97 protein-coding genes, 2 tRNA genes, 22 pseudogenes and 2 other annotated features (2 of these 123 cut by a window edge) are annotated in these 115,343 nt (G+C 37.8%); of the genes and pseudogenes, 103 read left to right on the top strand and 18 right to left on the bottom strand.

Annotated features, from left to right (window positions below; genetic code table 11):
• The 45 genes and pseudogenes from LEUFL_RS0108200 to LEUFL_RS0107985 form a co-directional block, all read left to right on the top strand.
• On the top strand, positions 1-673 hold the 3' portion of the coding sequence (locus tag LEUFL_RS0108200; RefSeq protein ID WP_010008724.1) for an MFS transporter. 545 nt of this gene lie to the left of the window's left edge; only the last 673 of its 1,218 coding nucleotides appear in the window; the start codon falls outside the window, past its left edge; the stop codon is at positions 671-673.
• A 40-nt stretch (positions 674-713) separates the two neighbouring features.
• Positions 714-2,165, top strand: a complete 1,452-nt coding sequence (gene gtfA / locus LEUFL_RS0108195) for a sucrose phosphorylase (RefSeq protein WP_010008723.1) — start codon at positions 714-716, stop codon at positions 2,163-2,165.
• Between the two features lie 82 nt (positions 2,166-2,247).
• A pseudogene (locus LEUFL_RS12200) lies at positions 2,248-3,949 on the top strand (phospho-sugar mutase).
• A gap of 154 nt (positions 3,950-4,103) precedes the next feature.
• A complete protein-coding gene (locus LEUFL_RS0108185) occupies positions 4,104-4,757 on the top strand; it encodes a YfbR-like 5'-deoxynucleotidase (protein WP_029508735.1) in 654 nt (217 codons plus the stop codon).
• Positions 4,758-4,820: 63 nt separating this feature from the next.
• Positions 4,821-6,533 (top strand): ABC transporter ATP-binding protein, encoded by a 1,713-nt coding sequence (locus LEUFL_RS0108180; RefSeq protein ID WP_010008720.1) that lies wholly within the window; start codon positions 4,821-4,823, stop codon positions 6,531-6,533.
• 1 nt (position 6,534) lies between these two features.
• The gene (locus tag LEUFL_RS0108175; protein WP_010008717.1) at positions 6,535-8,316 is read left to right on the top strand and encodes an ABC transporter ATP-binding protein; all 1,782 of its coding nucleotides are present in this window, start codon (positions 6,535-6,537) and stop codon (positions 8,314-8,316) included.
• An 85-nt stretch (positions 8,317-8,401) separates the two neighbouring features.
• A pseudogene (gene uvrB, locus LEUFL_RS12195) lies at positions 8,402-10,413 on the top strand (excinuclease ABC subunit UvrB).
• Positions 10,414-10,444: 31 nt separating this feature from the next.
• Positions 10,445-13,311 (top strand): annotated as a pseudogene (gene uvrA, locus LEUFL_RS12190) (excinuclease ABC subunit UvrA).
• A gap of 93 nt (positions 13,312-13,404) precedes the next feature.
• Entirely contained in the window at positions 13,405-14,391 is a 987-nt protein-coding gene (locus LEUFL_RS0108160; protein WP_010008712.1) for a gluconeogenesis factor YvcK family protein, read from the top strand.
• Positions 14,391-15,338, top strand: coding sequence for a DNA-binding protein WhiA (gene whiA / locus LEUFL_RS0108155; protein WP_010008711.1), 948 nt, complete (start codon positions 14,391-14,393; stop codon positions 15,336-15,338). Before LEUFL_RS0108160 ends, whiA begins: the two co-directional genes overlap by 1 nt.
• A gap of 85 nt (positions 15,339-15,423) precedes the next feature.
• Positions 15,424-16,032 (top strand): ATP-dependent Clp protease proteolytic subunit, encoded by a 609-nt coding sequence (locus LEUFL_RS0108150; protein WP_010008709.1) that lies wholly within the window; start codon positions 15,424-15,426, stop codon positions 16,030-16,032.
• A 165-nt stretch (positions 16,033-16,197) separates the two neighbouring features.
• A complete protein-coding gene (locus LEUFL_RS0108145) occupies positions 16,198-17,193 on the top strand; it encodes a D-2-hydroxyacid dehydrogenase (protein WP_010008707.1) in 996 nt (331 codons plus the stop codon).
• 71 nt (positions 17,194-17,264) lie between these two features.
• Positions 17,265-18,503 (top strand): PTS sugar transporter subunit IIC, encoded by a 1,239-nt coding sequence (locus LEUFL_RS0108140; protein WP_010008706.1) that lies wholly within the window; start codon positions 17,265-17,267, stop codon positions 18,501-18,503.
• A gap of 150 nt (positions 18,504-18,653) precedes the next feature.
• A pseudogene (locus tag LEUFL_RS12185) lies at positions 18,654-19,948 on the top strand (APC family permease).
• Between the two features lie 169 nt (positions 19,949-20,117).
• Positions 20,118-20,654: a YqeG family HAD IIIA-type phosphatase gene (locus LEUFL_RS0108130; protein ID WP_010008703.1), complete on the top strand. Its 537-nt coding sequence runs from the start codon at positions 20,118-20,120 to the stop codon at positions 20,652-20,654.
• Positions 20,644-21,783, top strand: a complete 1,140-nt coding sequence (yqeH, locus tag LEUFL_RS0108125) for a ribosome biogenesis GTPase YqeH (protein WP_010008702.1) — start codon at positions 20,644-20,646, stop codon at positions 21,781-21,783. The genes LEUFL_RS0108130 and yqeH overlap by 11 nt, the downstream gene beginning before the upstream one ends.
• On the top strand, positions 21,783-22,097 hold the full coding sequence (yhbY, locus tag LEUFL_RS0108120) for a ribosome assembly RNA-binding protein YhbY (RefSeq protein WP_010008701.1): 315 nt from the start codon (positions 21,783-21,785) through the stop codon (positions 22,095-22,097). The genes yqeH and yhbY overlap by 1 nt, the downstream gene beginning before the upstream one ends.
• A 77-nt stretch (positions 22,098-22,174) precedes the next feature.
• Positions 22,175-22,744 carry a nicotinate-nucleotide adenylyltransferase gene (locus LEUFL_RS0108115; protein WP_010008698.1) on the top strand — a complete coding sequence of 190 codons (570 nt, stop codon included), beginning with the start codon at positions 22,175-22,177 and terminating at the stop codon, positions 22,742-22,744.
• The gene (yqeK, locus tag LEUFL_RS0108110) at positions 22,737-23,315 is read left to right on the top strand and encodes a bis(5'-nucleosyl)-tetraphosphatase (symmetrical) YqeK (protein ID WP_010008697.1); all 579 of its coding nucleotides are present in this window, start codon (positions 22,737-22,739) and stop codon (positions 23,313-23,315) included. The genes LEUFL_RS0108115 and yqeK overlap by 8 nt, the downstream gene beginning before the upstream one ends.
• A 35-nt stretch (positions 23,316-23,350) precedes the next feature.
• Positions 23,351-23,716 (top strand): ribosome silencing factor, encoded by a 366-nt coding sequence (gene rsfS / locus LEUFL_RS0108105; RefSeq protein ID WP_010008696.1) that lies wholly within the window; start codon positions 23,351-23,353, stop codon positions 23,714-23,716.
• A 69-nt stretch (positions 23,717-23,785) separates the two neighbouring features.
• Positions 23,786-24,525: pseudogene (locus tag LEUFL_RS12180) on the top strand (class I SAM-dependent DNA methyltransferase).
• A gap of 18 nt (positions 24,526-24,543) precedes the next feature.
• Positions 24,544-25,744, top strand: a pseudogene (locus LEUFL_RS12175) (nucleotidyltransferase).
• 36 nt (positions 25,745-25,780) lie between these two features.
• Positions 25,781-26,329 carry a YceD family protein gene (locus tag LEUFL_RS0108090; protein WP_029508732.1) on the top strand — a complete coding sequence of 183 codons (549 nt, stop codon included), beginning with the start codon at positions 25,781-25,783 and terminating at the stop codon, positions 26,327-26,329.
• Between the two features lie 98 nt (positions 26,330-26,427).
• Positions 26,428-27,116: pseudogene (locus LEUFL_RS12170) on the top strand (response regulator transcription factor).
• 22 nt (positions 27,117-27,138) lie between these two features.
• Positions 27,139-28,221 (top strand): sensor histidine kinase, encoded by a 1,083-nt coding sequence (locus tag LEUFL_RS0108080; RefSeq protein WP_029508731.1) that lies wholly within the window; start codon positions 27,139-27,141, stop codon positions 28,219-28,221.
• Positions 28,221-28,496 (top strand): acylphosphatase, encoded by a 276-nt coding sequence (locus LEUFL_RS0108075; RefSeq protein WP_010008688.1) that lies wholly within the window; start codon positions 28,221-28,223, stop codon positions 28,494-28,496. The genes LEUFL_RS0108080 and LEUFL_RS0108075 overlap by 1 nt, the downstream gene beginning before the upstream one ends.
• Positions 28,497-28,556: 60 nt before the next feature.
• A complete protein-coding gene (gene yidC / locus LEUFL_RS0108070; RefSeq protein WP_010008687.1) occupies positions 28,557-29,498 on the top strand; it encodes a membrane protein insertase YidC in 942 nt (313 codons plus the stop codon).
• A gap of 67 nt (positions 29,499-29,565) precedes the next feature.
• Positions 29,566-30,339, top strand: a complete 774-nt coding sequence (locus tag LEUFL_RS0108065) for a TrmH family RNA methyltransferase (RefSeq protein WP_010008684.1) — start codon at positions 29,566-29,568, stop codon at positions 30,337-30,339.
• A 69-nt stretch (positions 30,340-30,408) separates the two neighbouring features.
• Positions 30,409-30,645 (top strand): preprotein translocase subunit SecG, encoded by a 237-nt coding sequence (gene secG, locus LEUFL_RS0108060; RefSeq protein ID WP_010008682.1) that lies wholly within the window; start codon positions 30,409-30,411, stop codon positions 30,643-30,645.
• Between the two features lie 114 nt (positions 30,646-30,759).
• Positions 30,760-33,093 carry a ribonuclease R gene (gene rnr / locus LEUFL_RS0108055; protein WP_010008680.1) on the top strand — a complete coding sequence of 778 codons (2,334 nt, stop codon included), beginning with the start codon at positions 30,760-30,762 and terminating at the stop codon, positions 33,091-33,093.
• A 36-nt stretch (positions 33,094-33,129) separates the two neighbouring features.
• Entirely contained in the window at positions 33,130-33,591 is a 462-nt protein-coding gene (gene smpB / locus LEUFL_RS0108050) for an SsrA-binding protein SmpB (protein ID WP_010008679.1), read from the top strand.
• Between the two features lie 126 nt (positions 33,592-33,717).
• Positions 33,718-35,166 (top strand): ABC transporter substrate-binding protein/permease, encoded by a 1,449-nt coding sequence (locus LEUFL_RS0108045; RefSeq protein WP_010008678.1) that lies wholly within the window; start codon positions 33,718-33,720, stop codon positions 35,164-35,166.
• Complete coding sequence (locus LEUFL_RS0108040) at positions 35,167-35,907, top strand: amino acid ABC transporter ATP-binding protein (protein WP_010008677.1); 741 nt, start codon at positions 35,167-35,169, stop codon at positions 35,905-35,907.
• Between the two features lie 56 nt (positions 35,908-35,963).
• Positions 35,964-37,390: pseudogene (locus tag LEUFL_RS12165) on the top strand (ABC transporter substrate-binding protein/permease).
• Between the two features lie 86 nt (positions 37,391-37,476).
• Positions 37,477-38,274 carry a TatD family hydrolase gene (locus LEUFL_RS0108030; RefSeq protein ID WP_010008675.1) on the top strand — a complete coding sequence of 266 codons (798 nt, stop codon included), beginning with the start codon at positions 37,477-37,479 and terminating at the stop codon, positions 38,272-38,274.
• On the top strand, positions 38,267-38,836 hold the full coding sequence (gene rnmV / locus LEUFL_RS0108025) for a ribonuclease M5 (protein WP_010008673.1): 570 nt from the start codon (positions 38,267-38,269) through the stop codon (positions 38,834-38,836). The genes LEUFL_RS0108030 and rnmV overlap by 8 nt, the downstream gene beginning before the upstream one ends.
• A gap of 1 nt (position 38,837) precedes the next feature.
• A pseudogene (gene rsmA, locus LEUFL_RS12160) lies at positions 38,838-39,715 on the top strand (16S rRNA (adenine(1518)-N(6)/adenine(1519)-N(6))-dimethyltransferase RsmA).
• Positions 39,716-39,807: 92 nt separating this feature from the next.
• Positions 39,808-40,041, top strand: a complete 234-nt coding sequence (locus LEUFL_RS0108015) for a Veg family protein (RefSeq protein ID WP_010008671.1) — start codon at positions 39,808-39,810, stop codon at positions 40,039-40,041.
• Between the two features lie 75 nt (positions 40,042-40,116).
• Positions 40,117-40,674: a metal ABC transporter solute-binding protein, Zn/Mn family gene (locus LEUFL_RS0108010; protein WP_010008670.1), complete on the top strand. Its 558-nt coding sequence runs from the start codon at positions 40,117-40,119 to the stop codon at positions 40,672-40,674.
• Positions 40,675-40,729: 55 nt separating this feature from the next.
• Positions 40,730-40,981, top strand: a complete 252-nt coding sequence (locus LEUFL_RS0108005; protein WP_010008669.1) for a hypothetical protein — start codon at positions 40,730-40,732, stop codon at positions 40,979-40,981.
• Positions 40,982-41,086: 105 nt separating this feature from the next.
• Positions 41,087-41,920 carry a pur operon repressor gene (gene purR, locus LEUFL_RS0108000; RefSeq protein ID WP_010008667.1) on the top strand — a complete coding sequence of 278 codons (834 nt, stop codon included), beginning with the start codon at positions 41,087-41,089 and terminating at the stop codon, positions 41,918-41,920.
• A gap of 4 nt (positions 41,921-41,924) precedes the next feature.
• A complete protein-coding gene (gene glmU / locus LEUFL_RS0107995) occupies positions 41,925-43,301 on the top strand; it encodes a bifunctional UDP-N-acetylglucosamine diphosphorylase/glucosamine-1-phosphate N-acetyltransferase GlmU (RefSeq protein ID WP_010008666.1) in 1,377 nt (458 codons plus the stop codon).
• Between the two features lie 185 nt (positions 43,302-43,486).
• Positions 43,487-43,855 carry a fructosamine kinase family protein gene (locus LEUFL_RS13340; RefSeq protein WP_258167370.1) on the top strand — a complete coding sequence of 123 codons (369 nt, stop codon included), beginning with the start codon at positions 43,487-43,489 and terminating at the stop codon, positions 43,853-43,855.
• Between the two features lie 8 nt (positions 43,856-43,863).
• Positions 43,864-44,334 (top strand): fructosamine kinase family protein, encoded by a 471-nt coding sequence (locus LEUFL_RS13335; RefSeq protein WP_258167369.1) that lies wholly within the window; start codon positions 43,864-43,866, stop codon positions 44,332-44,334.
• Between the two features lie 35 nt (positions 44,335-44,369).
• Complete coding sequence (locus LEUFL_RS0107985; RefSeq protein WP_010008665.1) at positions 44,370-44,867, top strand: hypothetical protein; 498 nt, start codon at positions 44,370-44,372, stop codon at positions 44,865-44,867.
• Positions 44,868-44,941: 74 nt separating this feature from the next.
• Here LEUFL_RS0107985 and LEUFL_RS0107980 read toward each other — a convergent pair.
• The 4 genes from LEUFL_RS0107980 to LEUFL_RS0107965 form a co-directional block, all read right to left on the bottom strand.
• A tRNA-Glu gene (locus LEUFL_RS0107980) sits at positions 44,942-45,013 on the bottom strand.
• Positions 45,014-45,097: 84 nt separating this feature from the next.
• Positions 45,098-45,679 carry a 2-keto-4-pentenoate hydratase gene (locus LEUFL_RS12150; protein WP_010008664.1) on the bottom strand — a complete coding sequence of 194 codons (582 nt, stop codon included), beginning with the start codon at positions 45,677-45,679 and terminating at the stop codon, positions 45,098-45,100.
• A gap of 247 nt (positions 45,680-45,926) precedes the next feature.
• A complete protein-coding gene (locus LEUFL_RS0107970) occupies positions 45,927-46,967 on the bottom strand; it encodes a branched-chain amino acid aminotransferase (protein WP_010008663.1) in 1,041 nt (346 codons plus the stop codon).
• A gap of 81 nt (positions 46,968-47,048) precedes the next feature.
• A complete protein-coding gene (locus LEUFL_RS0107965; RefSeq protein ID WP_010008661.1) occupies positions 47,049-48,206 on the bottom strand; it encodes a PTS sugar transporter subunit IIC in 1,158 nt (385 codons plus the stop codon).
• 354 nt (positions 48,207-48,560) lie between these two features.
• On the opposite strand from LEUFL_RS0107965, the gene priA reads away from it, so the two are divergent.
• From priA to fakA, 12 genes and pseudogenes are all read left to right on the top strand, one after another.
• Entirely contained in the window at positions 48,561-50,984 is a 2,424-nt protein-coding gene (gene priA, locus LEUFL_RS0107960; protein ID WP_010008659.1) for a primosomal protein N', read from the top strand.
• 125 nt (positions 50,985-51,109) lie between these two features.
• Positions 51,110-52,075, top strand: coding sequence for a methionyl-tRNA formyltransferase (gene fmt, locus LEUFL_RS0107955; protein WP_010008658.1), 966 nt, complete (start codon positions 51,110-51,112; stop codon positions 52,073-52,075).
• A pseudogene (gene rsmB / locus LEUFL_RS12145) lies at positions 52,072-53,417 on the top strand (16S rRNA (cytosine(967)-C(5))-methyltransferase RsmB). Before fmt ends, rsmB begins: the two are co-directional and overlap by 4 nt.
• 34 nt (positions 53,418-53,451) lie before the next feature.
• Entirely contained in the window at positions 53,452-54,195 is a 744-nt protein-coding gene (locus tag LEUFL_RS0107945) for a protein phosphatase 2C domain-containing protein (RefSeq protein ID WP_010008655.1), read from the top strand.
• Positions 54,196-54,203: 8 nt separating this feature from the next.
• A complete protein-coding gene (pknB, locus tag LEUFL_RS0107940; RefSeq protein ID WP_010008653.1) occupies positions 54,204-56,114 on the top strand; it encodes a Stk1 family PASTA domain-containing Ser/Thr kinase in 1,911 nt (636 codons plus the stop codon).
• 91 nt (positions 56,115-56,205) lie between these two features.
• Positions 56,206-57,129, top strand: coding sequence for a ribosome small subunit-dependent GTPase A (rsgA, locus tag LEUFL_RS0107935; protein ID WP_029508729.1), 924 nt, complete (start codon positions 56,206-56,208; stop codon positions 57,127-57,129).
• A gap of 24 nt (positions 57,130-57,153) precedes the next feature.
• A pseudogene (rpe, locus tag LEUFL_RS12140) lies at positions 57,154-57,818 on the top strand (ribulose-phosphate 3-epimerase).
• Positions 57,808-58,455 (top strand): thiamine diphosphokinase, encoded by a 648-nt coding sequence (locus LEUFL_RS0107925; RefSeq protein ID WP_010008649.1) that lies wholly within the window; start codon positions 57,808-57,810, stop codon positions 58,453-58,455. The pseudogene rpe and the gene LEUFL_RS0107925 overlap by 11 nt, the downstream one beginning before the upstream one ends.
• A gap of 34 nt (positions 58,456-58,489) precedes the next feature.
• Positions 58,490-58,804: a thioredoxin gene (gene trxA / locus LEUFL_RS0107920; RefSeq protein ID WP_010008647.1), complete on the top strand. Its 315-nt coding sequence runs from the start codon at positions 58,490-58,492 to the stop codon at positions 58,802-58,804.
• 92 nt (positions 58,805-58,896) lie between these two features.
• On the top strand, positions 58,897-59,097 hold the full coding sequence (rpmB, locus tag LEUFL_RS0107915) for a 50S ribosomal protein L28 (protein WP_010008645.1): 201 nt from the start codon (positions 58,897-58,899) through the stop codon (positions 59,095-59,097).
• A gap of 153 nt (positions 59,098-59,250) precedes the next feature.
• Positions 59,251-59,610, top strand: a complete 360-nt coding sequence (locus LEUFL_RS0107910; protein WP_010008643.1) for an Asp23/Gls24 family envelope stress response protein — start codon at positions 59,251-59,253, stop codon at positions 59,608-59,610.
• An 8-nt stretch (positions 59,611-59,618) separates the two neighbouring features.
• Positions 59,619-61,322 (top strand): DAK2 domain-containing protein, encoded by a 1,704-nt coding sequence (gene fakA / locus LEUFL_RS0107905; RefSeq protein ID WP_010008642.1) that lies wholly within the window; start codon positions 59,619-59,621, stop codon positions 61,320-61,322.
• 41 nt (positions 61,323-61,363) lie between these two features.
• Here the strand turns inward: fakA and LEUFL_RS0107900 are convergent, their stop codons facing one another.
• Complete coding sequence (locus LEUFL_RS0107900) at positions 61,364-62,338, bottom strand: thymidylate synthase (RefSeq protein WP_010008641.1); 975 nt, start codon at positions 62,336-62,338, stop codon at positions 61,364-61,366.
• Between the two features lie 44 nt (positions 62,339-62,382).
• Positions 62,383-62,864: pseudogene (locus LEUFL_RS12135) on the bottom strand (deaminase).
• 64 nt (positions 62,865-62,928) lie between these two features.
• On the opposite strand from LEUFL_RS12135, the gene LEUFL_RS0107890 reads away from it, so the two are divergent.
• Positions 62,929-63,783: a bifunctional 5,10-methylenetetrahydrofolate dehydrogenase/5,10-methenyltetrahydrofolate cyclohydrolase gene (locus tag LEUFL_RS0107890; protein WP_010008639.1), complete on the top strand. Its 855-nt coding sequence runs from the start codon at positions 62,929-62,931 to the stop codon at positions 63,781-63,783.
• Positions 63,784-63,865: 82 nt separating this feature from the next.
• Here the strand turns inward: LEUFL_RS0107890 and LEUFL_RS12130 are convergent, their stop codons facing one another.
• Positions 63,866-64,435 carry a hypothetical protein gene (locus LEUFL_RS12130; protein WP_010008637.1) on the bottom strand — a complete coding sequence of 190 codons (570 nt, stop codon included), beginning with the start codon at positions 64,433-64,435 and terminating at the stop codon, positions 63,866-63,868.
• A gap of 84 nt (positions 64,436-64,519) precedes the next feature.
• Positions 64,520-64,849 (bottom strand): hypothetical protein, encoded by a 330-nt coding sequence (locus LEUFL_RS0107875; RefSeq protein WP_010008635.1) that lies wholly within the window; start codon positions 64,847-64,849, stop codon positions 64,520-64,522.
• A gap of 435 nt (positions 64,850-65,284) precedes the next feature.
• On the opposite strand from LEUFL_RS0107875, the gene LEUFL_RS0107870 reads away from it, so the two are divergent.
• Both LEUFL_RS0107870 and LEUFL_RS0107865 read left to right on the top strand, forming a co-directional pair.
• Positions 65,285-66,379, top strand: a complete 1,095-nt coding sequence (locus tag LEUFL_RS0107870) for a PTS sugar transporter subunit IIC (protein ID WP_373419082.1) — start codon at positions 65,285-65,287, stop codon at positions 66,377-66,379.
• Positions 66,380-66,419: 40 nt separating this feature from the next.
• Complete coding sequence (locus tag LEUFL_RS0107865; RefSeq protein ID WP_010008632.1) at positions 66,420-67,877, top strand: APC family permease; 1,458 nt, start codon at positions 66,420-66,422, stop codon at positions 67,875-67,877.
• 65 nt (positions 67,878-67,942) lie between these two features.
• Here LEUFL_RS0107865 and LEUFL_RS0107860 read toward each other — a convergent pair whose 3' ends face one another.
• Complete coding sequence (locus LEUFL_RS0107860; RefSeq protein WP_010008631.1) at positions 67,943-68,797, bottom strand: aldo/keto reductase; 855 nt, start codon at positions 68,795-68,797, stop codon at positions 67,943-67,945.
• 86 nt (positions 68,798-68,883) lie between these two features.
• The gene (locus LEUFL_RS0107855) at positions 68,884-69,426 is read right to left on the bottom strand and encodes an LURP-one-related/scramblase family protein (RefSeq protein ID WP_010008630.1); all 543 of its coding nucleotides are present in this window, start codon (positions 69,424-69,426) and stop codon (positions 68,884-68,886) included.
• A 48-nt stretch (positions 69,427-69,474) separates the two neighbouring features.
• Here LEUFL_RS0107855 and LEUFL_RS12125 point away from each other — a divergent pair.
• Positions 69,475-70,132, top strand: a pseudogene (locus LEUFL_RS12125) (uracil-DNA glycosylase).
• A 120-nt stretch (positions 70,133-70,252) separates the two neighbouring features.
• Positions 70,253-71,236, top strand: coding sequence for a phosphate acetyltransferase (gene pta, locus LEUFL_RS0107845; protein ID WP_010008626.1), 984 nt, complete (start codon positions 70,253-70,255; stop codon positions 71,234-71,236).
• A gap of 31 nt (positions 71,237-71,267) precedes the next feature.
• Here pta and nadE read toward each other — a convergent pair whose 3' ends face one another.
• A complete protein-coding gene (gene nadE / locus LEUFL_RS0107840; protein ID WP_010008625.1) occupies positions 71,268-72,101 on the bottom strand; it encodes an NAD(+) synthase in 834 nt (277 codons plus the stop codon).
• Between the two features lie 63 nt (positions 72,102-72,164).
• Between nadE and tsaE the strand changes: the two genes are divergently transcribed.
• The 3 genes from tsaE to LEUFL_RS0107825 are packed head-to-tail and all read left to right on the top strand — an operon-like array spanning position 72,165 to position 73,629.
• The gene (tsaE, locus tag LEUFL_RS0107835) at positions 72,165-72,611 is read left to right on the top strand and encodes a tRNA (adenosine(37)-N6)-threonylcarbamoyltransferase complex ATPase subunit type 1 TsaE (protein ID WP_010008623.1); all 447 of its coding nucleotides are present in this window, start codon (positions 72,165-72,167) and stop codon (positions 72,609-72,611) included.
• Positions 72,608-73,099 carry a GNAT family N-acetyltransferase gene (locus tag LEUFL_RS0107830; protein ID WP_010008621.1) on the top strand — a complete coding sequence of 164 codons (492 nt, stop codon included), beginning with the start codon at positions 72,608-72,610 and terminating at the stop codon, positions 73,097-73,099. Before tsaE ends, LEUFL_RS0107830 begins: the two co-directional genes overlap by 4 nt.
• Complete coding sequence (locus LEUFL_RS0107825; RefSeq protein WP_010008620.1) at positions 73,096-73,629, top strand: 3'-5' exonuclease; 534 nt, start codon at positions 73,096-73,098, stop codon at positions 73,627-73,629. The genes LEUFL_RS0107830 and LEUFL_RS0107825 overlap by 4 nt, the downstream gene beginning before the upstream one ends.
• Before the next feature lie 51 nt (positions 73,630-73,680).
• Here the strand turns inward: LEUFL_RS0107825 and LEUFL_RS0107820 are convergent, their stop codons facing one another.
• On the bottom strand, positions 73,681-74,496 hold the full coding sequence (locus LEUFL_RS0107820) for an exodeoxyribonuclease III (RefSeq protein ID WP_010008618.1): 816 nt from the start codon (positions 74,494-74,496) through the stop codon (positions 73,681-73,683).
• A gap of 101 nt (positions 74,497-74,597) precedes the next feature.
• On the opposite strand from LEUFL_RS0107820, the gene murB reads away from it, so the two are divergent.
• From murB to LEUFL_RS12115, 9 genes and pseudogenes are all read left to right on the top strand, one after another.
• Positions 74,598-75,476: a UDP-N-acetylmuramate dehydrogenase gene (gene murB / locus LEUFL_RS0107815; RefSeq protein ID WP_010008617.1), complete on the top strand. Its 879-nt coding sequence runs from the start codon at positions 74,598-74,600 to the stop codon at positions 75,474-75,476.
• Positions 75,476-77,577: pseudogene (locus tag LEUFL_RS12120) on the top strand (cation:proton antiporter). The gene murB and the pseudogene LEUFL_RS12120 overlap by 1 nt, the downstream one beginning before the upstream one ends.
• Positions 77,578-77,605: 28 nt before the next feature.
• A complete protein-coding gene (gene cdaA / locus LEUFL_RS0107805) occupies positions 77,606-78,433 on the top strand; it encodes a diadenylate cyclase CdaA (protein ID WP_010008614.1) in 828 nt (275 codons plus the stop codon).
• Positions 78,430-79,395, top strand: coding sequence for a CdaR family protein (locus LEUFL_RS0107800; protein WP_010008612.1), 966 nt, complete (start codon positions 78,430-78,432; stop codon positions 79,393-79,395). The genes cdaA and LEUFL_RS0107800 overlap by 4 nt, the downstream gene beginning before the upstream one ends.
• Before the next feature lie 57 nt (positions 79,396-79,452).
• Positions 79,453-80,814, top strand: a complete 1,362-nt coding sequence (gene glmM, locus LEUFL_RS0107795; protein WP_010008610.1) for a phosphoglucosamine mutase — start codon at positions 79,453-79,455, stop codon at positions 80,812-80,814.
• A gap of 114 nt (positions 80,815-80,928) precedes the next feature.
• Positions 80,929-81,984 (top strand): Holliday junction branch migration DNA helicase RuvB, encoded by a 1,056-nt coding sequence (ruvB, locus tag LEUFL_RS0107790; RefSeq protein ID WP_010008608.1) that lies wholly within the window; start codon positions 80,929-80,931, stop codon positions 81,982-81,984.
• 19 nt (positions 81,985-82,003) lie between these two features.
• A complete protein-coding gene (gene queA / locus LEUFL_RS0107785; protein WP_010008606.1) occupies positions 82,004-83,062 on the top strand; it encodes a tRNA preQ1(34) S-adenosylmethionine ribosyltransferase-isomerase QueA in 1,059 nt (352 codons plus the stop codon).
• A 141-nt stretch (positions 83,063-83,203) separates the two neighbouring features.
• Complete coding sequence (locus LEUFL_RS0107780; protein WP_010008605.1) at positions 83,204-83,554, top strand: hypothetical protein; 351 nt, start codon at positions 83,204-83,206, stop codon at positions 83,552-83,554.
• Positions 83,555-83,575: 21 nt separating this feature from the next.
• Positions 83,576-84,648, top strand: a pseudogene (locus LEUFL_RS12115) (metaphase chromosome protein 1).
• Between the two features lie 30 nt (positions 84,649-84,678).
• Here the strand turns inward: LEUFL_RS12115 and LEUFL_RS0107770 are convergent.
• Together LEUFL_RS0107770 and LEUFL_RS0107765 are read right to left on the bottom strand one after the other, a co-directional pair.
• On the bottom strand, positions 84,679-85,074 hold the full coding sequence (locus LEUFL_RS0107770) for a hypothetical protein (RefSeq protein ID WP_010008602.1): 396 nt from the start codon (positions 85,072-85,074) through the stop codon (positions 84,679-84,681).
• Between the two features lie 28 nt (positions 85,075-85,102).
• Positions 85,103-86,335 carry an aminopeptidase gene (locus LEUFL_RS0107765; protein ID WP_010008600.1) on the bottom strand — a complete coding sequence of 411 codons (1,233 nt, stop codon included), beginning with the start codon at positions 86,333-86,335 and terminating at the stop codon, positions 85,103-85,105.
• Between the two features lie 142 nt (positions 86,336-86,477).
• Here LEUFL_RS0107765 and LEUFL_RS0107760 point away from each other — a divergent pair, with 142 nt between their 5' ends.
• The 16 genes and pseudogenes from LEUFL_RS0107760 (at position 86,478) to LEUFL_RS0107680 (ending at position 102,700) form a co-directional block, all read left to right on the top strand.
• Positions 86,478-87,236 (top strand): GH25 family lysozyme, encoded by a 759-nt coding sequence (locus tag LEUFL_RS0107760; protein WP_010008598.1) that lies wholly within the window; start codon positions 86,478-86,480, stop codon positions 87,234-87,236.
• 25 nt (positions 87,237-87,261) lie between these two features.
• Positions 87,262-88,268: pseudogene (locus tag LEUFL_RS12110) on the top strand (Gfo/Idh/MocA family protein).
• Positions 88,268-89,561, top strand: a pseudogene (locus tag LEUFL_RS12105) (DEAD/DEAH box helicase). Before LEUFL_RS12110 ends, LEUFL_RS12105 begins: the two co-directional pseudogenes overlap by 1 nt.
• Positions 89,562-90,146: 585 nt before the next feature.
• Positions 90,147-90,974: a bifunctional DNA-formamidopyrimidine glycosylase/DNA-(apurinic or apyrimidinic site) lyase gene (mutM, locus tag LEUFL_RS0107745; protein ID WP_010008596.1), complete on the top strand. Its 828-nt coding sequence runs from the start codon at positions 90,147-90,149 to the stop codon at positions 90,972-90,974.
• A gap of 13 nt (positions 90,975-90,987) precedes the next feature.
• Complete coding sequence (locus LEUFL_RS0107740; RefSeq protein ID WP_010008595.1) at positions 90,988-91,749, top strand: DUF975 family protein; 762 nt, start codon at positions 90,988-90,990, stop codon at positions 91,747-91,749.
• A pseudogene (gene coaE, locus LEUFL_RS12100) lies at positions 91,750-92,369 on the top strand (dephospho-CoA kinase).
• Positions 92,356-93,684 (top strand): DnaD domain protein, encoded by a 1,329-nt coding sequence (locus LEUFL_RS0107730; protein WP_010008594.1) that lies wholly within the window; start codon positions 92,356-92,358, stop codon positions 93,682-93,684. The pseudogene coaE and the gene LEUFL_RS0107730 overlap by 14 nt, the downstream one beginning before the upstream one ends.
• Positions 93,685-93,789: 105 nt before the next feature.
• The gene (dnaI, locus tag LEUFL_RS12095; RefSeq protein ID WP_010008593.1) at positions 93,790-94,629 is read left to right on the top strand and encodes a primosomal protein DnaI; all 840 of its coding nucleotides are present in this window, start codon (positions 93,790-93,792) and stop codon (positions 94,627-94,629) included.
• A 52-nt stretch (positions 94,630-94,681) separates the two neighbouring features.
• Positions 94,682-95,710: pseudogene (locus LEUFL_RS10495) on the top strand (YibE/F family protein); the annotation flags it as partial.
• Positions 95,707-96,480: a YibE/F family protein gene (locus tag LEUFL_RS0107710; protein ID WP_010008587.1), complete on the top strand. Its 774-nt coding sequence runs from the start codon at positions 95,707-95,709 to the stop codon at positions 96,478-96,480. The pseudogene LEUFL_RS10495 and the gene LEUFL_RS0107710, both read left to right, overlap by 4 nt.
• Before the next feature lie 57 nt (positions 96,481-96,537).
• Positions 96,538-96,756: a binding site (T-box leader), on the top strand.
• 92 nt (positions 96,757-96,848) lie between these two features.
• Positions 96,849-98,813, top strand: coding sequence for a threonine--tRNA ligase (gene thrS, locus LEUFL_RS0107705; RefSeq protein ID WP_010008586.1), 1,965 nt, complete (start codon positions 96,849-96,851; stop codon positions 98,811-98,813).
• Positions 98,814-100,409, top strand: a complete 1,596-nt coding sequence (locus LEUFL_RS0107700; protein ID WP_010008583.1) for an amino acid permease — start codon at positions 98,814-98,816, stop codon at positions 100,407-100,409. It begins immediately after the preceding gene.
• Positions 100,226-100,352 (top strand) — a sequence feature (ribosomal protein L20 leader region). (Overlaps the previous gene by 127 nt.)
• The gene (gene infC, locus LEUFL_RS0107695; RefSeq protein WP_050792595.1) at positions 100,366-100,905 is read left to right on the top strand and encodes a translation initiation factor IF-3; all 540 of its coding nucleotides are present in this window, start codon (positions 100,366-100,368) and stop codon (positions 100,903-100,905) included. Before LEUFL_RS0107700 ends, infC begins: the two co-directional genes overlap by 44 nt.
• A gap of 32 nt (positions 100,906-100,937) precedes the next feature.
• Complete coding sequence (rpmI, locus tag LEUFL_RS0107690) at positions 100,938-101,135, top strand: 50S ribosomal protein L35 (RefSeq protein WP_010008581.1); 198 nt, start codon at positions 100,938-100,940, stop codon at positions 101,133-101,135.
• Positions 101,136-101,243: 108 nt separating this feature from the next.
• Complete coding sequence (rplT, locus tag LEUFL_RS10490; protein ID WP_010008580.1) at positions 101,244-101,663, top strand: 50S ribosomal protein L20; 420 nt, start codon at positions 101,244-101,246, stop codon at positions 101,661-101,663.
• 80 nt (positions 101,664-101,743) lie between these two features.
• Positions 101,744-102,700: an LCP family protein gene (locus LEUFL_RS0107680; protein ID WP_010008578.1), complete on the top strand. Its 957-nt coding sequence runs from the start codon at positions 101,744-101,746 to the stop codon at positions 102,698-102,700.
• Positions 102,701-102,747: 47 nt separating this feature from the next.
• Here LEUFL_RS0107680 and ppcA read toward each other — a convergent pair whose 3' ends face one another.
• On the bottom strand, positions 102,748-104,268 hold the full coding sequence (gene ppcA / locus LEUFL_RS0107675) for a phosphoenolpyruvate carboxylase (protein ID WP_010008576.1): 1,521 nt from the start codon (positions 104,266-104,268) through the stop codon (positions 102,748-102,750).
• Between the two features lie 246 nt (positions 104,269-104,514).
• On the opposite strand from ppcA, the gene LEUFL_RS0107670 reads away from it, so the two are divergent.
• Positions 104,515-104,586 (top strand) — tRNA-Asn (locus LEUFL_RS0107670).
• 133 nt (positions 104,587-104,719) lie between these two features.
• Complete coding sequence (locus LEUFL_RS12875; RefSeq protein ID WP_010008574.1) at positions 104,720-104,890, top strand: hypothetical protein; 171 nt, start codon at positions 104,720-104,722, stop codon at positions 104,888-104,890.
• A 79-nt stretch (positions 104,891-104,969) separates the two neighbouring features.
• Here LEUFL_RS12875 and rnjA read toward each other — a convergent pair whose 3' ends face one another.
• Positions 104,970-106,652: a ribonuclease J1 gene (gene rnjA / locus LEUFL_RS0107660; protein ID WP_010008572.1), complete on the bottom strand. Its 1,683-nt coding sequence runs from the start codon at positions 106,650-106,652 to the stop codon at positions 104,970-104,972.
• Positions 106,652-106,864: a DNA-directed RNA polymerase subunit epsilon gene (locus LEUFL_RS0107655; protein ID WP_010008571.1), complete on the bottom strand. Its 213-nt coding sequence runs from the start codon at positions 106,862-106,864 to the stop codon at positions 106,652-106,654. Before LEUFL_RS0107655 ends, rnjA begins: the two co-directional genes overlap by 1 nt.
• A gap of 142 nt (positions 106,865-107,006) precedes the next feature.
• Here LEUFL_RS0107655 and LEUFL_RS0107650 point away from each other — a divergent pair, with 142 nt between their 5' ends.
• The 11 genes and pseudogenes from LEUFL_RS0107650 (at position 107,007) to recN (ending at position 115,192) form a co-directional block, all read left to right on the top strand.
• Entirely contained in the window at positions 107,007-107,573 is a 567-nt protein-coding gene (locus LEUFL_RS0107650) for an LOG family protein (protein ID WP_010008570.1), read from the top strand.
• Between the two features lie 38 nt (positions 107,574-107,611).
• Positions 107,612-108,085: a MarR family winged helix-turn-helix transcriptional regulator gene (locus LEUFL_RS0107645; RefSeq protein ID WP_033192958.1), complete on the top strand. Its 474-nt coding sequence runs from the start codon at positions 107,612-107,614 to the stop codon at positions 108,083-108,085.
• A 101-nt stretch (positions 108,086-108,186) separates the two neighbouring features.
• The gene (gene efp / locus LEUFL_RS0107640) at positions 108,187-108,750 is read left to right on the top strand and encodes an elongation factor P (protein ID WP_010008568.1); all 564 of its coding nucleotides are present in this window, start codon (positions 108,187-108,189) and stop codon (positions 108,748-108,750) included.
• A 122-nt stretch (positions 108,751-108,872) separates the two neighbouring features.
• Complete coding sequence (locus LEUFL_RS0107635; RefSeq protein WP_010008567.1) at positions 108,873-109,331, top strand: Asp23/Gls24 family envelope stress response protein; 459 nt, start codon at positions 108,873-108,875, stop codon at positions 109,329-109,331.
• A pseudogene (gene nusB, locus LEUFL_RS12090) lies at positions 109,331-109,737 on the top strand (transcription antitermination factor NusB). The gene LEUFL_RS0107635 and the pseudogene nusB overlap by 1 nt, the downstream one beginning before the upstream one ends.
• A gap of 75 nt (positions 109,738-109,812) precedes the next feature.
• A pseudogene (xseA, locus tag LEUFL_RS12085) lies at positions 109,813-111,109 on the top strand (exodeoxyribonuclease VII large subunit).
• Positions 111,090-111,311, top strand: coding sequence for an exodeoxyribonuclease VII small subunit (locus LEUFL_RS0107610; RefSeq protein ID WP_010008566.1), 222 nt, complete (start codon positions 111,090-111,092; stop codon positions 111,309-111,311). Before xseA ends, LEUFL_RS0107610 begins: the two are co-directional and overlap by 20 nt.
• Positions 111,304-112,182: a polyprenyl synthetase family protein gene (locus tag LEUFL_RS0107605; RefSeq protein ID WP_010008565.1), complete on the top strand. Its 879-nt coding sequence runs from the start codon at positions 111,304-111,306 to the stop codon at positions 112,180-112,182. The genes LEUFL_RS0107610 and LEUFL_RS0107605 overlap by 8 nt, the downstream gene beginning before the upstream one ends.
• 6 nt (positions 112,183-112,188) lie before the next feature.
• Positions 112,189-113,022, top strand: a complete 834-nt coding sequence (locus LEUFL_RS0107600; RefSeq protein ID WP_010008564.1) for a TlyA family RNA methyltransferase — start codon at positions 112,189-112,191, stop codon at positions 113,020-113,022.
• Positions 113,015-113,469, top strand: a pseudogene (locus LEUFL_RS12080) (arginine repressor). Before LEUFL_RS0107600 ends, LEUFL_RS12080 begins: the two are co-directional and overlap by 8 nt.
• Before the next feature lie 43 nt (positions 113,470-113,512).
• Positions 113,513-115,192 (top strand): DNA repair protein RecN, encoded by a 1,680-nt coding sequence (gene recN / locus LEUFL_RS0107590; protein ID WP_010008559.1) that lies wholly within the window; start codon positions 113,513-113,515, stop codon positions 115,190-115,192.
• A 30-nt stretch (positions 115,193-115,222) separates the two neighbouring features.
• On the opposite strand, the gene LEUFL_RS0107585 is transcribed toward recN, so the two are convergent.
• On the bottom strand, positions 115,223-115,343 hold the 3' portion of the coding sequence (locus tag LEUFL_RS0107585) for a hypothetical protein (RefSeq protein ID WP_010008557.1). It continues 404 nt past the right edge of the window; only the last 121 of its 525 coding nucleotides appear in the window; its start codon lies off the right edge, out of view; it ends in the stop codon at positions 115,223-115,225.

The following is a 115,343-nucleotide window of genomic DNA, read 5'->3' as shown; positions in this document are numbered from 1 at the left end:
TACATCTGAGATGATTGGTAAAGTAGCTGTTTCATCAGATGATGAAGATGCGGGTACCACAACCACAACACTACAAGACGAACCACAAAAAGTGAGTGCCTTAGTGGGTGTTTTGACACTATTTGCAGCTTTCTTGGTGATTGATTATATGGCGATTCAGTTGAGCTTCCCGTTCATGGCTGCTGAGCTAAAAGGAGATGGATATAATGCATCTCCAGTTCTATCAGCAATGTTGATTGCAGCAATGCTTGGTGGTATATTGTATGGTCGTTTTCAAAATATGTTTGGCCGTTTTACATTACAAATTGGTTTGGTGTTAATGGCACTTTCTAATTTTATGGTGGCCTTTTCAAATGGTAACTTCTTTGTTTTGTGTGCTGGTGTCTTACTCATCGGTTTCCCATTACAGTTAATTTCACCATTTATATTTAATCAATTGCCAAAATTAGCACCTTTGAGAAAACAAGCATTGGTAACGTCAATCATTTTGATCGGTTTTAACGTTGGTGTGTTTATTGAACCATTTGTCATTTCGACTATGGGCGCAATTTTGAACTCAGCTGATAATCGAGCAGCGTATGAGTCTATCCCTTATTTGGGTGTTGTGCTACTGGCTATTGCTATTGTGACAATTTTTACAGCGCGCGAGAAGAAACCACTACTTGCTGAGTAGTGATAAAAATATTTTATTTTAATTTAGGAGAATTTGAATTATGAAGAAGCTTACAAATGAAGCGATGTTGATTACATACGCTGATTCCCTTGGTAAGAACTTAAAAGAATTAGATCAAGTATTGGCTAATGAACTTGATGGTGTTGTTGGTGGTGTACACGTATTGCCATTCTTCCCATCAACTGGTGACCGTGGTTTTGCACCAGAAGAATATGAAACGGTTGATCCACAATTCGGTAACTGGGCAGATGTTGAAAAGTTGGCCGATAAGTATTACTTGATGTTTGACTTTATGTTGAATCATATTTCTCCAGCATCAAAGTACTTCCAAGACTTTTTGGAAAAGAAAGAAAAGTCAGAATATTGGGATATGTTCATTAAGTATTCTGAATTTTGGCCTGAAAACCGCCCAACAGAAGCAGATATCGATATGATTTATAAGCGTAAGGATAAGGCACCTTTCGCACCTGTTACTTTTGCTGATGGCACAACAGACCAAGTTTGGAACACTTTCGGTGACCAACAAATGGACTTGGATGTAACAAAAGAAGTGACTAAGAAGTTTATTAAAGACAACTTGGTTAACTTGGCTCGCCATGGTGCATCAGTTATTCGTTTGGATGCCTTTGCTTATGCCATTAAGAAGTTGGACACAAATGACTTCTTCGTTGAACCAGAAATTTGGGAAATCTTACAAGAAGTTGTCGACATCTTGAAGGCAGAAGGTTCAGAAGTATTACCAGAAATTCATGAACATTACAAGATTGTTCGTAAGATTACTGAACATGACATGTATTCATATGACTTTGCTTTGCCATTGATTACATTGTACTCATTGTACTCAGGTAAGACTAACCGTATTGCTGATTGGTTGCGCCAAAGCCCAATGAAGCAATTCACAACATTAGACACACATGATGGTATTGGTGTTGTTGATGCCAAGGACTTATTGACACAAGAAGAAACTGACTATACAACAGAAGAAATGTATAAAGTCGGTGCTAATGTTAAGAAGATTTTCTCTTCAGCTGCCTATAACAACTTGGATATTTATCAAGTTAACACAACTTATTACTCAGCTTTGGGTAATGATGATGCATCATACTTATTGGCACGTGCGGCTCAAATCTTTGCACCTGGTATTCCACAAGTTTACTATGTTGGTTTGTTAGCTGGTGAAAATGATATTGAATTGCTTGAAAGTTCAAAAGAAGGTCGTAACATCAACCGTCATTACTATGACCTTGAAGAAATTGCAGAAACAACAAAGCGTCCAGTTGTTCAAGACTTGTTCACACTTTTGAAGTTCCGTAACACTTCTGCAGCCTTTGATTTGGAAGGTTCAATTGATGTTAAGAACGATGGTGAAAATGATTTGACTGTGACACGTACATCAGCCGATGGCAAAATTTCAGCAACTTTGAATGCAAACTTTGCAACAAAGCAGTTTACTGTAACTGAGAATGGTAAGACAATCTTTGCAACAAAGTAAGCGATTAAACACTGTATTCTGCTAGAATGCGGTGTTTTTTGTTATAATAAACAAAGGTCAATAAAAAAGAGGTATTAATCATATGACGTGGAAAGAGACTTTGTCACAATGGCAGTCAGCAAAATTACCTGATTACCTTCAAGAAGAGTTGAATGATTTAAGTGAAGAACAATTAGAAGATGCTTTTTATCAAAACCTAAGCTTTGGCACAGCAGGTATGCGTGGTATTTTAGGCGTTGGTAGTAACCGTATGAATATTTTCACGGTAAGACAAGTAACTGAAGCTTTGGCGCGTTACATGGATTCTGTTGGTGAAGAAGCTAAAAAAGAGGCGTTGCAATCAGTTTTGATTCACGTCACTTCTCCCCTGAATTTGCAAGGGATGCTGCGCAAGTGCTCAGTGCTCACGGCATAAAATCTTACCTATTCACTAGTCTCCGTCCAACACCTGAATTGTCTTTTACAGTTCGTGAATTGAAGACATTTGCGGGTATTATGATTACAGCATCTCACAATCCCAAAGCATATAATGGGTACAAGATTTATGGCGAAGATGGTGGACAGATGACACCAGAAGCTGTTGACGCAGTTGTTTCAGAATTAAATGATATTGAGGATATCTTCAATATTAAATTAGATTCAACAAATCAACATGTGACTGAAATTGACGATGATGTTGATAATAAATATTTAGCAAACGTTAAAAATGTAACGGTTGATGCAGATTTGGTTGCCCGAGAAGGTAGGGGATTGCAATTTGTCTTTACACCTTTACATGGTACGGGACAGTATATTGGTGAGAAGGCATTACAGCAAGCTGGCTTTACAAACTACACAATTGTTAAAGAACAAGCTGTTATTGATGGCGATTTTCCTACGGTGAAGAAACCCAACCCCGAAGATCCTGAAGCGTTGGCTTTAGCTATTGAGTATGCTAAGCGAAATAATGCGGATGCGGTTGTTGCAACTGATCCTGATGCTGATCGTTTGGGTGCAGCAGTACGTCTGAATGATGGTTCTTATCAGGTGCTAACAGGAAATCAAATTGCTGCAGTGCTGGTCAATTATCTTTTGACAGCTAAGAAAAATACAGGTACTTTGCCCAATAATGGTGCTATTGTTACTTCTGTGGTGTCATCGCGTTTTGCATCAAAGGTAGCTGCAAGTTTTGGTGTTACAACGACAGACGTTTTGACAGGATTTAAATATATTGCTGCGACAATTGATCGTTTTGAAGCAACACAAGAAAAACTTTCTTGTTTGGATTTGAAGAAAGTTTCGGTTATTTAGTTAAGCCATTTGCACATGATAAAGATGCTATTCAGGCATTGGTATTATTTGCCGAAGTTGCAGCTTATTACAAATCACAAAATAAGACAATGTATGATGGCATACAAGAATTGTTTGCGCAATTTGGCTATTTTGAAGAAAAGACGGTTAGCTTAGACTTCCCAGGTATTAATGGTGCTGATGAAATGGCCGGTGTTATGGCTGATTTCCGAAACAATGCACCAGTTACTGTTGGTGGTATAGCCGTTGAAAGATTACAAGATTTTAGTACCCAGACTGAAACAAATATTACCACAGGCGCAACAACTACTTTGACACAACCAAAAGCAAATGTATTGAAGTATTGGTTAGCTGATGGCTCATGGGTAGCTGTACGTCCTTCTGGTACAGAACCTAAGTTGAAATTATATGTCGGTGTTGAATCAGATTCACAAGCTAAATCACAAGCTAAGTTAGATGATATCGAAAGTGATCTATTGAAGCGCGTTAAATAATAAAGAAGAATAGGATTATCCTATTCTTTTTTATTATGATATTTTTCATAAATGACAAGCACCACATCATTTTATATTCGTGTATAATCATCTATAACAATAGTAAAAGGGGGAAGTACTGTTAAGAGATTGAAAAACGGTACAAAGTTTTTATATGGGAATGCATCAATTCTTCATGGGCATGAATCAGTTGGAAATGATTAATCGCGCACCGGGATTTTTTAAATATCAACCTCATTCAGTTGCTGCCCATTCATGGAAGGTAACACAGATTGCACAATTTTTGGCTGACGTTGAAGTAGAGGCTGGTTCAGATATTAATTGGCAATCTGTTTATGAAAAAGCGCTGAATCATGATTACACGGAACGCTTTATTGGCGATATTAAAACACCAGTTAAATATGCCACTGCAACATTACGTTCAATGCTAGCAGATGTTGAAGAAACAATGACTGAAAACTTCATTCGTAATGAAATACCACAAGATTTTCAAAAAGCTTATGAGAGACGGCTAGGTGAAGGGAAAGATGACTCCTTAGAGGGTAGAATCTTAGCAGTTGCGGATAAAGTTGACTTGTTATACGAAGCTTTTGGAGAACTAGAAAAGTTTAATCCCGAACCCGTATTTGTTGATATTTTTCAAAGTAGTTTAGAGGCTTTAGCTGCTTATCAAAATATGGCAAGTGTTAAATATTTTGCGAGTGAAATTTTACCAGAAATATTCTCTAGTAATTTCATTCATCAAAAGGAACTCGCTGATTTAGCTAAATCATTGTTACCTGATTTCAAAGCGCATACTGCTGAATAGTTCAGTGGTATTTTTATTTTTTATCGTGCTAATTATTGCACTACAGAGTAAGAGGATACAAAGATGCACATTTTAAAACGTCATATTAAAACATACCGCCTTGATATATTTTTTGCTGTGATTTCAGTTATGGTGATGGCTGGCGCTACTTTATTGCAACCTCGTTTATTGCAAGAAATATTAAAAGCGATTATGGCTAGTGATCAGGACACTGTTAATCAATATGGTATCGCACTTATTGCAGTAGCCTGTGTTGGGTTAATTGGTGGTATCTTGAATACAATATTTGCTGCGCGTGTAGCACAGGGAATTGCTGCTGATTTACGTGAAGAAGCTTACCAAAAGGTACAAAGTTTCTCCTTAAGTAATATTGAAAAATTTTCTACTGGCCATTTAGTTGTACGATTAACGAATGATGTCTGGCAGGTACAATCATTGATTATGATGTCACTACAGTCATTAGCCAGGATTCCCATACTATTTATTGGTGCGTTTATTTTAGCTATTACGACCCTACCTAAATTGTGGTGGGTAATGATTTTGATGATTGTATGCATTATTTTAGCTTCACAAATACTTTTTAAACGGATGGGCAAGTATTTTGGTCGTGTACAAAAATTAATTGACCGTATTAACACAATAGCTAAGGAAAATTTACAAGGTATTCGTGTTGTTAAAAGTTTCAATCAAGAAAATAACCAACAGCAAAAATTTGATCATGATTCGGATAATTTAACGCAACTCAATACAACAATTGGTTACCTTTTCTCAGCGATGTTTCCCGGATTTATGTTGATTGCTAATCTTGCGATAACTGTTGCCATTTACTTTGTTAGTTTAGGTGTTGCCAGTCATCCCCAAGATTTAGCAGCTATTCCAGCGTTTGTAACTTATTTAATGCAGGTATTATTTGCAATTATGATTGGCGGTATGATTTCTACATTTGCTTCTCGTGGACTAGTGGCGCTGCGCAGAATTGGTGAAGTATTACAAACAACACCGGATTTGATTGATGAAGATGTTAACGATATGACAATTAAAGGTGATATTGCATTTGAAGATGTTAGTTTTCAATATCCAGAAAGTAATGACACAACGCTGAAAAACATTAGTTTTAACATTAAACCAGGTGAAATGGTTGGTATTGTTGGTGCGACTGGATCAGGTAAGACGACGTTGGCACAGCTAATTGGGCGGTTATATGATCCGACACACGGTAATGTTTTGATCGATCAGGTTAACCTTAAAAATATTAGCCAAGAATCTTTACGTCGCGGTATTTCTTATGTACTACAACGTGTTATTTTATTTTCGGGTACTATTGCTGAAAATTTGCGACAAGGTAAACAAGACGCAACGTTAACAGAGATGCAAAACGCAGCCGACATCGCGCAAGCTAGTGAATTTATTAATCGATATGATGATCAATTTGAACATCTCATATCTGAAAGATCGGCTAATTTATCTGGTGGTCAAAAGCAGAGATTATCAATTGCGCGTGGTGTTATTGGGCAGCCCAAAATATTAATTTTGGATGATTCTACCTCAGCATTGGATGCCAGAAGCGAAAAGTTAGTGCAAGATGCTTTAGCAACTCATTTAAAGGACACGACAACAATCGTGATCGCAGAAAAGATTAGTTCAGTTAGACATGCCGATCGCATTCTGGTATTGGATAATGGCCGCTTAGTGGGTAATGGCCCGCATGAAACGTTGCTAAAAGAATCTGCTGTTTATCGTGAAATATTTGAGACACAACGAGCTAAGGAGATATAAAATGAAAGATATTAAACAAGCAGTTATTTTCTTTAGTTTTTATCTCAAAGTGTACTGGAAAGCACTGAGTTTAGGCGCTATTTTGACGATTATGGCCACTTACTTTCAAGTAACAGCGCCAGTCTACATGGGAAAATCTTTGACTGAACTCGCAAGGTTCTTAACAACCTGGATGAACCCAATGACACGTTCTACAGCGTCAAAAGAACATTTTTATACAGCATTATTGATGTTACTTGCTTTTTATATTGCAAATGCCATTGCCATGTTCCTATCCTCAATGCTGATTTCAAAAGTTTCTTCAGAAGCAACCGGCCAAATGCGGCATGGTTTGTTTGGTAAGTTACAGAAAATGACGATCAAATATTTTGATAGTCATCAAGATGGTAAAATATTATCGTTATTTACATCTGATTTAGATAATATTTTCAATGCAATGAATCAAGCGATATTTAGTTTGTTTTCTAATTTAGCGCTTTGGATTGGTGTCATTATTGTGATGTTCCAGCAAAACACCAAGCTAGCTTGGGTAACTGTGATATCGACACCAGTAGCAATATTATTTGCTTGGTTTGTGATTAAAAAAGCACGTACAGCTATTGACCAACAGCAAGATGCAGTTGGTCGCTTAAATGGCTTTGTCAATGAGCAGATAAATGGTGAAAAGGTTATTATTACTAATGGCTTACAGGCACAATCGTTACACCAATTTACTGACTATAATAAAGACGTACGCCAAACAACATTGAAGGGCCAAATTTATTCTGGATTATTATTCCCATTGATGCAGGGGATGTCTTTAATTAATCTCGCGGTTGTTATTTTCTTTGGCTCTTGGCTTGTTTTGAACGACGGTATGGACAAAGCTGTTGGTTTGGGATTAGTTGCTACTTTTGTATCTTTCTCACAGCAGTACTATCAGCCCATTACACAAATTACATCTATCTATAATATGCTGCAATTAGCGATTACAGGTGCGCGTCGATTAAGTGAAGTGCATCAACAAGATGAAGAAATTGAATCAGAAAATACTGAGAATTTACCTTACATCCAAGATAAGGTTACTTTAAAAAATATTCATTTCAGCTATAATCCAGGCAAAGAAATTCTACATGATGTAACGATTGAGGTTAAAAAGGGTGAGATGGTAGCGTTGGTCGGACCAACTGGTTCGGGTAAAACAACAGTGATGAATCTGCTAAATCGTTTCTATGATGTCGACGCTGGGCAAGTCTTGTTTGATAATCAGGATATTCGTCATGTGAGTTTGCAATCATTACGTGATCATGTAGGGATTGTTTTACAAGACGCAGTGCTATTTTCGGGTACAATTGCAGAAAATATTAAATTTGGGCAACCGACAATAGATGACCAAGCGATGATTGAAGCTGCTAAGCAGGCACATATTCATGATTTTATTAGCAGTCTACCAGATGGTTATCAAACTAAAATTAGTGATGAAAATTCAGTATTTTCAACCGGACAAAAACAATTGATGAGTATTGCTCGTACGATTTTGACAAATCCTGATCTGTTGATTTTAGATGAAGCAACATCAAACGTGGATACGGTCACAGAAAATCGTATTCAAAAAGCAATGGATAATGTGATTGCTGGGAGAACTAGTTTTGTGATTGCGCACCGCCTGAAAACAATTTTGAATGCCGATAAAATTGTTGTATTGCGTGATGGTCAAGTTATTGAATCTGGCACACACCATGAATTACTTGAAAAAGAAGGCTTTTATGCCGAGCTGTATCATAATCAAATGGTTTTTGAGTAAATCAAAACGAACAAATGTTAGAACATTTGTTCGTTTTTTTATATCTTTGGTATAATATAGATAACTTTTTAGAGGACAAAAATATATGATTGAACATAGAATAAATCGTGATTTTGATTTGGTATCAAAATATAAACCGACTGGCGATCAACCACAAGCAATATCGCAATTAACTAAGGGCTTGAAAGAAAAAGTGAAAGAACAAATTCTTCTTGGTGCTACTGGTACGGGGAAAACTTTCACAATTTCTAATGTCATTCAAGATATCAAAAACCAACATTAATTTTGAGTCATAATAAAACACTAGCTGGCCAATTATACGGTGAGTTTAAAGAGTTCTTCCCAAATAATGCGGTTGAATATTTTGTATCGTACTATGATTATTATCAGCCAGAAGCTTACGTACCTAGTTCGGATACGTATATTGAAAAAGATTCATCTGTCAATGATGAAATTGATAAATTACGTAACTCTGCCACTAGCGCTTTGTTTGAGCGTGACGATGTGATTATTGTGGCATCAGTAAGTTCAATATTTGGCTTGGGTGATCCACATCAGTACCAAGATCATGTTGTCAGTTTACGTAATGGATTAGAGTATGGTAGAGATCAGTTACTTCGAGATTTAATTGACATCCAATTTCAACGCAATGATATTGATTTTCAACGTGGCCGTTTCCGTGTGCGTGGCGATGTTGTTGAAATTTTCCCAGCATCTTCTGATGAAAACGCATTACGTATTGAATTTTTTGGTGATGAAATTGATCGTATTCGTGAATTTCATGCGCTAACGGGTGAGGTTGTGGCTGAATTAGATCATATTGCTATTTTCCCAGCAACGCATTTTATGACAAATGATGCGATTATGAATCGCGCCATTGGGACAATTAAAGTAGAACTTGATGAACAGCTTAAAGTATTTGAACAAGAAGGTAAGTTACTTGAAGCACAGCGCCTGAAGCAAAGAACAGAATATGATTTAGCCATGATGGAGGAAATGGGCTATACCAATGGTATTGAGAATTATTCAAGACATATGGATGGTCGCAAACCTGGGGAACCACCATTTACGCTACTCGATTTCTTCCCAGATGACTTTTTAATTGTAGTTGATGAAAGCCATGTGACAATGCCACAAGTGAGGGGGATGTACAATGGTGATAAAGCACGTAAGCAGCAATTAGTTGATTATGGTTTCCGTTTACCAAGCGCTTTAGATAATCGACCATTAACACTACAAGAATTTGAAAAACACGTCAATCAAATTATCTATATGTCAGCAACGCCAGGTGTGTATGAAAGTGAACGTGTACCTGAAAAATATATTGCACAACAAATTATTCGACCAACTGGATTACTGGATCCCGAAATAGAAGTGCGGCCAGTGATGGGGCAGATTGATGATTTAGTTGGTGAAATTAATCAGCGTGTTGAAAAAGACGAACGCGTCTTTATTACAACTTTGACCAAACGAATGGCAGAGGACTTAACGGATTACCTCAAGGACTTAAGTATCAAAGTTGCCTATTTGCATGCGGACATAAAAACACTTGAACGTACTGAAATTATCCGTGATTTGCGATTGGGAAAATATGATGTCTTAATTGGTATTAATTTATTACGTGAAGGAATTGATGTTCCAGAAGTATCGTTAGTTGCAATTTTGGATGCAGACAAAGAAGGATTCCTTCGTAATGAACGGTCTTTAATTCAAACAATTGGTCGGGCTGCGCGTAATGAGAATGGGCATGTGATTATGTATGCTGATTCAGTAACAGATTCTATGCAACGCGCAATGGATGAAACAAGGCGCCGTCGAGAAATACAAACAGCATATAATACCAAACATGGTATTACACCTAGAACCATTAAGAAAGATATTCGTGATTTAATTTCTGTATCACATGAGACAAATAATAAAGAAGAAACAATCGATTTAACAAAGGTTGCCTTCAAAGATTTGCCAAAGGACGAACAGACATCAATCTTAAATAATATGGATGGGCAAATGCGTGCAGCAGCTAAAGCGCTTGATTTCGAAGAAGCAGCGAATTTACGTGACTTAATTATGGAGTTAAAAACGTCAGCTGGACTTTGATTTTGTGGAATAAAAGAAAAGAAGGATTTAAATGGCAAAGGACCATATTGAAATAAGAGGCGCAAGAGCACATAACTTGAAAAATATTGATGTTGATATACCTAAGGAAAGTTTGACTGTTGTGACTGGCCTTTCTGGATCGGGGAAGTCATCATTAGCTTTTGATACTTTGTATGCCGAAGGGCAAAGGCGGTATGTAGAATCATTAAGTTCTTATGCGCGCCAATTTTTAGGACAAATGGATAAACCGGATGTTGATTCAATTGACGGCCTGTCACCTGCGATATCTATTGATCAAAAAACAACGAGTAATAATCCACGTTCAACTGTTGGTACTGTTACTGAAATTAATGATTATTTTCGTTTGCTTTATGCACGAATAGGACGACCAGACGATCCAGAAGACGGTACTAAAATCATGTATACTGTTGATCAAATGGTTGATTATGTACAAAAAATTTGGCTGAAGGGACACGGCTACAAATTTTTGCGCCGATTATTCAACATGTACGTGGTTCTCATGAAACGGCGTTTGAAAATATGCGCAAGCAGGGCTATATTCGTGCCAAAATTGATGGTGATATCCAAGAAGTTGATAGTGAAGATATTCATCTTAATAAAAATCAATATCATGATATTGATGTCATGATTGATCGTATTGTGTTACGAGATAATGTTAGATCGCGACTGTTTGACTCTCTTGAAGCTGCTGTACGCTTGACAGATGGACAAGTGACGTTAGAAATGGTATCGCGAGACACAAATGAAGAGAATCAATTACTTAAATTTTCAACACATTATTTAGGCGAGTTACGTGATTTTCGTGTTGGTCGCCTAGAGCCAAGACTCTTTAGTTTTAATGCGCCTTTAGGTGCATGCCCCGTGTGTCAAGGATTAGGTGTTCAACGTGAAGTTGATATTGATTTAGTTGTACCGGATATGAGTTTATCATTAGCTGATGGCGCCATTACACCATGGAATCCGATTTCATCGAATTACTACCCTGAAATGTTACGTCAATTTGCTGATCAGTTTGATATTGATATGGATATACCATTTGAAAAACTGACTAAAGATAAGCAACAATTGATTTTAAATGGTTCGGGAGAAACAACATTCCATTTTCATTATCAAAATGAATTTGGTGGTGTTCGCGATGTCGATGTTGCCTTTGAGGGCGTATTGAATAATATTAAACGTCGATTTAATGAAACAAATTCTGATTTTACTAGAGAACAGATGAGCCATTATATGACGGCGTTAACGTGTCAGCAATGTCATGGCTATAGGTTGAACCCAGCCGCCTTATCCGTTAAAATAGCTGGCAAACATATTGGTGAAGTTTCCGAATTACCAGTTAATGAGGAACTCGACTTTTTTGCGTCATTAACTTTGGGACAACAGGATACAGAAATTGCTGCACCGATTATTAAGGAAATTAAAGATCGCTTGGGATTCCTTCAAAGTGTTGGGTTATCTTATTTAACGTTATCAAGATCAGCACGGACTTTGTCCGGCGGTGAATCACAGCGTATTAGATTAGCCACACAAATTGGCTCTAATTTGTCGGGTGTGCTATATGTTTTAGACGAACCATCAATTGGGTTACATCAACGTGATAATGATATGCTGTTAAATGCCATGCGACACATGAGAGATTTGGGGAATACCTTAGTTGTTGTTGAGCATGATGAAGATACAATGCGAGCTGCTGACTATTTGATTGATGTTGGTCCAGGTGCGGGAATGCAAGGTGGTAAAATCATTGCCAATGGCACGCCAAAGGAAGTTGAAGCTAATCCCGATTCTTTAACTGGCCAATATTTATCGGGTAAGAAAGCAATACCGTTACCACAAGAACGACGTAAGGGTAATGGTAAATTTATTACGATAAAAGGCGCTAAAGAAAATAACCTAAAAAATATTAATGTGAAATTCCCACTCGGTCAATTTATTGCTGTGAGTGGCGTTTCTGGATCAGGTAAATCAACCTTAGTGAATACCATCCTAAAACGTGCACTGAAACAAAAATTGAATAATAACTCTGAAAAGCCTGGAAAATTCAAAGCAATTGAAGGCGTTGAAAATATTGAACAAGTAGTTGATATTGACCAATCACCTATTGGCCGAACACCACGATCTAATCCGGCAACATACACTAGTGTATTTGATGATATACGTGAACTATTTGCACAAACGAATGACGCCAAAATGCGTGGTTACAATAAAGGGCGCTTTTCATTTAATACCAAAGGTGGCCGTTGTGAAAATTGTCGTGGGGATGGCGTCATCAAGATTGAAATGAACTTCTTGCCTGATGTTTATGTGGCTTGTGAAGTCTGTGGTGGAACGCGTTATAATTCAGAAACGCTAGAGGTGACGTACAAAGGAATGAATATCTCTCAAATTTTAGAGATGACAGTCAATCAAGCACTCGAATTCTTTTCACCAATACCTAAAATTGCACGTAAACTACAAACTATTGTTGATGTTGGCTTAGGTTATATTAAATTAGGACAAAGTGCGACAACATTATCAGGTGGTGAAGCGCAACGCATGAAGTTAGCTTCCGAACTGCATCGTCGTACGAATGGCAAAACGCTCTACATCTTGGATGAACCAACTACAGGCTTGCATACAGATGATATTGCACGATTGTTAGAAGTTCTCAACCGATTAGTTGATCAAGGGAATACCATTGTTGTGATTGAACATAATTTAGATGTCATTAAATCTGCAGACTGGATTATTGATATGGGACCAGAAGGTGGTGCTGGTGGTGGTAAAGTATTAGTTGCTGGGACGTCTAATAAGGTAATGAATACTGCAGAATCGTATACTGGCCAATATTTGAAACAAGTCATTGAAAGAAATCGTGCACGTGTAATGCCAGATTGATAGGGTATTGTTATGCTGATATAAAATTCAGTGGGCATTCAATGATAAAATAGAACTGGCATCATATACTGAGATGCAGCTATGGAGGTAAAAATGACCAAAAGCAAACCAAAATCAAAAATCGTGATTATTGGCGGTGGTTCTGGGCTTCCCGTTATCATTAAGCCGCTGGTTCAAGAAGATGTTGATTTGACTGCTGTTGTAACAGTCGCTGATGATGGCGGTTCGTCTGGTGTCCTACGAAACTACATTAACGTTGTACCGCCAGGCGATATTAGGAATATTTTAGTCGCAATGGCTACGAATACTGAGCCAGATATTTTAAGCATCTTACAATATCGTTTTAATGCGCAAGATGATTTTTTTGCAAAACATGCGGTAGGAAATTTAATTATTGCTGCCTTGATTGAGAAATATGATGATGTTTTTGAAGCCGTACAGCGTATGGCTGACTTTTTGCATATTAAAGGTCATGTTTATCCGGTGTCTAATGAGCCACTCGTTTTACATGCTGAGTTTAAAGATGGCCAGCAGCAGGCGGGCGAATCAGAAATTACACATGCACATAAAACAATTGATCATGTCTGGGTAACTGGGGATGAAGTAGGTGAAGAACCACAAGCTGCACCAGCTGTGTTACGAGCTATTCAAGATGCGGACCTTATCGTTTATGGGCCAGGAAGCTTGTTTACCAGTATCTTACCTAATGTAGTAGTACCAGAAGTGGGTGAAGCGTTACGTACTACTAAAGCCAAGCAAGTATACATTGCTAATATTATGACCCAAAAAGGTGAAACGGATGCTTACACTGATGCGCAGCATTTATTAGCTCTGAACGCACACATTGGTGAGCAAACTGTTGATTATGTCATTTCTAATGCCACAAAAGTACCAGATGATTTTGTTGATTTTCAACGGTGGAATGAGATATCTAGTCAAGTAAAACTAGATCAAGCAGCTGTTCAAGTACAACATGCTCAGCAGATTGCTGGAGATTTTTTGGACTTACGTGATTCAGGGGCGTTTCATGATGGTCATAAAATTACGCAGGAACTATTAAAAATTCTGGAGAATAATTAATGTCATATGCAGCGGATGTTAAAAAAGAGCTGACTGGTTTAATCGTGCATGATGGTAATGCTAAAGCAGAATTATCAGCGCTGATTAGAATGAATGGCGTGAGCACATTAGGACATAATCAGACGGTTACTGTGCAAACAGAAAATGCTGCAATTGCGCGGCGTATCTATACATTATTAAAAGAAACCTATCATATTGATGTTGAAGTTTTAGTAAGTGATCATGTTCATTTATCACAACACAAAAGTTATGGTGTTTTGATGAAAGATGCCGTTGATGATGTCTTAGATGATTTAGGCATTGATCCATTTGGATTAAATGTTATCATTCCCACACGTATTTTAAACCAAGTTGATAAGCGACGTTCTTTTTTAAGAGGGGCCTTTTTGGCGGCTGGATCGGTTAATTCACCAGAAAAATCCAATTATCATTTAGAAATCTATACAACACATGAAGAGTTAGCTGATCAAATCGCACAATTGATGCGCGAATTTAATTTACCAGCTAAAATAGCAGATCGTGGTTCTGGCTTTATTATCTATCTTAAGCGTGCCGAAAAAATAGTTGATTTCATGAGCACGATTGGCGCAACACAGTCAATGTTACATTTCGAGGATATTCGCATTATGCGTGATATGCGTAATTCCGTTAATCGCTTGGTTAATGCGGAGACGGCAAATATGCAAAAAACAGCTGTTGCAGCTAATCGACAAGTAATGCAAATTGAGTTAATTCGTGACAAAATAGGATTGACTGTATTGCCTGATAAATTAAGAGAAATTGCTGAACTGAGATTAGCACATCCAGATGAATCATTGAGTGAATTAGGCGAGTTAGTGCAAGGAAAGCCAATTAGTAAATCAGGTGTTAATCATCGTATGCGTAAATTGACGCAATTAGCACAGGCATTGGAGCAGGGATTGTCGATTGATTTGACAAAAATATAAATAAATTAGCACTCTTTATCGTTGTGTGCTAAAATGAAGTTGTATCATTTATAATGTTTATTTGAACTAGTGAAAGGAATAAATTATGTGGCCAGGTGTTATTGAACAAACTGCAAATGGGCGTGAAAGTTATGATTTGCCTTCTCGCTTACTGAAAGACCGTATTATTCTAGTGCAAGGTGAAGTTGAGGACCAGATGGCAACGTCCATTGTGGCACAACTCTTGTTCCTAGAGGCACAGGATTCTGACAAAGAAATTTCAATGTATATTAATTCACCAGGTGGTTCAGTAACTGCTGGATTAGCAATTGTTGATACAATGCGTTTTATTAAAGCGCCAGTGACCACAATTGTTATGGGGCTTGCTGCATCAATGGGAACAATTATTGCTTCTTCAGGTACCAAGGGTAAGCGCTTTATGTTGCCTAATGCTGAATACTTAATTCATCAACCAATGGGTGGTGCTGCTGGTGGTACACAGCAGACAGATATGGCCATTATTGCACAACAATTGACTAAAACCCGTGAACGTTTGAATAAGATACTATCTGAAAACTCAGGGCAACCACTTGAACAAATCCGTAATGACACAGAACGTGATTATTGGATGAGTGCTGAAGAGACTTTGGATTATGGCTTGATTGATGGTATTTTAACGCAATCTGGTGAAATGCCTGTAACAAAACAAAATTAATACTGATAAAAATGGTAACAGTAATCGTGTGTTATCATTTTTATTTTGGCCATAATTGTTTAACGTTTACTATCATTTTGTTCGTGAAAATGTAAACAATTACGTGCTAAATTTAAGTAACTGATATATAATTGATATAGTAAGATAAATTATTTGGAGGAAATCATGAAGATTTTTGCTTATGGTATTCGTGATGATGAGAAGCCATCATTAGAAGATTGGAAAGCTGAGCATTCAGAGATTGAAGTTGACTACACGCAAGAGTTGTTAACACCTGATAATGCTAAGTTAGCTGCTGGTTCTGACGGTGTTGTTGTTTATCAACAATTGGATTACACACGTGAGACTTTACAGGCTTTAGCAGATGAAGGTATTCATAATCTTTCATTGCGTAATGTTGGTATTGACAACATTGATTTGGATGCTGCACGTGAATTGAACTTCAATATTTCAAACGTTCCAGTTTATTCACCAAACGCTATTGCTGAACATTCAATGATTCAATTATCACGTTTGTTGCGTCGTGCAAAGGAATTAGACGCCAAGGTTGCAAAGCATGACCTACGTTGGGCACCAACAATTGGCCGTGAAATGCGTATGCAAACTGTTGGTGTTATTGGTACTGGACATATCGGTCGTGTGGCAATCAACATCCTTAAGGGATTTGGTGCTAAAGTGATCGCCTATGATAAGTATCCTAATCCTGAATTGCAAGCTGAAGGATTGTATGTTGATTCATTAGATGAATTATATGCACAAGCTGATGCTATTTCACTTTATGTGCCAGGTGTTCCTGAAAACGATAAGATGATTAATGCCGAAGCCATCGCTAAGATGAAAGATGGTGTTGTGATTGTCAACGTTTCACGTGGTAACTTGATGGATATCGATGCTATCATTGATGGTTTGAATTCTGGCAAGGTTTCTGCATTTGCAATGGATGTTTATGCTGAAGAAGTTGGTCTATTCAACGTTGATTGGTCTAACAAGGAGTTCCCAGATCCAAAGATCGCTGATTTGATTGATCGCGAAAATGTTTTGGTTACCCCACATACAGCCTTCTATACAACTAAGGCCGTTAAGGAAATGGTTCATCAGTCATTTGATGCTGCTGTCAAGTTTGCAAAGGGTGAAACACCAGCCGTTGTAGTAAAGTACTAAAATAATAGCATATAAATACCTAAGCCTAGTGCTTGGGTGTTTTTTACGTAATAATTTAGGAGATGAGTGAGATGGCTATTAAAGCTAATGGTTCCAAATGGGCTTCCAAAGAATCGCAGGGTAAACGTAATGTTGAATATGCACGTAAAGCCTCAGAAGCTGCCCCTCAGATTTTTGATGGTACACAACAGTTACATTTGAAAGATTTCTTCTTTAAAGTGTTATCTGGATCTGCTCAAGGTATCTTGATTGGTGTGCTACCTAGTGCGGTAATGAAGTACATTATTCAATATTCAGGATTAGGAACAACAGCGTTGGGCGCTGATTTCAACGCAATTTTAACGTTATTTACATCGTTAATTCCATTCTTAATTGGAATGGCAATTGCATTGCAATTTAAAATGAAGAGTCTAGATGTTGGTGTTGTCGCAATTGCGACGGCAGTTGCATCCGGATCAATTAAATGGGCAACAGCACCGAAAGGATTTGTTAATCCAGTAACCGGGGTAGCATTACCAGCGCCATCAACAGTCTATATTGCTTCTGGTGCCGGTGACGTGATTAATGCGATGATTGTTGCTGCACTAGCAGTGTTCGTTACTTGGTTAGTTGCACGTTATCTCAAAGGCTTTGGTTCAGTTGCAATCATTTTGAGTCCCATTATCGTCGGCGGCGGTGTTGGTTGGATAGGTAAAGAAATTGCACCATATGTGGCCTATGTCACAACTTGGATTGGTGATGTGGTGGCTACGTTTACACGTTTGGCACCAATACCAATGGCCATGTTGATTGCAATGGCTTTTGCTATTATTATTATTACACCAGTATCAACTGTCGGTATTGCCTTGGCAATTAGCTTATCTGGTATTGGATCAGGTGCAGCTGGTATGGGTGTTGCAGCTACGACTATTGTGTTATTGATTAACTCATGGCGTGTCAACAAGCCAGGTGTTACAGTCGCAATTGCATTAGGTGCCATGAAGGGAATGATGCCTTCGGTGTTTGCTAAGCCTGTTACCATGATACCGTTCTTATTGACTGCTGCTATTTCAGGTATTCCAGTGGCTTTGTTTAATATTCAAGGTACACCGATTACGGCTGGTTTCGGTTATATTGGATTAGTTTCACCTATTCAATCAATGGTTAAGGACCCTAATGTACCTAGCACAGTAATGAATAATTTTGTGAATCCAATGGTTGGATTAATTGCATGGTTGGTTGTACCTATCATTGCTGGTTTGATTTCTCAATACATCTTTAGTAAATTATTGAAGTTGTATTCACCAATGGACTTCCAACAAGATCTTTAATCTTTAATTATTTATCATGAAGCGCGTATTTCTATGTTTAAGAAATAGGTGCTTTTTTATTTTGTATATGTTTAGAAGACAGAAAATCACGTGCTATACTAGTAACTAAGATTATTGTGGGAGATATAAGATGGATTCAAACGAAAAAAACTGCATCGGGGCTTTGGATTATGGGCGTCTTTGGCTTTAGTTATTGGAACTGTTATCGGATCTGGCATCTTTTTAAGCAAGGTAGTGTTTTGTCTTCTGCTGGTGGGACAACAGCAGGATTGCTTGCTTGGCTTGTTGGTGGTATTTTGACATTGGCTTCCGGATTGAGTATTGCTGAACTCGGTTCCCAGATGACCAAGACAGGTGGTATATTTCAATATATCGGCCATATTTATGGTAAAACTTGGGGATTTTTAACAGGATGGATGCAGGTTATTTTTTATGGTCCAGCCATGATGGGAGCGATTGCAACTTATTTCTCTTATCTGTGCCTAGGATTATTCGGTCTGCCACAAAAGTATTCTTTAATATTATCAGCAGTGACACTAATGTTTATTGGTTTGTTAAACTCGATTCCTAATCGTTTTAGTGCTGGTTTTCAAATTGTAACAACAATTATTAAGTTATTACCGGTATTAGCATTAGTTATTTTTGGCTTTTTCTTTGGCCAAAATGATGCATTTGGTCAGGTTGTTCATCAAGTATCAAATAGCGGTGGCGGCTTTGGTGTTGCTATTTTAGCAACTTTGTTTGCCTATGATGGATGGGTAACATTGGCTAACATTAGCGGTGAAATTAAGAATCCACGTCAAACATTACCTAAAGCAATTGTTTTTGGTATTGTGTTGGTTATTTTTGCTTATGTTGGGGTAACTTATGGTGTGTATCAGAGCTTACCAGCCAACCAAATTATTAGTTTTGGCGAAAATGCGACTTTACGTGTTGCGCAAGAAGCTTTTGGTGAATTTGGTGGCCGTTTATTAAGTGTCACCATTTTAGTATCTTTATTAGGCACTTTAAATGGTAAAGTTGTCTCTTTCCCACGTGTATTATTTGCGATGGCTAATGAAGGTATTTTCCCGTTTGCGAAGACATTTGCTAAGATAAACATGCGATCACGGACACCCAACGCAGCCATTTGGCTTATGATTATGATTGCGATTGTGATGATGGCGGTTGCTGATCCTAATCGTTTATCTGATATTGCTATTTTTACAACGTTTCTATTTTATATTATGGCCTTTGTGGGTGTGATTAAATTACGTCGACATAATACCATGGGTGTTAAACCTGGCTTTTCAACACCATTTTTTCCAATGATACCTTTAGTGGCGATTGCAGGATCACTTTATGTTGAAATATCTGAAATATATTATGACTTTTATGGTGTTGTGATTTCATTGTTGATTGTAGCTGTGGGATATCCAATTTATTTATACTTAAAGCGCCACTAACACTGGTTCTAAAAGCACAAGCAATATAAATTGCTTGTTTTTATTCTATATGGAAGCTAAGAGTAATCGTGAAAGGCATTTCATCACATTGTTCGTATTTTTGTTGTAACAGACATGTTCGCTTTCATGTATAATGTAAGATAAGAATTATTGATGGATGGCTGACAAGATGCGTTTAGAATACTTTACACCAACTTTCATGGTTGAAAGAATATATGACTTAACAGTTGATGATTTAAAAACGCGCGGTATAACCACCGTTTTAGCGGATTTAGATAATACTTTATTAGCTTGGAATAATCCCGAGGGTACACCAGAATTACGTGAATGGTTAAAAAGTCTGCGTGATGAAGGAATTGAGTTAATTGTTATCTCGAATAATACAACAAAAAGAGTTGCTAAAGCAGTGGCACCACTGAATGTAAAATTCGTCTCTTGGTCACTTAAACCATTACCAAGGGGTATTTTGCATGTCTTGAAAACGCACGATTTAACAAAAGAAGAAGTCATTATGGTTGGCGATCAAATGTTGACCGATGTCTGGGCTGCGCATAGTGCAGGTATACGTAGTGTGTTAGTAAAACGACTTGTAGAATCAGATATGTGGCAAACTTGGATAAATCGAGCAATTGAAAAGCAGGTTAAAAAAGTAGTCTTTAAAGCACATCCACAGTTAAAATGGGAGAAAAAACTTCGTGACAATTGAAATCACAGACGAATATCTTAAGGCGCAGTTAGCTGAAGGATTACAATGTATTGGGTGTGGTGCCCGTATGCAGATTGATGAACCTGAGCATGCTGGTTATTTACCGCTTAGCGCATTAAGAAAACAAATTGACAATGATGAATTGTTATGCCAGCGCTGCTTTAGGCTAAGACACTACAATGAAATCCAACCCGTTGAATTGACAGACGATGATTTTGCTCGTCTGCTACATCAAATTTCGGCAACGCGTGCGCTAGTTGTTTATGTTATCGATGTATTTGATGTGACAGGTTCAATCATATCTGGTCTACCTAGGTTCGTTGGACAGAACAACCCGATTTTGGTTGTCGCTAATAAAGTAGACTTGTTACCTAAATCTTTAAACAAGCAACGCTTAAAACAATGGTTACAAGGTGTGCTAAAAGAGCAGGGTATTCAAGCAGTTGATACTTTTTTGACAAGCGCTAAGAAGCCTCAAAACTTAGATGAATTACTTGAAAAGATCGATGAGTTAAGATTAGGCGAAGATGTCTATGTTGTTGGTGTGACAAATGTTGGAAAATCAACATTGATTAACCGGATTATCAAGTCTAGAACAGGCATTCAAGAATTGATTACAACATCACGCTTTCCAGGTACCACATTAGATCGTATTGAGATACCACTGGATGATGGGGCACAATTAGTAGATACGCCAGGTATTGTGAAACGTGATCAAATGGCGCATGCTTTATCTGAAAAAGATTTGAAATTTGCTTTGCCTAATCATGAAATTAAACCAAAAACTTATCAATTAAATGCAGAACAAACGATTTTTATCGGTGGACTAGCACGTTTTGATTTTGTGAATGGAGAACGCGCTGCTGTTACTGCTTATTTTGAGAATAATTTGATGCTACATCGTACAAAATTAGCTAATGCAGATGCTTTTTACGATAAACATGCGGGTAATTTATTACAACCCATTCCCGCTCAAGGCAACACGTTAGTGATGCATGAATTTAGGACTAGTGAAAAAAGTGACCTGGTTTTTGCAGGACTAGGATGGATTACAGTTCCTGCGGGAATGCATATAAGAGGATGGGCACCAGCAGGTGTTAATGTTTTAATTCGAAAGGCTATGATTTAATGATACAATTATCTGGGAAACAAAAACGTTTTTTGCGCTCGCAAGCGAATACTATGAACCCTATTTTTTCAGTTGGTAAAAATGGTATGACGCAAACATGGGTGGATGAAATCGTTGTAGCACTCAACAAACGTGAATTAGTTAAGGTAAATGTACAGCAAAGTGCAGATGTTACGGTCAAAGAGGTTGCACAATATATTGAAGATCATTCAAATATTACTGTTGTGCAGACCATTGGTAAAACATTGGTGTTATATTTACCGGCAATTAATCCAAAATATGCTAAATTATCGTTGTTAGTTAACGATCTTTAAATATTGGAGGAGTATATGATTGCAACTATTAGTACACAGACACAGGTCCAATCAACATCACAAAAGTTAAAAAACGAGTGGGCATTTTCGGTGGTACATTCAATCCGCCGCATATTGGTCAACTTATTTTAGCCGAAAGTGTTGGCAAACAACTTGGTTTAGAAAAAGTATATTGGATGCCTAATGCTATACCCGTTGATGCAACGCATACGAGTGCTATTGAGCCCTCATATCGTGCACAAATGGTACGATTAGCCATTATGGATAATCCTTTGTTTGATATTGACCTGACTGAGATACGTAATGGTGGTGAATCACATACTTTCTTCACAATGCAAGAACTTGTTAAACAGCATCCAGAAAATGAGTATTACTTTATTATGGGTGCAGAAAAAATGAAGTTCTTACCACAATGGGATCATATTGAGGAACTGAGTCAATTAGTTACTTTTGTGGCGGGCTTAAGAGCAGGACAAAAAAGGGAATCCGCATATCCTGCTTTGTGGTTTGATGTGCCTGATGTTCATATCAGTGCATCAGATATTCGAACGCGGATTCGCTTGAATCAAAGTATTAATTATTTAGTGCCAGATCGCGAAGTGGCCTTTATTGAAGAATATCATTTATATCGAGGATTGTATGAGTAAGTATTATAGTGGGACAGTAGCGCAACTAGAAAGTATCGTTGCTAAAGCTGTTTCACAAAAGCGTTTTGAACATATTTTGAGAGTAAGAGACTATGCAATTGTCTTGTCTAAAAAATATAACGTTAATTCGGATCAAGCAGAAGTTGCAGCCCTTGTCCATGATTATGCCAAAGACCGATCTGATTCTGATTTTTTGAATGTCATTGATGCAAAACATCTAGATCCGGATTTGAAAAATTGGAATAATGCTATTTGGCATGGCGTTGTGGGTGCGGAGATGATTCATGATGAATTGGGTATTACTGATTCGGAAATTTTAGATGCCGTTCGTCAACATACCACAGGGTCGGATAATATGTCGTTATTATCACAAATATTATTTATGGCGGATTATCTTGAAATGGGACGCCATTTTCCAGGCGTTGAAGAAGCAAGAGCGTTAACTGATAATAATTTACAAAGTGGTGTGAAATATCAAATTACACATACGCTTGCTTATCTGGCCAGCCAGTCCTTGCCAATTCATCCCTTATCATTAACGACGTATAATTATTGGGTAAAACATGCGTGAGTTTTTATTTTTTAGATATTAAAGGAGAAATTCTAATGACATTAGATGCACAACAATTGCTTGAAACAGCGGTTAAAGCTGCGGATAGTAAAAAAGCGAATAATATTGTTGCTTTAGATATGCAGAAGGTCAGCCTAATGGCGGATTATTTTGTTATTGCTGATGCAGCCTCGCCAAGACAAGTTCAAGCCATCGTTAATGAAATTAAAGATAAGGTTGCCGAAGCTGGTGGCACAATTAATCGTATTGAAGGTGTCAAGGCTAGTGAATGGGTATTACTCGATTTGGGAGATGTTATTGTCCATATTTTTGCTACAGAAGATCGAGATTTTTACAATCTAGAGCGTTTGTGGGGCGATGCACCTTATGTAGATTTACAACAGTGGATGATTGCAGAGTAAAGATTAAGTAGATGGTGACTGAAATTTTATTTTCAGTCACTTTTCATGTAGTGACAAAGGGATGAATAAATGAGCGATAATTATAATACCTTTGCAGAGAAGTATGATGAGCTGTTTGATCAGACTTTGTATAAGCAGTGGGCAGATTACGTGAGTCAAAATACTCAAATTGGCTCAACCCTAGACTTAGGGGGTGGCTCAGGCAGATTAGCCATTGAATTAGCAAAATTGGGTTACAAAATGGATGTTTTAGATTTGTCTCCTGAAATGCTAATGTTGGCTCAAAAAAATAGTGCTCAAGCTAATCAGTCTATACAGCTATTGCAAGCAGATATGCGAGAATGGTCAGATTGGAAGACGCAATATGAACTCATTATTAGCTCTGTTGATGCTTTGAATTATCTACCAACACAAGATGATATGGTAAAGACGTTACAACAGGTTTTTGAACATCTTGTTGTGGGTGGTACGTTCATGTTTGACGTTATTACGCCATATCAAGTTAACGTATTGTATGATAATTACTTTTATAATAATGATGACGATCCAGAAAATATCTTTATGTGGACCAGTTATCCTGGAGAAATAGCTAATAGTGTTGATCATGATTTAAAGTTCTTCGTCTATAATGAAAAATCGATGGGTTTAAGTTATTAAGAGAGGTGCATCATGAACAGACTTACGAACTGGATACTTATATGCAACTTTTAACCACTGTTGGTTTTAAAGATATTGAAGTGACATCTGCTTTTGGACAACAACCCATTGATTTAGAAACTGATCGCTGGTTCTTTAAAATGAAAAAATAAATGAAGAAGGGTAACGATATGAAAGCAGTCGGTATTGTCACTGAATATAATCCATTTCATAATGGTCATCTATATCACATTGAACAAGCTAAAAAATTAACAGGTGCAGATGTTGTTATTGCTGTAATGTCAGGTAATTTTGTGCAACGAGGGGAACCAGCAATTTTTGATAAATGGACGCGTGCACAAGTTGCTTTACAAAACGGTGTTGATATTGTCATAGAGTTACCCACTTTTTTGCCGTGCAACCAAGTCATATCTTTACCGAAGGCGCAGTGAAACTACTTGCTGCAATGGGTGTTGAGGATATTGTCTTTGGTAGTGAACATGCTGATGTTGATTTTTTGACATTAGCGAAAAATGCACCAGATGTCCAATTATCTAAAAAAGTGATGCAGGTAATTTTAAAGACAAAAAGCAAACTTTTGCGAGTGCTTATGCGCACGAATTGGAAATGAGTACAGGCTTTAAGCTAGAAGATCCTAACGATATCTTGGCCTTTGGTTATGCGAGAGCAGTATCAAAACTAGGGCTAGAAAGTCAAATTAATTTACGCCCTATACAACGAATGAGTGCTGGGTATCATGATAAAACGTTTACTGAAGACCAAAAAATTGCATCAGCATCTTCGATTCGTCTGGCATTGCACAAGGGCAAGTTAGAAAAGCTAGCTGATGTTGTCCCCAATGAGACAAAGGCATTATTATCAAGTAGTGCAAATACAATTAATTTTGAACAACCATTTTGGCAATTGTTAAAATATCGTTTAGTGACAGACACCGTGGGACAGTTAGGCCAGATTTATCAAATGGCGGAAGGCTTAGAGCATCGTCTATCAGCGATGGCTTTAGGTGAACCAGGTCCACAAAGTTATCAAAGTTATATTAAAGCAGTTAAATCAAAGCGTTATACTTTTGCTCGTATACAAAGAACACTGCTTTATACGTTAGCTAATATCAAGGTTGATCAAATGCAAGCAGCCATGCAAGATGCTTATTTGAGGGTATTAGGTTTTACGCCTCTCGGACAACAGTATCTCAATGTAACAAAGAAACATTTGGATTTACCCTTAATTAGCAAAGTCGATATGAGTTTGGCTAAGAGTAATTTAAGGTTAGATTATAAGGCCGGTAAACTGTGGCAGATGTTGGCTACAGGTGATAACGTGCCACAACAAGATGTGAGTCGAGTACCAATTTTAGTAGAGAAGGAGAAGTAATTAACGGTGTTATCACTGTTAATGAATTGTTTAAATATGAAATTTGCAAAAAGACAAATTCAAAAATATCATGATGAGCCATTATCTTTTAAAGAAGATATTTCATTGGAAGATGTTGCTAAAGAGCGATTCCCAAAAACTGTATTGGCCTTGAGTCAATTAACTGTTACTGGAGAAGTGAGCTATTCTCCAGAAAATGACGTACTGTTTAATGCAACAGTGAAGGGGAAAATCACAGTACCTTCTTCGCGTTCGCTATTACCAGTTCAACTACCACTCGACTTAATGATCAACGAAAGGTATGTTGAAAAGGAAGAAAGATTAGAGCACTTTGAAGAGACAGAAGCTGCCTTTTTGTTAGAAAATGATATGCTGGATGTCGACCAATCAGTTTTAGATAATATTATGGCAAGTTTGCCACTACAAATTCTGACTGATGAAGAGAAACAAAGTGATGATTTACCTGCTGGAAAAGATTGGGTTGTTGTTAGCGAAGATGATTTTGAAAAAGAATCATCAGCCGAAAAGGATTCTGAAAAATTAGATCCTCGGCTAGCAAAGTTAGATGATTTTTTCAAAGAATGAGAAAATACTTGCATAGAATGAAAAAATCCTTTAAGCTTAGTTAAGATTAGTATTTATAAGGGGAGAGAGTCCCCATTTTAAAAATATTGAGGACGAATATGAGTAAAGTATTAATTGTTGAAGATGAGGAAAACTTAGCAAAGTTTATTGGCCTCGAATTAAAACATGAAGGATACGACGTTGAAACTGTTATGGACGGTCGTACTGGATTAGATTCAGCTTTAGAGAATGACTATGATGTCATTCTTTTAGATTTGATGTTGCCTGAGTTAAATGGGTTGGAAGTAGCGCGCCGTTTGCGCGAAAGTAAAAAACACCGATTATCATGATGACAGCTCGTGATTCAGTTATTGATCGTGTTTCTGGATTGGATTATGGCGCTGATGATTATCTTGTAAAACCATTTGCAATTGAAGAGCTATTAGCTCGCGTGCGTTCATTATTGCGACGTATTGCAATTGAAAATAAATCAAGTGATCAACACCGTTCTATTATTCAGTTTAAGGATCTACGTATTGAAAAAGAGAATCGGATAGCGCGTCGTGATGATCAGATTATTAATTTAACAAAGCGCGAATACGACTTGCTGCTCACATTAGTTGAGAACATTAACATTGTACAATCACGTGAGCAATTACTTAAAGAAGTTTGGGGATTTGACTCTGAAGTTGAAACCAATGTTGTAGATGTTTATATTCGTTACTTACGTAATAAAATTGATGATCCTGAGAGTAAGGCTTCTTACATTCAAACAGTACGTGGTACTGGATATGTCATGAGAAGCTAAGGCATGTGTATTGTTAAGTAAAATGGAAGAAACAAAAGATCAGACAACAGAAAAAGCCCCCCGTCGTTTCTCGTTACGCTGGCAATTAGCTATTGGAATGACGTTAGGCTTTTTTGTCATCTTTATTTTATTTGCATTAGCGGTTACCGAACTATTACGTAATTACTTTGGGCCATTGGCACATACGATTTATTATTGGCTTATTGCGTTTGTATTCATTGGTGGACTAGGAATTACAGCGTTTTCTTATTTTCTAGTCATGCGTATTATTAAACCCGTGCGGTCAATTGAAAAAACAATTGAAGCGTTCCAAGAAGATCCGATGACAAGTCAACGTGCTAGCGAGGGTAAAATTAACGATGAATTAACAGATGTTGTTAAAGTTTTAAACCGTATGATGGATCGCTTACAGGGACTGATTAGTGCCCAGCAACAATTTGTGTCAGATGTGTCACATGAATTGAGAACACCTGTAACCATCGTGAAGGGACATATGGAGTTACTTAACCGCTGGGGAAAGGATGATCCTGAAGTATTAGCTGATTCAATTAGTTCATCCTTGGCTGAAGTACAACGCATGGAAACCCTCATTAATGAAATGCTTAATTTAACACGGGCTGAGCAGATTCCCGTTGAAAATATTAAGGATATGACCGAAGTAGATGGGACGGTTCATCGTGTATTCGAAAACTTTAAAATGATTCATCCAGATTTTAATTTTACGATGGATGATGATCTTCTAGAACCTGCGCATGCGCGCATTCGTCAAGATCATTTAGAACAAATTCTTATCATTTTGGCAGATAATGCCGTTAAGTATTCTTTGGATAGAAAAGAGATTCATTTTGCGGTATCACGAACAAGACATCAAGTAGAAATTGGTATTCAAGATTTTGGCGAGGGATTGTCGCAAGAAGATGCGCAACATGTTTTTGATCGTTTCTATCGGGCTGATAAGGCGCGTTCAAGACGAAAAGGCGGCAGTGGATTAGGATTAAGCATTGCTGAAAGACTAGTGAAAGCTTATGGTGGAGATATTAATTTAGAAAGCGCCGAAGGTTCAGGGTCAATTTTTACAATACGCTTGCCCCTAGTGAGTGAATGATGACAAAATATTTAATGATAAATGTTAGTGGTATAGTGCAGGGTGTTGGTTTTCGTTGGTATACACAACATATAGCACAGCAGCACCATTTAGTTGGTTGGGTTAGAAATAAACGTGATGGGTCTGTTGAAATTTGTGTACAAGGGCTTGAAGAGCAAATTAAACCTTTTTTGAGTGCTGTTGAAGCGGGACCCGGTGAATATAGCCATGTTGACCATATCAAAATAACTGAAATTAAACCCTTTACAGCAAATGATTTTGCTATTAAGCCATAGTATTTGATATAATGGCTACTTGTACGATGACGTGCGTCATAATCTAGGAGACATGGACACATGAAACAACTCAAAAGAGTTTTAACAATTATTTTTGTTATTTTTGATATTATTTTAATCACTGGCGGATACGATCAGCATAGCCGGATGTATCGTTGGATTGGGCACCCACTAGCAGACATTATGACTAGTATCGCGAACTTTGTTGGTGGTACAAACGGTATTGGTTGGGCAATTATTATTATTACTGCTGTGCTACGTTTAATATTGTTACCTTTCTTTCTTAACCAACAAAAGGCATCTACAATTAACCAAATTAAAATGCAACAGCTAAAGCCCGAAATTGACAAATTACAGGCTATTACGCGTAAAGCAGGTACGCAACAAGAGCAACAGCAAGCTAGTATGGCGATGATGTCACTGTATCGTGAAAATAATGTTAGTTTGACTGGTGGTATTTCATTTCTAACAATGGCCATGCAAGTACCGGTATTTTCTGGATTATATTCTGCTATCTTACATTCACCTTCGTTACGAGATGCGACATTCTTTGGATTCAATTTAAATCAATCACAGATTGTTTTTTCAGTAATTGCTGGTTTGATTTATTTGGCACAAGCTTGGTTGATGGCTAAGCACTTGCCAGAGGAGCAGCGCAAAGCATCAAGTGCAATGATGTATATTAGTCCAATTATGATCTTTGCTTTCTCAATGTATGCTTCCGGTGCAATCGGTTTGTACTTTATCGTTGGCGGTATCTTCTTATTGTTCCAGTCTGCTATTAATCATTTGCAACGCCCAGCAATGGAAGAAAAAGTTAGCAAGGAATTCAAAGTGGAAAAAACTGCTGAAGACTTGTTACAAAGTGCAGCGAAAAAAGTACCAGTTACACAGCCAAATTCGGATGTTAATGAAGAGCAAGATGATCATACTACGCCAACTAATAATAAGCATGGTCGTAATTCTGGTAAACAAAATCGCAATCAAAATAAAGACAATTAAGCATCCATAGATGGGCTGTTGTTATTTTATTTTTAACGTGCTCGACAAGAGTAGAAAGAAGTAAATTATGGATAGAATTTTATCTAATCAAAATCCACGCGTAAAAGCATGGGCAAAATTGGCAACTAAAAAAGGCCGTCAAGAGAACCGTACTTATTTATTAGATGGCTGGCATCTAGTTGAAGAGGCTATCAAAGTAAAGGCAAAGTTTCATGCGGTGATGGCAACAGAAACACAAATGGCCGAACATTTGCCAGACGTTCCTCATGGCGTTCCAGCATTTGAAATTAGTGAAGAAGTTGCAAAGCATATTGCTGGAACGAACTCGCCACAAGGAATATTTGCCGAAATTAGTTTGCCAGAGAAGACTTTCGATCCTAAATATGTGCATGACGGTGCTTGGCTATTATTGGATAACATTCAAGATCCAGGAAATGTTGGAACATTAGTCAGAACAGCAGACGCTGCTGGCTTTAAAGGTGTCGTATTAGGTGCAGGTACAGCTGATGCTTATTCACCTAAGGTCGTTCGTGCTATGCAGGGTTCTCAGTTCCATTTGGAAGTCTTGAATGGCGATTTGGATGAGTGGACAGATGCATTAATTAGCAATGATCTACCAGTGTATGGCTCACTACTTAATGAAGAAGCCAAATCATATCACGATGTGCAGCCAGCAACACAGTTTGGCTTAATTGTTGGTAATGAAGGTAATGGCATGAGTGCAGCATTAGCTGATAAAACAACAGCTAATTTGTATATTCCAATTCAAGGGCGTGCTGAAAGCTTGAATGTTGCTATTGCAGGTGGCATTTTGATGTTTACATTAGCTTTAGGTAATTAGTACAGTATTAGCTAAATCTTTGTTTTTTGATATACTACTAGATAGTAATTGAGTTAGGGGACGCGTGCTGTGGAAAATATACTTACCATTGCCTTAATCGTTGTTGGTGTCATGTTAATTATTACAGTCATGATGCAACCAAGTAAACAGCAAGATGCATTATCAGCACTTTCTGGTGGTGCTGGTGATTTGTTTGCAGAGCGTAAGTCACGTGGGTTTGAAGCTGTTATGCGACGAACGACGGCAGTTTTGGGCACAATTTGGTTTATCATTGGATTCGTGTTGATGTATTTATCAGCACATTAGTGTAACGAGGCTGGGTCATTTTACGTATTTCGCTACGTAGATGTCCCAGCTTTTTATTAGTTTATAATAAAGAATGTATAACGTACGCGTTATCACATGTTAGGAAAATAATTTATGGAATTAGAACAATTAAAGTCTCAATTGGCTGGCTTCTTAAAGGCCAATGCAATGCAAAAATTTACAGCGCAAAATCTCTCCGATGGATTGCGCATGACAGATGAACAAGGATATAAGCAGGTTGTTAATGCTTTAAATGCGCTAGAACGTCAAGGCGATATTATTGTGGATGATAATGGCGCTTTTCAGCATAATGAAGATGCTGGTTATATTTTGGGTGATTTCAGATCTAATGATAAGGGCTTTGGCTTTGTTAAATATGATGAAACTTTGCCAGATATATTTGTGTCTCCTGACAATACAAAACAGGCAATGCAAGGCGATCGCGTGAAGGTATCAATCATTAAACCATCTGCCTCTGCAGATCGTGGTCCTGAAGGCAAAGTAGAAGAAATCATTACCCATGGTTTTGAACGTATTGTCGGAACCTTTACTTTAGGTTCAGAAGCTAAAAATTATATTGGTGAGTTAGCAATTAGTGACAAAAAAGCTATGAACTATCAAGTTTTGATTGATGGTAATGGTTTGCGCCCTAATGATGGACAAGTCATCGTGGCTGAAGTAAATCAGTTTCCTAATGCGGAAAAGCCACGTCAAATGATTGCATCTGCAGTTGAAACAATTGGCTATAAAGATGAACCTGGCATGGATATTTTACAAATTGTTTATGCTAAAAAGGTACCACATGAATTTCCACAAGCTGTGTTAGATGCAGCAGCAAAGATTCCTACAGATGTTTTGGATGAAGAGTGGGAAGGCCGAGAAGATATAACAGATCAGACCTTGGTTACAATTGATGGTGCAGATACTAAGGATATTGATGATGCCGTAGTTGCTTGGAAAATGGATAATGGTAATTATCATTTGGGCGTGCACATTGCTGATGTTAGTCACTATGTTAAAGAGGGGGCTGATATCGACGTTGAGGCCTATAATCGTGGTACTTCAGTTTATCTAACTGATCGCGTTATTCCAATGTTACCGCGTAATATTTCTAATGGTATTGCATCATTGAATCCCAATGTCATTCGCTTGGCGATGTCTGCTGAAATGGAGATTGATCCAAGAGGTAATATCGTTAACCATCGTTTGCACACGAGTGTCATTAAATCTCATGCTCGTATGACATATGATGCTGTTAATAAGATACTCGAAGGTGATGTTTTCGTACAGGATGAGTATGCGAACCTAGTGCCAATGTTTAAAACAATGGGTGAGTTACATGATATTTTGTTAAATATGAGAAAAAGTCGTGGCGCCATTGATTTTGATGCACCAGAAGCACAAATTATTGTTGATGATGAAGGTAAAGCCGTCGATATTCAATTAAGAGAACGTGGTACGGCTGAAAGAATGATTGAAAGCTTTATGTTAGCGGCTAATGAAACCGTAGCTGAGCATTTTGATCAGTTGAAAGTACCTTTCTTATATCGTATCCACGAAGTCCCTGATGCAGAACGTGCTAAGAGCTTTTTTGAGTTCGCAAAGGCACTCGGACACCCTGTATATGGTGATCCAAGTAAAGTAACGCCTGCTATGCTTCAGCAACTCATGACAGATGTTGAGGGTAAGCCAGAAGCACAAATGATTGCGACGATGATGTTACGTGCGATGAAACAAGCCAAATATTCACCAGAACCATTGGGACATTTTGGCTTAGGCGCATCATACTATACACACTTTACATCGCCTATTCGACGTTATCCTGATCTAACGGTCCATCGTTTGATTAAGTGGTATGCGCAACATGGTACAGGTGTGGCTGCACAAGAGCGGTATGCCAGTCATTTAGGGAAAATTGGCCAAGATACGAGTCAACGTGAACGACGCGCTATTGATACAGAGCGCGATGTTGATGCTTTGAAGAAGGCTGAGTATATGATGGATAAGGTTGGTCTGGAATTTGACGGTGTTGTTAATTCCGCTTTGAAGTTTGGACTATTTATCAGCTTGGATAATACGGTTGAAGGTTTGGTGCATATTTCTAACTTAACGGACGATTATTATGAATATGATGAAAAACATGCGGCATTAATTGGCCGTTCATCTCATCGTATTTTCCAAATAGGCCAGAAAGTACGGATTAAAGTATTACGCGTCAATAAAGAAGAGAAAACGGTAGATTTTATCTTAGTTAATCCTGAGAGTGCACCAACTACTGAACTACGTGTTGCGTCAAAGTCAGGTGGTTCATACGGAAAAGCAGGTGGCCGTAATCGTCAGGAACGTCGGAAAAAAGAACGCCGTGGTCAGTCTGAAGGTCCTAAATTAAAGCATGGCCAGCTGGATCAGAAGAAAGGACAAAAACGAGACAATAAGCGTAATTTTTGACAATAATATTTGATGTAATATTTTGGGAGGAGTTAATTGGCAAAAAAGAATGTAAATGATAATGTTATTGCACAAAATCGTAAAGCACGTTTCAACTATAACATTATCGATACATATGAAGCAGGCATTGCATTAACAGGTACGGAGATTAAGTCAGTCCGTGCTGGACAAATAACAATTAGCGATGGTTTTGTGACAGTTCATAATAAAACAGCATTATTAACCAATGTTCACATATCGACTTATGCACAAGGTAATCAGTTCAATGTTGATCCGCTAAGAACGAGACAATTATTGTTACACAAACGAGAAATTGTTGCGCTAGAAAAAGCAGTTCAGGAAAGCGGAATTACAATCGTGCCACTGAAAGTGTATATGAAACACGGCTTTGCTAAGGTATTAATTGGTATCGGACAAGGTAAGAAAAAGTACGATAAACGTGAAGATATCAAGCGCCGTGACCAAGAACGAGAGTTGGGGCGTCGGTTAAAACATTAAGAATATACGATGAGTATATTCTCTTTTATTTGTGACTGATAAAAAATATAATATTTTTATATTTTAAATAATAAAACATGACATGGTATGAAAACTTACATTCTTTTTTGCTAAAATAAAATCATGATGAAAAAAATATGGTTAATATGTATTGCAATATTTATTGCAACAATCACGATAGTGACACAAAGTGAACAGGTTAATGCAGATAAACAACCGCATTATGTTATTACAACTGATGCAAGTTTTCCACCGTTTGATTTTCAAGATCAAAATAATCAATATGTGGGGATTGATCTTGATATTCTAAAAGAAATTGCTAAGCGTGAAGGGTTTACTTACACGTTAAAAGCAATGAGTTTCAATTCTGCTACTCAATTAGTTGCTGGTAGCCAAGCCGACGGTGTCATTGCCGGTATGTCAATTACTGATGAGCGAAAAGAAGTTTTTGATTTCAGTACGCCTTATTATAAAACTGGCGTTGTTTGGGCCACTAAAAAAGGTAGCAATATTAAATCTCTTAGCGAATTGAAAGGACAAACGGTTGCATTAAAGACAGGTACTGCAGGTGCTGATTATGCTAAGAAGATTCAGTCTCAGTATGGCTTTAAAGTTAAATATTTCAATGATTCAAATATTATGTATAACGATGTTGTTTCTGGTAACTCGGTTGCGACATTTGAAGATGCACCAGTAATTCAATATGCGATCAAAAATGGATTGAAGCTTAAAATAATGAATGCTGATAAATTATTTGATGCCGGCTGGTCTGGTTTTGCTGTAAAAAAGGGTGAAAACAAAGCCTTGTTAACTGCTTTCAACCAGGGGCTCAAGTCAATTCAAAAAGATGGCACATATGACAAAATTGTGAAGTCTTATCTTGGTAAAAGTCAAGAACACTTCACTGGTAAGACAAGTGACAATAATTCAGTACTTGGTTTGTTAAAGACTAATCGAAAGGCCTTCATTGATGGCTTGATTGAAACGATTAAGTTAACAGTACTCGCTATTATTTTGGCTTCCATCTGGGGGATCTTCTTAGGTATTCTAGGTATCAGTGAAACAAAGTGGTTGCGTGGCGTATCCACAACGGTGATTTATATTTTCCGTGGATTGCCTTTGATGGTGTTGGCATTCTTCATCTATATTGGTTTACCAACAGTTATTGGTACCAAGGTACCAGCCTTCTTGGCAGGAATTATCACTTTGGTATTGAATGAGGGTGCTTATACAGCAGCGTTTGTTCGCGGTGGTTTTGAGGCAGTTGAAAAAGGTCAAATGGAAGCAGCACGATCATTAGGTTTGCCATATGGTAAAGCGATGCGGAAGGTAATTGTTCCGCAAGGGTTACGGATTATGGTACCGAGCTTCATTAACCAATTTATTATTACGTTAAAGGACACGTCCATTTTATCAGCAATCGGGTTGTTAGAATTGACGCAGACCGGAACCTTAATTGTGGCACGTAATTCACAAGGCTTCAGAGTGTGGGCAATCATTGCGGTGATGTACTTGATTGTCATTACATTGTTAACATGGCTAAGTAATTGGGTAGAAAAAAGGATGAAAAATTAAATGACTGATGTGAAAGTACATGTTGAAAAAGTAAATAAATCTTATGGGAGTAATCATGTGTTACGTGATATCTCATTAGATATCAAAAACGGTGAAGTTGTCGTTATGATTGGCCCATCGGGTTCAGGTAAATCTACTTTTCTAAGAATGTTAAATCAACTTGAAACACCAGATAGTGGCACAATTGTTGTGGACGGTTTTGATATTAGTAATTCAGAGACTGATATCAATAAAGTACGCGAAAACATCGGTATGGTATTTCAGAACTTTAACCTATTCAATAACTATTCAGTGTTGGAAAACATCATGTTGGCGCCTGTTGAATTGGGGAAGTTGAATAAAACTGAGGCTGAGAAGTTAGGCCGTGAATTGTTAGATACAGTTGGCTTAGCTGATAAAGCAGACGCTAATGTTAAGTCATTATCCGGCGGTCAAAAGCAACGTGTTGCCATTGCGCGTTCTTTGGCGATGCAACCAGATATTTTGTTATTTGATGAACCAACATCAGCTTTGGATCCAGAAATGGTCGGTGATGTCTTAGATGTCATGAAAGATTTAGCTAAACAAGGGATTACGATGATTGTGGTGACTCATGAAATGGGATTTGCAAAACAAGTTGCGGATCGTGTTGTCTTTTTTGAAAGTGGTAAGATTCAAGAATCTGGAGCTCCAGATCAAATCTTTAGTGCGCCGAAGAATGATCGTTTACGCGAATTCTTGGGTAAGGTGATGCATGCATAATGAACAAAATACGAAGCGCTAGTTGGCTTGGTTTATGGCTATCAATATTTGTTGTAATGGTAAGTTTTATTTTACCTACTACAGACGTTCAAGCTGCAGAAAAGCCGAATTATACAATTACAACTGATGCGAGTTATCCACCGTTTGATTTTCAAGATCAAAATAATCGATATGTGGGTATTGATCAAGATATTTTAAAAGAAATTGCTAAGCGTGAAAAATTCACCTACACATTAAAACCAATGAGCTTTAATTCTGCAGCCCAACTAGTTGCAAACGGACAAGCTGATGGTATTATTGCTGGTATGGTCATTACTGATGAACGGAAACAGGTTTATGATATCAGTACGCCATACTATAAAACTGGTGTTGCATGGATTGTTAAGAAAGATAGTACCATTACGTCTTTAGCTGCATTAAAAGGACAAACAGTTGCATTGAAAACGGGTACTGCTGCAGCTGATTATGGTAAAAGTTTACAAAAAAATATGGCTTTAAGGTTAAGTACTTTAACGATTCAAACGTTATGTATAATGATGTCGTGGCAGGTAATTCGGTTGCGACATTTGAAGATATGCCGGTTATCCAATATGCGATTAAAAATGGTGTTAAGTTAAAGGTCATGAATGCTAAGCAACTGGGCAATGCTGGTTGGTATGGCTTTGCTGTTAAAAAAGGTGAAAACAAAGCCTTGTTAACTGCTTTCAACCAGGGTCTCAAGTCAATTCAAAAAGATGGCACATATGACAAAATTGTGAAGTCTTATCTTGGTAAAAGCCAAGAACACTTCACTGGTAAAACAAGTGACAATAATTCAGTACTTGGTTTGTTAAAGACTAATCGAAAGGCCTTCATTGATGGCTTGATTGAAACGATTAAGTTAACAGTACTCGCTATTATTTTGGCTTCTATCTGGGGTATTTTCTTAGGTATTCTAGGTATCAGTGAAACAAAGTGGTTGCGCGGCGTATCCACAACGGTGATTTATATTTTCCGTGGGTTACCTTTGATGGTGTTGGCATTCTTCATCTATATTGGTTTACCAACAGTTATTGGTACCAAGGTACCAGCCTTCTTAGCAGGAATTATCACTTTGGTATTGAATGAGGGTGCTTATACAGCAGCGTTTGTTCGCGGTGGTTTTGAGGCAGTTGAAAAGGGTCAAATGGAAGCAGCACGATCATTAGGTTTGCCATATGGTAAAGCGATGCGGAAGGTCATTGTTCCGCAAGGGTTGCGGATTATGGTACCGAGCTTTATTAACCAATTCATTATTACGTTAAAGGACACGTCTATTTTATCAGCGATCGGGTTGTTAGAATTGACGCAGACCGGAACCTTAATTGTGGCACGTAATTCACAAGGCTTCAGAGTGTGGGCAATCATTGCGGTGATGTACTTGATTGTCATTACATTGTTAACATGGTTAAGTAATTGGGTAGAAAAAAGGTTAGAAATTAGATTTTTTACATCAAAAGGCTGATACAAAATAGCGATCAGTCTTTTTATTTGTTATGATAAAAAAGTCGCATGCTATACTAATTAAGATAAAATTTTTTGGAGGTAGAAATGGCAATTTATAATTCAAATAAAAAGCTAGTTGATGGATATGATACACATACGCATTTGAATGATGACCAGTTATTTCATGATGTTCCTGCATATATTGGGCGAGCGCACGAATTTCGTATTATGGAAATGAATATTGTAGGGTTTGATGCACAAAGTAATCAACGCGCTTTACAAATAGCTGAGGCACATGAAGGTGTTTACGCTGTCCTAGGTTTTCAACCAGAGGATACGAATGATTTTAGTGACGCAGCTGCGCAAACTCTGGGTGAGCAGATAAAAAATCCTAATGTTGTTGGTGTTGGAGAAACGGGCTTAGATTATTATTGGGATACAGCATCACATGATGTCCAAAAGGCAGCGTTTGAAAAACATTTGGCATTAGCTAAGGCAGCTGATTTACCAGTTATAATCCATAATCGCGATGCTTTTAGTGATGTCTACGATATAATTAAACAATCTGGTATTACTAAAGGTGTGATGCACAGCTTTTCAGGTACCCCTGAACAGGCACAAAAATTTATTGATTTGGGTATGCATATTTCATTTAGTGGAGTTGCAACATTTAAAAAGGCGCAGGAAGTGCGCGATGCTGCTAAAATCGTACCGCTAGATCGTATTTTGGTAGAAACTGACGCACCGTATCTTGCACCAGTACCATACCGTGGGAAGCAAAACGAACCAGCATTTGTGAAGTTTGTATTAGATAGTTTAGCTGAAACACTTGACATACCAGTTGAAAAACTAACAGATATTACACGAACAAATGGTCACCGTCTGTTTTTAAATCATGAATAAGCCGTTAAAGATACAGGAAATAATTGTTGTTGAAGGCCGATCGGATACCCAAAATTTAGCGCGTGCAGTTAATGCTGATACAATTGAAACCGGTGGTAGTGCCATTAACTCAGAAACGATTGACAGAATAAAATTAGCCATGCAGGAGCGAGGCGTTATTGTCTTAACAGATCCTGATTTCAATGGTAATCGTATCCGTCATATCATTACGCAACACGTACCAAACGTGTGGCACGCTTACATTACGCAAGATGAGGGACGCGCTGCTAAAGATAATCCACATAAGTCATTGGGTGTTGAGCATGCATCGCCAATTGTTTTACAAAGAGCATTGGCATCTGTTGCGCATCATCAAATGACAAATACCGCAATAATTGATATGGATATTTTGCAGGCATTAGGTCTTGTTGCCGGTACCCAAGCTAAAGCAAGGCGTAGCTGGTTAGGCGATGAATTGCATATCGGTTATAGCAATGGTAAACAATTGCAAAAACGTTTGCAGCAATATAATATTGATGCACAACAATTGAAAACAACAATGGCGCAATACGAGGAGACTTGAAATGTCAAAGAACATTGATATTGCTAATCCAACACGGACACAAGCAATTCTAAATCAATATGGTTTGCATGCTAAAAAGAAATTTGGACAGAATTTTTTAACAGATGTGAATGTTTTACATGATATTGTCGATATTGCTGATATTACATCAGAAGATTATGTCATCGAAATTGGGCCAGGTATTGGTGCCTTAACAGAACAATTAGCACGTAAAGCAAAAAAGTATTGGCTTTTGAAATTGACGAACAGATGGTTAAGGTATTAGATGATACCTTAGCGCAATATGACAACGTTCGTGTGATTCATCAAGATATTTTAAAGGTTAATTTACCAGAAATGATTAGCCAGGAATTTGAACCAGAAGCATCAGTTAAAATAGTTGCTAATTTACCTTACTATATTACAACACCTATCCTGACGCAGTTGCTACATGCTGATTTTAAATGGCAAAATATTGTGGTGATGATGCAAAAAGAAGTAGCTGATCGACTTAATGCTGAAATTGGAACTAAAGCATACGGTGTACTAACATTGACCATCCAATACTTTGCGCAAGCACATCTAGCACGGAAAGTCTCGGCCAATGCGTTTAACCCGGCGCCAAATGTTGATAGTGCTGTGGTTAAGCTAGTACCAGTTAAACCAGTGGTCGAAGTTGATAATGTTGATAAGTTATTTACACTGATTAAGCAAAGTTTTGCGCATCGTCGTAAGAGCCTTTGGAATAATTTAGTACAGGCCTATGGTAAAGATGATCGTACTAAAACTAATATTCAATCTGCATTATTAAAAGCAGAGATAGATCCAGGTATTCGGGCAGAAAAATTGAGCTTAGCTGAGCTTTCACATCTGTATATCGCATTACATGCAAATAAGTGATACGTTATAAATATTCGTTATTTTAAATATTTTTGCATTTTTTTCTAATCGTTGTATAATAAACTTGGTTTATATACGAAAGGTGGTATAAAATGCCAAGTAGTTTACAAGATATTAAACAAAAGCTTGATAATCGCGTTGGTGATAGCATCAAAGTGACAGCTCAAGCTGGTCGAAAGAAAATAACAGAGCGTTCGGGTGTTTTACGCGAAACTTATCCTTCATTATTTGTTGTTGAATTAAATGATAGTGCAAAGTTCGATCGTGTATCGTATAGCTATACTGACGTTTTGACAAAAAATATTGATATCACTTTTGCTGATTAATATAGTGAGTGGGCCTTCGGGCCTATTTTTTGTGAAGAGAAAGCCCAAATGATGAAGAACTTGGAGTATTAATTTATGCATAAGCAAGTCCTCTATGCGATTTTGACTATCCTATTAGTGTTTATTGGCGCAATGCTCGTTTTTATCCGTTTAGTCGGTGATACTGCGAGTCCGGTCAATCAAAAAATTCGAATTGTTACGACAATTACTGCTTACCAGCAGGCTGCACAACAAATTGTTGGCGATACTGGGAAAGTGACATTATTGCCTACTGATGTTCAGGAGTGGGGCGCTAAAGATAAAGAACAGTTAAAGAAAGCAGATATTATACTGGTTGACCATCAAGATGATCAGGATACATTAATAGCACAATATCGTAATTGGCAACTACAAAGTAAAATTATTGCAGCAAATCAAATTATTACTGATAATGACTTTGATAACTTGTGGGTAAGCCCATTAACCACTAAAGCTTTGAGTGATAAGCTCACCACGACGCTAAGTGACATAGATCCTAGAAATCGTGATACGTATGTTAGTAATGATAATCAGTTAAATACTAAGTTATCCGTATTAAATACACAATTGGCGACATTGGCTAAGAAAATAAAATTTAAATTATATTTCACTTAGCGATGATTGGGATATTTTATTTAGTCAGTTAAATGCACAACGTGTGCTTAAAAAAGTGAGTCACCAATCGTCATCTACTTTATTAGATGAAGCAAAAGATTACATCGACGATGATAAGGTTGATTTTGTCGTGATGCCAAATCAGCAAAATAATACAACAAAACAACTCGTCAAGCTGGCAAATAGCCATAAAATACCGATCATTACCATTAGTTATCCTAAAAATCAAAGTGAAGATATTTTGAATTGGCAACAGCAGAATTTAAATAAAATACAAAATATGATAAATAATCTAAAAAATAATTAAATCCGAATGTTCGGCGTTTAATAGTGATATACTAATAAGTAATTATAAAAAATTAGGAGGATTAATGGATTTGGTTAAGAATTAACGAATCCATTAAATAGAATTATGAAAACACGTCGATCTGATCGATTAGTTGATATGGCACGTTATATGTTGGAAAGACCACGTCAATTAGTTTCTCTATCATTCTTTGCCAAACGATATGAATCTGCAAAGTCATCGATATCAGAAGATTTATCAATATTAAAGCGGACATTCCAAGAACGTGGCACAGGATTGCTTGAAACAATTCCTGGGGCAGCTGGAGGAGCGCGTTTTGTACCTTACATGTTACAAGACGAAGCAGAAACATTTATTGAAGATATTCGTCAATTAGTTGATGATGAGACGCGCGTTTTGCCTGGTGGCTATGTCTATTTGTCAGATTTATTAGGGCGACCAGATATTTTAAGACAGGCTGGTCGTTTAATTGCAACACAGTATTTGAAAGATAATATTGATGCTGTGATGACAGCGGCAACTAAGGGTATTCCCTTAGCACAATCTGTTGCTGAACAGTTAAATGTACCTTTTGTCATTGTTAGAGATGATGCCAAGGTGACTGAGGGACCAACAGTTAGCGTGAATTATTTAACAGGGTCATCCAAACGTGTTGAAAAAATGGAATTATCAAGACGTTCGCTTAAAACTGGTTCTCGTGTTTTAATTGTGGATGATTTCATGAAAGCTGGCGGAACTATTCAAGGGATGCAAACTTTGGTTGGAGAATTTGATGGAACAGTCGTTGGAACAGCTGTATTTGCCGAAGGGCGATCAATGAATCGACTACTGGAGCGCTTTACATCCTTACTACATGTTGATACCAATTTAAGCGCTAATACACCTATTTCAGTAACTGCTGGTAATTTTCTAAAAGAGATATATAAACAAGAGGCTTAAATCAATGACTAATCAAGTAAATGTGATCATATTAGCTGCGGGTATGGGATCACGAATGAAATCAGAAATTCCCAAAGTATTACATGAAGTAGCTGGGAAAGCGATGATTGATTGGGTTTTAGATGCTGTCACACCAATCCAACCCAATCAATTAATTACAGTTATTGGGACTGGTGCGGAACGTGTTGCTGATCATATGGGTGACCACAGTAAATTTGTATTGCAAAAGCAACAACTGGGGACAGGACATGCTGTTCGCCAAACTGAAGATGAACTCAAAAATGAAGATGGTGTTACATTAATCATGTCAGGTGATACACCAATGTTTCAAGCAGATACGTTGAAGGATTTTATTCAGGCACATAAACAAACCAATAATGCGGTAACTGTTTTAACTGCTATTGCAGATGATCCAACTGGTTATGGGCGTATTGTCCGTGCAGATGATAATACTGTTTTAAAAATTGTTGAGCAAAAAGATGCTAGTGTCACAGAGCGTCGTATTCAAGAGATTAATACAGGGGTTTATATATTCGATAATCACTTATTGTTTGAGTCATTAAAACAGGTGACAAATGATAATGCGCAAGGAGAATATTATTTACCTGATACATTAGATATTTTAAGAAAATCTGGGCATCATATTGGTGCGCATGTGCTTAAAGACTTTTCGGAATCAATGGGTGTTAACGATCGTGTCGCGTTGGCTAAAGCTAATGCGGTGATGCGTCAACGTATTAATCATCGTTTAATGACACAAGGTGTTGAACTTGTTGATCCAGATAATACTTACATTGACGCAACTGTTGTTATTGGTAAAGATACAATTATTGAGGGTGGCGTATCTTTGTTAGGACAGACAAGCATTGGTCATGATACGGTGATTACGCAAGGGTCACGTCTAAAAGACAGTACAGTGGGTAACGAAGTTGTGATTACTGCTTCTCATTTGGAAGAAGCGGTTGTTGATAATCGTGTCACCATTGGTCCTTATGCCCACTTAAGGCCACAATCACATTTGGCAGATGATGTTCACATCGGTAACTTTGTGGAAACAAAGCAGGCTACTTTAGGTAAAGGCAGTAAGGCTGGTCATTTATCATATGTTGGAAATGTTGAGATGGGTCAAGATGTTAATGTTGGGGCTGGTACAATTTTTGTAAACTACGATGGTGTGAATAAATTTACTTCCGTTGTTGGGGACCATGCGTTTATCGGTTCTAATACAAAAATTGTAGCGCCAGTTCATATTGGTACACAAGCCATCACTGCAGCAGGCTCAACTATTACTAATGATGTGCCAGAGAAGGCGATGGGCATTGCTCGATCGAAGCAAATGAATAAAGATAATTTCTGGTCAAGAATGCCACATAAAAAATAAGTTTGCAGACTTTTTCATTTAACGTTAGAATGAATTTAGGTAGGTGAAAGGATATTTTATGACAAAGATAGCATTATCAAAAAGGATAATAATCATTGTTATGGGGATTTCTTTTGCCAAAATTGCAAATCAAGCAGTTATTACAGGTTATATGTAGTAGCTGCTTTTTATTTTGGAGGTATCAAATGACGGTAACCGAAGATTTTTTAACACGATTGAATATTCAAAACATACATGATGTTGTGCCTGTTCGTGGTGGAGATATTAATGAAGCTTATTCATTGTATTCCGGCACGCAACATTATTTCTTGAAAGTTCAAAAGCAACATCCAGCATCATTTTTTGATGTTGAAATAGCTGGATTAACAGCATTATCCCAAGTTGTCAGAACACCCAAAGTTATTGCCAACGGCGAAATCCGTGGGGATGCATATCTCATTTTGGAATGGATTGATCGTGGTAAGAGCGACCAGGGTGCGTTGGGACGCACTGTAGCAAATTTACATCAAAAAAATCGGATAACGGTCTATTTGGTTTTGACGTTGATAATTTAAATGATACAGTGCCAAAACATAACGACTGGCAAAAATCATGGGCAGAATTCTTTGTCACACAACGATTAGATCCCCTGATGGCACAAGCTAAGAAGCAAAATTCTTGGTTAACACAAAGGGGTAACCACTATGAGCAGCTAAGAGAAACAATTCTTCAAGATGACCACGCTCAAACGGTGCAACCATCATTATTGCACGGCGATTTATGGTCTGGTAATTTTATGTTTGATCGCTTAGGAACACCGATTTTAATCGATCCAAATTCATTTTATGGTGATCGTGAATATGATATTGCAATTTCACAAGTCTTTAGTGGTTTTAAACCGGCCTTTTATGAAAGCTATGAAGCAGCATATCCATTGGACTCGGGTTTCCAAACACGTGCGAACTGGTATAAATTCTATTATATTTTGATGCATTTTGTACGATTTGGCGATATTTATGCACCACGGGTTGATCGGTTATTGGCAACGTTTTAAATTATGGTAAAATAATTCACTAGAGGGTATGAATCATGATGATTTCTGGTGAACAGATACAGACAAATATTGTTGATGAAGTTTATTATAAACAAACATTGATTAGCGATGATACTGAAACAATTCCATTGGATCAACTTTTTTCAGTGGTTGACGCACATATTGAAGATGAACATTTTATGCAAGTAACGCTTGATATTAATGAGGGCAGTGCAGCGGGTGGTACAAATTTAAGTATTGAAACTAATTTTATTAATTTACCACTGCGTTATAAAAATGCTTTACGTAAATTAATTTGGGTAGATAAAACAAGTGATATTAATCTATATATGATTATAGAAAATGAATTTGTTAGTCAGTCTAATTTAAAAATAGCGTTAGCAAGTTCAGTATCTGCATATCAGGATGATGCAGAAAGCGTGAAGGCTAAAATATCGACATGGTTTACAGAACAATTGCAAAATATTGCACAAAATAAAAAGCAGTCCGAAGAAGTAGCTGAAGCGGACAAAGAAGACGACAGTGAGAAATAAACACTGTCGTCTTCTTTATTTGCTATCAAAATAAGCAAACAAAAAAGCCAGAACCGAAGTTCCAGCTTTTTTAGTAGCTCGTGAGAGAATCGAACTCTCGATTCCGCCGTGAAAGGGCAGCGTCTTAGCCACTTGACCAACGAGCCATGGTCAATTACGTTGTTCGTATTAAACAACTATATTAGAATACCATGGCTATAGTAGGTTGTCAACACTTTTAAATTAATTATTTATTTAACATGCAAAATAGTTGTTTGAGTGAGTGGACCACTGAACTTTGCCTCATACTCACCTTTAACGAGTTTTGGTGGTACGAAAAATGTTCCAGCGGATATGGTATCTCCAGGGTTAATCTGTTTGCAAGTTTGAGCTAACTTTTTAACTAACCATTGCAAAGCATGAAGTGGATTGCCCAATACTTCTGTTGCATCACCACTCGCAATGAGCGCACCATTATGATAAGTATCAACGTGAATGTCTTTTAAATCAGCTACTGTTAATGTATTACCATCAACCTGTATACCACTAACAATGTAACCACCCACAGCTGCATCACTAACGACTAGATATTTATTCAAAGTCGGAAACCAATCTTTAAAACGCGCATCGGGTACTTCGATACCACCACTCATAAAACTGTTCTGTAATAGTTCTGCGAGATCCATGTCTGTTGTTAAAGTTTTCTTAGCTGTGAAAACGAGCTCAACTTCAATTAATGGTTCATTTAAATTATCTAAAGAAACATTGGCGGGGTGAGTGAGTACTCTGGAAGCAACTTGTTGACCATACAATGGTTCGTTAGTATTGAACATTTGTTGGGTTGTATCACTTGTTAATGATACTTTATAGCCGGTGATACGTTCATTTTCTTTTTAGTAGCGCATCTTGTATGAGATAGCCGGTATTAAAATTATCAACCGTATTTTGCCAATCGGTCATATCTAACGCTACATTATTAAGATAGGCCTGATATAAGGCGTTAACTAATTGTGCTTGTTTTGTATTAAATCCCAGAAACCATAAGGTGACCTACTTTCTTTTTACAATTGTATTGCGTGCTTAATCTAATGGGACATCAACTGTCCAGCCTTCAGGACCTTCTTGTTCGCCAAACTGAATGCTGACCAAACGATCATATAACTTTTGAGTCTGTGGGCCCACTTCTGTTTCAGAATAGAAGACGTGCTTATCACCATTATGGGTGATAGAACCAACTGGTGAGATAACTGCGGCTGTTCCCATTGCGCCAGCTTCAGCAAATTCATCCAAGTCATTAATACTAATTGCTGTTTCTTCTGGTTGCATACCAAATTCTTCAGCTAAAGCTAAGAGTGAGTATTTTGTTACTGATGGCAAAATTGAGGGTGACTTTGGCGTCTTGAATTGACCATCTTTCGTAATACCAAAGAAGTTAGCTGAGCCTAGTTCTTCAATAAATTCATGAAGACGAGGATCTAGATAAACGACATCAGAATATCCGGCTTTGTGGGCTTCGTGTCCAGGCAACATACTAGCTGCATAATTACCACCAGCTTTAGCTTGACCAGTACCACCATGGGCTGCACGATCATATTCATTGGTAACATAAGCAGTTGGTGTTAGGCCACCTTTATAATAAGCACCAACAGGTGTTGCAAAAATAGTGAAAACGTATTCTGAAGCAGGATGAACACCAACAACAGGGCCTTGACCAATCATAAAGGGGCGTAAGTATAGCGTGGCACCACTACCGTAAGGTGGTATGAAATCAGCATTTGCTTGAACAACTTGCTTAAGTGCTTCGACAAATTGTTCTTCAGGAAATTCAGCCATCATGAGTCGTTTGGCAGAACGGTTTAACCGTGCTGCGTTCATATCAGGTCTAAAAAGGTTAACACCACCATCAGGACGACGATATGCCTTTAATCCTTCAAAAATTTGTTGACCATAATGAAGGCCGGTAGCAGCTTCGTGAACAGGAATTGTAGCTGAAGTCTCTAATGCGCCAGCAGACCACTTACCATCTTTATAGTAAGCACGATAGCGATAAGGTAATTCATGATAGGCAAAGCCTAGGTCATTCCAATCAAAATCTTCTGGTTTAACTTTTGCTGATGTCATAATATATTCCTCTATTCTTATTAATTTATTTAATATTACTCGTTTAATTTTAATTTTTCAAATCATTTTCTATGATTACGCTTAAACTTCTTCTAGGTGTAGGTCGTTGGGTTTTGTTTGACCAATGGTTTGTAAGAAACGATAATAAATAAATGATAGTATTGCTGGTAAAACAATACCAAATACGATGAGAATAAGTAGTTTATTTGGTGTAGATGTTAATGTGAGTGGCGCGATGAAACTGTTGAGACCTAAACCACCGATTGTATACGGTACTTGAAATTGAAATACGACGACTGCAATACAAGACATGACGGCGGCAATTACTAGTGGACCAACAGCAAGAATTGGTCGTTTAAGTAAATTGGGAAACTGAATCTTGGGTGTCACGATTGTTTGTGCAATATTAGCACCTAAATTATTTTGCATGGGTGCCATTGCAGCGAAGGCAACGAAGGCGACTGTTGTTCCAATAAGCGCAGCACCGGCACTCATTGGATCTAACTGAACAGCAATAGCTAAGGCGGCTGAAGAGGCTGGCGTCATTAAGAAAATAAACCAAGCAACCGATACAATGATAGCACCAAGAATTGGATTAACTTGCATGGTATTTGCTAATGTTTTAGACACTGCATTTAAAGCGGGTGTTACGACGGTAGCTAACCCAAGCCCGACAACGGAACCAACTAATGCTGAGGCCAATGGGACCAATACCATATCTAAGGGTGTTTTTCCTGTTAACCACTTACCAATAACGGCAGCAACTACAGCAGCTAAAACGGCTGAAATGGGTTGACCAGATGTGAGAACTGCGGAACCTGCTGGCAAAGCATGACTACCAGAGGCAACCCATCCAGTGGCCGTACTTGCGCCTGAAATTGGTGCAGCAGTGAAATAGATGGCGTTGGAACCAACAGTGGCGGCAATCATACTAGCACCAGTTACTAATGTTGATGTCCGAAGCATAACGGCAACGGCCATCCCCAAAGCAGGTGCTAAAAGTTTTTGGCCTTGGATACCAGCCATTTGTAAGGCAGGCCAGTGGAGTTGCTCACCAAGCATCGCTAATAGCAAGCCCATGCCCAATACAGCTAAAATTGTATTAGATACGCCTTGAGATACAGAATATACCCAATCACGAACACGCATTTTTTCTTCTGGGCGTGTTAACGGCCCGGTACCTGGCTGTAATTCTTTGGGATCAGGACGATCCGAGTGCTTCTTGTATGAATTCTTCATATTGTTCTCCCATATTTTTTAGAAATAAAAACGCGCTAGTTTTAATAACTAGCACGTCTAAATCACATTTAAACATTAACAGCACATGCTAGCCACTACCTTTTGAGTGGCTGCATAAGCAAATAGATCAACCACTGTTTGTCAAATAATAATGACAATAATGTTGACCACAATAATTGCTGTGAAATTGTTAGCGTTTAAATATGACATCAGATTATTCCTTTTGTTAGTGTATCGATATTATGACATGATTAGTATATTATGTCAATAATCTAATTTAATATATGTTTATTTTAATGTTGAATTGAAATGCGTAAACTATAAAAAATAATACGCCTTTGTTAAAATAAGAATATGACAAATACTTTTGCACAAATCATTGTCGATGTGCCGGCAATGCAAACGAATCATCCCTACACATATTTAGTACCTGAGCATTTAAAATCTGTTCTGGCTGCTGGTATGCGAGTTGAAGTTCCCTTTGGACATCGGCAAGTTTTGGGGATTATTGTTGGCATAAGTGCACAATTACCAAAAGATGTATCAGCTAGCAAATTGAAAGCAGTAACGCGAGCACTAGATTTAGCACCGGTCTTAAATACCGAATTATTGAATCTATCACGGTATTTAGCAGAAACAACTTTTGCTTTCCGTATCTCAATTCTAAAGACAATTTTGCCAAATGCACTGAAAGCTGACTATAAGCACTATATCCGTTTAGTAGATGAGGTAGATAATCATATTCGCACAAAAATATTTAAGGATCTAGATGAAATTCCATTTAATCCACAACAATTTTCAGATGATGAACTCGTTATTTTAGCCAGACTACGTCGTCATAATCAAATTGAAATGCGTATTGAAGTACAGGATCGCGCTAAAATCAAAACAGCGGTAGCTTATCAATTCAGTGAAGATGCTGAATTGTTAGAAAATAGTTTATCGGAACTCAAGCAAAATGCTAAAAAACAACAACAACTTCTGTCTTTTATTATGGGACATTTAGGTGAAACTTGGTCCAAACATGATTTGCAACAAAAGTTGGTGATTGGTGATTCAGTTTTAAAACAAGCGCTTAATAAAGAATGGTTGACCAAAGTGCAAGTTGAGCAGTTACGGGACCCATTAAAAGCAATGACGATTGATCACGTCAAGGCGTTAACATTGAATGCAGAGCAACAAATGGCGTATGAGAAAATCTGTCATCAATTTGATCAGCAGCGTTATCAACCTTTCTTATTGGAAGGTATTACAGGTTCTGGAAAAACAGAAGTTTACTTACAAGTTGCTCAACATGTGTTAAAAAATAACAAGACCGTATTGTTTTTGGTACCAGAAATTGCTTTGACACCACAAATGGTACGCCGAGTAAAAGGAAGATTTGGTCATCAAACAGCCATTTTACATTCAGGTTTAACTGATGGTGAGCGATATGATGAATGGCGTCGCATTGAACGAGGAGAAGCCACAGTTGTTGTTGGCGCGCGGTCAGCTGTTTTTGCACCTTTAAGTAATATTGGTTTAATCATTGTCGATGAAGAACATGAAACGACATATAAGCAAAACGATAATCCTCGTTATCATGCTCGAGAGGTTGCGTTGTGGCGTGGTCGATATCATCAAATACCTGTCATATTAGGTAGTGCAACACCAGCTTTAGAAACACGAGCACGAGCACAACGTGGTGTGTATGAATTGTTGCGTTTGACACAACGTGCAGGCGGAGCACAATTACCACATGTTGAGGTCATTGATATGAAAGAAACGTTAGCGAGTGGCGAAGAAACTAACTTTTCTGATGTTTTACGAGAAAAATTGGCACAAAGACTTGAAAATAACGAACAAACCGTATTGATGTTAAATCGGCGAGGATTTTCAAGCTTTGTGATGTGTCGTGATTGTGGGTATGTGCCCCGTGATCCTAATTGTAATTTAGCGATGACTTTGCATATGGATTCACATTCATTAAAGTGTCATTACTGTGGACATGAAGAATCTATTCCTCATACTTGTCCTCAATGTGGGTCCAAACGTATTCGTTATTATGGCACGGGAACGGAAAAGGTAGAAAAAGAATTACTTGATTTATTTCCACAAGCTCGGGTTATTCGTATGGATCAAGATACAACACGCAAAAAGGGTAGCATGGATCGTATGTTGCAACAGTTTGGTCGTCATGAAGCAGATATTCTACTAGGCACACAGATGATTGCTAAAGGTTTAGACTTCCCTGACGTGACACTTGTTGGTGTGCTTAATGCAGATACAGCGCTCGGGTTGCCAGATTTTCATGCCAGTGAACGCACTTTCCAACTATTGACACAAGTGAGTGGTCGAGCAGGTCGAGCCCAAAAACAAGGTGAAGTCGTGGTGCAAAGCTTTAATCCGCAGCATTATGCCATACAACTTGCTAAGAACCATGATTATCCTGGATTTTATCAAAGAGAAATGGCAGTTCGCCATGCCGGACGTTATTCACCTTATTACTTTATTGCTCAAATTCAAGCCAGCCATCAAGATGAGAATCAGGCCAGTATCCAATTGACCAAGGTGGCGCAGTGGTTGAAAAAGCATTTGCAACAACAAGCAGTTATCTTAGGCCCAACACCAAAACCAATTGCTAAGATGCGAAATCGTTACTATTTTCAAATTATTTTAAAGTATAAAGATCAACAATTGGTTGATAACTTACTTCATGTTTTACAAGATAATGCACAAAAGGTGACAAAAAAGGGATTGCAATTGAGTATTGATAAGGAACCAATATCATTTATGTGAACAATGGTAATTAAAAAACAGTTGTCTGGATTATTTGTTATAATGGAAACTGTTTTGTACATTTTATTAAGAAGTTAAGATATCAACACATTATCCAACCTACAGTGGTATGAAAAAGGAGAATTATGACATATTCAGTTGTTTTTATGGGAACGCCACAATTTGCTGTACCGATACTTGAAGCGCTAATTCAAAGTGCAGATTATCAAGTTAAAGCGGTTGTAACACAGCCAGATCGCCCGCAAGGCCGAAAACATCAATTAGTCGCAAGTCCAGTAAAGGTAGCCGCATTGGCACACGATGTTCCCATTTTACAACCTGATAAAATGCTACATTCTCCTGAAATGGCCGAAATTATTGCCTTACAACCTGATTTTATTATCACAGCAGCATTTGGTCAATTTCTACCAACAGCGTTATTAGCTGCGGCTAAAATTGCGGCAGTTAATACACACGCTTCATTGTTACCGAAGTACCGCGGTGGCGCACCAGTACATTATGCCATTATGAATGGTGATGAAGAGACAGGTGTTTCAATTATGTATATGGTCAAAAAAATGGATGCTGGCGATGTCATTGATCAGGTAAAGGTTCCAATTTTGTCATCTGATAATGTGGGCACTATGTTTGAGAAATTGAGTTTTGCGGGTCGTGATTTGCTAATGGACACATTACCTAAAATAATCACGGGCCAGATTCACCCAAAGCCACAAAACGAGGCGTTAGTCAGTTTTTCTCCGAATATTACGCATGAACAGCAGGCACTTAATTTTGAAAAAGAAACAGCACAAGCACTTGATTGGCATGTGCGTGGCTTATATCCAACGCATCCAGCTTATACTGTTGTGGATAAAAAACGTATGAAATTAATTGATGTGACACCTTTAGATATCACAACAACTTTATTGCCAGGACAAGTTGTCATAAAAAATAAGAAGCAGTTTTCAGTAGCTGCAGCTAACGGTACTGTTCTACAAATTAATGCACTACAACCAGCCGGGAAACCTAAAATGTTAATTCAAGATTACTTAAATGGTGTTGGTAATCATTATGACGTTAACGATGTATGGGCGGAGAATATTGAATTATGAAAATACAGACAAATAACCCACGCGTACTAGCCGTTCAAACTTTAGCACGAGTTAAAGATGGGGCTTATTCCAATTTACAATTGAACCAGGTTATTAAAAACATGACTTGTCCGATGCTGATCGGCGCTTATTAACAACCTTGGTTTATGGTGTTATTCAGCACAGATTAACGTTGGCATATTGGTTAGAACCATTTGTTGCTAATAAGAAATTGGATGATTGGGTTCGCGAACTACTGTATACAGCGCTATTTCAAATGCAATATTTGGATAAGATCCCACAACATGCTGTATTTAACGAGTCAATCGAAGTAGCTAAAATCTTAGGACATGTTGGTATCCGAAAGTTTGTGACTGGCATTTTGCATGATATATCACGTAAAGGTTTGCGTGATATATCAGCTATAGAAGATAATATTGAAGCATTATCTGTTAAGTTTAGTTTACCTATTTGGCTAATTAAAACATTGATTGAACAAAATGGTTTAACTGAAACGCAAAGTATGTTGGCGACAATTAATGATGTTCCTCGCCAAAGTGTTCGTGTGAATACGGTGTTATCGAGTGTAGATGATGTTACTCTATCATTAGAAAACGAAGGTTTTTCTGTTAAAAAATCTGAAGTTGCACGAGATGCATTAGTGATTAGTGGCGGTTATGTTGCAGGAACAAAAGCGTACCAATCAGGCTGGATTACTATTCAAGATGAAAGTGCGATGCTCCCAGTTGAAAGTTTGCAGTTAAACCAGCATGTGAAAACAATATTGGATGCTGCAGCTGCGCCTGGTGGAAAAACAACACAAATGGCACAGATGATATCATCTGAGGCAAGTATTACAGCACTCGACATTCATCAGCACAAAGTCAAGTTAATTCAAGATAACGCTAAACGGCTTGGCGTTGGTGATCGTGTAGAGGCACTTAGTTTAGATGCACGAGATGTGCCAAGTCATTTTGCGCATCAGCAATTTGATCGTATTTTGGTTGATGCACCGTGTTCGGGACTAGGGCTATTGCGCCGAAAGCCAGAAATTCGTTATGATAAAACATTAGCCGATGTTAACCATTTGGCTGAATTACAATTGGAAATTTTATCCGCTGTTAGCCAAAATCTAGCAAAAAATGGTATCATAGTTTACAGTACTTGTACAATTTTGCAACAAGAAAATGACAATGTTGTTAATTTATTTTTAAAAGAGCATCCCGATTTTGAACTTGTACGGACACAAACAGCGCATAACTTGAAAGCAGATCGTGAAGAAATGACATTGCAAATATATCCGCATGATTATCATACGGACGGCTTTTTTGTTGCTACGTTTCAAAAGATTGATGTTGATTAACAATTGAGAATTAAAAAAGGTGCATGAATAAGATATGGAAGTAGCATATTTAACTGATCCTGGTAATAGAAAAGGTGATAATGAGGACTACGTTGGTGCTTTTCAAAACCAATCGGGCCTTTGGATGCTTATTGTAGCTGATGGTGTGACCTCAAATGAAGGTGGCGAGGTTGCCAGCGCAATGGCTGTTGAACACTTTGGTAATGCTTGGGAAAGTACCTCCATAGAAATGATGAAAGCAACGGTTGACTGGCTTAAAAATCGTGCTCAGTTAGAAAATGATGCAATGCTACAGGCGGGTGAACGTTTCCGAGATTTATCCCAGATGGCTACCACATTAATTATTGCGGTTATCTTTAATCAGCAGTTATTGTTAGCTAATTTAGGCGATTCAAAAGCGTTTCGTTTGCATGATAATCAACTGACACAACTATCATTTGATCATTCCCTAAAAAATGAATTATTAAGAACGGGTCGGATTACAAAAGCCGATGCTGAACAATTACCTAATGCCAATAGTTTAACGCGGTATTTAGGCGTAGATACACGTGTGGATCTTGAAATATCTCAGCACGAATTTTTGCCATCCAATATTTTACTATTAACATCAGATGGTATCACTAAGGTCTTGACTAAAGATGATATTAAAGCAACATTGAGTCAATATGATTTAACACTTGAGGAACGCGCTAATGCATTGGTTCAACAAGCTAATGATAATGATGTGCCAGATAACGTTACAGCGTTATTGTGTCAGCAACAAAATGAAAAGGATTAACGTCACTCATGTTACCGGATACACTCATTAATAATCGATATCGTATCATCAGGCCACTTGGTGGTGGTGGTATGGCAAATGTATATTTGGCGCATGATGAATTTTTAAATCGTGATGTCACTTGTAAATGTATGCGTCTTGATATGAAAGACGATCAAACACTAGTGAAACGATTTCAAAGGGAAGCCGTGGCTGCAACCGAGCTGGTTCACGATAATGTCGTCCAAATATATGATGTTGGTGAAGTCGATGGTTCCCAATATATTATTATGGAATACGTTGATGGCACTGATTTGAAATCATATATTGCCAATCATTTTCCCATACCTTATCAGCAGGTAATTGATATTATGCTGCAGGTTTTAAGTGCTGTTCAAGCAGCGCACGAAGCTGGTATTATTCATCGTGATTTGAAACCGCAAAATATTTTAATCGATAAAGCTGATAAAGTTAAAATTACCGATTTTGGTATTGCGGTTGCTAAGTTTGATCACACAATGACACAAACAAATACTGTTGTCGGTTCCATTCATTATCTTTCTCCTGAACAAACCAGAGGCAGTATGGCTTCTGATAAGTCTGATATCTATGCTTTAGGTGTTATTTTGTATGAGATGCTAACTAAAAAGGTGCCATATGAAGGGGAAACTGCGGTTTCAATTGCATTAAAACATGCGAATTCTGATATGCCGTCAGTGCGCGATTTTGATCCAAGAATTCCACAAGCATTAGAAAATGTGATTTTAAAGGCAACAACTAAATTACCTCAAAACCGATACGCTAGTGCGCAGGCCATGTTGGATGATTTACGTACAGCATTATCGCCACGGCGTGCTAATGAGCAGCGTTTTGTGCCGTTGTCTACTGAAGAAAATGAAACACGTATTATTCCGATGGATCAGATACAAAGCCAACTGCGAGATGGTGTGACTACCGAAACGGCTTTGAATAAGGATGATATGCCGATTCCAAAAACCGTGGATGATCAAATTATTGAATATGGCGCAAAAAATTATCATGTTAAGACAATTGCGAAGTTGGTGGAAAGAACGCCGAATTATGTGCGTGATGTTTTACGCAAACATGGTATTAAATTTAAAGATAGAAAACGTTGGCCATGGGTACTGGTATTAGGCCTTTTAATTGTGTTGGGTAGTGGTACAGTTTATATGGTTAATGCTTCTAATCGTGTTAATGTGCCTAATGTGGTTAATGACTCGCAGGCAGATGCAGAGCGTAAAATAAAAACGCTGGGTCTAAATGTGGGGACTGTTACACGGACAACGTCTAAGAGCATTACAAAGGGGCATGTGATTAGTTCTGACCCCAAACGTGGTGCACGTGCTTATAAGGATGATACAGTTAATTTAATTATTTCAACAGGTAGACAAAAAGTGCGTTTTGGTGATTATGTTGGCTCGGATTATGATACAATATCAACACAATTACGTGCTCAGGGATATAGTGTTAATAAAAAAGAAATTGCTTCTAATGATGTAGACGATAATAAAATTATCAATCAGTCTTTGAATGCAGATGATAAAGTAGATCCAACTGAGACGACGGTTGATTTTACAGTATCAACGGGCCCAGCTAAAATACAAGTACCTGATTTTACCGATTCATCTACAAGAGCAGATGTTGAATCATGGGCGACTGGCAATAATATTATTGTGAATTTTAATGAAGTTAATGATAATAAAATCGGTAAAGGGAAAGTCATTTCTCAATCGATTCGTGGTGGGTCAACGATTACTGTTAATGATACTTTGATGGTAACGATTTCATTGGGAACAGCATCTTCTTCAAGTTCCTCATCAAAATCGTCATCTTCAAGTAGCAGTGGTTCGTCATCATCGTCATCGGACGAAGATAGTTCCGATAGCGCATCAAATGATAACGATGATTCATCAAATTAAAAGACAGCGTATATGCTGTCTTTTCTTTTTATAAAGTAATTCATGATAAAATATAAAGCATGACATGGAAGGACAAAATGAGCTTGATATGATGAAAACAGGCCGAATTATTCAATCACTAAGTGGTTTCTATGATATTCAAAATGAATCAGGACAAATAGAAAGAACGCGCGCACGCGGCGAATTTCGCAAATCAAAGCAAAAACCTTTGGTTGGTGATTTTGTCGATTACGAAAGTCAAAATGATGAGGGACTCATTTGGAAAATTCATCCTCGCCATAATGCTTTGGTGCGGCCACCAGTTGCAAATATTGATTTGGCGGTTATTATTACTGCTGCTAAAGAACCCAATTTTGCAAATAATTTATTAGATCGACAACTTGTTGCTTTAGAAGCGGCACAAATTGTACCACTCATTTATTTTACAAAAACTGATTTACTCACAAATGATGAGTATGAAGATTTCAAATTAATCCAGCAAAATTATCAAAATATTGGTTATGAGGTTATATTGCCAGCACCACATCAACAGGATGTCGCTTTTAATCAATTAAAAGAACAATTACAGCATAAAGTGGCTGTTTTTATGGGACAAACTGGCGCTGGTAAATCAACTTTATTAAATCATTTATCACCTGAATTAGGATTGGAAACGGGTGAAGTTTCAAAAGCATTAAGTCGTGGAAAACACACAACGCGAAAAGTAAAGTTGATCCCGGTTGAATCGGCACTCATTGGTGATACACCCGGTTTTTCTTCTTATGAAGTCTTTGATTTTTCAGTTGATGAGCTAGATGATTATTTTCCTGAATTTGTAGCGGTGCGACAAAATTGTCAGTTTAGGGGATGTTTACATTTAAATGAGCCTCATTGTGCCGTGAAATCAGCCGTAGAAATTGGCACAATTGTACAATCGCGGTACAATAACTATAAGAGCTTTTATGACTTAATTAAATCACAGAAGCCAAAATACAAAAACAAAAATAGCGTATCATTTAGACAGAAGCATGAATAAGTCGTTATGCTAAAGGAGACAACAATGTCAGGAATTATTTCACCTTCAATTTTAAGTGCAGATTATACAAATTTAGAGCGCGATGTGAAGCTCGTTGAAGCGGCTGGCGCAGAATACTTGCATATTGATGTGATGGATGGTCAATTTGTACCTGCTATTTCATATGGCCCAAACTGGGTTAAACAATTACGTCCAGAAACTGACTTGGTATTGGATGTTCATTTGATGGTCCAAAATCCAGAGCGATTTGTTGATGCATTTGCGGATGCTGGATCTGATATTATTGGTGTTCATGTTGAAGCAACACCACATATTCACCGTGCTTTGCAAATGATTAAGCAAAAAGGTGTAAAAGCAGAAGTTGTGATTAATCCGGGAACACCAGTTTCAGCTATTGAATCTGTTTTGCACATGGTGGATCAGGTACTAGTTATGACCGTTAACCCAGGATTTGGTGGACAAAAGTTCTTACCAGAAACACTTGAAAAGATTGAACAGCTAAAGACATTTAAAGAAGAAAAGAATTGAACTTTGACATTGAAATTGATGGTGGTGTTAACGACAAAACAATCGCTGCAGCATACGAAGCGGGGGCCAATGTTTTTGTAGCTGGTTCATACGTTTATGATAAAGTTGATCCAGCCGCTAAGATTAAGTTGTTGAAAGCATTAACGAAAGATGCAGATTAATATATTAGCTGGTGGGCCAACAGAATTGTGGCCAGACAATATTTTTGAGGAACCAGGTCAATGGATTGGTGCAGATCGTGGGACATGGTATTTGTATCAGCATCAGGTACACATGAAGATGGCAGTTGGTGATTTTGACTCTTTAACGCTATCTGAATATCAAGAGTTACAGCAGCATTTTGTTGATACGCAAGTGATTCATGTAAAAGCTGAAAAAGATGAGACAGATACAGAATTAGCCTTGATGTATGCTCGAGATATGCAGCCTACTCATATTAAGGTATTTGGTGCCACTGGCGGTAGACTAGATCATTTATTGAGTAATTTATGGCAAATGGGTGATGAAAAATTTACCGTGATTCGAGAAAAAGTTACTTTTATCGATAAATGTAATGCTGTGAATTATTTTGGCCCGGGCGAGCATGTACTCATCAAGAATGATAAAACACGGTATTTGGGTTTTATGGCGTTAGCTAATATTAATGATTTTCATATTAAAGATGCAAAATATACGCTTGATTTAAATACAACACAACTGATGCCTAAAATGTGGTCCTCCAATGAATTTATCGGTGAGCAAGTGCATTTTTCACTCAAACAAGGTATCATTATGACAGTCCAAACATGTGATGTTTAAATGCAATTGACGCAATCTAGAAAGAAGGTTACTTATGACAGTAAAAGTAGTTGAAGACAGTAATTTTGAACAGGAAACAAATACAGGTGTAACAATTACTGATTTTTGGGCAACTTGGTGTGGCCCATGCCGTATGCAATCTCCTGTATTGGATGCACTATCAGGTGAGATGGATAATGTTAAGTTCGTTAAAATGGATGTGGATGCTAATCCCGCTACACCAGCTTCATTTAGTGTTCGTGCCATTCCAACCTTACTCATTAAAAAAGATGGTGAAGTGGTAGAACGATTGACTGGTTTCCATAATAAAGAACAGTTGGCTAATATTTTAGAGAAGTATACAGATTAGCTTGTTAATTGTGTTAATTTCTGGTAAAATTTAATATTGTTGTAGAAAGAGCTTTTAATTTAAAATAACTGGCTCGAGAAGGAGGGTCGAACATGGCAAAAGATGCTATTACAGGTGCACGTACACGTTTTGGTAACCAACGTTCACACGCGTTGAACTCAAGTCGTCGTAGCTGGAAGCCAAACTTGCAAAAAGTGACGGTTAAGATCAATGGTGGCGCACCAAAGAAGGTTTACTTGACGGCGCGTACTTTGAAGGCCGGACTAAAAAACGGTTCTATTGAACGTGTTTAAAAAGACCACCACACGGTGGTTTTTTATGCTTGTGAAAATTGTAATGTGATGAATGTATATTTTTTATTTATACATAACATTATGTTAAACTAATACCAAGTTGAACCTTTTAATAGGAGGAAAGTGCGTTCGTTTTCTTGCACAAGTTGAATAATGACAATTAAAATTAAAGTTAAAAATGGCGATATTGATATTGAAAATGATGTAATTGCAACTATCGTTGGTGGTGCTGCTATTGCAAATCCTGGTGTTGTCGGTATGGCATCTAAAGCAACTTTTCGAGATGGGATGAATCAAATTCTCAATCGTGAAAATTATGCTAAGGGTGTGTTAGTGCATCAAGACGATAACGGTATTAATGTTGAAGTTTATATTGTTGTTGAGTATGGCACAAAGTTGTCAGAAGTATCAAAATCAGTTCAAAATAAAGTAAAGTATAATCTAGACGCACTCTTGGGTATTCGCGCCACTGAAGTTAATGTTGTTGTTCAGGGTGTGCGTGTGAGTGACTAGGAGAATCCATGACAGTCGAAATGTTGACAGAAATTACCAATGTTGAATTTGGTAAAATGATTAACGCAGCGGCAGCCACGTTAGCTGCTAATGCAGAAAAAATTAACAAGTTAAATGTATTTCCAGTTCCTGATGGTGATACTGGTACCAATATGAGTTTATCAATGGCAAGTGGTGCGCAGTATGAGCGTGACGTATTAGAAACCGACATTAGTGCTTTAGCTAAAGCGACAGCAAAAGGTTTGTTAATGGGTGCACGTGGTAACTCAGGGGTTATTTTATCTCAGATTTTTCGTGGCTTTGCTAATAGTGTCGAAGGCAAACAAACACTTTCCGCACGTGATTTAGCGGATGCACTGATGTCTGGTGCACAGACGGCTTACAAGTCAGTAATGAAGCCAACTGAGGGTACGATTTTAACTGTTATACGCGAAGCGGCAGCACAAGCCAACCAATCAGCTAAAGAAACAGATAATGTTGTGGCCCTAATGGCTGACGTGACGCAAGCGGCACAGATCGCCTTGAATAAAACACCAGATTTACTACCTGTTTTAAAAGAAGTTGGGGTTGTTGATTCTGGTGGACAAGGACTCATGTTTGTTTTGCAAGCTTTCTATCAAGTATTAAGTGATAATTTTGATGAAGAAGCGATACAGGCACCGGATAATGCGGAACTTGACCAAATGGTTAAAAAGTTACATGCTGGTGCGCAAGCAGATGCTAATTTAAGTCCTGATGATATCGAGTATGGGTACTGTACAGAAATTATGGTACAGATCGGACAAGGTACAACCTTTGATCATGATTTTGATTATGATACATTTTATCAACATTTAGCACAGTTAGGTGATTCATTACTTGTGATTAATGATGATGAGATTGTTAAAGTACACGTCCACACAGAGAACCCTGGGGAAGTATTATCTTGGGGAACGCATTATGGCTCGTTGGTAAAAGTTAAGGTTGATAATATGCGTGATCAACAACAAGCAGTAATTGATGCACAACGCGCAGAGGAAGCTAAAAAGTCACGGTTACAGATGACTGCACCAGTTTCTGACACAGCAGTGATCACGATTGCAGCTGGAGATGGTGTTGCAGCGTTATTTAAAAGCTTAGGTGTGCATACTGTGATTTCAGGTGGACAAACAATGAATCCATCTACTGCAGATATCGTTACTGCAATTGAAAAAAGTGGTGCTAAAAAAGCGATTATCGTACCAAATAACAGTAATATCTTTATGGCTGCCGAGCAGGCAAAAGAAATTTCTGAAACACCAGTAGTCGTTGTTAAAACAAGAACAATACAACAAGGGCTAACAGCAATGTTAGGCTATAATCCCAATGCTGACTTATCAGATAATGCTGAAAATATGTTGGATATGATTGGTGATGTTAAGTCTGGTCAAATCACACATGCAGTGAGAGATACAACATTAAATGGTCAAAAGATTGCTAATGGTGACTATCTCGGCATTGTTGATGGTGAGATTGTTGTAAACAGTAATAAGTTGTTCACAACGGCTGAAAATACCGTAAAATCAATGTTAGATGATGAATCTGAGATTGTAACAATTATTTTTGGTGAACAAGCTAAAGCACGTGATGCTAAGAAGTTAGCTGAATTTATCCAGAGTATTGATGAAGATATAGAGGTCGAAGTTCATGATGGTGGACAACCGCTTTATCCTTTCCTAATTGCTGTAGAATAAAAAAGAACTTGGTCGTAGACCAAGTTCTTTTTGTGTACCACTTAAACAGCCACAGGTGCTTTAATTGCTGGTTCACTTGTATAATCAATTAATTTAATATCATCCATTGTGTAATCAAAGATCGATTTAACTTCAGGGTTAAGCCATAACTTTGGTAGGGGATGCATTGGTCGAGAAAGTTGTGTTTCGATTTGTGCCACATGATTGTTATAAATGTGGGCATCACCTAATGTGTGTACAAAGTCACCAACAGCATAGCCAGTTTGTGCAGCAATCATATGAATGAGTAATGAATAACTTGCAATGTTAAAAGGGACACCCAAGAAAATATCAGCTGATCGTTGATAAAGTTGTGCACTTAATTTACCATCAGCAACATAAAACTGGCTGAGTACATGGCATGATGGCAATGGTGCATTTGGTGTTGAACCAGCATTCCATGCGCTAACGATAAGTCGGCGTGAGTCAGGTGTTGTTTTAATCCCATCAATTAGATTTTGAATTTGATCAGTATGAAGGGTTGCGTTTTGATCCATTGGGTCTTGATTTTCCCAGTCGCGCCAAAGTTTGCCGTAAACTTCACCAATATAACCAAATTTTTCCATAAAATCATCATCATTCAAAATTTTATCTACAAAGAGACTTTTTTGCTCTTGATAAATTTGATTAAATTCTGGATCACTTTGTGCACGAAGGCCAAAATCTGTCATATCTGGACCAGTATATTCAGAAGAAGTTACCCAATTCTTAAATGCCCATTCGTCCCAGATATGATTGTTGTTTTGCAAAAGGAAACGGATATTATTGTCACCACGCAAAAACCATAATAATTCACTTTTAATGAGGCCAAAGAACACTTTCTTGGTCGTAAGTATAGGAAATCCTTCTTGAAGATTAAAACGCATCTGAGCGCCGAATAAAGAGCGAGTACCAGTACCTGTACGATCTGACTTGTGTGTACCAGTTTCTAAAATAGTTTTGGCTAAATCCAAATATTGCTGTTCGTTTTGTGACATACATTGCATCCTTACATAATTTTTAAAATGATTATAACGTATACTTAATCTACAATAAACTGCTCTAAATTAATTTGTTGAGCTGTTGCTGGTTTGAAGGGGATTTGTAATAATTTAACATTTTTTGTGTTAATAGTTCGTTGGCAAATGTATCATTATGATAATCGCGCATAAACTTTATTGTTTGAATACCAGCTTGCAATAATAATTTTGTACATTGTAAACACGGCATATCTGTCACATATAATTCAGCACCATCCACGCTAATACCCATTTGGGCAGCCTGCATTAAAGCGTTTTGCTCAGCATGTACGGCACGCACACAGTGTCCATCAACAATCAAATCACCGACTTCTGTACAATGAGGGGTTCCGGCGATTGAACCATTATATCCGCTGGCGATAATACGATGATTTTTGACAATAATAGCGCCGACGTGTAAACGGTTACAAGTTGATCGTGTCGATAAAATTGCTGCTTGTGCGATAAAATATTGATCCCACGACAAACGATTTTTTTGTATCATAGCTAAATCTCCATTATAATAACTTGATATAGTATAACATTAGGACGAACCACAGGGAGATATTATGGCAATAATTTTAGACGGTAAAAAGTTAGCAAAACAAATCCATGCAAAAACACTGCAACGTGTAGAAGCATTGACAGACCCATTGACCTTAGCAGTAGTGTATGATCCTGATAATAAGGGTAGTGAACTCTATGTGGGTATGAAAGCACGCGCAGCTGAAAAAGTAGGCATTCAAACACAAGATATTCCAGTAGATGCACATGCGACTACGGCTGACGTTTTAAAAATTGTTGAACGTTTGAATGAAGATGATCATATAACTGGCATCTTGATTCAAAGTCCGTTACCTGAAAATGTTAACGAGCGTCATATTTTTTCTGCTGTATTACCTAGTAAAGATGCCGATGGTTTAGGCGCAACAAATCAAGGTATGCTCTTTGCTGATTCACCAGAAGAATACACAGTGGCAGCTACACCACAAGGTGTCATGTCCTTATTGCGTGAATATGATATTGAAACTTTTGGTAAGCAGGCATTGGTAATCGGGCGTTCCCAACTTTTTGGTCGACCAATGGCAGCCTTATTAACTAATGCTGATGCAACTGTGACATTGGCCCATCGTTATACACCAGCAGCACAACTAAAAGAATATCTCAAGCAAGCTGATATTGTGACGGTTGGTGTTGGTATCCCTAATTTCATTAGTGGTGCAGATCTAAAGCCTGGTGCTGTTGTCATTGATGTTGGTATGAATGTTGTCAATCAGAAGGCAACTGGTGACGTTGATTTTGAAAGTGCTGAAGCAGTAGCGAGTTATATTACACCAGTTCCAGGTGGCGTTGGGCCCATGACAATTGCAACGCTATTAGAGAGTACAGTGACATTAGCTGAAAATAAAAGAAGCCATGGTTAGGCTTCTTTTTATTTGACCAACCATACCTGATCTTGAAAATAGTCAAAAGGTTGATGATGCTGATTAAGGCGTTGCGGTTGTGTTAATGTGGCAGCTTGCCAAAAAGCTGATGAATTGGTACTACCATTTTTTCGCCAATGATAATAAAATCACCAGGCCAATGAGTAGACCTGAGCCAACGCAGTATGTCTAAATCAGTATAACTAGTATCTGGTGCCCAACTTAAGATGATTACATCAATAAGATGTGCTTTTTGTTGCACTGTGTGCAGCGCGTCCTGATGCACTACAGGCAACCAAGGAGTAGGGGTTTCATTATCTTGACCGTGCCAATTGAGATTGTCAGTTGCCAGTATATCATCACCCAATTGCGATAATTGAGCACTAATAACACCATTTCCAGCCATGATTTCTAGTGATGTTCGGCCAGAAATAAAATGATGTAAATCATTAATCCACTGTTGATTTGGTAAATGCCATATACCGAATTGCTCGATTAACACTTGTCTAAAATCATTTAACGTATTATCTAGAAGGGTAATATGTTGGGGGTCGTGATTCAATGCCGTCCAATAATTTTGTGCTGTAAGCGGTATGTATGGCATATCAGTGGATGGTAATTGCCGCTGGGCTAGTTGTTGTAACGTTGACAAGATACATGTCACTTTTTTATTATTTTAGGCTGCTGCTGATAGTAGCGTTGGAGCAATTCTAAACTTTTAAGATAGTCTGGATAATCAATCATCTTCTGATTCCTGGGTTACATCTTTACGATGTTTTGAATAGGATGTCTGATCATTAAAATAAAAAGAATAATGCTGATCGTTGTGATTAAAGTCAAATGATTGATTTTGTTTCATCATATGCCGCATTCGCCAGAATAAAATTAAGGCAGTAATGCCAATAATGGCAACGAGTATAAGTACAAAAAGCGCGGCAATTGCAATCAGTGACAAGATAACAGGTACAGCAACTCCCAGTAGGGCTAAAATAACTGGAATACTAATTAATAAGACAACAATAATTGTGACAATAATACCAATGTATGTAAAAAGACGTTTTATCATGTAATCCTCCGTGTCGGTCTATTATAACATTATTAGGATAATGGTTAAAATTTTCGGTAATAAAATTATGAGAAATATTAAAAATAAGTTGACATTTTATTATAATCAAGATATAGTTATACGCATAATAAAAATAGATAGGAGAAATGAATCATGACAAACCAATATGTTCGCTTGAATCAAACACTTCTCCTCAACCTCTTACTCATCTAGAGTCTAGTTGGTTGTTATTTGCGTTATACCAGCTACTAGACACCAAGTTAGTTTAGTAGCTGGTTAGGGAAATGTATTATTGACAAACGTCCTAACGAGCAATCGTGGGACGTTTTTTATGTATACACGATATGCTTGTTGGACGAATTGCTTTGAAAGAGGAAACGGAGAATGAGTATGGCCCAGAATTCAGCTTCACAACAAAGAGAAAATGTACAACAGATGATTGGCAAAAAGAATAGACATGCCGGCACTGTAAAAGAGACAATCTATAACGTCAGCGCAGCGGTATCTAATGCTATTTTGGTAACATTAGGTATGGGGCTGTTGCTACAGACTATTGCTGGTTTTATTGATTGGGCACCAATGGCACAAATGGGTGCGATTACAAAAGTCATGTTACCTGCAGCGTTTGGTGCTGCTATTGCTTCACAAATGAAAACCAATACAATGGTCATGTTTGCTGCTATGGCTGCCTCTACTGTCGGCGCTAATGCTGTGTTCTTTACTGATAAAACTGTTCAAGGCATTACGGCTACAGGATATGCCAGTTCGCAAATTGCTGGATCAGCTGTGATGACAACAGGGCAACCTATTTCAGCGGTGATTGCTGGATTGATTGCTGTTCTATTTGGTAAATGGTTAAGCGGTAAGACGCCTTTGGACATGGTGATTGTTCCAGCTGCGACGACTATTATTGGCACTGTGTCAGGTTACTACTTGGCAATGATTACAACACCGTTCTTGGTAGCAGTGGGGCAGTTTATTGCTGCTAGTGTCGCTGTAAATCCCATTGTTGGTACAGCAGTTGTGGCGATGGCATTTGGTGCAATGACAATGACACCAGCCTCAGCGGCAGCGTTGGCTGTAGCAATTGGTGCGACCGGTGTCACTTCAGCTGAAGCTGCTGGTGCCATATTAATTGGGACAACAGCTGTGTTTGTTGGCTTTCCTGCAATGTCATTTCAAGAAAATAAAATTGGTGCCACGATTGCGCAAGGCATTGTGACACCAAAAATTCAATTTCCTAATTTAACACAAAATCCAGCTTTGATCATACCGCCAATGATTGGTGCTGCAATTGCCGCACCAATTGCGACAATGGTTTTCCATGTCACAGCACCTTTTTCAATGGCAGGCATTGGTTTTAATTCATTTATCGTACCATTAGCATTAGCTGGTTCAAACCCAGTTGCCTTTGCTGCTTATATGGGCATTGGTGTTGGTGTGCCGGTGATTGTATCTTTTGTTGGCTATCGAATTATGCGTAAAATGGGTTGGGCAAAACCGCAACAGCTGCATTTGGAAATGATTTAATAGCACTTTAAATAAGCTTGGCAATAATTAATAAATAGTTTTGGGGATATGTAGTAATGAGTGGAAAGATATCTTTTTTAGAAAATTTAGCCGAAAGGCATCGCTTAAGGAATATACGCGCTTAGATCAACGTCTAGATGGAAATGCTTTAGGCACTAAGGAATTAACAGCAATAGGTATAGGTACTGTTGTTGGAGCTGCTATTTTTATAATACCTGGGGTGGTTGCTGCTAACTATGCAGGACCGGCTGTGGCTATTTCGTTTATTATAGCGGCCGTTGTCGCTGGACTATCAGCATTAGCTTATGCCGAATTTTCATCGGCGTTGCCTTTTGCAGGGTCTGCATATACTTGGTCAAATATTATTTACGGTGAATTTTGGGGATGGGTTGCAGGATGGGCACTACTTGCGGAATATTTAATTGCGTTGGCTTATTCAGCTTCAGCCTGGTCAGCATATATTAGAGGATTTTTATCTACTTTTGGCATTAGTATACCAAAAGCTATATCTGGCACATTTAATCCCAAGGCAGGTATGTTTTTTGATTTATTTGCTGTTATTGCCATACTCATAGTATGGTTCTTGTTATCGCGTGGTATTAGAGATACTGCTCGAGTAGAAAATTGGCTTGTTGTTGGTAAAATTGCAGTAATTATTTTATTTATTGCAGTTGGACTAACAGCAATAAATATCCATAATTATCATCCTTTTATTCCTGAAAATGAAGGAGGTACACGCTTCGGTTGGTCTGGAATTATAGCTGGTGCCTCACAAATATTTTTTGCATACATAGGTTTTGATATGATGACGTCTAATGCGGCGGAAGCTCGTAATGCCCAAAGAACAGTACCTAGAGCTATTTTTGCTACTCTCGGGTTAGCTACTATGCTTTTTATTGGAGCATCATTGGTTATGGTTGGAATGTTTAAATATACTAAGTACACTAATATTACTGATCCAGCTGCTTGGGCTTTACGTCAATCGGGGCACCTATTTGTGGCTAATATTTTATCACTTGTAGCTCTTGTTGGTATTTTTTCTATGTTGATTGGCGTATCTTTAGGTGGATCGAGGTTAATGTATGCTTTAGGGAGAGATGGATTATTGCCAATAGCAATGGGACGCACTAATAAATCAGGAACACCGTCTATTGCTTTAAGCGTATTAGCAATTATTAGTATTATTTTGGGTGCCATATTCCCAATAACTTTGCTGACTAATTTAGTTTCTGCTGGAACACTTATTGCCTTTACCATGATATCGTTTGGGGTTATAGTTTTACGGCGTCGTGATGATATCGATCATTCTGGATTTAAGATGCCGCTATATCCAGTATTACCTGTCATAGCTGGAATTTCTTCATTATTTTTGTTCTTTCAGTTAAACATTGATGCTAAAATTTTAGCCGGATTTTGGTTTTTGATAGGTGTACTTGTATATATTTTTTATGGAACACGGCATTCTATAAAAATAAAAACAGAATTAAGCACTTCGTAAATAATACCTCTAATATAAAAAACTATACCAAACATTGGTGTAGTTTTTTATAGTTAGAGGTATTTTTAAAAGTCAGCCTGGCTAGCATCTAAATGTAATCCTGCACTGCCAGATAAATTATCCAACTGTTGGATATCATCAGCAGATAGACTGAAATCAAAAACGTCAGTATTAGCTTTGATGTAGTCAGCATGTGTTGATTTTGGTAAGGGTAAAAATCCTTTATCAAGTGACCATCGAATTAAAATTTGGGCAACTGATTTGTTATATTTTTGGGAAATATTTTCAATAACTGGGTTTGACAATAATTTACCGGTACCCAGTGGGGAATAAGCTTCATTTAGGATGTTATGCTGTTGATTATATTGAACCAATTCACTTTGTTGATCGGATGGATTTAAGAAGTTTTGGTTAACCATCGGTGCAATACTTTGATGCTTTTCTAAAGATTTTAAATCACTTATTTGAAAATTTGAAACGCCGATCGCACGGGCTTTACCAGCTTGATAAATATCTTCCATCGCACGCCATGCTTCAGCGTTACCGATTTCCCATTGATTATTTTGACGTAAATGCTTGGGATTAGGCCAATGAATAAGGTATAAATCAACATAATCCAAGCCTAGACGGTCAAGTGAAGTCTGAAAGGCTTGCCGTGCACTATCGTAATCGTGCGCATCATTCCACAGCTTAGTAGTGATAAATAATTCATGACGCGCAATACCCGAATCGGCAATAGCACGACCAACGGACACTTCGTTACCATAAATAGCTGCTGTATCAATATGACGATAGCCATTATCAAGGGCGCTACGAACTGATTGATAAGCGACATCGCCATCCGGTGCTTGCCAAGTACCAAAACCAATGACAGGTATTTTAACCCCGTTGCTCAGTGTGTAAGTATCGTTAAGTGACATTAGAACCTCCAATTGAATATCATCGTTAATTACTATTATCAGTATAACATTAAATAGAAATTCCACTTACTTTTAGTTATAGATAGTTAACACTTACGGCTCATTGTAATATTATAGATACCCTTTTGACCTGGTAACCACTTAAAGTGACGCAGTAGAGATGACCGAATGCCCCAAATATCTAATAATGCAACAATTGCAATATGCAAAGGTGCTTGGGTGTCATATGTAACATTAAGTTTGTTATAAATGCCGTCTGGTTGATGGGAAGGCTTTACACTGAGAAGTTTTTTTGTATTATGCGTTATAATATAACGGTTAGCAATGAAATTACCAGAAATTAACCAATTAAGTTTACGAATAAAAACGAAGTCGCCAAGATGACCAAAAGTAAGGCTAATAGAGCCAATCACTTGGCCATGGTATCGAAGATTGAATCTTGGTAAAATACCAAAAGACGTTTGTTCTATACGGACTAAGACATTACCTGACATATCATAAACTGAAATTTCATCGTGCTTTTTTCCGGAACGTCCCGCAACCAAATAAACCGCATGAAACGCATCATCAAAGACCATATTTACACCGTTATCTAATTGATGTCGTTGTCGTAAATAGAAAGTACTCATAGTATTTGCTACCTTTCATCATCATTTTAACATGAAGAGGAGAAAACTTTGTTATCACATACCACTTGGGCACACCCAATTAAAGAAAAATTAACACCAGAATACTTAAAAAGCGTTGCAGCATTTATTGCATCAACTTATGCGACCGGGCAAACAATCTATCCACCACAAAATAAATATTTTCGGCTTTAGAGGTTACACCACTAAACAAGACCAAAGTTGTCATTATGGGCCAAGACCCTTATCATGAAGAAAGGCAAGCGCAGGGATTAAGCTTTTCCGTACCAGATGATGTACCAGCACCACCATCTTTGAAAAATATTTTAAAGGAATTGTCAACAGATATTGGTCAGCGTCAATCACATGATTTAGTGAGCTGGGCGCAACAAGGTGTGTTATTGCTAAATAGTGTTTTAACAGTCCCAGAACATCATGCTAATGCACATGCTAATCAGATCTGGGAACCATTAACAGACTGTTTAATTCAAATTGCAAGTGATGATGATGCGCCAAAGGTCTTTATTCTATGGGGGAAATATGCACAATCTAAGAGTAAATTGATTGATAGTCAAAAACATTTGATTTTAAAAAGTGCACATCCTAGCCCATTATCTGCTTATCGTGGTTTTTTGGTAGTGAACCTTTCTCAAAAGCGAATCATTTCTTGGAGAAAAATGGCCGAGAACCCATTGATTGGTTAAAATAAGTGATTAAAATCACAAATTAAGGTGCTTATATATACCTGGGTCAAACTATACGATATAATGAGAGTATGAGGTATGTCATTACCTATTTTGATCTGTAAACCCATCATAAGGAGCAACTAATGAATATATTTGAACAATTAAAGTCTAAAATATCTGATCAACACAAAACCATTGTTTTCCCCGAAGGAGAAGATTCACGTATCCAAGGTGCAGCGGTGCGTTTAGCGGATGAGGGATTAGTTAATGTTATTTTACTAGGCAATGAAGTGGCAATTGATCAAACTGCCGCAGAACATCATTTTGACTTAAGCCAAGTTAAAGTTATTGATCCTTTGACATATCCTGAAAGTAAATTAGAAGCTTTGAATGCTGCTTTAGTACAACGTCGTAAAGGCAAAACAGATAGTGCAACAGCAGCTAAATGGCTGAAGAATGTTAATTATTTTGGCACCATGTTGGTTTATATGGGGATAGCAGATGGTATGGTATCTGGTGCAACACATCCCACTGGTGATACAGTTCGTCCAGCACTGCAAATTATTAAAACAGCACCTGGTTCATCACGAATTTCTGGTGCATTCATCATGCAAAAGGGTGATGAACGTTATGTGTTTGCAGATGCAGCAATTAATATTGATATTGATGCACAAACAATGGCTGAAATTGCTGTTCAATCTGCCAAAACAGCACAGGTATTTGATATTGATCCTAAGGTGGCAATGCTTAGTTTTTCAACCAAAGGTTCAGCACAACATCCTACAGTTGATAAGGTTGCGCAAGCAACACAATTGGCTAAAGATTTAGCACCAGATTTAGCTGATAAAATCGATGGGGAGTTACAGTTCGATGCTGCTTTTGTTGAAAATGTTGCTAAATCTAAAGCACCAGATTCTCAAGTAGCTGGGCAAGCTAATGTTTTTGTTTTCCCAAGTTTGGAAGCTGGAAATATTGGTTACAAGATTGCCCAGAGATTGGGTGGTTTTGAAGCCATTGGGCCAATTTTGCAAGGCTTAGCTAAGCCAGTATCTGACTTGAGCCGTGGTGCGAACGAAGAAGATATTTATAAAGTAGCAATTATTACAGCTACGCAAGCTTTAGTATAATAAATAAAAGAAGCCCTCAATGGGGCTTCTTTTATTTATTGTAGAACCAAGTGTCGTAAATTGTGACAGGTTGATGTCGCTTATGTTGACTTGTCAAATAGAGCTGTTCAATTTTTTCTGCATCACTTGTTGGGATTGACTTACCCTCTAAATAGTTATCAATATTTTCGTATGTGACACCTAGAGCAACTTCATCTGGCAATTGTGGTCGGTCATCTTCTAAATCAGCACTTGGTACTTTTTCATATAGTGAACTGGGCGCATTTAGGGCGATAAGCATATCACGACCTTGACGCTTGTTTAAACGCCATAATGGATTAATATCTGTACCGCCATCACCGTATTTGGTGAAGAAACCAGCAAAAGCTTCAGCCGCATGATCCGTACCGATAACGACACCGTTATGTTCTCTAGCCACGGCGTACTGGGCAATCATTCGCATTTTGGGCTTGATTGAACCACGACTCAAATCATCCACAACTAGGCCGGCTGACCGTAAATCACGTGTCATGGCATCAGTTGCTGCTTGAATATTTGTTGTTATAACCTTATCTGGTTGAATAAAGTCCAGCGCAGCTTGTGCATCTTCTTCGTCTTGTTGCTCACCATAAGGTTGACGAATGGCGATGAATTGATAGGGCATGTTGAATTGGCTTGCACGTAATTCATTAATGGCTAGTTGGCCGATTTTACCAGCGAGTGTGGAATCTTGTCCACCTGAAATTGCAATAACTAAGCTATTGTATTGCGGATTATTGATTAAATATTGTTTCAAAAATTCAACAGAACGTTGAATTTCAGCCTCGGGATTTATTGTGGGTTGCACATGCAAATCTGCGATGATTTTGGCTTGTAATGGTCGCATCATTTTCCTCCAAAAACATTTTCTAGTTTCCCTAATTATAGCAAATCACGGTATAATAATGATATGAGAGAATTCGTAACAAATAGTCCAAAGGACACACAAACATTAGCCTCACAAATCGCTAGTTATACACAGCCGGGTATGATTTTGACCTTAACAGGTGATTTAGGTGCTGGTAAAACGACATTTACGCAAGGTATGGCACGAGAATTAGGTGTTGCATCTCGTGTTAAGAGCCCGACTTTTAATATTTTAAATACTTACCAGGGTACAGATTTTCCAATTTATCATTTTGATGCTTATCGTCTTGAAATGACGGGTGCAGCAGATCAAGGATTCGAAGATTATATCGGTACAGACGGTTTAACGATTATTGAATGGCCTCAATTTATGCGTGATTTATTACCAAATGACAGAGTTGAACTAGTATTTAAACGCTCTGATGAACATACGCGAACAATCAGTATCAACGGACAAGGGCATTATCAAGCCATTGAAGAAAAACTATGATATTCGATGAAACACAACCAATAGAATTTTATATTGAGCAAGCAACATTAGCCTTGGCACCACAATGGCAGAAACTTATTGCGAAATTAATGACGGAATCAAATACTTTTTATGTTGCCGGCGTAAGAGATGGTGAAAATGAAGCACAATTAGTAGATGACGGACCTGCTGTGACTTTATTAATGATGGCTGAACAAGGGACGCAGTCACAACCTGTTGGTATGGGCTCTATTGAAAATGGCGAATTAGGTATAGCAGTGCTTCATGAGTACAGTGGCTTAGGGCTTGGACAGTTGATGGTTGGATCACTTTTAGATTGGGCTAGAGAAAATGACGTACATTATATTTGGCTAGATGTCCAAATTGATAATGCTGCTGCTATTCATATCTATGAAAAACTGCATTTCAATAAGGCCGGCAGACAGCAGTCTTTTGTCATGCCAGATGGTCAGCAAGTTATCTTGCAAAGAATGGAGTTGAAATTATGAACTTTATTGCGATGGATTTTGAAACTGCAAATCATGAGCGCCATTCGGCGGTATCAATTGCACTGGCTATTGTCAGGGATGATAAGATTGTCGATGAATTTTATTCTTTGATTCGTCCTGAAACCTACTTTAGTCGTCGTAATGTTGCTATTCATGGTATTGAGGAACACGATGTATTAGATGCCCCCAAGTTCTCTGAATTGTGGCCAGTGATTCAACCGCTTTTTACAGAAGATAAATTAGTTGTGGCACACAATGCGCCATTTGATAATGGTGTATTGAAAGGCACATTAAATTATTATGGTTTAGAAGAACCACATTATATGTTATTGGATACAGTACGGACAAGCCGCCAATTTTTCCCAAGCTTTAATAATCATAAGCTCAACACAGTAGCTGAAAATTTAGGTATTTCATTAGTGCACCATCATAATGCCTTAGATGATGCCGCCGCTGCTGCTAATATATTAATCTATGAGGCGCAGCATTTTGGTGCAGAGGCACTACGTCCTTTTGTTAAGTATCGATAATCAAAACACTAAAAAGGTAGCAGTTATTAACTGCTACCTTTTTTAGTGATATTAGTCGATTTCTAACATAATCGGTGCATGATCTTGACGTGCGCCAGTATCTAATATGTGATGCGCTTTCAATCTTTCATTAAGGCGTTCACTTGTAAGATAGTAATCTATGCGCCAACCAGAATTGTTAATTTTACTTGTTTTACTAATTTGCGCCCACCAAGTATAAGCGCCTGTGAGGGTTGGCTCAAAATAACGGAATGTGTCGGTGAAGCCACTGTCTAAAAGATTTGTGAATTTTTCACGTTCCTCTGGTGTAAAACCAGCTGAATGACGATTGGACTTTGGATTCTTTAAATCAATTTCTTGATGTGCAACATTAAAATCACCACTAAAAATAACAGGTTTTTGTTGATCTAATGATTGAATATAATGACGATAAGCATCATCCCATGCGCCTCGGTCGTTCAGGCGGGCAAGTTGGCTGCCCGAATTAGGTGTATAGACTGTCGACACATAAAATTCTGGAAATTCTAAAGTAATAATTCGACCTTCTAAGTCCATTTCACCTGGTGCGTCAATTTTTGGCATATCAATGTTTAGTGGGGCTACTTTAGATAACATCATTGTGCCAGAGTATCCAGATCTACCGGTACTTGGATTTACAAAAATATGGTAATCTGGAAAGAGACTGTTTAGTGTAGCCAGTTGCTTCTTTGTTAAACCACTTGCTTTTAATTTTGTTTCTTGAATTGACAAAACATCTGGCGCTATTTCGCTGATTTCATTGAGAACAGCCCATGTCATTTCTCCGCGATTACTTTTATGTTCCACCGCAGCGTTAATACTATCAATATTCCAAGAAATAAACTTCATACATTTTCTCCTATAAGTCGTTAAACTCATTTTAGCATAAGTTTGACTGTCATTATTTGGTAAAATAAATATTATAATAACTAATAAAGGCATTAATCCTCATGAAAATACAACATATCAATATTTTAGAAAATCAAATATTAGCACCTTATGCACATACACAAGCAGGTGGTTTGGTTGATTTTTTGGCATTACCAAAAACACACCACGAATTGGCGATACTTGCACAGTGGGCGACAGAGAAACAGTTACCAATCCATATATTTGGTCGCTTATCTAATCTGGTTGTTAGAGATGGTGGTTTACGTGGATTGACAATCCTGACACAAGATATGCGTTCCATCACTGTTGAGGGTAACATGATTACAGCTGACGCTGGTGCAGATTTAATTATAACTACCGAAGTTGCAATGGAGCACGGACTGTCTGGATTAGAATGGGCAGCTGGTATACCTGGTTCCGTTGGTGGTGCAGTATTCATGAATGCCGGTGCCTATGGCGGACAGTGCGATTTAGTGGTGCAATCCGTGACAGCGTTAATGCCAGATGGTCAACTCCTGGAGTTCGATGGTGCACAATTAGATTTTGGATATCGACAATCTGTTTTCCAAGAAAATGGCGGTATTATTATCAGTGCACAATTCATGTTACAGCCTGATGATCGTCAAGCTATTCGATTACGGATGGATGATTTTAATTTTAAAAGGGCTAACAAACAGCCACTTAATTATCCCTCTAACGGTTCTGTGTTTAAGCGACCAGAAGGTCATTTTGCGGGTAAGTTAATTATGGATGCCGGTTTGCAAGGCACACGAGTCGGTGGTGTCGAAGTTTCCAAGAAACATGCTGGATTTATGGTTAACGTTAATAATGGTAGTGGCAATGATTATGAGGCACTCATTCATCTTGTACAGGAACGCGTGCAATCGAAATTTGGTGTGACATTGGAAACCGAAGTTAGAATATTGGGGGACAATTGATGGTCTTACTCGAAACAGTTCTTGTTTTAGTTTTAGCTGTCGGCATTGCAAATGGGTTGGCGCATTTTATTCCAGGTATTCCGGCTAGTTTTTTCAAATTGCTATGGGCCTCATTTTAACCTTTGGCTTAGGGCTACGTATTGATGTTGACTCGCACTGGTTTATGCTCTTATTTATTGCGCCTTTATTGTTTAATGATGCGGTGCGCTTTCCCAAACGAGAGTTGTGGGAACTGCGTGGGCCAATATTGGGTAATGCCATTGTTTTAGTTTTACTGACAACATTAGTGGGCGGCTTCTTGATTCATTTATTGATACCATCTTTGCCTAAAAGTGTGGCATTAGCTTTAGCTGCTGTCGTATCACCCACAGACCCTGTTGCAGTGCAAGCAATTGCGCGCCGTGTTAAATTACCACCTAATGTTATGCATATTGTGGAAGGTGAGAGTTTAATTAATGACGCAACAGGTCTAGTGAGCTTTAATACGGCAATAAAAGCAACGGTGGCTGGAACATTTCTTTTGGGAGAAGCCATTGGTAATTTCTTTTGGATCTCAATTATTGGTGCTATTGTTGGGCTTGTTTCAGCAAGTTTAGTGAGTTGGTTACGTGATAAATTTTCGAATGCGACCTTGCTAAATGATGTCATGTTCCATGCTGTGATTACATTATTAATGCCTTTCCTCATTTATTGGGTGGCTGAAGAAGTTTTTCATGCATCTGGTGTGATTGCAGTAGTCACCGGTGGTATCTTAACAAAGATATTAAGTGATCAACATATGGACATTGACTCACCTGAAATTAGTTTAGCCATGACACGATCATGGGAGATTTTTGCTTATATTTTAAATGGTGTGATTTTTGTGCTTTTAGGTATTGAAATTCCTTTTGCCATGGCAGGTGTGGTTACCAGTACACAAATACACACAGGCACGGCTATCTTGTATGGTATTGTGACCTGGTTTATCATCTTTATGCTACGGACATCGTGGGTTTATTTAACACAATTGACGTATCGTTTAAAACATAAGGATAACAAAATTTCATTTAGAATTGCGCTGACATCTGGTTTAACGGGTGTTCGTGGTGCTGTGACTATGGCCGCAGTACTGACTGTGCCGGCATTTGTAGAAAGTGGTGCTAAGTTTCCACAGCGTGATTTACTTATTTTTGTTGCTGCGGTTGTGGTGATTATGAGCTTGTTAGTTGCGACCTTGATGTTACCCATTGTGACGAATGAACCAACAACAAGAGACTTTACGCAGCCAGATTTTGATGATAATGAGGATACAGATGATGAACATCATCAAGCAGATCAGTATATGTCTGAAGATGAAGCGCGGATTATCGAATTGCGCTACGGTATTCAAATATTACGGGAAATGCAAAGCTCAGAAAATCAAGCCATTGTTTATGATTTAATTTTCCGTAAACAGCAAATTATTGAACAGCTCAAAAAGCGTTCAGGAAATGCCGCGTATGGGGATGCTTTTACTGAAAGTGAACAGCAACTACAGCATGTTGCCATTAAAGCGCAAAGGGATTGTTTGCAACAGCTTTTGGCACAGGAAAAAATATCACCATTAGCTTATACAATGAGTAGCCAGCGTTTAGAGCGTTTGGAAAAAAGAGATATGCAATCATATCAGCACTTCTCAACACGTTGGTTCTTTGTTCTATTTGTCAAGATGATTCGTAATATTCGTATATGGCTTGCCGATGAATCAACTGATCGTATTCGTCAAGAAAATAAATTAATTACAAGAGAAACGTCTAAAGCAGCTATTAAGGCACTATCTGATTATGCCTCAAAGTTTAGTGCGGATACGGTTACTAATAGAATTGAGCGCCAAGTAGCGTATAATTTCATTGTGACCTACCGGAATCGGATTAACATACTTGATAGACCTAATACACCGCAACAACGGCAATGGGATGAGCGTATGCGACTCGAACTGGAGTTAAAAGCTTTAAGTGCCCAACGTGAAGCAATTCAACAACTTTATGAATCTGGCAGAATTACACGTCAAGTTGGCATCAATATTCGTCAATTTATTAATTTTACAGAAACAACAGCGTTGGCAGGTAAAGATGAAAATTAGTTATTGTTATACTATGAAGGGATGAAGAATGGATATTTTAGCTTATCTCACACTCAATAATTTAATGCATGTTGTCGACCTTTTGATTATTTGGTTTGTCCTTTATCGGATAATTCGTTTTGTCGAAGGTACTCGAGCATTACAAATTTTACTGGGCGTCGGCACAATTATTTTAGTCAAAGTTTTGAGCTGGTATTTAGGCTTAACGATTGTTTCTTGGTTAATGGATCAGATTATTAACTGGGCGCCAATTGTGTTGGTTGTTATCTTTCAGCAAGAAATTCGACGCGGACTAGAAACGGTTGGTCGACAACTAACGCTGAAGCGGTCTCATGTTGATAATAATACCGAGCATCAATTGATTAAAAGCTTGGATGATGCACTACAATATATGTCTAAACGTCGTATTGGGGCACTGATTACGATTGAAAAGGAATCTAGCTTAGATGAATATATAAAAACTGGTATTCCACTTGATGCGGCAATTACTGGTCAGTTATTAATTAATATTTTCATTCCAAATACGCCATTACACGATGGTGCTGTGATTATTAAAGGTGGGCGTATTGCAGTAGCAGCAGCTTATCTACCGTTATCAGAAAGCACGCTGATTCCTAAAGAACTTGGCACACGGCATCGTGCTGCTGTGGGGATTAGTGAAGCAAGTGATGCGATTACTGTTGTCGTTTCGGAAGAAACTGGTGAAATTTCGATTACACAAAGTGGCGATTTATTACGTAAAATGACACAAGAGACCTATCAGAACTTTTTTGAACGCCAATTCTTAGCTCCTAAAAATAATGAACAAGATAAGAAACATTGGTGGTCCATTAAAGGAAAGGGGACCTCAAAATGAAAAAATTTAGCCAATCAAGATTATTAAGTCTAGTAATTTCATTTGTCATTACAATGTTGCTATCAACGTATATTATGAGTACGCGTTCTAATACAAATGGTATTGCTAATGGTGGTAATAATTTTTCAAATATTATTCCTGAGCAACGTGCAACACTGAAAGTTAATCTCTTATTACAATATGATACGGACCGTTATGTTGTTACGGGTGCCCCTAAAACCGTTAATGTCAAAATTCAGGGGTCTGGTGCGTTAGTTGCTGCAGCAAGAAGTCGTAACAGTATTCAAGCGAGCGCTGATTTACAAAATCTTGGTGTTGGACAACATAAAGTTGTTGTCGCTATTAGGGGTGTTAATTCTGATTTGCGTTCAACTGTTGAACCACAGATGATAACGGTTAACGTTGTGAAAAAAGAAACCAAAAAGGTACCGGTGAGAGTTACTTATAATAGCAGTCAGATTGCGCAAGGTTATTTGGTAGATAGTATCGATACAACACCAGAGAGCGTAACGGTTTCTGGTCCAGAAACCAACGTTGATGCAGTACAAAGCGTGGTTGGACAAGTGACTTTGAGTAAGAATATGAAAGGACCGATGTCACAATCGGTTCAGTTACAAGCGTTAGATAAAGATGGTAATGCTGTAGAAGTTAATATGAGTCAACCATCTGTAGCGGCTAAGCTGAATATATCTCCTGAAGATAGTAAAAAGTTATCTTTACGCGCTAATATCCAAAATGGTGAAGCATCAGATTACAATATTACATTTTCACCGTCAAATGTGACGGCATATGGCGCATCTGATATACTAGATTCACTTGATAATCTGAAAATATCAATTGATGTTAAAAATATGACACAAAAAACAACGCAGAATGTCACTTTGCCAACGCAAGATGGTATTTCACGATACAGTGATCAAAATGTCAAAGTGACAATTACACCTAAAAATACGACTGATTGATTGGTGTATATTAATAGTAGACAAACCATCAATCAATAATAGTGGAGAAAATAAAGAATGAGTATTCAATTAAAATATTTTGGAACAGATGGCGTTCGTGGTATTGCAAACGAAACCTTAACCCCTGAATTAGCCTTTCGTCTTGGTAGAAGTGGCGGTGCAATTCTGACACGGCATGCAGCAGATAGCCATGAAAAACCCGTTGTTATTGTCGGACGTGATACGCGTATTTCAGGAGAAATGCTCCAGCAATCCATTATAGCCGGCTTGCTTTCTGTGGGGGTTGATGTATTACGCTTAGGGGTTATCACAACTCCTGCGGTTGCCTTCCTGGTACAGAATCTAGAGTCAGCAGCAGGTATTCAAATTACTGCTTCTCATAATCCAGCAAAAGATAATGGTATTAAGTTTTTTGGAAATGATGGTTTTAAATTATCAGATGAGCTTGAGTATGAAATTGAACAGTTACTTGATCAAGAAGATACGTTGCCACGTCCAAGCGCAGAAGGGCTGGGTGTTGTAAACAATTATCCTGAGGGTGCCTCGAAATATTTGGAATTTTTACAAAAGACAATTCCAAGTGATTTAACTGGCATGCGGGTTGCTTTGGATGGGGCAAATGGCGCCACAAGTAGTTTATTGGCACGGTTATTTGCGGATATGGGTGTCGATTTTGAAACGATGGGAACACAGCCTAATGGTATCAACATTAATGATGGTGTTGGGTCAACACATCCTGATGCGTTAGCTAATATGGTTAAGGAAGGCAACTTTCAAGCGGGATTAGCATTTGATGGTGATGGCGATCGTTTAATTGCTGTTGATGAATTAGGTCATATAGTTGATGGCGATAAGATTATGTTTATTACGGGTAAGTTCTTAAATGATCAAGGCCGTTTGAAGCACAGCACCATTGTATCAACAGTAATGAGTAATATTGGCTTTTATAAAGCAGTTGAATCAAATGGCATGACTAGTGTGAAGACAGCCGTTGGTGATCGTTATGTGATGGAAGAAATGATGGCTTCGGATCATAACTTGGGCGGTGAACAATCTGGGCATATTATTTTCCGTGATTGGGCAACAACTGGAGACGGTTTACTGACAGCACTGCAGTTATTGCATGTCATGAAAGAAACGAATAAAAAGTTATCAGAGTTGGCAGCAGCAGTACAGATTTATCCACAAAAATTGGTGAATGTACCAGTAGAAGATAAGGTAAATATTCAACATAATCCAGCAGTTGTTGCTAAGATTGCTGAAGTTGAAGGCAAGATGGCAGGTGATGGTCGTGTGCTTGTTAGACCATCAGGAACAGAAGCATTATTGCGTGTCATGGCTGAAGCACCAACAGAAAGCTTAGTTTCGGCGTACGTTGACGAAATTGTTGATGTTGTTAAAGCTGAGAATAACAAATAATAGATTAACGTTTTGTATTTTTAGGATTGTAACAAGTTCGTATTATTTTGTTGCAATCCTTTTTGAATTTTAATAGTGTGAGTAACTTATAGAAACGTGTATAATGTGACTAGTATGAATGAAAAAGAACCACAATTTAATCAATGGTATGAATCTACAGCAGCTGATGATCAATTGTTGCGTGATGCTCAAGCCAATGAATTAGAGCAAAAAGAAGAAGTGACACTGAGACCACAGTTATTGAATGATTATATCGGGCAAAGTGCATTAAAAGAAGAATTACGTGTTTATATTACAGCAGCTAAGCAACGTGAAGAGGCGCTAGATCACGTATTACTATTCGGGCCACCGGGATTGGGTAAAACGACTTTAGCCATGATTATTGCAAATGAAATGGCAGTCCATATTAAAACAACGAGCGGGCCAGCGATTGAAAAGCCAGGTGATTTAGTTGCGGTATTGAATGAATTAGAACCAGGAGATATTCTTTTTATTGATGAAATTCATCGCTTAGCAACAAACGTTGAAGAAATACTGTATTCAGCCATGGAAGATTTTTACGTTGATATTATGGTTGGACAGGGCCCTACAGCACGAGCAGTTCATTTTCCATTACCGCCATTTACGTTAATCGGGGCGACGACGCGACCAGGCATGTTATCGAAACCATTAAGAGATCGCTTTGGCATTATCAATAGTATGCAATATTACAATGCTGATGAATTACAACAAATCGTGACACGTTCTGCAGATATTTTTGCAGCGCCCATTCGTTCTGAAGGGGCATTAGCTATTGCCTTACGTTCACGCGGAACACCTCGAATTGCCAATCGACTATTGAAACGTGTTCGTGACTTTGCGCAGGTGCAAGGAAAAAAAGCCATCGATAAAATGATTGTTGATGTGGCGCTTAAAAAATTACGCGTTGATGATAAAGGATTAGATGAAACCGATCACAAGTTTTTGCAAACGATGATTGACTTTTATAATGGTGGTCCGGTTGGTTTGAATACCATTTCTGCTAATATTGGTGAAGAATCAGAGACTTTAGAAACTATGGTCGAACCATATTTACTCCAAATTGGTTTCTTACAACGCACACCAAGAGGCAGAGTTGTGACTGAGCAAGCGTATCAGCATCTCGGTATACCTTACCAAACAAATTTTTAGACTTTAAGGATACATAATAATGACACAAGAACACTACACTTTATCAGATTTTGATTATGATTTACCAGAAGCGCTTATAGCGCAAACACCTTTAAAGCAACGAGACGCGTCTCGACTTCTAGCTTTAAATGCTATTAGCGGTGAGTATGAAGATCGACATTTTTATGATATTTTAGATTATGTAAAAGCTGGCGATGCTATTGTAATGAATAATTCTCGTGTTTTGCCAGCACGATTGCATGGTGCTCGACCAGAAACAGGTGGACATGCAGAAGTTTTGCTATTACGCCAAGATCATGGGGATGTTTGGGAAGTCTTGATGAAGCCGGCTAAAAAGTCTCCTATCGGATCAGAAGTTGTCTTTGGCGATGATATGCAACATCCAATCATGACAGCAACCGTCTTAGAAGATTTAGAACACGGTGGTAAAATGATTGAATTCCATTATGATGGTATTTTTATGGAATTATTAGATAAATTAGGTGAAATGCCTTTACCACCTTATATTAAGGAAAAGTTGGCTGATCAAGAGCGTTATCAAACGGTTTATTCAAAAGTAGATGGCTCGGCAGCTGCACCAACGGCAGGTTTACATTGGACACCAGAATTGTTGGATAAAGTTCGTGCTAAAGGTGTTAAAACAGTTGAATTAACATTGCATGTTGGTCTCGGCACTTTCCGACCTGTTGAAGAAGAAAATATTGAAGATCATAAGATGCATTCTGAGTTTTATCAGTTAACAGCTGATGCTGCGCAAGATTTGAATGAAGTGCGTCAAAACGGTGGTCGTATTATTGCGACTGGAACAACGTCTATTCGAACGTTAGAAACCATTGGCAGCAAGTTTTCAGGAGAGTTAAAAGCTGATTCTGGCTGGACAGATATTTTCATTAAACCAGGTTATCAGTGGACAGTGGTTGATGCATTTATTACTAACTTTCATTTACCTAAATCAACATTAGTGATGCTTGTTGCTGCCTTTACTGGCCGAGAGCATATTATGAATGCCTATCATCATGCTGTTGCTCAACAGTACCGTTTCTTCAGTTTCGGAGACGCAATGTTTATCTATAAGTAATGATTGTTCATATAAAAAGTAGTTAACGTGAAGGTTAACTACTTTTTGTGATTTATTAGGCAGCAGTCATGACCTATGTTAGAATGATTGGTAGACTACAAATAAGGATAAATTATGTTGTCATCAACATAACAATAAATTATGGTAAAAAATAAATTTAACGCAACACAGTTTTTGTCATCATTATTTCATTATGTAAGAGATTTTAATTTTAATCATATTATTTTTGAAGTAAATCGCTATAAAACATCTGTAAAATTAGTGCGTAAATCACAAACTTACGGTAATGCAGAATTATTTTATGTATCAGCGGATACTAAGGCATTTGCGCCAGTTATTTCGCAAATTAATGCAGCAATCGAGCTTGCAGAATTAGAAGGTACACAACAAGCAAGTGTTAAAACGCCTGACTTGCAACGTGAAGAACAAATATTTCAATTCCGTCTACGCGAATTTGGACATGGCAAGTATCAGTTAGACCTTAGTATCTAAGTAAAGCGAGGAGTTACGGTAGTGAAACAAGGACAACGCGCACAAGTTAAGAAGATGCGTAATCTTAAAAAGAAACAAACGTACAAGCAAGCTGGTCATGTGAAACCATTTGATTTTAATGAGTGGGCCGGCTTTTTACGGGCACGTTATTATTTAATGTATCATGATAAGTATGATCAAAAAACGTTTGAAGTTGCTTCATTTTTCTTTGATGATTTGTTGGCAATGATTGTACAACAACACTTTACTCAGTTTACGAGTAATGAACGTGCGGCCGTTAATTTAAATGAAGCGATGCAGGCGACGTTAGTTAACAGTGAGGATCGTGATTGGCGTTACTTCATTTTGCTAGTACCTGTACTATTCGATATGCAGAAATTATTGGTTAAAGAAAGCCAAGTTAATACATACTTTATTGCCAGCGCCCCTAAGTTCGACATTAATTTCTGGCGCATGATTGTTAGAACAGTATTGGCAGTTAATTTCTTCAAATGGCAGGGCAAAGATGTTGCTGAGATGATGAAAACATCTAATGCGATTGACGAGTTACAGTATAAGTTCTTATCACAAAATGATGAAGACGATGATTTTGATCTACAAACGATTGGTGAAACATTTAGAGGATTAGCACCCGTTGTTGCCACGACAGATGATGTTAAGCAGGATGTTGAGGTAATGGTATTATCTCAAGATTTGGTTGATGCGGAACTCGTTTATGCTCAGCGCCGTTTAGAAGATTTTAAAGCAGCTGCAATAAAAGATGTTGTGAGTGATAATGTTTTGCATTTATTATATGCTTACCATGAAGGTATGGCGAAAATCTATGGCCGTACGCATAAGACGTGGGATGCTGAAAGTTTGAAGCAATTTACTAAGCAAGAGCTATTTGATTATTGGCAACCACAATGGCAAGATTTGGATGGCATTGGTGGAGAGTTGCGTGCATATCTCAAGTTCTTGAGTCAAAAAAGGCCATAAATGGTCTGGGCAAGTTGCTGAAGGGGATTGAAGGATTAGATCACTATATTGACGTTATGGCGATTAACACGTTACTCGCACAATTAACACCAAAAGAACTTGAAACTTTGAATTAAAAAACGATCATGAGTAAAATCATGGTCGTTTTATCTTTTATTTTTACTTTCAATAGCAGGTAGTAGTAATATAGTTTCAAGGACGACAAAGAGTAGAATGCTGATCCAAAAATTTAAACGTAAGACTTGATGTGTCAAAATATTAACTAATAAAATGGTTGATCCAACATAAATCAGATACCAGACATAAAGTATTTTATAAGGTATATCTGAGTTATCCTGTGCGGTTGGTAGGGTCCACAGATAGTAGAGTGCTAGCAAGGTCATGAATACAACAATGATTTTTAGCATTCGATTATCAGGTGGTACCATATACCAAAAGTCTAAATGACCAATCAGGGCAATGAGTAACATGAAAAATAAATGATGTGTATGCTTCTGTGATGAACCATTATTATGCCATTTATTTGACCATTTTGAAAACATAGACTAATCCTTTAAATATCTGAAAAAATTATGCCCAATCACCTTGTCTGAAAACGGGAACAAGTTGACCATCTTGAGTGATGCCGTCAATATCCATATCGGCAGAGCCAATCATAAAATCGACGTGTGTATCGGATATATTCCAACCACGTTGTGCTAATGCTTCGGGTGAAGCTGTTTTACCGTCTTTAATATTCGAAGCGTAAGCGGCGCCGATAGCAAGATGATCTGAAGCATTTTCATCAAACAATGTATTATAGAAAAGTATACCACTTTGTGAGATGGGTGAGGGGTGTGGCACTAATGAAACTTCGCCAAGGGATTTAGCGCCCTCATCAGTGTCAATAATCTTTTGTAATATTGCCATACCCTTTGTAGCAGTTGCTTTAACAATACGGCCATCTTTAAAATCAAGCGCGATATTTTCAATAATATTACCTTGATAAGAAAGTGGCAGTGTTGCTGCAACATGACCGTCGATATAGCGATTATCTGGTGCTGTGAAAACTTCTTCAGTAGGCATGTTAGGAATAAAAATATCACCAGCTTTGTTGTGTGAAAAAGCAGCTTCCCAAATATGACCTGCAGCTAGTCCAATAGTAAAATCAGAGTGTTCGTTTTTGTAGTGTAGAGATTTAAAATTGTGTTGATTTAACCAATCGGCTTTTTCTTGTAACGTTTTAATATGGCGATCCCAATTTTCGAGTGCATCAGAATGATCATCAATACGTACTGTTTTGAAGATAGCTTCCCATAAACGTTGTTGTGCTTCAGCAGGGTCTGTATTTGGAAATACTTTTTGTGCCCATGCAGGTGAAGCGGCCGCCACAACCAGCCAAGAAATATCATCACGCATTGTTGCATTTCGAACCATTGCAAGGTCGCGTTGCTTTGTCTGTGTCAAAGTTGAAAGCTTATGTGCATCGACGTGTGCTAATCCATCAGGGTCATCAGATAATAAACTAATGCGACTGGCATGTTGGTTAACAATTAAGTCTTGCCATTTATCAATAGTGTATTGGGGTGTTGTTGTGAGTAGTTCTTCATCAGCTGCATTGATATTCATTTGCGTAATGAGCTGGTCTGACCATTCGACAATTACCTGCTTAGCACCAGCCAAATAAGCGGCGTTAACAATTTTACGAGCGAGAACAACTTGATCGACAGATGCATACAAAATGACAGTTTGACCAGATTGTACGTTAATGCCTTTTTTAACTATTAATGTAGCGTATTGATTAAGCTTCGATTCAAACGACATAAATTGCCTCCATTTCTATTGGATAATTGTCGCACGCTCATAGGCAATTTTCAAGCAATTTTAGTGATCTACTTATTTTTCGTAAGAGTTATATAAGATATAAATAGAGCGGTATCACGGATTATTCGGTATAATATTACTTATGGAAAGAACAGATAATTTAGAGACAGTGAAAAAATTTCAAAAGGAGGGGATCAAGACAAGACGGGCTTTATCAATTTTTACATGGTTACTTATTGTAGTGGCTTTTATTAGCTCTGTCGCTATATGGATAGTGGCTAAGCCAGTATCAATAGCTTCAACCGTACCATCGGGCTTTTCTGTACAAGGTGTTGTCGTCAATCAAAGAGCAGAATACCTGGATTTTGGTTATTTAAAGGCAAATCATGTTGATTTTGTATATATTCAGAGTACAACTGGTACTGCGTTGGCTGATAATACATTCAAGAAAGATATGCAACGTGTTCAACAAGCAAAGTTAGATCGTGGTATTATGCATACTTTTTCTTCTGATAGTACAGCTGAAGCCCAGGTGAGTTATTTTATTCAAGAAGTTGGCAACAAAACTGGTAACTTGCCCATTGCTATTAGTGTGAATGCTGATCAATTGCAAACACAAAATAGCAAAACAGAACTAGTTAAGATGGTTAAGCTTTTGGCTAATCATTACAATCAAGAAATTTTGATATATACAACACCGAAAGTCAAAAAGCAATTGACAACGACAATACGTCAAGCACATTTTTGGTTAGTTAAGAATGATACGCAATCACTTAAGAAACAGGATGTCTTGGTTCAGTATGATGCAGATCATGTTGTCGGGCAAGGTGTTCGAGCTATTAAATTACCGACGAGTGTATTTAATGGCTCGAGGCAGGCTTATGAACGATTATTACAGTGAAATCAGATAATTTAGGAGGCAAATTATGATTAAATTTGGTGTGATTGGTACAAATTGGATTACTGAGATGTTTATTGAAGCAGCGTACCAGACGTCAGAATATCAGCTAACCACTGTTTATTCTCGTACTGAAGAACGCGCACAAACATTTATTGATCAACTGAAAGTATCACATGATACGATAACGACAGCCACTACGATGAGTGATTTATTGGCAAGTGACATTGATTTGGTATATATTGCTTCACCAAATGCCTTACATTATGAGCAAGCTAAAGCAGTCATTACAGCTGGCAAACACGTTATTGTTGAGAAACCGGTTGCTAGTAATCCTACAGAATTTTCAGATTTGCAGACAGCATTGGCACAACATCCAGATGTGTTATTATTTGAAGCGGCACGACATGTTCATCAACCTAATTTCAAAAAATTAAAGAAACGATGAAAACTTTGCCAATGTTACAAGGTGCAACGTTGGTTTATCAGAAGTACTCCTCACGCTTCGATGCTTACTTAGCAGGACAAGAACCAAATGTTTTGACGCGCAAATTTAGCGCTGGTGCCTTATATGACCTGGGTGTTTATCCTTTGTATGCAGCACTTGATTTGTTTGGTACCCCACAGGCAGTACAATACATTCCAACGTTACTCAGGAACGGGGCCGATGGCAAAGGAACAGCAATCTTGGTCTATCCTGATTATACGGTAACCTTGTTGTTTGGTAAGAGTGCCAATTCTTATCTACCAAGTGAAATATATGGCCAAAAAGAAACGATTTCGATTAGCAATATTACTGAGCTAGAATCTGTCACTTATCATGATGGTAACGGAAATCAAAAAGAAATCAGTACACCGGTTGATGATAATCCAATGATTCATGAGGCACAAGATTTCGCTAATATTATTAAGGATCCAAACGGTCAACGAGAAGTGTATAATAATTGGTTTAGACTGTCTCAGCAAGTTAACCAAACGCTGTTTGATTTACGTCAATCAGCAGGTATTGAATTCCCCGCAGATAAGAGAGAATAATGTTAGAAAAATTACTACCCTCACTACAGGATAAGTTTGAAGAAACATTTGATACACCCACACCCATTCAAAATGCTGTTTGGGAGGATGTATTGAATAAGAAGTCTATATTTGGTTTGGCACCAACTGGTACTGGTAAAACATTAGCATTTGTACTACCATTGCTAACCAATATTGATGTAAATCTTAAACGTACTCAAGTTTTGATTTTTGGCACCTAGTCAAGAATTAGCGATGCAACTATCCCATGTTATTCGTGAATGGGCGACCCTAGTGCCAGGTGTTAATGTTGTTAGTTTAGTTGGCGGCGCAAATGGGCGACGTCAGGCTGACAAGTTGAAGAAAGAACATCCCCAGATTGTGATTGGTACACTTGGACGCGTATTAACAATGGCTGAATCTGGTGCATTAAAGTTAAAAAATATTCAGTCAGTTGTTTTTGATGAAGCAGATGTGATGCTATCTGAAGAACGTTATGAAAGCATTAATCAACTAGCCGAACAAATACCAGATAATATCCAATTAATGCTGTTTTCGGCAACATCGGGCGTTGATTTGCAATATGTCAATCAGACATTTGGCCAGTCGGTTGTACCCGTATCTGTTGGAACAGATGCCCCAGCTAATATTCAACATGAATTTCAGTATGTTGATCAAAAGGCAAAAGCTAAGGTGTTGATTCAACTAGCACGCAATAAACAACAAGCCTTAGTATTTTTTAACTCAATTCGTAATTTAGTCGCGATGCAATCAACATTACAGCATGCTAATGCTAAGGTTACCAGTTTAGGCGGTAATGATAGACGTCACATTCAGCGTGCAGATGCATTGCGCTCATTTAAAAAGGGTGATGTTAGTTTACTTTTGGTGACCGATGTTGCAGCAAGAGGCCTTGATATTGTTGATTTACCATTAGTTGTGAATGCACAGTTACCGGAAAACAAGGAAACGTATATTCATCGAACAGGCCGAACAGGCCGAATGGGCAAGAGTGGACGAGTTTTGAATTTAGGTAACGATCATGATGTTCGTAATTTGAAACGGACATTAGGAGATGACTTTGCGTTAGTACCGGCTAAAACCGATAGCATAAGTTTAGTTTCTGATGATAAACAACAACCTAAAGTTGTCAAAAAGTCAAAAGATACAACTATCTTAGATCAGAAATCAGTTAGAAAGCCAGTATTGAAATCCAAGCCAAAACCTTCAAATCCGATTAATGATAGTAAGCCAAAGCGCAAAAAGAATCGTCAAAATAAAGATAAGGGTAAACCCAAATGGGCTAAAGCCTAGTTAAATGTATAAAAATAGGCCGTGATGGCCTATTTTTTGTGTGATATATTATTTGAATTATTTGTAGCATGCAATAAAAAACCGAAGCAGCCGCTTCGGGGATGGGGCATAGAGTTTGAGAAAGTATTGTGAGTAAGTTAAGAAACACCCCATCAGCTAATACTAACATGGATTGCAAAATAAGCGTTGTATAAACTATTCAACCAAATTTGAAAGCAAGAATAGACAAACCATCCACAGATTGGTGTGGATGGCTTGTGATGTTATATTATAATTAACAGATTAAATCATGCTTAATTTAATGTTAAATTAGTGAAAATTGAAAGAGATTTTATTTTTTGCGATGGGCTTCTTTATTCAACCATTTGTGGCTAGCAATAGCATTAAAAACAGTACCTAAAAAATCCAGAAACAGTGCAAACATTTCATATTCTTAACTTGACGCTACCACAAGGTATTTTCTATTTATAACGAATAGTATAAAATAATCATGTTAAAATAAGTAGACTAGAATGCGTTTAATATGCAGTAGAAAGCTAGTATGTAACAGCACAGAATTGTTACATCTTGATATTAGGAGTATATATGCCAGAACTACCAGAAGTTGAAACAGTTAGAAGTGGTTTGGAAAAGTTAATTGTTGGCGGTGAAATTGCAAACATTAGAGTGCCATATCCCAAGGTGATTATGGGAGATGCACCGGCATTTATTCAAGGTACCTTAGCCAGCCAATTTACAGCCATTGACAGAAGAGGGAAATATTTATTCTTGCGTCTGTCTAATCAACGCACAATTGTCTCGCATTTACGTATGGAAGGTCAGTATTCCGTTGAACCATTGGATGCACCGTTACATAAACATACGGAAATTGTTTTTGAATTGGCAGATGGTCGGGCACTATTTTATAATGATACGCGGCGTTTTGGACGCATGACTTTAGCTGAAACCGGTCTAGAGCAAATAGCCGTTCCAACATTAGCTAAATTAGGTCCGGAACCAATTACGACTGATTTACATTTAGAATATATGATTCAGATATTTGCTAAATCAAAGAAACCAGTAAAAAGTTTTTTGCTGGATCAGACTAAGATAGCAGGAATTGGTAATATTTATGCAGACGAGGTACTTTGGCAAAGTAAGATTCACCCTGAGACGCCTGCAAATGAATTAGACCCTTCGCAACTCGCAATATTACGTGATAGTATTATTAGTGAAATAGCACTTGCTATCAAACATCATGGGACAACGGTGCATAGTTTTAGTAATGTATTTGGAGAAGTTGGACAGTTTCAAAATCAATTAGAGGTATATGGGCGCAGTGGGTTGCCGTGTTTGCGCTGTGGGACACCGCTTGTTAAAATTCGTGTTGGACAACGCGGTACAACATTTTGCCCTAAGTGCCAGGTGAGATAGGAAAAGGAAAGTTATGAACGAATTAGAACCAATAAGTATTAGAGAAATGAAACGTGAAGCCAGAGATTTATACCGTGGCCATTGGGGAACGGCTATTAAGTTGAATATTTTGCCAATTGTGGCAGTGGTTGGAAGTTTCTTCTTTGTATCATTAATCATGGCCGTTGTCGTTTATTCATTGACACAAGGGACGATAAACGGTAGTGAAGTTGCAGGGCAAGCTGATACATCATCTGATAATAACTCTGTTGTTTTTTCTGTAATTAGCGATGGCATCGGTATGTTGTTTACTTGGTCGATTGCATGGGGGATTGTGGACTGGTTTAAACAACCTAAAGCAGACCAGCATTTCAAACAATCACTACAGATTTTTAGTAATGGCAAATTTTGGCAAAGCTTCTTATTGGCACTCGTACAAAATATTTTGATTTATTTGTGGACATTATTGTTTATTATTCCAGGAATTATCAAAACCTTTTCTTATTCGCAAACTTATTATGCGTATAAACGTGATTTAGACCAAGGAAAACGGGCTAATTCCTTAACAGACTATATTACGACTAGCCGACGAGTTATGGATGGTCGTAAGTGGGAACTTTTCTTGCTCGAGTTGAGTTTTATTGGCTGGTATATATTGGGATTCTTAACTGCTGGAATTGGTTATATTTGGATTATTCCATATGTAACCGGCACACGAGTAGCCTATTCTCGTCGTTTATTTGGTGATGATCAGTCAACGCAATCTGAACGTATCGTGCAAGAAAGGACCATTTAAATGTTAATTGTTGGCTTAACTGGGGGCATTGCCTCAGGAAAAACAACAGTCAGTACAATGTTTCATGAGGCTGGAATACCAATTATTGATGCAGACGTGATATCTCGTGAAGTTGTTGAACCGGGAACGACTGTTCTTGAAAAATAAAGTTGACTTTTGGACCACAAATTATTAAAAATGGTGTGCTTGATAGACAGCAACTGGGGGACACAGTATTTGGTAATGAGGCTAATTTGTCACAATTAAATGCCATTATACAGCCAGCAATTAGTAATGCGATTCAAGATAAACTTGCTTTTTGGCGAACACAAAAGGCACCAATTGTGATATTAGATGTCCCATTATTAGTTGAACGTGGTTATCATGAGAATGATAGTGTGGATCAAATAATTGTTGTAACAGTTAGCGAAGCCACTCAATTAGCGCGACTTAAAGCACGGAATCAGTTGGATGACTATGCAGCTAACAACCGTATTAAGTCACAATTGCCTTTATCTGAAAAAGTAAAAGTAGCAGACTATGTAATTGATAATAATGGTACATTAGCAGCAACACGTGAACAAGTTGCTCAAGTTATTGCAAAATTAAAGGAAATTGCACCCGAGTATGCAGGAAAGTAAACCAACAATTGAATTACATGCAAATGCAAGGGTACTAGTACAAGCAGCAGTACCGATTTCATTTGCTGATTTAGCGCGTACCTTTGATTTATACGTTCCGTTTATTGGTTCTACTGGTTATGCACTTTATCATATGTTAGCAACAGAAATAAACTATGTTAGCGTTACGGATGTATTAGATCATAATTTCTTATTAGACAGTCTAAACTTAAGCCTGCCAACTTTTGTGAGATTACGGCGAAAATTAGAAGCCGTCGGATTAGTTAAGACGTTTCATGATACGACTACTTCTGTGGATACTTATTATTATCGATTATTACCAGCACTGTCAGCGCAAGATTTTTTCAAGGAACAATTGTTAACAGGTTTATTGTACAAGTTTGTAGGTGAAGAACGTTTTATTGTGCTACAAAAACGTTACGGCATACAAGGTATTCAAAAAATCCAGGGTGAGGATGTTTCAGCACATTTCTTACAGATTTTTAAAAATGAAAGTACACCGACCATTCCACAGCAAAGTGTTCGATTGGACATGGCTAAGCCAGTAGTTAAAGATGACCATTTTAATTTTGAGGCCTTTGCTCAACTTGTACAAGGAACAACAGTCGACGAAATTAATAAACATCGTAACTTTTTGATAGCACAGCATTTGTTGTATGGGGTAAATGAACAACAGTTAGCAAATATTGTGAGTCAAACGGTAACGTTGGATACGCACGAAATTGATCAAGCTGGAATGCAACGTGCGCTTAAAACACAATTGGATACGACGCGTTCAACACAGCCAACGGGTAATCAACCTCAAATATCATCTGTAGAAAGCCATGATGAAGCTTTATCTAAAACGGCTAAAGCACTTGTTGAAGCAGCCAATCAGATACCACCAATGCATTTCTTGTCTCAGATTAAGCAATCACGTGGTGGCTTTATTACGAACAGTGAACGCAATATTGTCAATGACTTAACAACACAGGGAATATTGAACCCACCAGTAATTAATGTTTTATTACATCAAATTCTTATCGGTATGGATAATACATCGTTATCGCGGGCATTGACAGAAACGATTGCGAATGAATGGGCACAACAGAAGGTGACGACAGCGACGCTAGCCATACATGCTATTAAACGGCATCATGATCAAAAACAACAGAGTCAGCAAAATCGTCAGATTAAGACGTCATCGCGTACGCGTAATCGGATGGCTAAAATTGAACCAAAAATGGAAAATGTCACAGCAAAGCAACCGGAATATGATCAAAAGGATATTCAAAAAGCGTTAGCTAAATTGAAAGATCTGAAGACCAAGGATTAAGCTATGAGATGAGGAATCTAGTATGCAAAATTTGTCAGAAGTATTAGAAAAATTAAAAAACAATATCCACATCTTAAAAATAGTCAATCCATTCATACGATAGAAATGTTGAAACAAGATCAGGATATTCAAGATTTCTGGCAAGCTAATCAAGATAAATTAGCACCAGATGCTTTTTCACAGTCTTTAACAGCATTATATGAATATGTTCAGCAACGTAATATGGCGGCGCAGAATAGTAAGACATTATATCCAGGGTATGTGCCACAGTTGGATATTGAAAAGGGCTATATCCATGTGAAGTATGTGCCAACACAACAAACACAAAATAAGTTACGGCAAAAAGAGCACTTGAACACTTATAAAATGCCTGTTGCCATTCAGCAGGCCGACTTGGCGGCTGTGGTTCAAGAATCGGGTCGTATAGATGCCATTGTTGAAGCGATTAATATTTTGGATAATCTAACACATGCCAAAAATTATGTACAGGGATTGTATTTATATGGTGATTTTGGTGTTGGTAAAACTTATTTAATGGGAGCGCTTGCGAATGCATTGGCTGCGAATAACATCGATGTGATGTTGTTACATTTTCCATCGTTTGCCGTGGATGTTAAAAATAGTATTGGCCAAAAAGACAGTAGTACACAGCGCTTAATTGATCAAGCTAAAAATGCGACTATATTAATACTTGATGATATGGGTGCTGATACATTGAGTGCGTGGATTCGTGATGATATTTTGGGTGTTATCTTAGAACATCGTATGCAAAATGAACTGACCACATTTTTCACTTCTAATTTTTCTATGAAAGGGTTAGAGGAACATTTAACACAAACAAGAGATGGTGTTGAACCAGTTAAAGCTGCTCGATTGATGCAACGCGTTCGTTTTTTGGCTAAACCCATTCCAATGTCAGGGAAAAATAGACGATTGGAGTCATAATGGCAAAAGTATTTAAACGTATTCTTGTGGCTTTAGTGATACTTATTGGTGTTGGTTTTTTTTACGGCACAATGCCTTTTTATATCAGCACCCAGTTGGGCAAGTTGTTCAAGTACACAATCAAAAAGTACAAAGTATAACCGATGAACATAACAACGAAGATCAAATTTATCAGCAAAAATTAACCATTCGATTACTGAATCGTCAGCAAAAACGCATCATATTGACTAATGGCTTTAATCAGTCGCAGACAGTATTACATCGCTATCGTGTTGGGGACCAGTTGATTCTAGAAAAGCTGAGTAATCGATACCATATATTATCTTTGAAAAGAGACACTGTACTTGGTTTATTAGCGACATTGTTTATTTTATTACTTTATTTTTACGGTCAGCGTCGTGCTACGAGTTGGCTACTATTAAGTTTAATTACTAATATTGTACTTTTCATTGTGGCTGTTGGGATTGATGTGCAATTTAAAAATCCCAATGTTATTTTGATTTTTAGTATTTTAGCTGGATTCTTTGCATTGAGCAGTTTGCTATTTGTTCTAGGCAGAACATTACAAATGCGCTTAACTTTCTTTGCGACACTCACTAGTACAGCGTTAACTATGGGTATTATGTCAATTGTATTATTATTAACACATAATAATGGCGTTCATTTTGAAACAATGGCTTATGTGACTCAGGTGCCTGCAACACTCTTTATTGCGCAGACGATTATTGGTGTACTAGGTGCTGTTATGGATGAGGCTGCAGATATTGTGGCCGGATTATTTGGCATGCATCGTGAAAATGCGCAACGTCATTTTAAAGAATATTGGCATGCGGGGATGTCGATTGGCCGCGATATTATGGGAACATTGATTAATGTTTTGTTCATGATTTTCATTGCTGAAACAATGCCAATGGTTATTTTGATGCTTAGGAATGGGAATAACTGGCCATATATTTTAGAAATGGTGATGAACCTTGGCATTTTACAAACAGTCGTGTCGGGAATTGGAATTGTTTTGGCAGTACCAGTAACGAGTGCAATTGTTGCATTCTTTCTTCAAAGAAAGGTGGCTAAAATATGAATGCCATTATGATGCTAATGCTGATTTTATTCGTTTTGATGTTACTCGTTGGCGGTAAGCAGGGACTGCGTGGCTTCATTGGTTTAATGATTAACTTTTTGGCAATCTTTGTATTAATGATTCTGATGAATTGGCAATTCAATGCCTATGTTGTGACGATTATTGTGTCAATTATTATTTTAGCTGTTGCTATTTATTTAGGTGCGGATGATCCGAGTGTAACGAATCAGGCTTTCTTAACCAGTGTTATTGTCATTGGTATTTTGTTTGTGATGGCTATAATATTGCAGTGGGTAGGTCAATTTCAGGGGTTTGCTACTGAAAATTCGGAAGAACTGGAAGGCTTATCAACAAACGTTGGTATAGACTTTGGTAGAATTGCGATTACAACGATGATTATTTCAACTTTAGGTGCCGTAGCCGAGGCAGCAATGGCAATCATTGCCGACCTTAATGAAGTCATTGAGCGAACACCGAATATTTCTGTTAAAAACTTATATGGACATGCACGTATTATTGGTGGACAAATTTTGGGCACAGCAATTAATACATTGTTTTTCGGTGTTTTGGGCGCCAGCCTACCCTTGATTATTTGGTTTGTCAGATTGAATTATGCTGTAGCAATGTTTTTTAATTCTAAAGTCCTGGTTGTAGAATTAGTGACGATGTTATTAGGTATGCTAGGTATCTTGTTAAGTATTTGGCTCGCAAGTTGGTTAGTCGTTCGAGATTTTGTTAAACAAAAGAAACAAGGTATTTTGAAGCAATAATGAACAGAATATGATAAATTAAGTTGAAATATATAAAAATACATGATAACATTGCACCTATAAACATTGATAAGGACAACTTCATTGTATGGCGTTTACAAAGAGAGCTAATGTTTGGTGGGAATTAGCAACGCGTATCATGAAGACTACCTTTGAGTGAGTGGTGAGTAATGTATTAGAAAACTACTTCGGGTGACACCGTTATACTGTCGTAGAGGATGGACAATGCATCATTGTCCATAAATTTGGGTGGTACCACGGTTAATCGTCCCTTTAGATATTTATTTTATATCTAGAGGGGCGATTTTTGTGTTTATTAATGAAACTATATTGGAATTACAGCGATGTAAATCCTATTGGAGGAAAGTATGTCAGAATTAGAACTTGTATTTCCTGATGGTGCAATCAAAACATTTGCAGCGGGAACAAAACCCTTAGATGTTGCTGAAAGTATTTCTAAATCATTAGCTAAAAAATCAGTTTCAGCTAAGTTAAATGGTGCGTATGTTGGCATGCATGATGTCATTCCTGCATCAGGCCAATTTCAGTTAATTACAACAAGTGATGACGAAGCGCTTGATTTATTGCGTCATTCTGCGTCACATTTGTTAGCACAAGCTTTAAAGCGTATTCCAAAGTTTAGCAATATTCATTTTGGTGTCGGACCGTTCATTGAAAATGGTTTTTACTACGATACAGATAATGGGGCAGGTAATCAAGTATCTGTTGAAGATTTTGCTGAAATCGAAGCCATGATGCATAAAATTGTTAAAGAAGATTTGCCGATTGTTTCTCGTGAAATTACACGCGAAGAAGCATTAAGCATGTTTAAGGATGATCCGTACAAGGTTGAATTAATTAACGATTTACCGGCTGAAGAAAAAATTACAATCGCTGTACAAGGCGATCACATTGAATTAGATAAAGGTGGTTTAGTGCCATCAACTAGTTGGATTAAGCACTTTAAGTTAGTGTCAGTTGCTGGTGCTTATTGGCGTGGTGATTCATCAAATCATATGATGCAACGAATTTATGGTACAGCTTTCTGGAAGGCAGCAGATGTTGAAGCTGAATTACAACGTCGCCAAGAAGCTAAAGAAAGAGACCATCGTAACATCGGACGAGATCTTGATTTGTTCTTTACAAGTCAAGAGGTTGGATCAGGCTTACCTGTATGGCTACCAAATGGCGCAACAATTCGTCGTCAAGTTGAACGTTATATTGTTGATAAAGAATTATCAAATGATTATCTACATGTCTATACGCCAATTTTGTCTAACCTTAACTTGTATAAAACATCTGGACATTGGGAACACTATCGTGAAGATATGTTCCCACCTATGGATATGGGAGACGGCGAGTTCCTTGAATTACGACCAATGAACTGTCCATCACATATTATGATTTATAAGCATAAGCCTCGTTCATACCGTGAATTACCAATGCGTATTGCTGAATTGGGTATGATGCATCGTTATGAAAAGTCTGGTGCGTTAACTGGATTATCACGTGTTCGTGAAATGACTCTGAATGATGGTCACACTTTCGTGGAACCAGAAAAGTTAGAGGAAGAATTCAAGTCGATTTTGAAGATGATGATGGAAGTCTATGAAGACTTCAATATCACAGATTATCGTTTCCGTTTGTCATATCGTGATCCTAAGAATACAGCTAAGTACTTCGATGATGATGAGATGTGGGAAAAGAGCCAAAAGCAGCTTAAGACAGCAATGGATGACCTCGGCTTGGATTACTTTGAAGCTGAAGGTGAAGCTGCATTTTACGGTCCTAAATTAGATGTTCAGACTAAGACAGCTTTGGGCGGCGAAGAAACTTTGTCAACGATTCAACTTGATTTCTTGTTGCCTGAACGTTTTGATCTTTCTTATATTGGTGAAGATGGCAAAGATAATCATCGTCCGGTGATGTTGCATCGTGGTATTGTTGGGACAATGGAGCGCTTCACAGCCTACCTCATTGAAATGTACAAGGGTGCTTTCCCAACATGGTTAAGCCCATTGCAAGTTCAAATCATTCCAGTTAATTTGGGTGCTCATGGTGACTATGCACGACGTATTCAACAACAGCTACAGGTAGCTGGCTTGCGTGCTAATGTTGAAACAAAAGACGCTAAGATGGGATATTTGATTCGTGAAGCACAAACGAAGAAAGTACCTTACACACTAGTACTTGGTGATAATGAAGTTGCTGATGAAACAGTCACTGTTAGACAATATGGATCAGAAAAGACTGAAACAATCAGTATTGCAGCATTTGAGAAACTTATTTTAGCTGATGTTGCACGTTATTCTCGTGAAACGGCGGTGGAATAAATGTCTGAACAATCGAATGACGGTAATAGTGATCATTCGAAGGCAAAACAAGGTGGTTTACAAAGCCGCCATGTTCAGCTAATTGCGATTGGCGGTACCATTGGTACTGGCTTATTCATGGGCGCGGGTAATTCGATTCACTATGCTGGACCGTCAATCTTATTGATTTATCTTGCAGTTGGCTTCTTTATGTTTGTGATGATGCGTAGTATTGGTGAATTACTTTATGCGGATCCAACACAACACACGTTCATTACCTTTATTACCAAATTCATCGATAATCGCGCTGGCTTCTTTGCACGATGGTCGTATTGGCTAGCGTTGATTTTTATGGGGATGGGTGAATTAACGGCTGTCGCCAATTATATTCAATTCTGGTTGCCAGAAGTGCCATCTTGGTTAATTCAGGTCATCATGCTAGCTGTATTAACTGGTGTTAATTTGGTGGCGGTTTCGTTATTTGGTGAAACTGAATTTTGGTTTGCAATGATTAAAATTGTGGCCATTTTATCTCTAATTGTAACGGGATTGATTATGGCTTTTACCGGATTTAAAACACCAGAAGGTACTGTAGCTTTCAGTAATGTCATTAAAGACTTTTCTATCTTTCCAAATGGCACTGGTAATTTTATTAACGCCTTTCAAATGGTCATGTTTGCCTTTGTTGGTATGGAATTTATTGGTATGACAACAGCGGAAACTGCTAATCCCAGAAAAGTTTTGCCTAATGCTATCAACCAAATACCATTGCGTATTTTACTTTTCTACCTTGGTGCATTACTTATCATTATGACGATTTATCCTTGGCGTGAATTACCTGCTGATAAAAGTCCGTTTGTGATGGTATTTGAATTAGCCGGTATCAAATGGGCAGCAGCTTTGATCAACTTTGTTGTGCTTACTAGTGCAGCTTCAGCTTTGAGTAGTGTTTTGTTTAGTGCAAGTCGTAATTTTTATGCCTTGTCATTTCAATCAAAATCTCAATATTTAAAGCCATTTAAAAAGTTATCTAAAGCACAGGTACCAGCAAATGCGATTAAGCTGACTGCTGTTATGATCGCTGCTTCAGCAATTATTAGTTTAATTCCATCTATTGATTACGCATTTGGTTTTGTTTCAAGTGCGGCAACGGATTTATTCCTAATGATTTATATCTTGGTTTTGATTGCTTACATGAGATATCGTCAATCTTCAAGCTACATGGTAGATGGTTTTAAGGTGATTGCACCAAGAACATTGGTGCCATTAACCATTGTTTTCTTCGTGTTTGTCTTTATCACACTATTCTTTAACAAAGATTCTCAAATTCCAGCTATTGGTGCTTTAATTTGGATTATTATCTTTGGATTTGTATCATATAAACAACCAAAGTACTTGACAAAAAATAAAAAATGTCTATACTTAATAACTGTTGAAACAAGTAGAAGCACCCGCTTCTCGCCTTATGATAGTTATTGTTGGGCAGATACACGTTGTACGTCAGTACTACAAGTGTTTAAGCAGGGTGGAATATTATTTCTATCCTGCTTTTCTTCTTGTTCACAAAAAATAAATTTGGAGGTGCCTAACAATAGCACGTCAACCAAGACAAGTTGATTTAGTCAACGAAAATATTCGCGCGCCACGTGTTTTACTTATCCAAAACGGTAAGCAAACAGAAATGGCAACACGCGATGCTCAGAAAATTGCTGAAGACATGGAGCAGGATTTAGTATTGGTGCAAGCTAATGCTGTGCCACCTGTTGCCAAAATTATGGACTGGGGTAAAGTCAAGTTCCAACAGCAAAAGAAGCAAAAGGAACAACGTAAGAATCAAAAAATTGTCCAAACTAAAGAAGTTCGGATGAGTCCAGTGATTGATTCTGGTGATTTTGATACACGTAAAAAGGCTGCAATCAAGTTCCTTGAAAAGGGTAACAAGGTTAAACTGAATTTACGTTTCCGTGGTCGTATGATGACGCACCAGGATATTGGTCGTGAAGTATTAGAACGCATGGCCAATGAATTAACTGATATTGCCAAGGTTGAACAACGTGCCAAAATGGATGGCCGCCAAATGTTCTTAGTCTTGGCACCAAAAGAACACAAATAATTGTCAAGAGAATTTAAATTAGGAGATTAGTCATGCCAAAGATGAAGACACACCGCGCATCAGCAAAGCGCTTTAAAAAGACAGCCAACGGTGGTTTGAAGTCGGCTTCTGCTTATACTTCACACCGTTTCCATGGTAAGACAAAGAAGCAACGTCGCCAATTACGTGGTACACGTATGATGGATTCTACAACAGTTAAGACATACGCTAAGTTGCTTAGCCAAATTTAATTAGGCGATAAAACAAACATAAATATTAATTGCAATATTTATTGGTTTGATTCGAATACTAGCATATAGTGCAGTATGAATTCATTGATTATCTAGGAGGAAATACCCATGCGAGTTAAGGGTGGTACAGTGTCACGCGCACGTCGTAAAAAGTTTATTAAGTTGGCTAAGGGATACCGTGGTCAACGTCGTATTAATTTTAAAGTTGCTAAGCAACAAGTTTACAAGTCATACTTGTATGCTTACCGTGATCGTAAGAATACAAAGCGTAACTTCCGTAAGTTGTGGATTGCACGTATTAATGCAGCAGCGCGTATGAATGGTTTGTCATACTCAAAGTTGATGCACGGTTTGACATTAGCTGGTTCACAATTGAACCGTAAGATGTTAGCTGATTTAGCTGTTTCAGATTTTGAAACTTTCTCAGCATTAGCTAACCAAGCTAAAGAAGCTTTGGCTTCAGAAAATGTTTTAGTTAAAGAGCGTCAAGCTGCTACAACTGAAAAGACTGTTTCTGTTGAACGTTAATCAAGAGGGCCTTGTATAATATAAGGTCCTTTTTGCTATGGAAATTATAAATTTGAATCTCATATATACGAGAGGGAACCATGGAAAAGAATACACGTCAATCACGTCATGAAGCACCGAAGAAGAAGCATACTTTGCGTAAAATAATTTTATCCATAGTTGCGTTATTAATTATCGGTATTATTGGTACTGGTGCTTATGCTTTCTTTAGCGTTAACAGTACCATATCTAAGATGCAAAATAATTCTAAATACACAAATACAAAACAAGCGGATAAAGCAACAAGTAAAAGTAAACCAATAACATATTTACTTCTTGGTACAGATACCGGTGAATTGGGAAGAGACTACAAAGGTAGAACCGATACGATGATGGTTATGTCGGCTAATCCAAAGTTGAAATCAACAACCATTATGTCTATTCCACGTGATACATATGTTAAATATCAAGGTAGTCCAATTAAAATTAATGCGGCCTATACTTATGGATCTGAAACGACAGCTATTGATGCTGTTCAAGATTTACTTGGTATTAAGATTGATGGTTATGCTTTGATTAATATGGGCGGTTTAGAAAAGATGGTTAATGCCGTTGGTGGTGTTGATGTGACATCACCTTTGACTTTTACCTATGAAGGCGAGAGCTTCGTCAAAGGACAGACTTATCATCTCGATGGTTCGCAAGCTTTGAAATTCTCGCGGATGCGTTATGATGATCCTCAAGGTGATTATGGTCGTCAAAACCGCCAACAATTAATTATCGAATCTGTTTTGAAAAATTCAGCTAATGTTGGGACTCTGTTTAATTCAAGTTTGTTGAACACAATGTCAAATAACATACAAACAGATATTTCAACAACGTCGTTGAAGAATTTAGCATTAAATTATCGTGGTGCCCTAGGTAATATTAAACAAGATCACCTACAGGGTAATACGCAAATGATTGATGGACAAAGTTTTGAAGTTGTACCCCAATCAGAATTAACACGTGCACAAAACGTTATTCTTAAGCAACAAGGGAAAACAACTGAACAATGATAGAAGAAAAAACCTTGACAATTCGTCAAGGTTTTTTATATAAATTTTTAACCAAGAAAATGACGTAATTGGGCCATTCGGTTAATTAATGCCTTAATTGCTACTGATGAACCATCTTTAAATTCGACGATTTGTTGTGCAATTTCAGCATGTTGCTTTTCTTCTCGAGATTTTGGACCGATATCAAAATTGAACTTGCTTTGAAGAATTAAGATATCTTGTTCGACATCTGCCCAAGCGGAATTTTGTGTTTTCAAAATTTGCAAGGCATCTAAATTGATATAGCGTGCTAATTCGGTAAAGTCTTGTGCCATGCTTGGATAAGCTTTAGAAAATACACTGAGTTGATCTTCAGAAAGGCTGTCCAATGCACGACCAAAACCAATGAATTCTGGTGGTACACCAATTGAATAGAATGAACCAGTGAAGTTGATGGCACGTGGTAGCTCAATACCGTCAACTGAACGTGAGTAACCTAGAACGCCAACGTGTTGGCGACGATCACGACGCTTAGGAAAAGCTTTGAAGATAGGCTGTAAATCAGGAATTAAGTTATCCAGTGTGTGATGATAGAAACCTGCTGAAGATTTAGCAATATCAATTAAAATATCTTTATCATCATCACTGATTTGTAATGGCGTAACAGCTGGTAATTCTTCTTTTAACTTTGCAATGGCTGATTGTACTTCGTCAATAGGGAAATCATAACGGAAAGCTGATTGTACTGTTGCTGTCCGAATACCAGGGAATTCACGAATATAACGTTCGATACGACGAGGTGATAAACCACCACGGAAGATAGCCGAACCAGTACCAGAAATTGGGAATATTTCAATATTTTCGCGTTCTGCAAATTCATATAACCGAGCAATAGCTAATTTGTTTCCGGTAATTGAGCTCATAAAACCATCTGTCAAAGCAGAATCCGAACCAGCTAAGAATACGCGCATGTATTTTGGTTTAAAGCCAAAATGCTTTTCGTGAAGAGCTAAGTATTCAGTTAAAATTTCTGGTGCGTGTAGTTGTGTTTCAAATCCCTCGAATAATGGAATCATTTCGATATAAGGAGTATTTTTAGGTGAATTACTTGTAAATTCTTGGCTTTTGAAAATAGCGAGCTTTTCAAAAAGTTTCTGCATTTCAACAATTTGATCAGCACGTTCAGCCATTGGTAGAATAGCTTCAAAAAGAGGGCGATGAGAGAACCCTAGATCGTTTGAAAAATCTTCAGAGCTCAGAAATGCCGTCATAGCTTGCATTAAATTGTAGCCTTTTTCTTCCCAAATGTTTGGGAAACGGAAAGTTAGAAATTTATCACGACCAAGTTGATGTTGCTTAAAGTAATCATACTCGGTACTGAAAAGTCGGTCGATGACCGCAGCATCAGCATGTTTACCTTCCCAGTCCCACATATACTCATCAACATCCAATTCTGAAAAGTTTTCAAAAGCTTCTGTTGTTTCACGATAAGCGCTAATGAATGGTTGCTGTGATGTATCCCAAAATGGTGCGTTGGCATTATCAGGGTGTTGTGTTCCCATAATTATTGGTATATTGCGATTAACCATAAATTTCCTCTTTCTTAATTACTTCTTCTAGTTTACCATGTGTGTTCTTGAGTTTCAGCTCATATTATTAATTTTTAGTGATATTTTTATTAAAATAATAGTCAATGTTCGTTATTTTACTGTGCCAAAAGGATTTGATACTTATGATAATAAAATGTGTAATTATATTGAATATATAAATAGTATTTTAATGAAAAGGTTGACAGTGTGACGCTACCGTGTTAATATTAACGAGTAAGTTTTTATTGCTCCATAGTTCAGCGGTAGAATAACGCACTGTTAATGCGCAGGTCCCTGGTTCGAATCCAGGTGGAGCAGTCATAATGTTAATACAGAATCGTAGTTGGTTAAGCCAGTTACGATTTTTTGCACTATAATGAGTGGGTGAACTAAAATAATCACATTTAAACTAGTCTAACGTATTATAAATTAAAAAGATGAAAGGTATCATATGCAGAAGAAAGATTTTGTACTGAATATATTCTTAACACTAGTCATGGTTATATTTTTATTTTTAAAAGGGCGCTATATTGATGACCATGCCGTCATTGTGTTTGTTGCTTTTGTTGTGGTTTTGCTATTAATTTGGGGACCGCAGATATATAAGATGATTAAAAAATAATGCTTAGTTATCTTAAATGATTCAAGCGCTAATAAAAAATGCTGTTCCAACGAGTAGACGTTGAAACAGAATTTTTCTTTTATACCATAATTAGCATTGGCAAAATCATGGGTTTACGAGCAGTCTCTTTATAGAGAAATCTTGATAAATCGTCAATAACAGCTTGACGAATATCAGATTCAGTAGCATCTTTACGCATCATTGCTTTACGAATGGTGGTAAAGATGACGCGGCGACCTTCATTAATTAATTCACCAGATTCACGCATATAGATGAAACCACGTGACAAAATATCTGGCCCAGAAAGAATTTCTTTATTAGTCAAATCAATGGTTGCTGTTGCAATAACTAAACCATCTTGAGATAGTTTTTGTCGATCGTGTAGGACAACGCTACCAATGTCACCGATACCTGATCCGTCGATATAGGTATCCTCAGCAGGGAAGTGACCAGCGATGCGTGTACTTTCACCGTCTAAGGCTAGAACATCACCATTTTCTAAAATAAAGGTATGATCTTCTGGCATATCTAATTCGTGCGCCAAACCAGCATGAACACGTAGCATACGATATTCACCGTGAACTGGCATGAAGTATTTAGGCTTCATTAACGCTAACATTAACTTTTGTTCTTCTTGGCCACCATGACCAGAAGTGTGAATGTTATTCATTTTACCGTAAATAACATTGGCGCCACCTTCTTCTAGTTTATTAATCACAGCATTAACAGATGCTGTGTTACCAGGAATAGGAGAGCTTGAGAAAATAACGTTATCCTTAGGCTTTAGTCTAATTTGCTTGTGTGTACCTTCAGCAATACGTGCTAAAGCTGCCATAGGCTCACCTTGAGAACCAGTTGACAAAATTAATAATTCATCATCAGGAATATTCTTAATTTCGTTTTGTTCAACAATGGCATCATCAGGAATATTGAGATAACCTAGAGCACGACCGTTAGTTACGGCTGATTCCATAGAGCGGCCGAACACAGCGATTTTTCGACCATGCGCAATAGCTGCATCAGTTGCCATACGAACACGGTTCATATTCGAGGCAAAAGTCGCGAATATAATTCTACCGTGCGGCATTTTATCAAACAAGCGATTAACTGATTTAGCGACCCAGGCTTCTGATTTTGTCCATTCTGGACGTTCAGCGTTGGTGGAATCACTCATCATCAATAAGACGCCATTTTCACCAATTTTGGCCATTGACCAAAGGTTAGGTGGCTGCTTAGTAGTAGGGGTTAAGTCGAACTTGAAATCACCTGTTTCGACAATTGTGCCAACAGGCGTGTGCACTGCAACACCGAAAACATCTGGAATAGAATGCGTTGTACGGAAGAATTCAACACTGACTTTGTCAAATTCGAGTAAAGAACCATCCGTAATTTCGTGTAATTCAACACGATTCAACATTTGTTTTTCTTCAAGTTTATTTTTAATTAAGGCCATTGCCAGTGGACCAGCATATACTGGTACGTTAACAGCTTGTAAGAAATAGGCGATGGCACCGATATGGTCTTCATGTCCGTGAGTGATAACCAGTGCTTTGACGCGATCGATATTGTCAACTAAGTATGTGTAGTCTGGAATAACATAATCAATACCCAAAAGTTCATCTTCTGGGAACATAATGCCTGCATCCACGACGATTATTTCGTCTTGATACTCAATACCGTAAGTATTTTTACCGATTTCACCTAAACCGCCTAGCGCATATACTGCGACTTCATTAGGTTTAATATCAACAGAATATGTCATTAGAATGTTGTGATTTCGAAGTTAGGGTTGGCCTTTTCGTAAGTCACGCCCTTGTCAGTTAACTCTTCGATATACTCCACATTATATTTTGTGCTTGTTTCTACGATTTCACGAGCTTGTGGCAGACTTTCTGCTTCAAGGTAAAGTGAATGTGTTGTTTCACGCTTTGGATTACGCTCAGCGTGTTCTTGATAATAGACTTTGTAAATCATAATGCCTCCAAAAATTAAATTGTCACGAACGGTCGGAACCGAAAACCTTATAATATTGTAGCATATATTGAGGTATTAAGGTATTCTACTAGACAAATGACGGGGTATTTGATAAATTAAGCTAGAATGGGGTACGGCATAAATGATCAAGTTTAATCGAATTAAATCTGTCGCAGTTTTTATGGGTTCTTCTTTCGGTGATGATACCATTTACGAGCAACAAACAATTGAAATGAGTCGATTAGTTGCGCAACATCAGCTTCGGATGGTGTATGGTGGTGGTAAGGAAGGTTTAATGGGTGTAGCTGCTCATAGTGTTATGGCAGCCGGGGGCGAAGTGATCGGTATTAGCCCCATAACGTTATCAGCAGAAGCCATTGATCCGGATGAAATCACACAATTTATTGAAGTTGATTCAATTGATGAACGCAAGCAAATGATGATAGCTGCTGCTGATGCATTTATTGTATTACCTGGTGGCTTTGGCACTTTGGAAGAATTAGCTCAGGTCATTAGTTGGGCTAAAATTGACTTGCATAGTAAGCCATTAGCATTACTGAATACAAAAGGCTTTTATGATTCGTTGTGGCGATGGCTTATTGATTGTGTTAATTGTGGTTTTGTTCAGCAGAGTGAATTGGAATATCTACATATTTTTGACCATCCATTAGATATTTTTACCTATTTTAAGTCGTTTGATGATGTATAACTAGCCAAATATATAGAGGAGGCTAAATAACAACCAATATGATGAATGAACATGAAGATTTAATGTTTAGTGCAATTGACATTTACATGTCCGCTTTAAAACACATTGAAGAATTAATTTCACAACCAACGAGTCAATATGGTGTTTCTTTTGAACAATGGTTAATTTTAAATGAGGTCGTCAATAGCCAAGAAGCAACGACAATGACACGTATTGCACTTGAGCGCAATGTGACAAAGGGGGCTGTTGCACGCCAACTCAAGCCGTTGTTGGAACAACAATATTTAAAACAAGAGGTTGATAAAGATGATCGACGACGTGTTATATTAGTTGTGACAGATAGTGGTCGGGCCGTTAACCGAAAAATTTTGTCAGCAGTTAATGAGCGTTTCAGCCGTTGGGTCAATATTTTTGGTAGAAATGAATCACGGCAATTACTTGATTTGTTAAGTAAATTTGATCATTTGATTGTGCAACCGCAACTTAAAAATAAGACCGATAGTATTGAATGAACACAAAATATATGTTAAAATAATTCGTTGTTTGTCTAAAATATATAGGCAACTTTCTGGTATAATAATACTAATTTATAATTTAAAGAGGAATTGATATCATGGCAATTGGCATGAACGATTTAAAGACTGGTTTGACGATTGAGTATAACAACTCAATTTGGCGTGTATTGGAGTTCCAACACGTTAAACCTGGTAAGGGCGCAGCGTTCGTCCGTTCTAAGTTGAAGAACTTGCGTACTGGTGCAGTTAACGAAGTCACTTTCCGTCCTGGTGATAAGTTTGAACAAGCTGAAATTACGACACGTCCAATGCAATATTTGTACGCTGACGGTGATTCACGTGTATTCATGGATACTGAAACATATGATCAAGTATCTATCCCTGATGATCACATCAAGGACGCACTTAAGTTCTTGCTTGAGAATGCTGAAGTTAAGGTAACAACTTATCAAGGTGAAATTTTAGATATTGAACTACCATCAACGGTTATTTTGGAAATCACTGAAACACAACCTGGCATCAAGGGTGCAACAGCAACTGGTTCAGGAAAGCCTGCAACATTAGAAACTGGTGCCGTCATTACAGTTCCTGATTTTGTTAATTCTGGTGAAAAGATTATTGTAAATACTACTGATGGTGGTACTTATAAGGGTCGCGCCTAAGTACATGCTTAAAATGTGGTCAATTTAGTTATTTTATTCAACGTTGGCGATCACGTTTGTTTTAAACGTAAAGTTTCGCTTAGCGGAACTTTTTATTTTCACACCAATCGAGGAGGACATCAATGGCAAAAGAAACAAAACACAGCAAGCAAGACATGCGTAATATTTTGTTAGCAGAGTCTGAAGAAGATACAGGTACAACACAAATCACACCAGAAGTGATTGAAGTGATTGCACAAATTGCGACACAAGAAGTTAGCGGTGTTTATTCAATGCGTGGTAAGTTATCTGATAAATTCACACGATTATTTGGTGCTACGGCTCGAGGTAAGGGTGTTGTATTGCACCAAGCGCTACAAGGACTTATCATTGATGCTTATGTCTTCTTAGAATATGGTGTGGCAGTGCCTAAAGTTGCTTTGAATATTCAAAGTGCAATTAAATCACAAATTGCGTCAATGACTGATTTAACAGTCACTCAAGTCAATGTACACGTTAGTGGTATTATCCCAGATAAGCGTGTTAGTACAATTGATCCAAATAATTTATTTGGGGAAGATGATATGGGGTCAAAAGATTAATGGCGAAATTATCACGTCACGCATCAAGACAAGCAGCATTTCAAATTCTATTCGCGTTAGAAAAAGATCCGACGAATAATAGCATTGATAGTCTGTATGAAATAGTATTAGATGGTAAAAGTTTTGATGATTATTTACCAAGTTTAGTTAATGGCGTTTTGGGAACCAAAGCAGAACTAGACGAAAAATTTCATCGCATTTAGCACCAACATGGGCGCTTAACCGAATTAATAAAGCTGATTTGGTTATCTTGCGCTTGGCAATATATGAATTGACTACTGTTGAAGCCGTGCCTTATAAAGTCGCTATTGATGAGGCGGTTGAGTTGGCCAAAACATTTGCTGATGAAAAGGATCGAAAATTTGTAAATGGTGTCTTGAAACATTTTGCACCAGTTGAAGAATAAATCGCAATTATGCGATTTTTTTTGTATATATACAGTTTCGATTGGTATAATTGTTGAGAAGACTTGAGGTGAACAATGGCAAATAACCAATACTTATCAGTAAGCGCACTAACCGCTTATTTGAAAAGAAAATTTGATGCTGATCCTTATTTAGCACAAGTGTATGTAACGGGTGAAATATCCAACATGGGTCGCCGTCGAGGGCGACATTTATATTTTTCAATTAAAGACCCTAACGGTAATGCAGTAATAAGTGCTGCTATGTTTTCGTACGAAAAGCGACTAAAATTCAAACCAGAAGAGGGCATGAAAATAAATGCTATTGGTCGTGTTCAACTATATGAGCCGAATGGTAGCTATTCAATTATTTTGGAACAAATGTCGCCAGATGGTGTCGGCGAACTTTTCTTGGCTTATGAACAATTAAAGAAAAAGTTGAAACAAGAGGGTTTGTTTGATTTACCCAAGCAAGCTATTCCGCGTTTTCCCAAAAAATAGCAGTCATAACTTCTCCAACTGGCGCAGTTATTGAAGATATTGCTCGGACCGTACAACGCCGCTACCCAAGCGCACAGGTTGTATTGTTTCCGGCAAAGGTTCAAGGCGCTGGCGCGGCAGAAAATGTCACAGCACAAATTTTGAAGATTGATGCTATGGCAGAATATGACACATTGATTGTTGGTCGTGGTGGTGGATCAATTGAAGATTTATGGGCTTTTAATGACGAGACGTTGGCGAGGACAATTGCTAATGCTAATTTGCCAATTATTAGTTCGGTAGGACATGAGACGGACACGACATTAGCTGATTTTGTTGCAGATCGTCGTGCGGCAACGCCCACAGCAGCAGCAGAGATTGCAACACCATTAACGAAGCAACAAATTCAAGAGCGTATTTATGAACTAAAAATTCGCCAAATCAATATTTTGCGGCGACACCTAGCAGAAAAAAGCAACGTATCCAACGTATCAAGCAACATGTCATTTTTCAACAACCGGATCGTTTATATACTGGATATAATCAACGTGTCGATAATTTATCACAAGCAATCGTTCGTACAATGAATCAACGTGTAACCTATGCACAACAGGCTGTTACCACAATGCTTAATCGTGAACGTCAATTGCGCCAACAATTATTGAAACCATCACAAGAAAGATTACATTTAGCAAGTGCAAAGCTAGATTTGGTTAGTCCGCTAAAAACCTTGTCCAGAGGCTATGCTATTGTGAGTGACCAAGAAAAAATTGTAAAATCAATTGATGATCTGCATGTCGGTGAAGATGTACAGGTACGATTAGCGGATGGTTATGCTAAAACAACAATCAAATTAACTGAGAAGGAAGAAATAGATGGCAACACCAACATTTGAAGAAAAACTTGAAAAACTTGAAACAATTGTTTCACAACTAGAGCAAGGTGATCGCCCATTAGAAAGTGCACTGTCAGATTTTCAAGTCGGCATTGGTCTTGTTAAGGATTTACAAGCAACCTTAAAAGATGCTGAAGATACTTTGGCAAAAGTGATGGATGATGACGGTAATTTAACAGACTTAGAGCTAACCAATGACTGAATTAGAAAAATTTATAAATAAATGGCGACCTAAAGTTGATCAGCAGCTAGAACAAGACTTGAATCAGGCTACTTTGGATGAAGATTTAAACGCTATGATGAAGTATGCTGTTCTAAATGGTGGTAAAAGGTTACGACCACTCTTAACTTTAGCTGTAGTGCAAAGTTTTGGTCGTACGATTACGGCTGATATTTTAAAAGCAGCCTCGGCAGTAGAATGGATACATTCTTATTCCTTAGTTCATGATGATTTGCCTGCAATGGACAATGATACAATGCGCCGTGGTAAGCCAAGCGTGCATGCTTTGTTTGGTGAGGCTAATGGTATTTTAGTTGGCGATGCATTATTAACTGGCGCTTTTGCAATTTTATCAGATTCTAGATCAAATGAAGATGTGCAGACACGTTTAGATTTAATACAAGCCTTATCAGCGCTTGCGGGTGGTTATGGGATGGTTTATGGGCAAGTTAATGACATGCGTAACCATAATAATACGGATGATAACAATGCTGATATTGGTGTTGATTGGTTATTAAGCGCTGTCCATCGCCCTAAAACAGCAGCGTTGCTCACATATGCAAGTGAGGCGGGGGCTATGTTAGCACAACAGCGATCAGTTCAAACTCATTTACGACAATTTGGTGATAGTTTTGGCGTTGCCTATCAGATTCAAGATGATATTGATGATACAGCGCAAGCTTCTGATACTGAAGTTGGTACTTTACCGCATATTATTGGCATTGAAGCATCACGTGCGCAACGTGATGACTATTTGCAACGCGCACAGCAGGCATTGCAACAGATCGAAACTGATGTTGCAACTTTTGATCCTGCGTTATTAAATGACTTTTTAAATTTAATTGGAGACTAATGTAACATGGCTATTGAAAAAGAGCGTGTTGATATATTACTTGTACAACAAGGCCTATTTACGTCACGTGAACAAGCAAAACGAGCGGTTATGGCTGGCCAAATTTTAGGGCATAATGAAGAACGCTTAGATAAGGCAGGACAGAAAATTCCGGTCACAACTGAGCTACATCTTAAAGGGGAACGACTGAAATATGTTTCACGAGGCGGTTTAAAATTAGAAAAAGCGATCCAAGATTACGCGCTTTCAGTGACAAATAAAGTAGTATTAGATATCGGTTCATCGACAGGTGGTTTTACAGATGTTGCCTTACAGAATGGCGCACAACGTGTTTATGCCTTGGATGTTGGTACGAATCAATTGGTATGGAAGTTGCGCAATGATGAACGTGTTAAAGTTATGGAAAATACCAATTTCCGCTATTCTAAGCTAGAAGATTTTAAGTTTGGACAGCCTGAATTTGCTACGATTGATGTATCGTTTATTTCGTTAGGCTTGATTTTGCCACCTCTGGCACAAATTATCAAACAAGATGGCTATGTCGTTGCCTTGGTTAAGCCACAATTTGAAGCAGGTCGTGATAAAGTTGGCAAACATGGTATTGTCAAAGACCCGAAGGTTCATCGCGAAGTCTTAGAAAAAGTCACGCAATTAATGCTTGAACATGGTTTTAGTATTCGTCATTTAACTTATTCACCCATAAAAGGTGGGCAAGGGAATATTGAATTTTTGGCAGTTATTCAACGTGATAATGATCCGCAAATAGCTGATGATATTAATATCGATCAGCTCTTAGAGAGAACGTATCATCAATTGAATCAGGAGCCGGTTCATGAATAAAAAAGTACGCCAAAAAGCACTACTTGATTTAATTAAAGCTAAAAAATTGGACGACAAGAAGATATTGTGGCTCATTTTATCTCACTTGGCGAACAAATCACTCAAGCTACTGTGTCTCGTGATATTAATGAGTTAGGTTTGGTTAAAGTACCCAATTCAAAGGGTGGCTTTCATTATCATTTACCGCAAAAAAATGATCGACCGCATTTACAACGGCTTAAAAGAGCGTTGCAACAATCATTTTTGAGTGTTCGTGCCCAAAAGCAAATGCTACTCATGAAAGTACAGCCTGGAAACGGCCCCTTGGTTAGCAAATTGCTAGAACAAGTACAATTACCTGAAATTTTTGGTACGATAAGCGATGATGATTCTGTTCTCGTATTATTGAAAGACGGGTATACCGCACAACAAGCTATTAGTATGATTCAAAAAATGTTAGAAAAATAGTTTAAGGGAAATGATATAGATTATATATCAAAAATAACGTGATATGCTTGAAAATTTAGTTATTGAAAATTTCGCTATAATTGAAAAAGTTGATCTACAGTTTGATAAGGGAATGAGCGTTTTAACCGGTGAAACAGGTGCTGGAAAATCCATTATTATTGATGCATTGACATTGCTAACTGGTGGCCGCGCTAGTTCTGATATGGTTCGTCATGGTGCTCGTAAGGCAACTCTACAAGCTGTTTTTAGCGTGCCAAACAATCCCTTATTACGTCATTTATTGGATAATAATGGTATTGATACAAGTGAACAAGAGCTGATTATTTATCGCGAAGTTAATATTAATGGGCGTAGTACAATTCGTATTAATGGCTTGCTTGTGAATTTGAAGACTTTAGCTATGGTCGGCCATTATTTGGTGGATATTCAAGGTCAAAACGATACACAGCAACTCTTGAATAATGATGAGCATTTGGTGTTGCTTGATGCTTTTGGTGGTGATGATTTACAAAAGATTAAGCAAACATATCAAGGCGTATTTGAAGAATTTCGCACGGTAACACAGCAAATTCATAAAGTCCAAACCTCTCAACAAGATATTGCGCAACGTTTAGATTTGCTAAAATTTCAAAAGGAAGAGCTTGCTGCAGCAAACCTACAACCAGATGAAGAAGATAAGTTATTAGATGCGCGTAGTAAACTCAGCAATTATAAAAAGATCGCGGACCGTTTACAAAATGTTGAGTACACATTAAATACTGAGCAACACGGTGCGGTTGATTTATTAGCAGATGCCATGCAACAATTACAAGAAATTGCGACCTACGATGAAGCATTTGCGCAGCTATCAGAGACGGTATCGGAAGCCTATTATACGGCACAAGAAGTGGGGCGTGATGTTGATGAGCAACTGAGTGAGTTGACTTATGATGAAAATGAATTAATTAGAATAGATGATCGTTTGCAGCTAATCCATTCGCTTGAACGAAAATATGGTGCAACGATTCAAGATATTTTAGTATTTCAAGATAAAATTACGCGTGAACTATCGGATATGGATAATGGTGTTTTGGACATTGAGCATTTACAAGAGCGTCGCGAATCATTAAGGCTAACGTTGAAGTCACACGCTATAAAATTACGTGATGCAAGACAGAATGTAGCGCATCAGCTGGAGAAAAATGTGAATCAGCAATTGTCAGATTTATTGATGAGCGGTGCGGAATTTGCGGTACATTTTGATACAATTAAAGGCTTTTTGTCTACAGGAACTGATAAAGTTGAATTTTATGTACAAACCAATATTGGTGAGGGGATGGCACCATTAGTGAAGATTGCTTCTGGTGGTGAAGCAGCACGTCTGATGTTAGCATTAAAAACAACGTTTGCTAAGCAACAACATATTATTTCAATTGTTTTCGATGAAGCAGATACGGGTGTTTCTGGTCGTGTGGCTCAAGCGATTGCCAAAAAAATGCTAACAATTGCTACTGATTCTCAGGTTCTGGCAATTACACATTTACCTCAGGTTGCCGCCGCAGCGACACACCATTTCTTAATTGCAAAAGAAACAACGCATGATCGAACGTTGACGCGTGTTAAACCATTAGATGAAGCGAGTCGAGTAGAAGCTATTGCCATGATGTTATCTGGGGATGATATTAGTGAAACAGCATTAGCTAATGCACGTGATTTACGGCAGCAAAGCCAACATCTAAATTAAAAAGCACTGGGCTTATAGCACCAGTGCTTTTTAATTTTCGTTTTCGTCTTGAATACCGATGTGATAGATAGACGATTCAATGTTTAATTCACTATTTAATTTGTCAACAATCCGTTGTCGTTGTGCGGAACTTTTATTAATTGCATTGACT

Origin of the sequence: Leuconostoc fallax KCTC 3537 (assembly GCF_000165675.1) — a bacterium.
Taxonomy (GTDB): domain Bacteria; phylum Bacillota; class Bacilli; order Lactobacillales; family Lactobacillaceae; genus Leuconostoc_B; species Leuconostoc_B fallax.
The sequence above is the reverse complement of the archived record's forward strand: the minus strand, read 5'-3'. Positions and strand labels throughout refer to the sequence as shown.

Excerpts from the sequence above, each read along its gene's own strand:
- gtfA (WP_010008723.1), top strand. The coding sequence starts at position 714 with ATGAAGAAGCTTACAAATGAAGCGATGTTGATTACATACGCTGATTCC.
- LEUFL_RS0108185 (WP_029508735.1), top strand. The coding sequence starts at position 4,104 with ATGGGAATGCATCAATTCTTCATGGGCATGAATCAGTTGGAAATGATT.
- LEUFL_RS0108180 (WP_010008720.1), top strand. The coding sequence starts at position 4,821 with ATGCACATTTTAAAACGTCATATTAAAACATACCGCCTTGATATATTT.
- LEUFL_RS0108175 (WP_010008717.1), top strand. The coding sequence starts at position 6,535 with ATGAAAGATATTAAACAAGCAGTTATTTTCTTTAGTTTTTATCTCAAA.
- LEUFL_RS0108160 (WP_010008712.1), top strand. The coding sequence starts at position 13,405 with ATGACCAAAAGCAAACCAAAATCAAAAATCGTGATTATTGGCGGTGGT.
- whiA (WP_010008711.1), top strand. The coding sequence starts at position 14,391 with ATGTCATATGCAGCGGATGTTAAAAAAGAGCTGACTGGTTTAATCGTG.
- LEUFL_RS0108150 (WP_010008709.1), top strand. The coding sequence starts at position 15,424 with ATGTGGCCAGGTGTTATTGAACAAACTGCAAATGGGCGTGAAAGTTAT.
- LEUFL_RS0108145 (WP_010008707.1), top strand. The coding sequence starts at position 16,198 with ATGAAGATTTTTGCTTATGGTATTCGTGATGATGAGAAGCCATCATTA.
- LEUFL_RS0108140 (WP_010008706.1), top strand. The coding sequence starts at position 17,265 with ATGGCTATTAAAGCTAATGGTTCCAAATGGGCTTCCAAAGAATCGCAG.
- LEUFL_RS0108130 (WP_010008703.1), top strand. The coding sequence starts at position 20,118 with ATGCGTTTAGAATACTTTACACCAACTTTCATGGTTGAAAGAATATAT.
- yhbY (WP_010008701.1), top strand. The coding sequence starts at position 21,783 with ATGATACAATTATCTGGGAAACAAAAACGTTTTTTGCGCTCGCAAGCG.
- yqeK (WP_010008697.1), top strand. The coding sequence starts at position 22,737 with ATGAGTAAGTATTATAGTGGGACAGTAGCGCAACTAGAAAGTATCGTT.
- rsfS (WP_010008696.1), top strand. The coding sequence starts at position 23,351 with ATGACATTAGATGCACAACAATTGCTTGAAACAGCGGTTAAAGCTGCG.
- LEUFL_RS0108090 (WP_029508732.1), top strand. The coding sequence starts at position 25,781 with ATGAAATTTGCAAAAAGACAAATTCAAAAATATCATGATGAGCCATTA.
- LEUFL_RS0108080 (WP_029508731.1), top strand. The coding sequence starts at position 27,139 with ATGGAAGAAACAAAAGATCAGACAACAGAAAAAGCCCCCCGTCGTTTC.
- LEUFL_RS0108075 (WP_010008688.1), top strand. The coding sequence starts at position 28,221 with ATGACAAAATATTTAATGATAAATGTTAGTGGTATAGTGCAGGGTGTT.
- yidC (WP_010008687.1), top strand. The coding sequence starts at position 28,557 with ATGAAACAACTCAAAAGAGTTTTAACAATTATTTTTGTTATTTTTGAT.
- LEUFL_RS0108065 (WP_010008684.1), top strand. The coding sequence starts at position 29,566 with ATGGATAGAATTTTATCTAATCAAAATCCACGCGTAAAAGCATGGGCA.
- rnr (WP_010008680.1), top strand. The coding sequence starts at position 30,760 with ATGGAATTAGAACAATTAAAGTCTCAATTGGCTGGCTTCTTAAAGGCC.
- LEUFL_RS0108045 (WP_010008678.1), top strand. The coding sequence starts at position 33,718 with ATGAAAAAAATATGGTTAATATGTATTGCAATATTTATTGCAACAATC.
- LEUFL_RS0108040 (WP_010008677.1), top strand. The coding sequence starts at position 35,167 with ATGACTGATGTGAAAGTACATGTTGAAAAAGTAAATAAATCTTATGGG.
- LEUFL_RS0108030 (WP_010008675.1), top strand. The coding sequence starts at position 37,477 with ATGGCAATTTATAATTCAAATAAAAAGCTAGTTGATGGATATGATACA.
- rnmV (WP_010008673.1), top strand. The coding sequence starts at position 38,267 with ATGAATAAGCCGTTAAAGATACAGGAAATAATTGTTGTTGAAGGCCGA.
- LEUFL_RS0108015 (WP_010008671.1), top strand. The coding sequence starts at position 39,808 with ATGCCAAGTAGTTTACAAGATATTAAACAAAAGCTTGATAATCGCGTT.
- LEUFL_RS0108010 (WP_010008670.1), top strand. The coding sequence starts at position 40,117 with ATGCATAAGCAAGTCCTCTATGCGATTTTGACTATCCTATTAGTGTTT.
- purR (WP_010008667.1), top strand. The coding sequence starts at position 41,087 with ATGAAAACACGTCGATCTGATCGATTAGTTGATATGGCACGTTATATG.
- glmU (WP_010008666.1), top strand. The coding sequence starts at position 41,925 with ATGACTAATCAAGTAAATGTGATCATATTAGCTGCGGGTATGGGATCA.
- LEUFL_RS13340 (WP_258167370.1), top strand. The coding sequence starts at position 43,487 with ATGACGGTAACCGAAGATTTTTTAACACGATTGAATATTCAAAACATA.
- LEUFL_RS0107985 (WP_010008665.1), top strand. The coding sequence starts at position 44,370 with ATGATGATTTCTGGTGAACAGATACAGACAAATATTGTTGATGAAGTT.
- LEUFL_RS12150 (WP_010008664.1), bottom strand. The coding sequence starts at position 45,679 with ATGTTCAATACTAACGAACCATTGTATGGTCAACAAGTTGCTTCCAGA.
- LEUFL_RS0107970 (WP_010008663.1), bottom strand. The coding sequence starts at position 46,967 with ATGACATCAGCAAAAGTTAAACCAGAAGATTTTGATTGGAATGACCTA.
- LEUFL_RS0107965 (WP_010008661.1), bottom strand. The coding sequence starts at position 48,206 with ATGAAGAATTCATACAAGAAGCACTCGGATCGTCCTGATCCCAAAGAA.
- priA (WP_010008659.1), top strand. The coding sequence starts at position 48,561 with ATGACAAATACTTTTGCACAAATCATTGTCGATGTGCCGGCAATGCAA.
- fmt (WP_010008658.1), top strand. The coding sequence starts at position 51,110 with ATGACATATTCAGTTGTTTTTATGGGAACGCCACAATTTGCTGTACCG.
- LEUFL_RS0107945 (WP_010008655.1), top strand. The coding sequence starts at position 53,452 with ATGGAAGTAGCATATTTAACTGATCCTGGTAATAGAAAAGGTGATAAT.
- pknB (WP_010008653.1), top strand. The coding sequence starts at position 54,204 with ATGTTACCGGATACACTCATTAATAATCGATATCGTATCATCAGGCCA.
- rsgA (WP_029508729.1), top strand. The coding sequence starts at position 56,206 with ATGAAAACAGGCCGAATTATTCAATCACTAAGTGGTTTCTATGATATT.
- LEUFL_RS0107925 (WP_010008649.1), top strand. The coding sequence starts at position 57,808 with ATGCAGATTAATATATTAGCTGGTGGGCCAACAGAATTGTGGCCAGAC.
- trxA (WP_010008647.1), top strand. The coding sequence starts at position 58,490 with ATGACAGTAAAAGTAGTTGAAGACAGTAATTTTGAACAGGAAACAAAT.
- rpmB (WP_010008645.1), top strand. The coding sequence starts at position 58,897 with ATGGCAAAAGATGCTATTACAGGTGCACGTACACGTTTTGGTAACCAA.
- LEUFL_RS0107910 (WP_010008643.1), top strand. The coding sequence starts at position 59,251 with ATGACAATTAAAATTAAAGTTAAAAATGGCGATATTGATATTGAAAAT.
- fakA (WP_010008642.1), top strand. The coding sequence starts at position 59,619 with ATGACAGTCGAAATGTTGACAGAAATTACCAATGTTGAATTTGGTAAA.
- LEUFL_RS0107900 (WP_010008641.1), bottom strand. The coding sequence starts at position 62,338 with ATGTCACAAAACGAACAGCAATATTTGGATTTAGCCAAAACTATTTTA.
- LEUFL_RS0107890 (WP_010008639.1), top strand. The coding sequence starts at position 62,929 with ATGGCAATAATTTTAGACGGTAAAAAGTTAGCAAAACAAATCCATGCA.
- LEUFL_RS0107875 (WP_010008635.1), bottom strand. The coding sequence starts at position 64,849 with ATGATAAAACGTCTTTTTACATACATTGGTATTATTGTCACAATTATT.
- LEUFL_RS0107870 (WP_373419082.1), top strand. The coding sequence starts at position 65,285 with ATGATTGGCAAAAAGAATAGACATGCCGGCACTGTAAAAGAGACAATC.
- LEUFL_RS0107860 (WP_010008631.1), bottom strand. The coding sequence starts at position 68,797 with ATGTCACTTAACGATACTTACACACTGAGCAACGGGGTTAAAATACCT.
- LEUFL_RS0107855 (WP_010008630.1), bottom strand. The coding sequence starts at position 69,426 with ATGAGTACTTTCTATTTACGACAACGACATCAATTAGATAACGGTGTA.
- pta (WP_010008626.1), top strand. The coding sequence starts at position 70,253 with ATGAATATATTTGAACAATTAAAGTCTAAAATATCTGATCAACACAAA.
- nadE (WP_010008625.1), bottom strand. The coding sequence starts at position 72,101 with ATGCGACCATTACAAGCCAAAATCATCGCAGATTTGCATGTGCAACCC.
- tsaE (WP_010008623.1), top strand. The coding sequence starts at position 72,165 with ATGAGAGAATTCGTAACAAATAGTCCAAAGGACACACAAACATTAGCC.
- LEUFL_RS0107830 (WP_010008621.1), top strand. The coding sequence starts at position 72,608 with ATGATATTCGATGAAACACAACCAATAGAATTTTATATTGAGCAAGCA.
- LEUFL_RS0107825 (WP_010008620.1), top strand. The coding sequence starts at position 73,096 with ATGAACTTTATTGCGATGGATTTTGAAACTGCAAATCATGAGCGCCAT.
- LEUFL_RS0107820 (WP_010008618.1), bottom strand. The coding sequence starts at position 74,496 with ATGAAGTTTATTTCTTGGAATATTGATAGTATTAACGCTGCGGTGGAA.
- murB (WP_010008617.1), top strand. The coding sequence starts at position 74,598 with ATGAAAATACAACATATCAATATTTTAGAAAATCAAATATTAGCACCT.
- cdaA (WP_010008614.1), top strand. The coding sequence starts at position 77,606 with ATGGATATTTTAGCTTATCTCACACTCAATAATTTAATGCATGTTGTC.
- LEUFL_RS0107800 (WP_010008612.1), top strand. The coding sequence starts at position 78,430 with ATGAAAAAATTTAGCCAATCAAGATTATTAAGTCTAGTAATTTCATTT.
- glmM (WP_010008610.1), top strand. The coding sequence starts at position 79,453 with ATGAGTATTCAATTAAAATATTTTGGAACAGATGGCGTTCGTGGTATT.
- ruvB (WP_010008608.1), top strand. The coding sequence starts at position 80,929 with ATGAATGAAAAAGAACCACAATTTAATCAATGGTATGAATCTACAGCA.
- queA (WP_010008606.1), top strand. The coding sequence starts at position 82,004 with ATGACACAAGAACACTACACTTTATCAGATTTTGATTATGATTTACCA.
- LEUFL_RS0107780 (WP_010008605.1), top strand. The coding sequence starts at position 83,204 with ATGGTAAAAAATAAATTTAACGCAACACAGTTTTTGTCATCATTATTT.
- LEUFL_RS0107770 (WP_010008602.1), bottom strand. The coding sequence starts at position 85,074 with ATGTTTTCAAAATGGTCAAATAAATGGCATAATAATGGTTCATCACAG.
- LEUFL_RS0107765 (WP_010008600.1), bottom strand. The coding sequence starts at position 86,335 with ATGTCGTTTGAATCGAAGCTTAATCAATACGCTACATTAATAGTTAAA.
- LEUFL_RS0107760 (WP_010008598.1), top strand. The coding sequence starts at position 86,478 with ATGGAAAGAACAGATAATTTAGAGACAGTGAAAAAATTTCAAAAGGAG.
- mutM (WP_010008596.1), top strand. The coding sequence starts at position 90,147 with ATGCCAGAACTACCAGAAGTTGAAACAGTTAGAAGTGGTTTGGAAAAG.
- LEUFL_RS0107740 (WP_010008595.1), top strand. The coding sequence starts at position 90,988 with ATGAACGAATTAGAACCAATAAGTATTAGAGAAATGAAACGTGAAGCC.
- LEUFL_RS0107730 (WP_010008594.1), top strand. The coding sequence starts at position 92,356 with ATGCAGGAAAGTAAACCAACAATTGAATTACATGCAAATGCAAGGGTA.
- dnaI (WP_010008593.1), top strand. The coding sequence starts at position 93,790 with ATGTTGAAACAAGATCAGGATATTCAAGATTTCTGGCAAGCTAATCAA.
- LEUFL_RS0107710 (WP_010008587.1), top strand. The coding sequence starts at position 95,707 with ATGAATGCCATTATGATGCTAATGCTGATTTTATTCGTTTTGATGTTA.
- thrS (WP_010008586.1), top strand. The coding sequence starts at position 96,849 with ATGTCAGAATTAGAACTTGTATTTCCTGATGGTGCAATCAAAACATTT.
- LEUFL_RS0107700 (WP_010008583.1), top strand. The coding sequence starts at position 98,814 with ATGTCTGAACAATCGAATGACGGTAATAGTGATCATTCGAAGGCAAAA.
- rpmI (WP_010008581.1), top strand. The coding sequence starts at position 100,938 with ATGCCAAAGATGAAGACACACCGCGCATCAGCAAAGCGCTTTAAAAAG.
- rplT (WP_010008580.1), top strand. The coding sequence starts at position 101,244 with ATGCGAGTTAAGGGTGGTACAGTGTCACGCGCACGTCGTAAAAAGTTT.
- LEUFL_RS0107680 (WP_010008578.1), top strand. The coding sequence starts at position 101,744 with ATGGAAAAGAATACACGTCAATCACGTCATGAAGCACCGAAGAAGAAG.
- ppcA (WP_010008576.1), bottom strand. The coding sequence starts at position 104,268 with ATGGTTAATCGCAATATACCAATAATTATGGGAACACAACACCCTGAT.
- LEUFL_RS12875 (WP_010008574.1), top strand. The coding sequence starts at position 104,720 with ATGCAGAAGAAAGATTTTGTACTGAATATATTCTTAACACTAGTCATG.
- rnjA (WP_010008572.1), bottom strand. The coding sequence starts at position 106,652 with ATGACATATTCTGTTGATATTAAACCTAATGAAGTCGCAGTATATGCG.
- LEUFL_RS0107655 (WP_010008571.1), bottom strand. The coding sequence starts at position 106,864 with ATGATTTACAAAGTCTATTATCAAGAACACGCTGAGCGTAATCCAAAG.
- LEUFL_RS0107650 (WP_010008570.1), top strand. The coding sequence starts at position 107,007 with ATGATCAAGTTTAATCGAATTAAATCTGTCGCAGTTTTTATGGGTTCT.
- LEUFL_RS0107645 (WP_033192958.1), top strand. The coding sequence starts at position 107,612 with ATGATGAATGAACATGAAGATTTAATGTTTAGTGCAATTGACATTTAC.
- efp (WP_010008568.1), top strand. The coding sequence starts at position 108,187 with ATGGCAATTGGCATGAACGATTTAAAGACTGGTTTGACGATTGAGTAT.
- LEUFL_RS0107635 (WP_010008567.1), top strand. The coding sequence starts at position 108,873 with ATGGCAAAAGAAACAAAACACAGCAAGCAAGACATGCGTAATATTTTG.
- LEUFL_RS0107610 (WP_010008566.1), top strand. The coding sequence starts at position 111,090 with ATGGCAACACCAACATTTGAAGAAAAACTTGAAAAACTTGAAACAATT.
- LEUFL_RS0107605 (WP_010008565.1), top strand. The coding sequence starts at position 111,304 with ATGACTGAATTAGAAAAATTTATAAATAAATGGCGACCTAAAGTTGAT.
- LEUFL_RS0107600 (WP_010008564.1), top strand. The coding sequence starts at position 112,189 with ATGGCTATTGAAAAAGAGCGTGTTGATATATTACTTGTACAACAAGGC.
- recN (WP_010008559.1), top strand. The coding sequence starts at position 113,513 with ATGCTTGAAAATTTAGTTATTGAAAATTTCGCTATAATTGAAAAAGTT.